Below are 112484 nucleotides of genomic sequence, written 5' to 3' on the forward strand. Positions count from 1 at the left end.
CTGGTGACGGTGGGCCGCAATTCAGGCGGCACGGTGTAGGTGAAATAGCCCATGGGGTGCGGCATATGGGCGATGGGCGTGGAGATCTCGAACATCACCGTGAGGCCTGCCGGCTGGGGCGGCGCGACAGCGGTGATCTGCGTGTCGCTGTCCACGGTGAAGCGGGTGGCGGGTTTGCTCCCGAACAGCACCGTCGTCGCCCCGGTGAACCCGCTGCCGGTGATGGTGACCTCGGTGCCGCCGAGCATTGAACCTTCGCCGGGGCCCCAGTTCGTGATGTTGGGCTGGGGCACATAGGTGTAGCTGCCTGCAGCCGCCGTGCCCAGAGCGGTGATTAGTTCCACTGCGACGGTGCCACGGGCATGGGCAGGCGTGGTGGCCGTGACGCGGGTGCCGCTGCCGTCGACGATGAGGTTGGTGGCATCCACGCCGTCAAAGCGAACGGCCGAGGTGCTGCCCAGGTTGGTGCCGGTAAAGACGACCTGGGTCCAGCCCATGGTCAGGCCCTCGGTGGGCGCAAAACTGGTGACGGTGGGTTGAGCACAGGCCAGCTGCGGGCTGCACAGCACGGTAGCGAGCACGGCTGCAGCCAGTTTGCGGATGAATTGCATGGGGGAGTGCGCAAGGGGGGAACAGGCGGTGACCCATGCTAGGCGCGGCCGTCACTTCGGCTTGACTGTGCGTCTCAACGTTTTTGACCGGCTGTTTCGGCGGCATGCAGGCGCCGGGCGCAGGGTTACACCTGCAGAGTGCGCACCCAGTTCGCGTATTCGACTGTGGAGGGGGCTGCTTGGCTGGCAGTACCTGCTGCGGCGGCCAAGGCGCCGCCCGCCATGGCCCGCACATCGCTGGGCGTAAGGCCGAAGGCCGCACGGAAGGTCCTGCTGAAATGTGCCTCGCTGGAGAAGCCGCTGCGCGTGGCGACCTCGGCCACCCGCAGACGTCGATTGGCGGGGCTGGCCAGCGCATGGAAGGCGCGCAGCAGCCGACGCTGCTGTACATAGTGCGCCACACCGCCCAGCGGCTCGAACAGGCGGTACAGCAGGCTGCGCGAAATACCGAAGTGTTGGCACAGCAGCTCTGGGCGCAGCGGCGCTGCCAGGTTCTGCAAGATGTGTCGCTGGATGCGTTCCAGCGTCACCCCCTGCAGCTCGACCCGCGCCTGGGCATGGGTGTGGCGGCTTGGCCGTAGGCACGCGGCCAGCATCTGGGTGGTGGCTTGCACAACGGCTGGGGCCTCTGCGAGCGTCACGTCCGGCAGGCGTTGATGCAGAGACTGAAGATAGTCGCTGAGCAGTCCGCCCAGGGCCGTACCCTGCCGCAGCACCGTGCCATGAAGGTCAGCGTCGCGCCCGCCGAAAGACTCGGCGGCGATCTCGCGCGGCACCACTAGCGACAGCACACGCGAGGGCTGGGCATAGGTGCGTTGCGTGCGCCCCAGGTCGAACACGGTGATGTCGCCCGGGCGCACCTCCATGTCCACGCCGTCATCATGCTGGCCGACAAAGCCACCGCTGCGATACCACTGCACCAGGTAGTGGTCCACACCGTCGCGCGCTACGCGGGGCGAACCGCGTGAGAACTGCTGGCGCCCGAAGTTCAGGTCTCCCACCAAGAGCGCACCCAGGTGGCGGGCGGTGACTGAGGCCTGGAAGTCCTTGGGAGGCTCGTGCCCCACGGGAGCCACATCGAAGATCACCGAGATGCTGCAGCGCCAGGCTTCGAAGCGCTCATCACCCACCAGCTGGTCGGTAGCGAAGATGGTGGAAGGCAACGGTCCGGTGGATGGCATCGCAGTCCCGGATTTCAGCGGTGTTGGTGACGGCGCCTCAGGCCTAGCCAACCCAGGACCGCGACCAGCACTGCCAGAGCCCAGGGGTTGTTGACGGGAATGGCGGCTGCATCCGATCCGACAAAGAAGGCAGGTGCAAACGGGTCACGGATGCTGCCGACAGCGTTGTCGGAGTCTCCCACACCGTTGTCCGTCACGGTATAGCTCACGGTACGCCGGTCAGGGCTGAGGGTTGCCCCCGACCAGGCGAACCAGGTAGAAGCCCCCGCACCTGCTGTGGCAGGGCCAAACTTCCAAAACTGGATGCCGGCGGGCATGGGGTCTGGATAGTTCAGCGTGATGGTGACACTCCCCGAGCAGCCGGTGGCGAGGAACTCGAACCCTCCATGGGGCAGCGTGAGGTTGCCAGGCATGCCGACGGGCGCCATGAAACTGGTGCCGCCTGGGTTCAGGGTGCAGCTCGCACCTCCGCCTGATAGCGTCGCAGTGGCCAGGCCTGCCATGCCAGGCACTGCGCCAGACACTGACAGTTGCGCATTGACGGTGAAGATGCGGCTGACTTGCGGTGCTGGCAAGAAGACGCCATTGCCTGCTTGGTCGGCATTGATGGTGCAGCTGCCCGCCGTGACAAACGTCAGTGCCCCCCCGCTGGTGATCGTGCACACGCCGGTGGTGGACGAGGTGAACGCAACGGCCAGACCGGACGTGACCGAGGCAGACAGCGTGGGCGTGGTGCCGAAATTCTGGCTGCCAGGATTGGCGAAGGTGATGGACTGTATGGCCTTGGGCGTGACGGAGTTGGATGCCGAAGACGCAGGCCCTGTCCCTGCAGAGTTATCCGCCGTCACGGTGAAGGTGTACGCCTGCCCGTTGGTCAGCCCCGTGACGACAATGGGTGATGCGGCCCCGTAGACAGGCGCCACGTCAGGTGGAGTGACGGTGACCGTATAGCCCGTGATGGCGGTGCCGCCGGTGTTCGCTGGTGCGGTGAAGGCCACCGAGGCCTGCGTATCACCTGCTATGGCCGTTCCAATGGTGGGAGCACCGGGCGCGATGGGGGTCACGGTGAAGCTGCGCGACACCTGGGGAGCTGCCAGGTACACACCGTTGCCAGCCTGATCGGCATTGATGGTGCAAGTCCCGGCCGTCCCGAAGGTCAGAACCCCCGCCGGGGTGATGGTGCAAACACTGAGGGTGGATGACGTGAAGGCCACGGGCAGGCCGGAGGTAGCAGAAGCACCGCCACCCAGGACAGCCAGATCAGGTGAGGTGCCATAGTTTTGGCTCCCCGGGTTGGCAAAGCTGATGGTTTGCACTGCCTTGGGTATGACGGAGTTGGACGCTGCCGACGCTGCCCCTGTGCCTGCGCTGTTGGTGGCCGTGACGGTAAAGGTATATGCAGCGCCATTGCTCAGGCCACTCACGGTGATGGGACAGGCTGCGGGCCCCGCGCAGGTGCCGGTTTTGCTGTCGGGGTTGGAGGTGGCTGTGTAGGTGGCAATGGCTGAGCCGCCATTGCTGGCGGGCGCTGTGAACGTGATGGTGGCCTGCGTGTTACCCGCAGTTGCAGTGCCGATGGTGGGCGCGCCAGGAACCATGGCATTGATGGCAAACGTTTGGGATACGGTTGTCGCGGCGTTCCACACGTTGTCGCCTGTCTGGGCGGCGACGATCGTGCAGTTGCCTGCAGAAACCAGGGTCAATGCCCCGCTCCCAGTGACGGTGCAAATGCCTGGGGTGGTGGAACTGAAGCTCACAGGCAGGCCCGAGGTCGCAGACGCCGTGAGGGAGAGGGACGTTCCGAAGTTCTGGGCGCCAGGGTTGGCAAAGGTGATGGTTTGCTCGCCTTTCGGGGTGACAGGCGCTGACGGCGATGACGCTCCACTGGAGCCGATGGCATTGGTGGCGATGACTGTGAAGGTGTAGGCGGTCCCATTCGTCAGGCCGGAGACGGTGATGGGCGAGCCGGCCGCCGAGCCGGTGAGCCCCTGCGGGCTGGACGTCGCGGTGTAGCCAGTGACGGCTGAGCCTCCGTTGCTGGATGGCGCACTGAAAGACACGCTGGCCTGCCCATCCGCTGGCGTGGCCACCACACCTGTGGGGGCTCCCGGTGCCATGGCCTGCACGGTCACTGTGATAGTGCGTACGGCGCTATCGGACCCGTCGCTTACCCGCACTGCAAAACTGTCATTGCCGCTGTAGTTGGATGCGGGCGTGTACGTGATGGTGCCAGACGGCGCAATGTCGGTTCCTCCCGAGGCAGTCGCTGTACCGTTGATGGTGAGCGTTCCGTGCACCGGCGCCGTCTGAGCGGACCATGTCTCTGTCTGTCCGGTGTCGGTATCGCTCACGTGGAGCAATGACTTGATGTCTGTGGCGGCAGCGTTCGCGCTGACCGTGAGCGTTGTCGTGGCGCCAACGAAGCTGGGTGCGACGTTGGTCATGGTCGTCGTCACCTTGGTGGTGCTGTTGCTGGTGCCGACATCGGTGCCATCATCAGGGACCAGGGTGAACGTGGTGGTCACCGTGCTCCCCGTTGGGCCTTGCTGGTACGTGGGCGTGAACACCAGACCCCGCAGGTTGGTGGTCACGGTGGCTGGCGCCTGGGCTGTCAAGACGTAGCTACCAGCGCTGCCCGTGAGCCCTGTGCCCGCGAGCGTGCCATTGGCTGCTGCGTAGCTGATCTGCACCGAGACAGCATCGCCGTTCGCGTCCGAGACAGTAACGCCTGTGAACGGTGCAATCGTGGCGTTGTCGTTGACCGCACCGGAAGTCATGAAACTGCCACTCAGGCTGGGGCGGGTATTGGTTGTGACGTTGGCGCTGCTGGAATAGGCGCTATAGCCGTTCGCATTTCCGGCGGATACCCGGTAATAGTAGGTCGTGGTTTGAGCGAGGCCCGAAACGAGGGCTGGCGAGTCGCCGACGCTGGCCGGGTTGTAGCCAGCAATGCAAGAAGTAAACCCCGCGTCTGTACATACCTGCAAGCGGTACGCGTCTGCGCCGGTGGCGGCAGCCCAGTTGGCTGTGAAACGATCGGCGCGGACATTGCTGACTGTCTGCAAGGTGGGCGCTGCGGGCACTGTGGTGGTGCTAACCGTCGCGGATGGAACACTGTCCCCGCCGCCGTTGTAGGAGCGCACACGGAAGTAGTAGGTCGTCCCCGCGTTGCTCAAGCCAGTGACCGTGGCGCTGGTCGGGGGGGTGGGCGAGGCTGTAATTACCAGTCCGTTGTAGCCGGGGTGAAAGGTCGTAAACGCCGCGTCGGTTGCGACGTCAAGCTTGTAGCCCACTACGCCGGGCACGCCGGACCAATACACGGTCGTGCTCCCACCGGAGATATAGGGCTGTACCCCGGAATTCAGCGGTCCGATCGTAGGCGCATCAGGTGCTGGCACCGTCACGCCCTGCTGTACGTTGATCTTGCCGCAGGCCGAGTTGGTGCTGTTGTAGCCCGTACCGGCGACGGGTGTGCCGGCCGAAGAGGGCGCGTAGAACGCAATGGTGCTGTTGTTGAGGTCCGTGCTACCCAGCGAATTGCTGACGACCCAGTTATCCTGCCCAAAGATGGAGGCGCGGTACAGGTACCAGCCGCTGCCGTCATAGCGGGGCACGCCGTTGAGCGTGCCGTTTTCGTTGTAGTTTCCGACAATGGAAGGGGGCCAGGCGTTCTGACAACCGCTACCCGCGCCGCCATCCTGTATGGCGTAGTTGACGGCGTACGAAGGGCCGGCCAATAGAAGGCCCAGGGCTGCGCCCAGAATCCATTTCATTGCATTTCTCCCTGAGACCCGCTTTCGGCATCGCCGAGGTCATTGCTTCGGGCGAAATGTATCCAAGGCGTGACTGAATCTTTTTTGTGAAGGCGTGATGTTAACAATTGGCCACAGGGCTTTGGAGGGGTTGTAACAACGCGACACGACACCGCCGCCTCTCGCCATAGCGAGCAGGTCGTGCCCCTCGTGGTCTCGCCTATCATGGTGGGTTTTCCTGCACCGAGCCCGCCCGTGACCCCTCCCCCTGTTGCCGATGACCGATCCGCCGATGGTGTCTACCTCGCCCGCGCCCTGCGCGAGCAGCGCATCAGCATCCGGGGGGCGCGCACACACAACCTCAAGAACATCGACCTGGACATTCCGCGCAACCAGCTGGTGGTGATCACGGGGCTGTCGGGCTCGGGCAAGTCCAGTCTGGCGTTCGACACGCTGTATGCCGAGGGCCAGCGGCGCTATGTGGAGAGCCTGTCGGCCTATGCGCGGCAGTTTCTGGGGCGGCTGGACAAGCCGGATGTGGACCTGATCGAAGGCCTGTCGCCCGCCATCAGCATTGAGCAGAAGGCGACCAGCCACAACCCGCGCTCCACTGTGGGCACGGTGACCGAGATCCACGACTACCTGCGTCTGCTGTATGCCCGTGCGGGTACGCCGTTCTGTCCCGACCACGGTCTGCCGCTGGCCGCGCAGACGGTGAGCCAGATGGTGGATGCGGTGCTAGCCCTGCCCGAGGACACCAAGCTCATTATCCTCTCCCCCGTGGCGCGGGAGAAGAAAGGCGAGTTCACCGAGCTGTTTGCGCAGATGCAGGCGCTGGGCTACATCCGCTTTCGGGTCGATGGGCAGATCTACGAGCACGAGAACCTGCCGCCGCTCAAGAAGACCGAGAAGCACGACATTGACGTGGTGATCGACCGGGTGAAGGTGCGCGCTGACCTGCAGCAGCGCCTGGCCGAGAGCATTGAGGCGGCCCTGCGCGTGGGCGGCAACGAGGGCAATGGCCGCGTGCTGGCGCTGGAGATGGACACGGGCCAGGAGCACCTGTTCAGCAGCAAGTTTGCGTGTCCGGTGTGCAGCTACTCGCTGGCCGAGCTGGAGCCGCGCCTGTTCTCGTTCAACTCGCCGATGGGCGCCTGCCCGGCGTGCGACGGCATTGGCCAGCGCGAGGTGTTCGACCCGGCGCGTGTGGTGGCCTTCCCGTCCCTCAGCCTGGCCAGCGGGGCCATCAAGGGCTGGGACCGGCGCAATGGCTACTACTTTGCGATGCTGGAGAGCCTGGCGCGGCACTACACCTTCGATATCGAGGCGCCGTTTGAGTCACTGCCCGCGCCGGTGCAGCACGCCATCCTGCATGGCTCGGGCGATGAAGAAATCGCCTTCAGCTACATCATGGACAGTGGGGCCTCCAAGGGCAAGGTGCACACCAAAAAGCACCCGTTTGAAGGCATCATCCCCAACATGGCGCGCCGCTACCGCGAGACGGATTCGGTGGTGGTGCGCGAAGACCTGGCACGCTTTCGCAGCACCCAGCCCTGCCCCGAATGCCACGGCGTGCGCCTGCGCCGCGAGGCCCGCCATGTGAAGGTGGGCGAAGGCACACAGGCCCGTGCCATCTACGAAGTGAGCCACGCCACGCTGAGCGACGCGCACGCATGGTTCCAATCTCTGCAGCTCACCGGTGCCAAGGCCGAGATCGCCGACAAGGTGGTGCGCGAGATCGCCACGCGCCTGCAGTTCTTGAACGACGTGGGCCTGAGCTATTTGAGCCTGGACCGCAGCGCTGAAACGCTCAGCGGTGGAGAGGCGCAGCGCATTCGCCTGGCCTCCCAAATTGGATCGGGCCTGACGGGCGTGATGTATGTGCTCGACGAGCCCAGCATTGGCCTGCACCAGCGCGACAACGACCGGCTGATCGCCACGCTGCAGCACCTGCGCGACATCGGCAACAGCGTGATCGTGGTCGAACACGACGAAGACATGATGCGCGCCGCCGACCATGTGATCGACATGGGCCCTGGTGCGGGCGTGCATGGCGGGCGGGTGATGGCGCAGGGCACGTACGACGAAGTGCGCGCCAATGCGCAATCGCTCACGGGCCAGTACCTATCAGGCACGCGCACCATTGCCGTGCCCCAGCGCCGCACGCCCTGGCTGCCGGTGCTGGACCAGCCTGCGCCCGTGGTGGAGGCCAAGCCCAAGTCGCGCTTTCCGCAGACCGAGGCGAGCAAGCGCCGCGCCGAGCGCATGGCAGAGCACCATGCGCGCCAGGGCGCCGTACAGGCGCTGCGCGTGGTGGGTGCCACGGGCAATAACCTCAAGGGGGTGACGGTGGACTTCCCGGTGGGGCTGCTCACCTGCGTGACGGGCGTGTCGGGCTCCGGCAAGAGCACGCTGGTGAATGACACGCTCTATGCTGCGGTGGCGCGGCAAGTGCACCGTGCGCACGAAGAGCCGGCCGAGCACGAAGAGATCGTGGGCATCGAGTATTTCGACAAGGTCATCAACGTCGACCAAAGCCCCATTGGCCGCACGCCGCGCAGCAACCCGGCCACCTACACCGGTCTGTTCACCCCCATCCGCGAGCTGATGGCCGAGACCAACACCGCCAAGGAACGCGGCTATGGCCCGGGGCGCTTCAGCTTCAACGTGTCGCAGTCTTCGGGCGGCGGCCGTTGCGAGGCCTGCCAAGGCGACGGCGTGGTGAAGGTGGAGATGCACTTCTTGCCCGACGTGTACGTGCCCTGCGACATCTGCCACGGCCAGCGCTACAACCGCGAGACGCTGGAGGTGTTGTGGAAGGGCAAGAACATCGCGCAGATCCTGGAGCTGACGGTGGAGGACGCTGCGGCCTACTTCAAGGACGTGCCCACCATCGCACGCAAGCTGCAGACGCTGCTGGATGTGGGCCTCTCCTATATCCGCCTGGGCCAGGCGGCGACCACGCTGTCGGGCGGCGAGGCGCAGCGGGTGAAGCTGGCGCAGGAGCTGAGCAAGCGCGATACCGGCCGCACGCTCTACATCCTGGACGAGCCCACCACCGGCCTGCACTTTGCCGACATTGACCTGCTGCTCAAGGTGCTGCACCAGCTGCGCGACGCGGGCAACACCATCGTCATCATCGAGCACAACCTCGACGTGATCAAAACCGCCGACTGGCTCATCGACATGGGCCCCGAGGGCGGTGCGGGCGGTGGCACCGTGGTGGGCGTGGGCACGCCCGAGGAGCTGGCGGCCAACCCGGCCAGCCATACGGGGCGGTATCTGGCGCCTTACTTGAAAAAATCGCCCGCCTGAGCCCTGTTGCCCCTCAGGGCGTCTTGCTCACAAACGCCACCGTCAGCCCCTTGGCCGTCACGGTGATGGGCCCTGGCTGCAGGCCCAGGCCGTCAAACACCGCCGTGTCTTGCGGGCGCAGTTGGTGCAGTGTGACTTCGCGCAGCGACTGTTCGGCCAGCAGCGGGCCGTAGGCATTGAGCAGCTCGGTCACCGCCGGGCGCAGGCTGGGAAACTCCATGCGCCCCAGCTGGATCTGGTGGGCGCGCAGCGTGCGGTCGCTGGCCTCGTAGCGCAGCGCAAACTCCACCTCCAGGCTGCCCTGGTGGCTGCGCCGCAGCGCCGGGCCGGCCACATCCAGCGCCATGGCTGCGCCCAGCCGGTTCACTTCGGGCAGCAGGCGCAGGTGGGGCGCCTGCACGCTCAGGTTGAACAGGCCTTGTACCGGCACGTTGCGCGGAAACTTGGGGTCCACCATGGCCTGCAGTTGGGCCAGGGGCACGGTGTAGCTGGGCTGTGCCAGCGCGCCCCGCGCCACCAGCAGCACCGCGCCGCCCAGAGCGAGGCCCCGGGTGGCGTGGGTCAGGAATCGTCGGCGATGCAGCATGGGTGCTTTCCGTCAAAACCGTTGTGACACCGCGGTAGCAAAAAGGTGCCCAAGGCTTGCTGCAGGCGTTGTTACCAGAAGTTTGTGGATTTTGGGGCGATAGCGCTAGTGCTATATGCCTTGGGCGCTATCAAAATAGGTGCATTTACACGTGGGCTGCGGGATGGCGGTGGCGGGGCTCGGCCGCCACCGGTGCGACCAGCGCCGCGCTCAGCGCCCCACGACCGACCAGCCCGCCCGCTGGTTGTTCTTGTCGTTCTCGTACTCCCACGCGGTGCCGCAGCGGTCGCACACGTAGCGGGTGATGGTGACGGTGCCGTCCTCACGGTCTTCCTTGCGGTTGCCGCGCTGCACCAGCTCGGCATGGCCCGGCGCCTTGCGCCAGTTGCGCTGAATGCCCTGGCAGGGCTCGCACAGGGCCATGGGTTTGAGTTCGTTCTGTCGGGCCAGGTCTTTGGTCATGGGGTGGCAGCCGTTGTGGCTGGTATGTGGGTGGGTTTGTGTGTGCGGGGCGGCTACTGTAAGGCACCTGCAGGTGCAGGGGCACAGCGCTGTGGTTTCATTTCAAGCCAAATTGACCTCTGGCGCTTGATTGATAAGCGCAACCAGCTATCAAATCAGGACTGATCCCTCAGGCGGGCCGCCAAGGCCTTGGCCATGCGCGCGTTGTGCAGCACCACGCCCGCACGCTCCACCTGCTGGCGCGCTTCCACCACGAAGCCCTGGGCGGCAAAAAAGGACTCGGCGCTCAGGCTGACGTGTGCGTGCAACTGGGTGATGCCGCGCTGCGCCGCTTGCGCGTGAATGTGCGCCATCAGCGCCCGGGCCACGCCCTGTCGTGCGAACGCCGGGGCCACGAAGAACATGTCGATATAGCCGTTGGCCTGCAGGTCGGCAAACCCGGCGATGGCGCCACTGCTCTGCGCTTGCGCGATGAAAGGCTGGTTGGCACGCATGCGCTCCGCCCACTGTGGGGCGTCATGGTGCAGTGGAGCCCAGGCGGCGAGTTGTTCGGCGGTGTAGTTCTTGCAAGCCAACCCATGCACCGAGGCATGGAAAACGGCGCGCAATGCAGGTTCGTCGCCGGGGCAGAAGTTGCGGATGGGGATGAACGGCATGGCGGGCAAGCGACACTGAAAAAGGCCGCGATGGTGCCACAGCCCTGCGCGGTTGGAGGCGACGTCAGCCCGCCGCCATGCGCAGCCTGCGCGCTGCATCTTCGTCGCGCGCGTCGTCAATCTCGCGCAGCACGGCCTGCATGTCCACATCGGCATGCGTGGGCGCATAGATGCCGGTGAGCGGCGTCTCGTTGCTCAGCAGCCCGCTCTGGTACAGGCTCCAGATTTCGGGGCCGTATTGGGTGGGGCGCAGCTCGGGGGCAAACTGGCCGAAGAAGTCGCGCAGGTTGGCCACGTCGCGCAGCAGCATGCGCTGGGCGTGGTTATTGCCCGCAGCGTCCACGGCCTGGGGCAGGTCGATGATGACGGGGCCGTCGTGGCCCACCTCTTCACCTTCTGTGCCCGGCAGGTGGGCCAGCAGGATGTTGAACTCCGACAAGTCCCCATGCACCACGCCCGCACACAGCATGCGCACCACCTCGGCCACCAGCGTGGCGTGGTGGGTGCGCGCGTCTTCGGGGGTGAAGCTCACATCGTTCAGGCGCGGGGCCGCATCGCCGTGGGCGTCGGTCACCAGCTCCATCAGCAACACGCCGTCATGAAAGTTGTAGGGCTGCGGCACACGCACGCCGGCGGCGGCCAGGCGGTAGAGCGCATCGACCTCGGCGCTTTGCCAGGCGGCCTCTTGCTCTTGCCGGCCAAACTTGCTGCCCTTGGCCATGGCACGGGCCGAGCGCGAGTTCTTGACCTTGCGGTTCTCGGTGTAATCCACGGCTTGGCGAAAGCTGCGGTTGTTCGCTTCTTTGTAGATCTTGGCGCAGCGCGTTTCGTCACCGCAGCGCACCACGTAGACCATGGCCTCCTTGCCGCTCATGAGCTGCCGGACCACGGTGTCGATCAGGCCTTCCTCGATGAGGGACTGCAGGCGGGGGGGAGCTTTCATCGGTGCATTTTGCCCGTGTCGCGCAATCCCCCGGCGGACCGTGTGCCAAAGTGCGTTTTGCTCAGCCCGTGCTGCACACACCGCGCAGCCGCAGGTGCGTGGCATCGTCCGCAGCCACCGGCAACTGGTGCTTGGCCTGCAGATAGTGGTGGGTGAACACGTCCAGGTATGCCTCCAGCGCCTGTGCGGCCTGCAGCTCGCCCGCCAGTTCCAGGCACAGCGCGCCGACCTCGGAGGTGCAGAAGTGGTCCATGCGGGTGGATCGGCGCAGGTGGTAGCGCGAGAGCTGCTCGGGCTGCAGGCTCAGCACGGGCAGGTGGTTGAGGTAGGGGCTCTTGCGGAACATCTTGCGCGCCTCGGGCCAGGTGGCGTCCAGCAGCACGAACAGCGGGCGTTTGCCCTCGGCCTGGGCCACCTGCGTGACAACGCGCTCGGGCGCCACGAACTCGCCGGGGAACACCACATACGGCTGCCACTGCGGGTCGGCCAGCAGCGCCAGCAGGTCGGGGTGCACTTCGGTGCGCACCCAGCCAAACGCATAGGTGTCGGCCACCACATCGGCGATCAGCCAGCCGGTGTTGCTGGGCTTGAGGGGCTCGATGTCCGCCATCAGCAGGCACATGCCTGCACGCGTGGGCAGCACGGGCCGCAGCGCGCAGATGCAGTGGCTGGGCACCAGGCGGCAGCCCGCGCAGCGCTCGCCCTTGGGGCCGCCCCGGGCCAGAAAGGGCTTGGCACTGCGGGCCAGGCGCTCGGCGCGCAGGCGTGCCACCGCATGTGGTGGGACAGGTGGTGTGACGGACGGCGTATCGGTGGTGGCCACGTCAGTCGCCGAGGGGGCTGCGGGCTGTGTCACCGGCCGCCCGCACGTTCCAGCGCAAACAGCGGCAGCTCTGCCAGCGGGCTCAGCCACACGCCACCACCCAGCTCGGTAAAGCCCTCGCCCAGCGTGCGGCGGTACAGCTGTGCGGGGTGGCGGAACATGCGCGGGTCGGTCACTTGCTCGTCCACCACATCCTGCTCCCAGTCCTCGCGCGCGACGGCCTCCACATACAGGGCGCCCCGGCTCAGGCGCGCCAGGTTGCGCATGGCCTTTTGCACGTCGGCCTCGCTCAGGTAGGGCAGCACGCCCTGGCAGATCACCAGGTCATACGGCGTCCGGGCCTTGTAGTCCACCACCGAGCCGCGCTCCCAGCCAAACCGCTGGCACAGGTATTCGCTGAACTCCACGCCGTGGAACTGCGCCTGCGGAAAATGCCGTGCGATCACATCGCGCCACAGGCCAATGCCGCAGCCCACATCCAGCACCCGCCGCACGGGCACGCGCAGGTACTGCAGGTAGCTGCACACGAACGCGCCCAGGCGCTCGGTGTGCGCCGGGTCCACCACGCTGGTCTTCTTGTCGAAGTAAAAGCGCTGGTAGTACGCCTCGTCAAAAATGGCCGCGTCTGCGCTGCCGGTCACTGGTTTCACTGCTGCTTCCTTTTGCCAAGAACCGCCTGCAGGGGCAGCCGCACGATGGCGATTCGAGGTGGCTGTTCGAGGCGGCGAGTATCGCCCACGGGAGTGTGGGCCTCTGGCGGTGTAGTCTGCGGCCATGGATTCGCTGATCTCCGCATCCGCCCGCGCACTGGCCGCCGGGGACCCGCTGGGCGCCCTCAAGCGCGTGGCCCTGCGCGACGACCCACCCGCCCTGGCCTTGCGCGGCATTGCCATGGCGCAGTTGGGCGAACACCCCCGTGCGCGCGACCTGCTGCGGCAGGCTGCGCGCGCCTTTGGCACCCACGAAGCCCAGGCGCGCGCCCGCTGCGTGGTGGCCGAGGCCGAGGTGGCGTTGGCCATGCGCGACCTGGGCGGGTCACCCCGTCCGCTGCTGGAGGCAGCCGACACGCTGCAAGCCCACGGCGACACCGCCAACGCCACACAGGCGCGGCTGATTGCGGCGCGGCGGCTGCTGCGCATGGGCCGCCTGGACGAAGCCGCAGCGGCCATGGACGCTATGGCGACCGCCCCCACAGCGGGCGACCTGCCCCCCGCCCTGCGGGCCATGGCCGAACTGACCCTGGCCGAGCTGGCGCTGCGCTCGCTGCACATCGCCGCCGCCAGCGCGGCGCTGGACCGTGCGCGTGAGGCCGCTGAGCAAGCCCATGTACCAGCCCTGCTGGCTGAGGTGGCGCAGGCGCGCGCCGTGCTGGATCAACCCGCAGCGCGGCGCGTGGGGGCAGGGGTCGACCAGCTGCTGCGCCTTTCCGATGTGGCAGACCTGCTGGCATCGGGCGCGCTGGTGGTGGATGCATGTCGGCGCTGCGTGGGGGTGGGCGGTGGCCCCTCCATCACAGACGCCGGCGTGTGGCAACTGCTGGCACGCCGGCCCATCCTGTTCACGCTGGTGTGTGCGCTGGCGCAAGCCTGGCCCGGCGATGCCGAGCGCGAGGCGTTGATTGCGCAGGTCTTTCGCACCCGCCACCCGGACGACACCCACCGTGCGCGGCTGCGGGTGGAGGTAGGGCGGCTGCGCGCGCTTCTGCGGCCACTGGCGCGCATCGAGGCCACAGCGCGCGGCTTTGCGCTGCAACCCTTGGACGCACGGCCCGTGGTGGTGCTGACGCCACCCATCGATGGCGAGCAGGCGGCGCTGCTGGCTCTGCTGTCGGACGGTGCGGCCTGGTCCACCTCGGCGCTCGCGTTGGCCACGGATGCCAGCCAGCGCACCGTGCAGCGCGCGTTGGCCGAGCTGGAAGCACAAGGCCGTGTGCGCTCCATCGGCCGTGCGCGTGCGCAGCGCTGGCTGGCGCCGCCGCTGTCCGGATTCACGACGATCTTGTTACTCCCTGCTGCGCTGCCGATTGCATAAAGTGGACGCCAACCCCCACCGGGCCACCCCACAGGAGCCAACGATGACCGCATGCACCCACAGCGACCCGACACCCGCCACCCTCCGCCACCACCCTTCACAACCCGCCGAGATCGTGCGCGAATACGGCCCCTTTGCGGGCGCGGACAGCGTGCACGGCGTGACCCACGACGGCCAGCATGTCTGGGCGGCCACGGGGGCGCACCTGGTGGCCTTCGATGCCGCCACGGGCGAGACCCGGCGCACGCTGGCGGTGGCCAGCGATGCCGGCACTGCGTTTGACGGCAGGCACCTGTACCAGATCACCGAGGCGCGCATCGACAAGATCGACCCCGCCACCGGCCAGGTGGTGGCCTCCATTCCTGCACCCGGCAACGGCAACGACTCGGGCCTCACGTGGGCCGAAGGCAGCCTGTGGGTGGGCCAGTACCGCGACCGCAAGATCCACCAGATCGACCCCGCCACCGGCGCCATCCGGCGCACCATCGAGTCCGACCGCTTTGTGACCGGCGTGACCTGGGTGGACGGCGAGATGTGGCACGGCACCTGGGAGGGTGACGAGAGCACGCTGCGCCACATCGACCCTGCCACCGGCGCCGTGCTGCAGCAGCTCGACATGCCTCAAGGCGTGGGCGTGAGCGGCCTCGAATCCGACGGCGCCGACCTTTTCTACTGCGGGGGCGGCGGCAGCGGCAAGGTCCGCGCTGTGCGTCGACCCAAGGCGGCCCGCCCCTGAGCCCCTGACACCTTCAGCCCTTGAGCGACGCGGCGCCCCGCCGCACCCACCACCCCTTGCAACCACAGGCCCTGCGCGCATCACGCGATGTCGCGGGCCGGGGACAGGTGCGGCTGCCAGCGCCTCCCTCCCCACGCAATTCTCCGTCCCGCAACGTCATCCACCACCCACCAGGAGCACCCCCATGAACGCACCCATTTCCCACCCCGTGGTTTCTGCCGACGAATGGCTGGCCCAGCGCCACGCGCTGCTGGCCCGCGAAAAGGCCCTGACCCGCCTGCATGACGAGGTCGCCGCGCAGCGCCGCGCACTGCCCTGGACCCGCGTGGACAAGCGCTACATGCTCGACACCCTGCAGGGTCCGCGCGCCTTGGCCGACCTGTTCGATGGCCGCAGCCAGCTGGTGGTGCAGCACTTCATGTTTGGCCCGGGGTGGGAGCAGGGCTGCCCCAGCTGCTCCTTCATGGCCGACCACATGGGCGGCATGGAGCTGCACCTGCAGCACCGCGACGTGTCGGTGCTCGCCGTCTCGCGCGCGCCGCTGACCGAGATCGAGCGCTTTCGCCAGCGCATGGGCTGGCAGTTTCGCTGGGCGTCATCGCACGGCAGCGACTTCAACCACGACTTTGCCGTGAGCTTTGCGCCCGAGCAGCGCGCACGCGGCAACGGCGACGTGTTCTACAACTACGGCATGCAGCCGTTCCCCGCCGATGAGGCGCCGGGCATCAGCGTGTTTGTGCGCAGCGATGCGGGCGAGGTGTTTCACGCCTACTCCACCTTCGGGCGCGGCGTGGAGGCCATGATGGGCACCTATCAGCTGCTGGACCTCACGCCCCGAGGCCGCCATGAGACCAACCCCGCCTACCCCATGGACTGGGTGCGCCACCACGACCGGTATGCGCCTTCCCAGCCAGCGGCTGGGTCTGCGGCGGCGCCAGCTGCACAGGCGCCACAGCCTTCACCGGCCCACACGGCGCCGGGCGGGTGCTGCTCCACACGGGGCCGAACCACACACGGTTGAGACCGCGACCATGGACGCCACCCTCTGGTCCTGGCTGGCCATCGCCGCCATGGGGGCACTGCACGGGCTCAACCCCCTCACGGGCTGGGGGCTGGCCACCACCTGGAGCCTCTGTGCGCGTGACCACAGCATGCCGCTGCGCGCACTGCTGCCCATGGCCGTCGGGCACCTGGCCGCCGTGGCACTGACGGCGGCTGCGGTGGGGTGGGAGCTGTCGTTGTCGCCACCTGCCCTGCTGGCGGTGGCGGGCGGCCTGGGCGGGGTGGTGATAGTCGCCCGCGTGCGTCTGACGGGGGCGGCGTGGCACCGCCTGCGCAAGCCCGCCGGGCCTGTGGGCATGGCGCTCTGGTCCTTTGGGGTGGCCACGGTGCACGGTGCCGGGCTGGCGCTGGTGCCTGCGCTGGCGCCGCTGTGCGGGGGCGATGGCGCTGAAGGTGGGGTGGCCTCTGGGGGCGACGGGCTCTCCACCCCCTTGCTGTTCGCGCTGGCCGCGCTGGGGGTTCACACCCTGGCCATGCTGGCCGTCACCGGGGCCATGGCCGCTGCGGCCTGCCACAGTGTGCAGGGCGCCCAGCGCTGGCTGCAACGCTACCGGGGTTGCAGCGGGGGGCCTGCCCGTTGATCAGGCCTTGGCCGGGCGGTGCAGGGCGCAGATCTTGTTGCCGTCCGGGTCGCGCAGGTACGCCAGGTACAGCTTGCCGCCGGGGCCTTCGCGCCAGCCGGGTGGGTCTTCGCAGGTGATGCCACCGTTCGCTACACCGGCGGCGTGGAAGGCATCGGCCTGCTCGGGCGACTGCATGGCAAAACCGATGGTGCCGCCATTGGCAAAGGTGGCGGGCTCGCCGTTGATGGGGGTGGTGATGCCAAAGGTACCAGTGGGGCCGCGATAGAAGTAGCGGTTCTTGTTGGCCACACCGGGCGGTACGCCCAGCGCCCCCAGCAGCGCGTCATAAAACTTCTTGGACCGCTCCAGGTCGTTCACACCGACCATCACATGACTGAACATTCATCGTCTCCTGTAGGCCCCTCAGGGGGCGGGTTGTGGCCAACGGTTGGCGTTGGCATGTTAGCGGGTGGCTATCGCCATCACCTGCGCAGGCCACAAGCCCCTGTGCGGCACTCAGGGGCGGGGGCATTGGGCGGGCCGTGCCGCCGGCCCCAGAGCGCCCCCACAGGCTTCATGGAAGCCGTTTTGAGGCAAAAATGCGCCATGGCGCTAGTGCAATATGCCTGAATAGCTATCTAATTAATAGCAAATATCGGCAGCGCCCACAGGCCCCACGCACTGCCCCATCCCCTGGTATTGCCCTTTGAACAGACCCTCACCCCCCATGCTGCCCACTGCCTCCCACCCCCACTTCACCCCGGTGCCCCTCGACAAGGCCTACCGCCTGCTCAACCACGGCCCCGTCGTGCTGGTGTCGGCCGCCCACGCGGGCCAGCACAACGTCATGGCGGCATCGTGGGCCTGCGCACTGGACTTCGCGCCGCCCAAGGTAACGGTGGTGCTCGACAAGGCCACGCGCACGCGCGAGCTGGTGGAGGCCAGCGGCTTCTTTGCGCTGCAGCTGCCCACCGTGCCCCTGGCCGCGCTGACTGTGGCGCTGGGTACCGACAGCGCCAAGACCACGCCCGACAAGCTGCAGCGCCATGGCGTGTCGTTGTTTGAAGCGCCCGGCCACCCGGGGCAGGCCACGCCCCCGCTGGTGCAAGGCTGCGCCGCCTGGCTGCTGTGCCGCGTGATCCCCGAGCCGCACAACCAGCAGGCCTATGACCTGTTCATCGGCGAAGTGGTGGCCGCCTGGGCTGACGACCGTGTGTTCCGCAACGGGCACTGGGAGTTCGACACCGCGCCGGATGACCTGCGCACGCTGCACTATGTGGCGGGCGGGCAGTTTTATGCGACGGGGGCGTCGGTGCGCGGCTAGTGCCGCTCAACGTTCATGCCACCCATGACGACGGGGCAGCCGCAGACCGGTTGTGCCCGCCCCGCATCACTCCCCGTCCGAAATCCCCAACTGCTTGAGTTCCGCAAATTTGGCCGCCATCGTCGGGTTGCCGCGAGTCAGCTTCTTGATCGTGAGGTCTTCGGCCTTGTCGTTGGCCAGGCGCAGGTTGTTGGCCGACTTGTGCAGCGCCTCCTTGGTTTTCTCCAGGTCCTTGATGGCCTCGTCAATGCGCTTGATGGCTTCCTCGAACCCGTCCGATGCCAGGCGCCAGTTGCGCCCGAACGCGCCCTTGAACTCCTCCAGCTGCGATTCGAACTTGGTGATGTCCAGGTTCTGCGCCTTCACCAGCGCCAGCTCCGACTTGTACTGCAACGACTTCATCGCAGCGTTGCGCAGCAGCGTGATGATGGGGATGAAGAACTGCGGCCGCACCACGTACATCTTGGGATAGCGGTAGAACATGTCCACGATGCCGGTGTTGTAAAGCTCGCTCTCGGGCTCCAGCAGTGACACCAGCACCGCGTACTCGCAGCCCTTTTCGTTGCGGTCCTTGTCCAGCTCTTTCAAGAAGTCTTCGTTGCGCTTCTTCGTGGCCGTCTCGTCGCTCTCGTTCTTCATCTCGAACATGATCGAGACGATCTCGTTGCCCGCCTCGTCCAGGTCGCGAAAGATGTAGTCGCCCTTGCTGCCGCTGCGCGCGTCGTTGTCCTTTTCAAAGTAGGCGCGGGGAAACGCCGTGGCGCGGATGCGGTTGAACTCCGTCTCGCAGTGCTGCTCCAGCGTCTCGCCCACCATCTTGGTGGACAGGCGCGCCTTCATGTCCCGCAGGCGCGCAATCTCGCCGTCCCGGTCGCGCAGTTGTAGGGCGTACTGCTCCTTGATGGCGGCCTCCTCCAGCTGCTTTTTCACCACCACCAGGTTCAGGTTGTTTTGGAGCTCGTCGCGCTCCCGGGCCACCACCGTGACCGCCTCGGACACTGCCAGCCTGCGCGCCACCTCGGCAGCGTCCAGTTGTGATTTGAGCTGCTGTATCTCGGCGTCCTTTTGGGCGGCCACGCCCTGCAGCTGCTGCGCCAGCCGTGCTTGTGCCAACTGGTCCGCTGCCTGCTGCGCCTGCCGCGCACGCTCCAGCTCATTGGCTAGCGCGTCGCGCTGCTTTTCTACCGCGCTCAGGGCCTGCGCCACCGCCAGGTCGCGCTCCACCGCGCCCGCGCCCAGCTGCGCCTTCAGGGCCTGAATCTCGGCATCTTTGGCCGCCGCCGACTTCTGCAGCTCATTGGCCACCTGGGCCTGCGCCAGCGCCACCGCATTGCGCTTGTCCTGCTCGGCCAGCTCCAGCCGCTCGTGCAACTGCGCGGCGAAATCCGCGTCTCGCACCTGCTTGAGGATGTCGGCATACCCGGTCTCGTCAATCTTGAACGCCTTGTTGCAGTGGGGGCAGATGATGTCGTGCATGGCGGTCACCGTGTGGGTTGTTTGTGTTTCGTTGGGTGGGGAGCATAGCGGTCAGCAGTGTGAGCAGACGGAGCCTTGCGAAGCCTCGTGCAGCGCGCTGACAGACCCAGCGGGAACGGCACCCGTGGATTCATACCGCGTCAGTCATCTGTCATCAGCCATCGCCCTGGGGTGGCAGCTCCTGCATCGCACCCATCTTGCTGATGACCAGCTCAATGAACGCCGACACGGCCAAGGGCAGGTAGCGCCTGCTGGGGTAGACCATGTGCACGCCATGCCCCAGCCGGTGGTATCCAGGAAGCATGGGCACCAGCAGGCCAGCGCGCAGATCGCGTTGCGTCAGCGTGGAGGGCAGCAGCGCAATGCCCAAGCCCGCCAGCGCGGCCTTGCGCAAGGCCTGTGCCGTGTTGCCACTGAAGCGGCCAGTCACCTGCACCTCGGCCGGTGCGCCCTCTGGCCCCGTCACGCGCCAGGTGGCCTTGCCGCTGGGGTGGCTGAACGCCAGGCAGTCGTGGTCCACCAGGTCTTGCAGCGTGGCCGGAACACCCCGGCGGGCAATGTAGGCCGGGCTGGCCACCAGGCCGTCGCTGCCCGCGTCCAGCACCTTGCGGGCAAACAGGCCCGAGTCCTCCAGAATGCCGCCCCGAAACGCCACATCGATCCGGTCTGCAATCAGGTCCGCGCGGCCGTCGCTCAGCACAAAGTCCACCCGCACCTTGGGGTGCGCGACCAGGAACTCGGTCAGCCACTCCATCGCAAAGAAATCAAAAAAATCAGCCGGGGCCGCCACCCGCACCAGGCCGCTGGGCTCCTGGTTCACCGCCAGCAGCTCCTCGCCCGCATCCATCAGCCCCTCCACCGCGCCGCTGCAACGCTCCAGAAACACCTGGCCCGCGCTGGTGAGCGTGAGGTGGCGGGTCGAGCGCTGCATCAGCCGGGTGCCCAGCTGCGCTTCCAGCTGCTGCACCCGGCGGCTCAGGGTGTTGGGCGGCACGCCCAGGCGGCGCGAGGCTTCGGCAAAGCTGCCGCAGCGCACCACCTGCACAAAGATGGCCACGTCGTTCAGATCCAGCATGGTTGCGCTCATTCATTCGATTAATGGACGAGTGCAATCATATTGCGCTATCTAGTCAATCAATCGATGAATTTTTAAGCTACAGGCATCAGTTCAACACCTCCGAGGTTCTTTTGATGTCTGCACCCGCCACCGTCCCACGCGCCATCACCCACCGCACCCGCGGCACCACGCACGGCCCCATCACCCGCCTCATGAGCCCCGGGGACCTGGGCCAGGTGCTCAAGCCCTTCATCTTTTTGGATCGGGTGCACTTTCAGCCCGGCGCAGCGCAGCAGGGCTTTGGCATGCACCCCCACTCGGGCATCGCCACCGTCACGTTTTTGTCAGAAGGCGATGTGCGCTACGAAGACAGCACCGGCCAAGCGGGCCTGCTGCCTGCAGGCGGCGTCGAATGGATGCGTGCTGGCAACGGCGTGTGGCACACCGGCGCCCCCGTGGGCGACACACCGGGCCGGGGCTTCCAGCTGTGGGTGGCCCTGCCCGCCGCGCTGGAAAACGCCCCCGCCCACAGCCAGTACCTCGCCCCCGAACTGGTGCCCCAGGTGGGCCCGGTGCGGGTGCTGCTGGGCGAGTACGGCGCAGCGCACAGCCCCGTGGCGGCGCCCGAGGGCATGACCTATCTGGCTGTGCAGTTGGCTCAGGGCGAACGCTGGACCTACACCCCGCCCCCCGGCCACACCGTGGCATGGGCGGCAGTGGCCACCGGCGCACTCACTGCAGGCGAAGCCATTGACGCAGGCGATCTGGTGGCGTTTGAGCCCACCCACCAAAGCATCGAATTTGTGGCCACCGAAGCCACCAGCTTCGTGCTGGGCTCTGCCGTGCCGCACCCGCATGAGCTGGTCATGGGGACTTACTCCGTGCACACCAGCCAGGCAGCACTGCGGCAGGGCACCACAGAAATCCGGCGCATTGCAGGGCAACTGCGCCAAGCCGGGCGGCTGGGTTAATCCCTTTCACACCCCTCTCCACATTCGACTTTTCACCGTTCCCTTTCCCTCCATCCACTTCACTCATTGACCAAGGAAATCACCATGAACATCGGCATCATCGGCTCAGGCGCACTCGGCTCTAACGTGGCACGCGCATTGGCCAGCAAAGGCCTGTCGGCCACCCTCTCCACCCGGCGTGGGCCGGAATCATTGGCCCCGCTGGTGGCCGAACTGGGCCCCACCATCAAGGCGGGCACCGTGGCAGAGGCTGCCGCCGCAGACATCGTGCTCATCGCAGTGCGCTGGGAAGACCTGGGCCAGGCCCTGGGTGGCCTGCCTGCGTGGAACGGCCGCATCGTCATCGACGGCACCAACCCCGTGGCGTTTCTGGACCCCAACTCGCCAGATGCCCAAGACCCCAGCAACCCGCTGGCGGCCTACGGCATCAAGGCCATCGACCTGGGCGGGCGCTCGTCCAGCGAAGTGTTCAGCGAATTCGTGCCCGGCGCCCGCGTGGTCAAGGCGTTCAACCACCTGGACGTGAACCTGCTGGCCCAGCCCCAAGTCTCCGGCGGCCAGCGCGCCATGTTCTACGCAGGCGACGACGCCGCAGCCAAGGCAGAAGTGCGCAAGGTGCTGGACGCCATCGGCTACTTCCCGGTGGACCTGGGCACGCTGGCGGTGGGCGGGCGTTTGTCGGAGTTGCCGTTTGGCGCGTTGTCGGCCGCCCAGTTCATCAAGATCTGAGAAGGGGTATCTGCCCTGGCACTTTCAGACCCCAGGTAGCTCGATCAACGCGTGTTGCCTGGGGTCTGTGGCAGTGACCCTGCCCCACCACCCGCGGCGCCTCCAGGGTGTGCGGTCAGCCCGTGCGAACAGCTAAAAAATCACACCAATCGATGTGCCGCATCCTTGCACTCAGCGAGCCATGACGCCGCCCTGCAAGTCCCTGCAGCGCCGTGGGGTAAATTGCCCCGCATGCCGAACACCTCTTCGCCCCCCTCTGCCGCCGCCCCCGCATCCCTCATCGACTCCCGCCAAGCCGCGTGGCGCCTGCTGACCACGCTGGGCCTGGTGGTGCTGGGCAACAGCAGCATGTATGTGGTGTCGGTGGTGCTGCCCGCCGTGCAGGCCGAGTTTGGCGTGGGCCGTGCCGATGCGTCGCTGCCCTACACGCTGATGATGGTGTGCCTGGGGCTGGGCGGAATCTGGACGGGCCGCATGGCCGACCGGCATGGGCTGATGCCGGTGCTGTGCGTGGGGGCTGTGGCCGTGTGTGGCGGGTTTGTGTGGGCGGGGCTGTCGGGCAGCATCTGGGGGTTTGGGCTGGCGCACGGGCTGATGGGGCTGATTGGCAGCTCGGCCACGTTTGCGCCGCTGATGGCAGACACCGCGCTGTGGTGGAACAAGCGGCGTGGCATTGCGGTGGCAATCTGCGCCAGCGGCAACTACATTGCGGGCGCGCTGTGGCCGCCCATCGTGCAGCACGGCATTGAGCTGATCGGCTGGCGCCACACCTATGTGCTGCTCGGCATTGTGTGTGGGGTGGGCATGCTGCTGCTGGCACTGCGCATGCGCCAGCGCGCGCCGGTGGCGCAGATGGATGTAGCACCGGCAGCGGTGGCACCGGCCGCGTCGGGTGCAGCGCCCTCGCCGTTGCCGCTCGACCGCAGCCGCCCGTTCGGTCTGCGCCCGCTGCATGCACAGCTATTGCTGTGTGTGGCGGGCGTCGCGTGCTGCGTGGCCATGGCGATGCCGCAGGTGCACATCGTGGCCTATTGCACCGACCTGGGTTTTGGCGCGGCGCGCGGGGCCGAGATGCTGTCGCTGATGCTGGCCTGCGGCATCGTCAGCCGCCTGGTGTCGGGCGTGATCTGCGACCGCATTGGCGGCGTGCGCACGCTGCTGCTGGGCTCGGCGCTGCAGGGCGTGGGGCTGGCGCTGTTTTTGCCGTTTGACGGGCTGGTGCCGCTGTATGTCATCTCGGCGATGTTCGGGCTGTTCCAGGGCGGCATCGTGCCCGCCTACGCCATCATCATCCGCGAGTATTTCGCCCCACAGGAGGCCGGTGCGCGGGTGGGTGCGGTGATCATGGCCACGCTGATCGGCATGGCGCTGGGGGGCTGGATGTCGGGCTGGATCTTTGACCTGACGGGCAGCTACCGCGCGGCGTTTTTGAACGGTATGGCGTGGAACCTGCTGAATCTGTCGATCGTGGGCTGGCTGTTCTGGCGCGTGCGGCGCCAGTCGGGTGGGGTGGGGCGTGTGCAACCCATTGCAAGGTGAGTACGGCAGGCGGCACACCTGCCCGTAGCGCTCGCCAGTACTAGAAAATCATGGGTGAGATGGCTGACGGCCCTAGCACTCGCTAACACGTGGGGCGGTAGTTAAATGTGTGGGCCAGACGCTAGAACACAGTGAATCGTATCCGCTGCGGTAACCCTGCCAGCGCAATGTGGCCTAAGCGGCGGCGTGGGCAGCGTGTTGGCACTGATGAAACAGCCTTCTTGCGATAAACGGTGAACTGCGCTACTGTGTCGTTGTGGGGCCCCGGTCTTAAGCTGGCAGATCCACACCTCGTTATCCAGCGTGGCCGTCGGGGCCCCCCGGTCCCCGATCAACGGTGTTCCAGTCGTTTGCACTGAATACCGTATGTCTATTTGAAGTGCGCTCGTCTAGTTATTACTTGACCCGCATTTGTTCAATATATTCCTCACAGCGGTGAGGATCGTGAATCCCATATCGAATGCCGCAATACTCCAAAAATTGATTTTTTCGGGTACTGTCAAGTGAATCAAATGGATCGCGATCGAGTGTATATTGTGCAGGGTTCCTGAAAAGAACTTGAAACGTTGGGGTTGTCTTTATAAAGGGGTCCCACGCACTCCCCACTTCATGGTCTCCAACGTATCGATCCAACCCAACAAAAAGCCATGCAGTCAGAAACAAAGAAAGTGCGCCGATAAAAAAGGCGATTTTTTTTGTCATATCAAGGTTTTGCAAGACCAAATTTTTTACGCAATTGCTCCGCAATGATCATTCCGTAAATTCCTGGGCATGCCCTGCTACTGCCCGCAGCTTGTGCAAATTCCCGATGCCCTCCAAGTCGTTTGATGGGAAAAAATTCGATCAAAGTTTGGACTAATTTTTCCGCTTTGGACATTTGCAGCTCCGATGGCTCATCGTGATTAACCGCGAGTTGATCCTTTTGCACGCCCAAGAACTCAGAAACCCCGGCTCGCACTCCCCTGCTTCGCGTAACGTTTGCGACACCAGGGCCGTGCCGGGATGCCTCACCTCGGACGCTCAAGTCAGCCAGGAAAACCACTCCGATGACACCAGTGTTTCCCCTTTCAATGTGAGCTCCCTTGTGGCGAATATCAAGCGCTTCATAAACCACCCCTCGACAATCGATAGCATAGTGATAGCTAATTTGTCCGAAGCTATTCATATCGATTTTCTCGGCGTTCTTTAGCGCATCAACACCGTTCGCCCCACATGAAAACGAATTGCCTGCATGATGAATGGCGATGGACTGGTAGCTCCAGTCATTCTGGGGAATCTTGGCAGGATTCAAAGCCTGCCACGTTTTTCGTTCAACGATATTTACCCGATCAATGATTACTTGCCTGATTTTCTCTTGATCAGCAACAAGGCATGCTGCGGTGGGATTGAGAATTCTTATAATATTTTGATTCAGGGCCCTGTGAGTCGAACCATGGGGAAGAATGATGGAGTCTGCGGGTGTGACGCCAATCATTTTTTGAAATACATGGATTGCTTGGAGTGTTTCAGGAGAAATTCTGCCATCTTCTTTGATGGGCTGATAGCCGATCTTGCAATTCATATGGCGGTTGAGAGCACGCTGAACCGCTTGTACCTCATGAGGGTTATTTCCGACAGTTTTCCCAATTGGCGAAGTGATTTTAATTTCGGCCATTATTAATATCTTATTAAATGGTGCTCTCTCTCAGAGAGTCTTGGTACGGAGCACTCATCCCTACCAGACGGCTGAGATACAGATTGGCAAATGCCAATCACAAAAAGCTCGACCCCATCAAACAGCCTGTAGGGGATTTTCTGAGAGCCCCAAGGGGCAAGTGATCACTGGGAATACCGCTTTCGGTGTTGTCGAGAGGCATTTGAGCAGCCTGCTACCCTGCGGTGCCTCCGCGGCAGCTCCATCGTTTAAGCACTGGTGGCGAGCTGTTCATGTCGTGCTCGGCAACACAAGACGCAATGTTTTTGTCGAGCGGCTTGGTAGCAGTGGCCGATGTCCCGGCGTATTCACAAGCTACCCAGTAAACGCGGTCGGTCGGAGCTAACAGCCACCGCGAGGTGAGCGTCTTGCCTTTGCGCTGCGCGCTGCTGGGCGCTAGTTGGGCCATCTCCTCTGGTGGCCCCGCGTAGAAGGAAATATTGGCAAGAGGATGCGTGTCGTTGCTGCTGCGGGTTTGCCAATCTGAAATAAGGGCGGGCGAGGGCGTCTGTTGGACCTGAATTGATGGTGGGCAAGCGGTGGCCTTGTGGGCCGCCGCGTTGCCCGGGGCCTCTTGCGCGATGGCAGCGCCGCTCGCGCTCAAAACAATCAGTGAAAGACTTAGGCCAAATTTATTCGTCATACCGATTACTCCACCACCGAGAACGCGTCGCCATTGTTGCTGGGGTCAACATATTTCCCGGTCTTGTCCTTTCCGAGAAACATCAACCGACGCAAGCGGATCGTGCCGCTGCCGGACCATTGATCGACGACCGTGATTCCCGATGCATCCTGAGACACATACAACGCCGCATGGTTGCCAGTGCCCTGGTTTGGGTACTTTCCGTTGACGAAGGTTGCGATGGCAGTGCCCTTTTTGAGCAGCATATTGCCTTTCACAGAGGCCCCTTCTCTCCAGAGCGATGAGGCTGGAGCTCTGGCGTAGTGCTTAACAAGTGCAACGCAGTGGTGCGTGCCCACGAGAGGTTGCTTGGCCAAGGACTCTGGGTTGTCGTAGATGTATGACATTCGTTTGCTGGCAAAGCCGCACAAACACACCTGTCAGGGCTCGTTCAGGCGTTTGGGGCGGCCGAATTCTAGGAGCGCCGCACAGCCGCAAAACGTGACATCGGAAACCGCTTGTGTGCAGATATTGGTGGCCGCTTGCCTGTCTGCGACTTGCACGAGCCCTACTCTGCCTGCAGATACAACTCTGCCAATTCTTTCTGTGCGGCAGCGTCAATACCCAGCACGTCCACCAGATACGCCTGCAGCCCGCCAAAGTCGTTGTTCACCATGTGCAGGGCGGCATCCAGAAACTCTTCCTGAACACGCCACAGCACGCGCAGCACTTCTTCCGGCGCGTGGCTGCCCATGCCCGGTGGGCGCTGGTAGAGCGCGTTGGTGAGCAGGTAGTCGTGCATGACCACATCGCGCGGCACGCCCAGGGTCAGCAGGATGAGGGCGGCGGCAAAGCCGGTGCGGTCTTTGCCAGCGGTGCAATGGAACACGGTGGGTGCATCGCTGGCGAGCAGCAGGCGGAACAGCTCGGCAAAACGTGGGGCGTTGTCGTGCACAAAACCCCGGTAGGTGTCCTGCATCAGGCCCACGGCGTCTTGGGCGGTGAGCTGGCGGCCGGTGCGCTGCAGCTCCAGCGCGCGCTGCACCACGGTGGGTTCGATGTGCAACGGGTGGTAGGTCACGCCGGGCAGTGCGTAGGCATACGCGGCGCTTTCGGCCTGGCCGCGAAAGTCCACCGCGCGGGCCACGCCCAGGTCTGCCAGCAGGGCCTGGTCCTCGGGCGTCAGGCCCGCCAGGTGGTCAGAGCGGAAGATGCGGCGCCATTTCACCGGGCGACCACCGTGGCCGGTGTAGCCGCCGAGGTCGCGGAAGTTGGTGGCGCCTGCGAGGGGGACGGACCGGGTGGGGGCTTGCTCTTGCTGCATGGTGCTTGGCACGGTTGAGTGGTGGGTGGTGGGTGGGGATACGAAAGCAACAAGGATAGTCGGGCACTGCGGCAGCTGCATGTCGCACGGGTGGCTGGAGAAAGTCGAGTACGACGGCTGACTGGCTGACCACCCACCCCGAAAGCCGCCACCTGCGCCACGTCGATATGCAGAATGCGGATATGCAGCGCTTGGTGCCCGTCCCCTCCGATTTGCAGCCCTGGCTGATGGCTGCCGTGGTGGTGGATGCCCCGGCGGCGCTGGCGCAATCGCATTTCCCGGCCATGGTGTCGAGCATGCTGGTGGTGCGGCTGGCCGGGCAGGTGGTGTGCCGGGGCGCGCCCGTGCCGCCATCGGCCTGGATGAGCGCCAGCACCACGGCCACGGTGTATGAACACAGCGGACCGGTGCAGGCCGTGGGGCTGGTGCTGCAGCCTTCGGCAGCGGCGGCGCTGTTCGCCAGCGCGCGCGCGCTGGCGAACACGCTGCGGCCGCTGGCCGAACTGGTGGGCCCCGGGTGGGCCGAGGTGGAACACGCGGTGCGATCGGCGGCGGACGATGGTGCGCGCCTGCAGGTGCTGTGCGACTTCATCCGGCAGTGGGTTGCGCCGCCGTCGCCTTGCGAGGCGCGGCGGCAACAGGCGCTGGCCTTGCTGCATGCAGCCACTGAAAACGCCACGGATACGGTACAGCGTCTGGGTCTGAGCCAGCGGCAGTTTGAGCGGCGCTTTGTGGCGCATTGGGGCATGGCGCCCAAGCAGTTTCAGGTGATTGCACGGCTGAACAGCACGCTGGGCAACGCCCTGGCTGCGCCCGGCGACCCGGTGGTGGGCCTGGCGGTGGACCAGGGCTACTACGACCAGTCGCACATGGCGCGCGATGTGCGCAGGCTGGCGGGCCAGCCGCTACAGGCCCTGGTGCAGGGCAGCCGCAGCGCGGTCAGCGAACACTGGCCCCTGCAAGTGGGCGCGCAGGCGCAGCTGGGTCAGCCGCCGGAGGGATCCGCGTCCCTGCGCAGGCGTTGAGCCAGGTACAGCGGCATCACAAACGCGAGCCCGATACCAAAGCAGGCCGCGATGCAGGCCCAGCGCCACGCGCCCAGGCGGCGGTCGGCCGCCACCCAGGCTGAGAACGCCACGGCGGCCAGGTACACATCGCAGGTGATGCCGGTGGTGAGCGCGTTGGCAAAGGCATCGCGCCAGAAAACATCGGGCATCACGCTGCCACCGGCCAGAAAGTACAGGGTGTTGAAGTACCAGGGGATGGCCAGGCCCAGGGCGGCCAGCAGAACAAGAAAAACGCGCAGGGGTTGGTGGTGGTGCATCGGTGCATGCGGCCCCAAAGAAAGAGAGAGGCCTGGGGTAGTGAATCAATGCACCGATTGAATCCGCGCGGCCCCCTCGCGGGCTAGGAAAAAAACGACATGCCCACCACAGGCCTGCACGCCAACCACAGCTGGCCGCCAGCCGCTTACTGCGCAGGCGGTAGCGACGTGACTGCCCCGTCAACCGGCAGCTCCTGGCTGCCCCGGGGACAGGGCCGGTCGGTGTAGGTGGTGCGGCCGTCCCGCACGCATTTGCGCGGCTGCGGCGCCACGGGCTGGGACGCGCCCGCCGGCGCCGGGCGGGCCTGCGCAGCAGCGGGGCGCTTGTCGGGTGGCAGGGACCCGGGCCCGGGGCGGGTGATCTTTTTCCAGGCCTGTTCGGTCCAGGGTCCGGCCTGGGGCAGCCACTGGTCGGCGGTCCACCACGCCGCTGCTGCGGCGGCCAGCAGCAGTGCGGCCAGAAGGGACCAGAGGGCTCGTTCGCGGGGGCTGCGCATGGGGTGGGCCTGTGATGGGGTGGGTGACTGCCGAGCTTAAAACATCACAGTGCCCCACCCCACCCCACCCCACACCGTCACTGCTGCTTGCCTTGGGCCGCAGGGCGCCCGTAGCGCGCCGTGAGTGTGGCCTTGCCCAGGCTGTTGGCGTTGATCATGTAGCCCGCCAGCGCAGCGGTGGCGTCGGCAGGCAGGTCCAGGCGTGGCACCTTGAGTGCATGCACCGCGAAGATGTAGCGGTGCGGCGCATCCCCCTCGGGCGGGCACGCCCCGCCCCAGGCGGCCACGCCGTAGTCGATGCGCACATGGCTGGCGCCTGCGGGCAGCTTGGCGCCGCCAGCAGCACCGGCGTCGGGCTGCAGCTCGGTGACGCTGGCGGGGATGTTCACCACCGACCAGTGCCACCAGCCCGAGCCTGTGGGGGCGTCAGGGTCATACGCGGTGACGGCAAAGCTCTGCGTGCCTGCAGGCGCACCGTTCCAGCGCAGCGCGGGCGACTGGTTCTCACCTGCGCAGCCGAAGCCCTTGAACTCGAAACGCTGGGGCAAGGTGCCATCCGCCGCAAAGTCGGGGCTGCTGAGCGTGAACGCCTGGGCATGGGCAGCCAATGCCAGGCCGATGGTGGCAAGCGCCGCGATGGAGGTAAAAGCGCGACGGGGGCGTGAAAGTGGGTGGCTCATCCAAAAAGCTCCTTGTAGTAGCGGTGTGAAACAAGGACTTGATGGTGCGGTATGCCACGCCTTCGCACTGGCTCGGCGGCATCAAAGGCTGTGCGCTGTGCGTCAGCCGAAGTAATCAGGGTCTCAGTTGCGAGGGCGGAAAGCCAAAACGTTCGCGGAAGGCCGCGCTGAAGCGGCTGTGCGACTCGTAGCCGCAGCGCGCGGCGATTTCGGACACTTGCAGCGTGGAGCTTTGCAGCAGAACCAGCCCCGTCTCCAGCCGCACATCGCGCAGGCACTGGCTCACGGTTTCGCCCTCTTGTGCCAGGCGGCGCTGCAGGGTGCTGGCGCTGGTGGCAAAGGCAGCGGCGATACGCTCCACCGTCCAGTCAGCCTGCGGGCTGGGGCCCACCAGACGGCGCACCCGGTCGGCCCAGCCCAGCTCGCCGGGCGGGGCGAAGACGATGCCTGCCTCGGCCAGCATCAGCAGCACCTCGAGCGCGCGGTGTTCGCGCAGCGCCTGCGAGCTGGCATCGCTCTCCAGCGCGGCCAGGGCACGCCGGTAACTGTCTTCAAATGCCGCATCGGCCGCCAGGCCCGCACAGCCCTGCACCGCAGGCACGGCCGCAAACTGGCCGAACTGGCGGTGAAACTGCTCCACCAGTTCGGGCGCAAAACACAGCAGTCGCGCCACATAGCGGCCTTGCGGGGCGGGGTCGTTGACCACCTCCCACTGCGCGCCACGCGGCAGCACAAACACCCGCCCGCTGGGATAGCGGTGCGCCCCGCCCGGTGTGACCAGGTGCTTGGTGCCAGAGACCACCCAGCCCACCGAATCCATGCGCACCGTGACAGTGTGGATGCGGTGGTGCACCGTGGTGGCAATCTGCAGCGACAGTGCGGGTTCGACCATCAATCTCTCCCTTGCGGCTCACGTTCCATCATCCGCCCGGCCCCGTGCTGGTTGAAGACGGACTGCGCGCGGTGGCAGCTTGCAGTCAGCGGGTGCGCTCCCGCGTCACGTTCACGTCGATATCGCCAAACACGGTCACGCCGCTCGCGCCCTGGGGCTGCTGCTGGCTGGCGGGGTCGCTGGAGCGCGCAGAGCCTGTGGTGGTGCAACCCCCCAGCGCAGCGGCAACCGCGAGTGCCACCAGCGCGGTGCGGCAGACGCTGCCAGCCATCGACGCGGTAGGTTCCATGTTCGGCGCCTGCATCATTCGCCGCCCAGGTGGTTGCCCAGAATGCCCGCCAGCTCAAACATGCCCGCGCTGTCCTTGCCGAACACGGCGCGCAGCTTGTCGTCAGCGACGATGGTGCGCTTGTCCTTGGGGTCTTGCAGGTTGTGGGCCTTGATGTATTCCCACATCTTCTTCACGGCCTCGGGGCGCGCCACCGGCTCGGTGCCGATCACGGCGGCCAGGGCTGCGCTGGGGGCCTTGCCTGCAGCGGCCTTGCGCGGGGCTTTGGCAGCCGTTGTTTTGGCTGCGGCCTTCTTTGCAGGGGCTTTTTTGGCGGCAGCGCTAGTGGCTTTTGTCTTGGTTGCTATTGTTTTTGAAGCGACGCCTGGACGGGGTGGGAACTTGCTGGGCGCGAATTCAAAGTTGACCTTGCCCGCCTCCTTGTCCCACGCCAGGTGGGCCTTGAAGTTGCGGCGCGTGCGCATGCTCACGAACTTGTCGAGCAGGTCGGTCTTGCCGGTCTCCAGCAGCTTGTGCATCTGCTCGCGCTCCACGGGCTGCTGCAGGATGATCTTGCCGCTCTTGAAGGTGCAGCTGGGCGTCGGCTGCGCCGCGGTAGGCACGGCCTTGCTGCACACATAGTTGCTGCCGTGTTCATGCACTTCCGATCCGCAGATGGGGCAGGGGCCGAGCGCGGCGTCTTCAAACTCCACGATCTCGCCGGACTCTTCGCCCTTCTTGTCGTCACCAAAGTCGAATTCGAGCTTGTAGTTGTGCGCCTCGTCGTCGTACTTGATGACGATCTCGGACGTGAAGGGCCAGCCCGCCTTGGAGCGGAAGCCCTCCAGCGGGCCGATCTTCTTGTCCCGCAGCAGGGCGTTGGCCTCTGCCGTCTCGAACGTGCGGCCTGCGGGTGATTTGCCGAAGCTGAATCCACAAGGCTCCGCGCCCGCCTTGCCCACACAGGCAAAGCGGCGGTAGTTTTCCTTCACCACGCCGCCGCAGTTGGGGCAGGGCGATTCAAGCGTGGCGTAGTCGCCGGGGATGGTGTCGCGGTCGTATTCCTTGGCCTTCTTGACCATGCGCTCGGTCATGGCGGCGATCTCGGCCATGAAGGCTTCGCGGCTCAGTTGGCCCTTTTCCATTTGCGAGAGCTTGTACTCCCACTCGCCGGTCAGGTCGGCACGGCAGAGTTCTTCCACTTCCAGACCGCGCAGCAGCGTCATGAGCTGGAAGGCCTTGGCCGTGGGGATGATTTCGCGGCCCTCGCGCAGCATGTACTTTTCGGTCAGCAGGCCTTCGATGATGGCCGCGCGTGTGGCTGGGGTGCCCAGGCCTTTTTCCTGCATGGCTTCGCGCAGTTCGTCGTCGTCGATCTGCTTGCCCGCGCTTTCCATGGCGCCCAGCAGCGTGGCTTCAGAGTAGCGGGCGGGGGGCTTGGTCTTGAGGCCCTTGGGGTCGGCGGCCAGGGTGTTGACGCTCTCGCCGGGCTTCACCGGCACCAGGTTCTGGCCCTTGTCGCCGTCCTTGCCACCTTCCACTTCGTCGGCCGCTTCCTTGCCATAGATGGCCAGCCAACCCGGCTTGACCAGCACCTTGCCTTCGGTCTTGAAGCTGTGCGGGGCCACGGTGCTGATGCGCGTGGTCACCGTGTATTCAGCGCTGGGGAAGAACACCGCCATGAAGCGGCGCACGACCAGGTCGTACAGCTTTTGCTCGGCTTCGCTCAGGCCGCTCGGTGCCTGCAGGGTGGGGATGATGGCGAAGTGATCGCTGACCTTGCTGTTGTCAAAGATGCGCTTGGACGGGCGCACGTAGTTGTTGTTCAGCGCCGTGAGCGCGTGCGGCGCCAGATGCCGCATGCCGCTGTCGGCCAGCATTTCAAAGGTCTGCTTGGCCACCGGCAAATAGTCTTCCGGCAGCGCGCGCGAGTCGGTACGTGGGTAGGTCAGGGCCTTGTGGCGCTCATACAGGCTTTGCGCCAGGGCCAGCGTGGTCTTGGCCGAGAAGCCGAACTTGCCGTTGGCCTCGCGCTGCAGGCTGGTCAGGTCGAACAGCAGGGGCGATGCCTGTGTGGTGGGCTTGCTCTCTTCGGTGACCGTGGCCTGCTTGCCGCGCACGGCGTTGGCTATTGACTGTGCCTCGGCGGCGGACCAGACGCGGTCCGCGCGCATTTCCACATCCTCTCCCTTCTTCCACTTGGGGTCGAACCACTTGGCGGGGTACTCGCCGGCTTCCGCGCCAAAGGTGGCGTGGATTTCCCAATAGTCGCGGCTGATGAACTTGCGGATCTTTTCCTCGCGCTCCACCACCAGCGACAGCGTGGGCGTCTGCACCCGGCCCACGGTGGTCAGGAAGAACCCACCATCGCGCGAGTTGAACGCCGTCATGGCCCGCGTGCCATTGATGCCCACCAGCCAGTCGGCCTCGGAGCGGCTGCGGGCCGCGCTGGCCAGGCCCGCCATCTGCTGCTCGGTGCGCAGCGCATCAAAGCCGTCGCGGATGGCCTGGGGCGTCATGGACTGCAGCCACAGGCGCTTGACCGGTTTGCCCAGAGGCTTGGCGCCACCGGCGTACTGTTCGATCAGGCGGAAGATCAGCTCTCCCTCGCGGCCCGCGTCGCAGGCGTTGATGAGCTGTGTCACGTCCTTGCGCTTGGCCTGCTTGACCACCGCGTTCAGGCGGCTCTTGGTCTTGTCCACGGGCTTCAGGTCAAAGTACGGCGGGATCACAGGCAGGTGCGCAAAGCTCCACTTGCCGCGCTTCACGTCAAACTGCTCGGGGGCCTGGATCTCCACCAGGTGGCCCACGGCGCTGGTGACTACATAGCGGTCATTCTCGAAGTGGTCTTCGTGCTTCTCGAACTTGCCCGCCACGGGGGTCAGCGCGCGCACGATGTCTTGCGCCACCGAGGGTTTCTCTGCAATTACCAGGGTCTTGGTCATTTTTTGGTTTCTCGCCAGTCTGGCTGTCCGGCATCCGGCCGGTCGCTTCTACAATTCGTTGCCTCACGCGTACACGCGCACGCGCATGTGTGCATATTCAAGTTAACAGAGTTTTTGCCATGCCCCGCACCGCACCGCCTGCAACCCCGACCCCCGCGCAGGGCCGTCGCATCCAGACCCGGCGCTCGGGCGTACATGGCAAGGGCGTGTTTGCCGTGCAGGATATTGCAGAGGGCGAAGTCCTTGTGGAGTACACGGGCGAAGTGATCGGCTGGCAAGAGGCGCAGGACCGGCACCCGCACGACCCGCTGCAACCCAACCACACGTTCTACTTCCATGTGGATGAAGACCATGTGATCGACGCAAAGTTCGGTGGCAATTCGTCGCGCTGGATCAACCACAGCTGCAACCCCAACTGCTACGCCGACGAGCGGGACGGCCGCATTTTCATCACCGCGCTGCGCAACATCAAGGCGGGCGAAGAGCTCAACTACGACTACGGCCTGATCATTGAAGAGCGCTACACCCCGAAGCTCAAGGCCGAATACCCCTGCTGGTGTGGCAGCCCCGACTGCCGGGGCACGCTGCTGGCGCCCAAGCGCGGCTGGGCACCTCCCGTGCCGCTGCCGCCGTCCAAACCTTCCGCCAAGGCCGCCAAAAAGGCCCGGCGATGAATGCCCCCATCCGCTGGCCTGCCGAGGCCGTCTGGGAAGCGGTGTCACCGCTGTTACCGGGCTTTACCGTCGAGGTGCTGCCCACCATCGACTCCACCAACACCGAATTGATGCGTCGTGCGCGCAACGGCCAGTGCGAGCCCACCTTGCTGGTGGCCGAGCAGCAGACTGCCGGGCGCGGGCGGCTGGGGCGGGTGTGGCAAAGCGATGTGGGGGCTTCTCTCATGATGTCCTTGGGACTGCCGCTGGCCCCCCAGGACTGGTCCGGCCTGTCGCTCGCCGTGGGGGTGAGCGTGGCCGAAAGCCTGCAGCCCGTGCTGCCTGCGCTGGGGGCGGGGCAGCCTGCGCGTGTGGGGCTCAAGTGGCCCAACGACCTGTGGCTGGGCGGCGCGGCGGGCGACCGCAAGCTGGGTGGCATCCTGGTGGAGACGGCCAGTTTTGTGGCACCCCAGGCTGTGGCTTCGCAGGCCAGCACCAGCACCGCGCGCTATGTGGTGGTGGGCATTGGCATCAACGTGCTGCCGCGCAGCCCCGAGGGCATGAGCATGCCCCCCGGCAGCCTTCAGGAGGTTGAGCCGGGGCTGGACGCACCCACCGCCCTGCTGCGCATCGTGCCGCCGCTGGTGGCCATGCTGCAGTCGTTTGCGGGCTATGGGTTTGCGCCCATGCAGCCCCGCTTTGCGGCACGTGATGTGCTGCAGGGCCGCGCGGTGACGCTGAGCGACGGCCACACCGGCACCGCGCATGGCGTGGGCGATGATGGCGCGCTGCTGGTGCACACAGCCGGTGGCATGCAGGCCATCACCAGTTCTGAAATCAGCGTCCGGCCGGCGGCAGTGCCACCGGTGTGAGACAGCTTCCTCTTCCGATGCGAGTGTTCTTGAAAGGCCGCGCCCCATGCTCCGTCTTGCCGTGATCGTGCTGCTGCTGGCCAACGCGGGCTACTACGCGTGGTCTCAAGGGCTGCTGCGCCAGTTTGGCTATGCGCCGCAAGAGCAGTCCGAGCCCCAGCGCATGAACCAGCAGATCCGGCCCGAGACGCTGCAGATCCTGAAGGTCAACCCCAGCAAGACCTCCTCTGCCGCGCCTCCCTCCCCCACTTCCCCCTCCCAGGCCACCGCCGCCAACGACTCCCCCACCCCCGCCTCCACACCGGCTGCCCCGGCCCCCGCAGAATCTGCCGAGTGCCTGCAGGCCGGCGTGTTCGACGACCGTCAGGCCGAAGTGCTGCGCACGGCGGCTGCTGGCTTGCCCTCAGGCAGCTGGACGCTGGAGCCCACGCCCGTGCCGGGCCGCTGGATGGTCTACATGGGGCGCTTTGACGACGTGGAAACACTGGACCGCAAACGTGCCGAGCTGCGCGCCCGCAAGGTGGACCACGACCGCGCCGGGGGCACGCTTGAACTGGGCTTGTCGCTGGGCCGCTTTGCATCGAAAGAGGCGGCCGAGCGCGAGCTGGCCAACCTTGGCAACAAAGGCGTGCGCACGGCGCGCGTGATCCAGGAGCGCGCCGAATCCCCCGGCTTCACGCTGCGCCTGTCCGCCGTGAACGACGCGCTGCGGGCACAGCTGGATGTGCTGCGCACGGCCATGGCGGGCAAGACGCTGCGCACCTGCGGCTGAGCACCTTCACCATGAACGAAGAGCCGACATCCATCCAGTGCGGCGAGCACGGAGAGGCCGCGCCCACCTACGTGTGCGGCCACCTGTGCCGCCACCCGGTGCAGCGCTGGTTTTGCGATGCGCCGTCGCCAGAGACCCCTTACCCGGACGCCTGGTGTGCGAGCTGCCATACCGAGCTGCTCAAGACAGGCGGCGAGTGGAACGAACACAACGCGGACTGCCTGGACCTCCAGATCCTGTGCCACCACTGCTACCAGGACGCCATGGCACGCAGCGTGGAGGCCCTGGACGGTGATGCCGAAGCCGCCTGGATCGATGCGGTGACACAGGGCCACCATGCGCTGCGGGACAAGCAGCGCGCGCTGGAGCAGGACCACGGCATTTCGCACTTTGAACGCTGGGACTACGACCAGGCGGCAGGCACCTTGACCTTTTCAGACGGCGGTGTGCCCCGTCTGGTGGCTGACATCGAGTTCATCGGCTCCGTGTCGGAGGCCAGCGGCACCTGGCTGTGGGCCTGGGCCAATTTCCACAACGAGGCCCCGGTGGTGTCGCGCATCGCTGCGGTGCGGGAGTGGGGCGAAGCCCAAGGCTTCCTGCACCTCACGGTGCCGCTGTGGAAGGGCGATGCCACCGATGGCTGGGAGCTGTCGGGCGTGGCCGCGCAGGTGCTGGGCGCCCAGGGCGTGTACCGCGTGCCCACGGGCCGGGGCTTTTTGTACATGGCCCTGATGTCGGTGCAGCGCGTGGCGTGAGCACGGTTGCTGCGCCAACCCCGGTGCAGCGCTATGGCAACGGTATGGCGCGCGTCTCGCCCTGCCGCATGAGCCAGACGCGGTCCAGCGGCAGGCCACGCTGCGCGAGCGCGGCGGCCAGGTCGCGCGGCGGGTGGTCGAAGGCCTCCTGCGTCAGCATGAACGTGCCCCAGTGCACACCCATGGCCTGCCTGGCTTCCACGTCCAGCATGAGCTGCACGGCGTCCTCGGGGTTCACGTGCATGGGCTTCATGAAGTCGCGGGGCAGATAGGCGCCGATGGGCAATGCGAGAAAGTCCACCGGCCCCAGGCGCTGGCGGATGGCCTTGAAGTCTTCGCTGTAGCCCGTGTCGCCCGGGAACAGAAAGCGCCAGGGCGCAGCCGCCTGCGGGCGCGCCCATTCCAGCAGGTACCCACCCCACAGCGAGGCATTCGTATCCCACGGGGTGCGGCGGCTCCAATGCTGCGACGGCGTGAACACCACGCGCACGCCGGGGGCGATGTCGGCGTGCTCCCACCAGTTCAGCGCGGTGACGGAGCCCATGCCCCGCTGTGTGAACCAGTCGGCCAGCCCCAGCGGCACCACAAAGCGGGGCGACTGGCCCGCGTTGCGCAGGCGGCGCAAGGTGCCGTAGCACAGGTGGTCGTAGTGGTTGTGCGAGATCAGCACCACATCGATGGGCGGCAGGTCCTCGGGCGCCATGGGCGCAGGCACACGGCGCGGGGCACCGAAGCGGCCCAGGGGGCCCGCAAAATCGCACAGCGTGGGGTCGATCAGCACGTTGAGGCCCGCCACCTGCAGCAGCATGGAGACATGGCCCAGCCAGGTGATCACGGGGGCCTGCTGGCGCTGTGCCATGCGCGCGGGGTCCACCGGCTGCGTCCATTGCCGGGCAAAGGCCTCATAGCCGCCCGGAGGCTCGCTGNGCCGCGCAGCGAGCGCCAGACCATTTCGTACCAGGGGAAGTTGCCGATCACCACGTCAGGGTGCGTGTTGGCAAAGCGGCGGGGCGGTGAGGTCATGGGGGCTGCGTCCGTGCAAAAAGATCGGGCCAAGCTACGAGGCCGCATGATGCCGGATGACCCGTGCTGCGGCGGGTTGCCGGCGCATCAACCCTGCAGCGCGACGGCCTTGTCTTCTGCCACAGGGTCAGCTGCCCGCCACCACGTCCCGCGCCGCAAACCGCACGCTGAAGCGCGCGCCGGGCGGGGTCTGGCCAGGCCGTGCGTCTTCAAGGGTGACCTCGGCATCGTGCTTGCTGGCGATCTCCAGCACGATGGGCAGGCCCAGGCCGGAGCCGTCGGCCTCGCTGCCCAGGGCGCGGTAGAACGGCTGGAACACCAGCTCGCGCTCGGCCTCGGGCACGCCGGGGCCGGAGTCCTCGACCTGCAGCAGCAGCACATGGCCGAAGGTGTCGGCCAGCACGCGGGCGGTGACCACGCCGGGCTTGTCGGGCGTGGAGGGCGTGTAGTTGATGGCGTTGTCCACCAGGTTGCGCACCAGCTCCTTGAGCAGCGTGGGGTTGCCGTCGATCAGCACGCCCGGCGATCCAGGCTCGGCGCCGTCGTAGCCCAGGTCGATGTGCTTGTCGAGCGCACGGGGCACCGAGTCGCGCACCACCTCGATCACCAGGCGCGCCAGGTCGCAGGGCTGGCGGGCAATGCCCACGCCGCTGCCCTCGGCCCGCGCCAGCGCCAGCAGCTGGTTGACGGTGTGTGTGGCGCGGATGCTGGAGCGCCCGATCTGCTGCAGCGAGCGCTTGAGCTCTTCGGTGCTGGTGCCTTCGCGCTGGGCCAGGTCGGCCTGCATGCGCAGGCCCGCCAGCGGGGTCTTGAGCTGGTGCGCGGCATCGGCCAGAAAGCGTTTTTGCGTGGCCAGCGAATCGTTCAGCCGCGTGAGCAGGTCGTTGACGGACGACACCAGTGGCGCCACTTCGAGCGGCACGGTGCGGTCGTCCAGCGGCGAGAGGTCGTCGGGGTTGCGCGCGCGGATGCGCTGCTCCAGCTGGTTGAGCGGCTGGATGCCCCGCGCCAGCGCCAGCCAGACCAGCAGCACCGCCAGCGGCAGGATGACGAACTGCGGCAGCATCACGCCCTTGATGATTTCGGTGGCCAGCACGCTGCGTTTTTCGCGCGTCTCGGCCACCTGGACCAGCGCCACCGGCGTGTCTTTCAGCGGCAGGCGCACCCAGATGTAGGCCACGCGGATGTCGATGCCGCGCATCTCGGCATCGCGCAGCCGCACCTCGCCCGACAGGGGCACCTCGTCGCTGGGGGGCTCGGGCAGTTCGCGCTCGCCCGAGAGGAACTCGCCGCCCGGGCCGATGACCTGGTAGTACACGATGTCGGAGTCGTCAGCGCGCAGGATCTCGCTGGCGGGCTGGGGCAGGTTGAACTGGGCCTTGTCGCCCACCACGCTCACCAGCTGGGCGAGGGCGTGGGCGTTGTATTCCAGCGCCCGGTCAAACGGCTTGTTGGCCAGGCCCTGCGCCACCAGCCAGGTCAGCGCCAGGCTCACAGGCCACAGCAGCAGCAGCGGCGTGAGCATCCAGTCCAGGATTTCGCCGAACAGGGAGCGCTGCTCGCGCTGGAAGATCTTCACAGCGGCCGCCGTGGCATTTTTGAAGCCAAAACACCCGATAGCGCCAGATTCATATGCACAAGCCGCTATCGTTTTGATAGTTAATTGGGGATCTTCTCAAGGCAGTAGCCCAGGCCGCGCACGGTAGCGATGCGGATGGGCCCGCCTTCGATCTTCTTGCGCAGGCGGTGGATGTAGACCTCGATGGCGTTGTTGCTCACCTCCTCGCCCCACTCGCACAGGCGCTCCACCAGCTGCTCCTTGCTCACCAGGCGGCCGGCGCGCTGCAGCAGCACCTCCAGCAGGCCCAGCTCGCGGGCGGACAGCTCGATCATCTTGCCGTCGATGGTGGCCACGCGGCCGGCCTGGTCGTACACCAGCGGGCCGTGCTTGATGGCGCTGCTGGTGCCGCCCATGCCCCGGCGCGTGAGGGCACGCACGCGGGCTTCGAGCTCTTGCAGGCTGAAGGGCTTGGCCATGTAGTCGTCGGCGCCAAAGTCCAGGCCCTTCACGCGTTCTTCCACGCTGTCTGCGGCGGTGAGGATGAGCACCGGAAGGGCGGAGCCCCGGCCGCGCAGCTTTTTCAGCACCTCCAGCCCATGCATCTTGGGCAGGCCCAGGTCCAGGATGAGCAGGTCGAACTCGTTGTTGGTCATGAGCGCCGCGTCGGCCTCGCTGCCGCTGGCGACATGGTCCACCACGGCGCCCGAGGCACGCAGCGTGCGCAGCAGGCCATCGGCCAGCACCTGGTCGTCTTCGGCAATGAGGATGCGCATGCGGACTGTCTCCTTGGGTGGTGCGGCCCGTGGGCGGGCCTGTGTCGTCATTGTCTGCCTGTGCGAGGATTTTAGGCGCCAGCTCCCTGTCTGGCGCCTTTGGCTGGCTGCAAGCTTGGGACACGGAAAATGGCGGCCATGCACATCCTGCTCATCGAAGACGACCTGGACCTGGGCCAGGCCCTGCTGCAAGCCCTGCAGCAGGGCGGCTTCACGGTGCAATGGCTGCGCAGCGTGGCCGCCACGCCGCCCCTGCCCGACGCCAACGAGGTCGCCGCCGTGCTGCTGGACCTGACCCTGCCCGACGGTCAGGGCATGGCGTTGCTGCGTCGCTGGCGCCGCGCGGGCCTCAGCCTGCCGGTGATCGTGATCACAGCCCGCACCGCCTTGCAGGACCGGCTTGACGGCCTGGACGGCGGTGCCGACGACTACGTGCTCAAGCCCTTCGATGTGCCCGAGCTGCTGTCGCGCTTGCACGCCGTGTTGCGGCGCAGTGCGCGCCAGGCCAGCGAGGAGTGGACGCTGGGCGCGCTGCGCGTGGCGCCCCGGCGGCACGAGGCCTGGGTGGGCGACGAGCCCCTGGCGCTGTCACCGCGCGAGTTCCGGCTGCTGGTGGAGCTAGCGCGCGAACCCGGCAAGGTGGTGGCCAAGAACGTGCTTGCACAGCGGCTCGAACCCCTGGGCGACGCGCTGGATGCCGCCACACTGGAGGTGCATGTCTCCAACCTGCGCAAGAAGATCGGCGCAGAGCGCGTGGTCACGGTGCGTGGCGTGGGCTACCGGCTGCAGCCATGACACCACCGACCGAAACCCCCGCGCCCCCACGCGGCTGGTGGGGCCCGAGCCTCATGCGCCGCACCCTGCTGGCACTGCTCGCGGCCATGGCGCTGGTGTGGCTGGTGCTGCTGGGCCAGGCGGCCATCACCCACTACCGCGCCATGGACACCAACCCCGGCGTGCGCCAGCTCGCGCAGGGGCTGGCAGGGGCGCTGGCCACGCTGGAGCAACCCGCCGAGGCCCGCGCGCTGGTGCACGGCATGGCCCACACCCTCAACGCCATGCGCGCCGATGTGGACTTGCTGCAGGGCACCTCGGTGCTGCTGCAGCTGCAGGACCGCACAGGCCAGCTTCTGCATAGCAGCACGGCCGGTGTGCGCGCCGTGGTGCTGGCAGGCGACGCGGGCCATGCCGCGATGGACGTGGCCGGCACACCCCATTGGGTGGCCTGGGAAAGCACGGGCCCCTGGCGCGTGGTGGTGGCCGAGCCCCGCCTGGCCGATGCACGGCTGCTGGGCTTCATGGGCGAAGACCTGGCGGCCTCGGTGCTGCTGGCGCTGCCGCTGGTGGGCCTGCCGCTGTGGCTGGCCGTGCGCACCGGGCTGCGCCCGCTGGCGCGGCTGGATGCCCAGATCGCCGCCCGCTCGGCCCACGACCTGCGGCCGCTGCAGCACCTGCCGCCCCAGCGCGAGCTGCACGGCCTGGCCCAGTCGTTCGACCAGCTGCTGGCCCGCCTGCGCGTCCACCTGACGCGCGAAAAGGCCCTGGTGCACGACGCGGCCCACGAGCTGCGCACGCCCATGGCCGTCATCGCCACCCAGGCCCATGTGCTGGCGCAAGCCCCCGAAGGCCCCGCACGCGCGCAGGCCAGCGAGGCGCTGACGCGCGCCGTGCAGCGCGCCGCGCACCTGAGCGAACAGCTGCTCATGCTGGCAGCCCTGGAAGAAGCCCCCGCGCTGCACCCCGCCGCGCCCCAGGACCTGATGGCGCTGCTGCAGGACTGCCTGGCCGAGCGCGCGGGCTGGGCCGAGGGTCTGGGCGTGGAGCTGTCTCTGGACGGCCCGGACACTCTGGAGCTGCCGTTGGACCGACAGCTGCTCTGGTCCGCCCTGGGCAATGTGCTGGACAACGCGCTCAAGCACGGCTGCGGCCCGGGCGCGGGGCGCGAGGTGCAGTTGCGGGTGCGGCAGGAGGGCGGCGACGTGGTGGTCTGGATTGCCGACGACGGCCCGGGCATAGCGGCCGGTGAGCGGGACCGGGTGTTCGAGCGTTTCTGGCGCTCGCCACGCGCGCGCAGCAGCGGATCGGGCCTGGGGCTCACCATTGCGCAGCAGGCCATCGGCCACCTGGGCGGGCAGGTCCGCCTGGGGCCGGGGCTGCACGGGCGGGGCGTGGGCTTCACGCTGCGCTGGCCGGTGGCGGGCTGACAACCCGTAGCCCGCAGCCGTCATTCCCCACACAGATCTTTGGGTTCGCCCAAGGTTGGCGTTTCAACAATCCCGGCATCTTCTTCACTTCACGAGATGCCATGAACCCTACCCACCTTGTTACCCCTTCCACGGCGCGCAGCGCCCTCCTCCTCTCGCGCCGCCACTGGCTGGCCGCCGCAGGTCTGTCCACGCTGGGCATTGTGCTCACCGCCTGCGGTGGGGGCGACGACGACGGCCCCCGCGAAGCCCACAAGCGGGTGCAGACTCTGGCCCAAGGGCTGGTGAAGCAGGGCGTGGTGGGAGCCGCAGCCGGGTGGGCGGACCCGCACCAGGTCCTCACAGCCGTCGCGGGGCTGCGCCGCCTGGGTGGCAATGCGCCCCTGGCCACGGGCGACCTGATGGCCATCGGCTCCAACACCAAGGCCATGACGGCCTGCGCGGCCGCGAGCGTGGTTGACCAGGGCCTGCTGCGCTGGGACAGCACGCTGGCCCAGACGTTGCCCGAGCTGGCGCAGAGCGCCTTGCCCGCCTACCAGCAGATCACGCTGCGCGACCTGCTGGACCATCGCGCCGGGGTGATGGGTTTTTCAGCCATCGAAGACGTGGACCTGTTCGTGAATGCAGTGGGCCCTGAGGTGCTGGCGCGCTGGCAGCAACCTGCGGAGGCGGAGGCGTTCTTCCTGCAGTGGCTGCTGCGCCAGCCGCCCGTTCGCGGCACGGGCGCAGACCCGGGCTTTGCCTACTCCAACGCAGGCTATGCGCTGGCGGCCCGCATGCTGCGCGCGGCCACGGGTCTCGGGTGGGAGGATTTGCTGCGCCAGCGCGTGGCCCAGCCCCTGGGTCTTTCGCTCTTTGTGGGAGAGCCGATGCGTGCCGGGAGCCAGCAGCCCGCCGGGCATGAAATCCTGGACGGGCGGCTGCAGCCCCTGCCGCTGGCCGAGGCGCCGGAACGTGTGTGGCTGGAGGTCTTGGACCCGGCAGGCGCCGTGAGCCTGACGGTGGAGAAGGACGCACGGTGGCTGCAGTGGCATCTGCGGGCATTGCGCGGCGAAGCCACCCCCTTGCCGCGCAGCTACGTGAAGGGTCTTCAGGACCTGGGGCACGCCCCCGCAGGCCGCTATGGCCTGGGTTGGCTGGTGCATGCGGCGCACGGCACGGGCTGGTTGCTGCACAACGGCCAGGACGCGGGCTTTCAGGCCATGTCGGTGGTCGCACTCGATGGTTCGCGCGCGGGCCTGGCCCACAGCAACATCGCCACGGCAGAGAGCATGGGCCTGCTCTACGAAGGGGTCTCCACGCTGGTGGCCTGAGCCCGCCGGGCCTGCGTCGGGTGCTCAGCGCGGATCGTGTGCCAGCAGCCTCTGCACCAGGGTCTTGAGGTCCGCCTGCAGCCGCGCCATGCCCTCGGGCATCTGGGCGAGCGTCTGCTCGTCCATGTAGAGCTTGCGGTTGATCTCGACCTGGATGCTGTGGCGGTGCTGCGCGGGGTTGCCGTAGCGGCGCACCAGCTCCACGCCCTTGTAGGGGTGGTTGTATTCGACGCTGTAGCCGCATGCGCGCAGGTGCTCGCAGATCAGTGCCGACAACGCCGGGCTGGCGGTGGTGCCATCGCGGTCGCCCACCACAAAGTCGGCATGTTCCAGCCCCGGAAACTCGGTGGCAAAGCGCCCGGCCACGGCGGGCATGGAGTGGCAGTTGAGGTGGATGCTGTAGCCGTGGCGCGCATGGGCGGCGTCAATGGCCTGGGCCACGGCGGCGTGGTACGGGCGCCAGCAGCGGTCGATGCGCGCACGCACCTCGGCCACGGTGAGCTGGCGCTGGTAGATGGGTTCGCCCTGGTCGGTGAACTTCCAGATCAGCCCCTTGCCCAGGCGCACCTTGCTGAGCACCTTGGGGTCGGTGGAGATGGGGTCGGGCCAGTCGCCATCGAGCAGGCTGGTGTCCAGCTCGGTCGTATCGCGGTTGGCGTCCAGGTAGATGCGGGGGAAGTGGGCCTCGACCCAGGCCACGCCGAGCGCGGGGGCAAAGGCGTAGATCTTTTCGACGTGCGTGTCTTCGGCCCGGCGCAGCGTGGCCAGGTCGAGGGCGGAACCAAAGTCGTCGGGGTACCGGGTGCCGCTGTGGGGGGAGTCGAGCACCAGCGGTGTGCTGCCGGGCACCCCAGTGACGGTGGCGGGTTGGGTGGCAAGCCCCGGCGAGCCGGTGACGCCGGGCTGGGCCTGCTGGAAGCGGTGGTGGATCAGTTTCAAGGCTGCATGCATAGGCAGAGTGTGCGCAAAGGAGGGCGGCTGGCCTAGCCGCCCAGACCGGGATGTGACTATGGTTATCCCTGAGACCTTGAGCAGGTCCGGGAAGCAGGCTTGCCTGCGTTGTCTCACCATCCCAGCTGTGGCCGTCCCCGGGCCCAGGGCCCGGGGGAATCAGGTCAGTCGAGCACCACCTTGGCGTAGGCCGCCACGCGCTTCATCTTGTCGATCTCGCTGGCGATCTGGGCCGTGAACTCCTTGGGTGTGGTGCCCGAGGGGTAGAGGCCCTGTCCCGCCAGTCGCTCGCGCACAGCGGGCTCCTTCAGGGCCTGGGCGACGGCTTGCTGGATGCGGTCTGCCGCCGCCGCGGGCGTGCCCGCAGGGGCCACCAGGCCAAACCATGAAGGCTCGTTGGCCTGCTTGTAGCCCAGTTCGGCGTAGGTGGGCACATCGGGCAACACATCCAGCCGCTCGGGCCACGACACCGCCAGCGCCTTGAGCTTGCCCGATTTGACGTGCGGGAGCGACGAAGCCACCTGGTCAAAGTACACCGCCACCTGGCCCGCCAGCACGTCGTTGATGGCCGGGCCTGCACCACGGTAGGGGATGTGCACCATGGAGGTGCCGGTGCTGCTCTTGAACAGCTCGCCCCACATGTGGCCGATGGTGCCGTTGCCGGGGGTGGCGTAGGACACCTTGCCGGGGTTGGCCTTGAGGTACTTCACCAGCTCCGCAAAGTCCTTGACGGGCACCACGGCCGGGTTGATCACGATGACGCCCGGGGCCTTGACGATCTCGGTCACGCCGATGAAGTCCTTGGTCGGGTGGTAGGGCAACTTGGTGTACACGGCGGGGTTCACGCCATGGGTGGACAGCGTGGCCACGCCCAGGGTGAGGCCGTCTGCCGGCGCGCGGGCGACTTCGGCCATGCCGATGGAGCCGCCTGCGCCGCCCCGGTTTTCCAGCACCACGGGCTGCTTGAGGATGCGCGCCAGCGACTCTTGCAGACTGCGGGCCGTGATGTCCGTGGCGCCCCCGGGCGGGAACGGAACGATGATGCGCAGGGGCTTGCCCTCTTGCGCCAAAGACATTCCGGGAGCGAAAGATACGGCGGCCAGTGCTGAGAGCAGGTGACGGCGTTGCATGGGCGTTTCTCCTATGGGTTGCATTGAGGTTAAAGGATTCAATGCGCTCTACCAAGCAATGGATATGCCTGATAACATTCTTATTTGGAATGATTTGATTACTTACTATGTCATCTCTTCGCCGCCTCTCGCCACCCGTTCACCTGCTGCGGGCTTTTTCCACGGTGACGCGGTTCGGCGGGGTGTCCCGCGCGGCCGAGGCCCTGCACCTCACCCAAAGCGCGGTCAGCAAACAGGTCAAGGAACTGGAGACCTGGGTGGGCGTGCCGCTGTTCGAACGCAGCCGCAAGCGCCTGGCGCTCACCCCCGCCGGCGAGCGCTACGAAAAGGCGGTGCGTGGCGTGCTGGCGCAGCTGGAGGCCGCCACGCTGGAGCTGATCACCAGCGATGACGGTGGGGGGGCGCTGCACCTGTCCAGCCTGCCCACGTTTGCGGCCAAATGGCTCATCCCACGCCTGCCGCAGTTCCAGCAACAGCACCCGCAAATCACGCTGCACTTTGTGCCCTATGTGCACAGCTACGACTTCACCCGCCCCGAGCTGGACTGCGCCATCCTGTTCGGCGACGGCCACTGGCCCGGCGCGCACGCCCACCACATCACGGGCAACGAGGTGGCGCTGATCGCCCCCCGCACCAAGGTGGCCGACTGGCCCATCCACACCCCGCGCGATGTGGCCCGCTACGCGCTGCTGCGCCACGTGACCGTGCCCGAGGCGTGGTTGCGCTGGAGCGAGACGCACGGGGTGGAGGGCCTCATCGACCCGCTGGCCGGGCCGCAGTTCGACCAGTTCCAGACCATGATCCGCGCCGTGATGGCGGGCATGGGACTGGCGCTGGTGCCGCGTTGCCTGGTGCAGGATGAAATCACGGCAGGCCTGGTGCGCGAGCCCCTGCCCGATGCCGACCTGCGCGGCGGTTACCGGAGTGATGTGGGCTACTGGTTCTGCTACCCCGAAGGCCGCACGCAGCTGCACGCGCTGCAGTGCTTCAGGGAATGGCTGCTGGCGTGTGCCGAGCCGATGGGGGTTCAGGCACCCGTATCGCCGCCCGCATAGGCCTCCAGCCCAATGGCCACCACGGTGGCCACGTCATGGCCCACCTCGGCGCGGAACTCCGCCTCGGCCTGCGCCACCGCATCCCGGAACGCCTGCAGCCACGCCAGGCCGGTGGGCGTGAAGCACACGCGGCGCGCCCGCGCATCCAGCGGGTCGGCCTCGCGCGTGACCAGCCCCCAGGCCTCGCACTGGTCCACCAGGTTGGCCATCGCCTGCTTGGTCATGCCCGCGCGCTGGGCCAGGTCGGTCAGCCGGTCGCCCTGCAAGGCCAGGTGCCGGGTGATGTGCACGTGTGCAGCCGTCACCTGGTCGCGTGCTGCCAGGTTGGACAGCGCCAGCGGCACCTCTACATTGCGCGCCATGAGCTGCAGCACCCGCGCGTCGAAGCGGCGCAGGGCGCTGCCCATCAGGCGGCCCAGGTGGGTCTGGCGCCAGCGATCGTCAGGCCCCGGGGCGGGCGTGGCAAGGGGGGCGGCTGGAGAAAAATCGGCCATGCGATATTGTCAGGCAAACTGACTAAAAATCGCTTTATCTGGATTTCATTGCTCGCATAAACTACTGTTCAAGCATCCAGCCTGTGATTAACCGCAGAGCGGTGCAAGCATCCAACCTGTTGTTTTTCAAGGAGTTTCTCATGGACGTCGCAGTCAAAGGCACTAACCCCGCATTGCCCGTGAACACGGAAAAGGCCAAGGCCCTGGCCGCCGCGCTCGCCCAGATCGAGAAGCAATTCGGCAAGGGCACGATCATGCGCCTCGGTGAAGGCGAGGTGATCGAGGACATCCAGGTCGTCTCCACCGGCTCGCTGGGCCTCGATATCGCGCTGGGCGTTGGCGGCCTGCCCCGTGGCCGTGTGGTCGAAATCTATGGCCCGGAATCGTCGGGCAAGACCACGCTCACGCTGCAGGTGATTGCCGAGATGCAAAAGCAAGGCGGCACCTGCGCGTTTGTCGACGCAGAGCACGCCCTGGATGTGCAGTACGCCCAGAAGCTGGGTGTGCAGCTGTCCGACCTGCTGATCAGCCAGCCCGACACCGGCGAGCAGGCGCTGGAAATCGTGGACAGCCTGGTGCGCTCCGGCGCCGTGGACCTGATCGTGGTGGACTCGGTGGCTGCGCTCACGCCCAAGGCCGAAATCGAAGGCGAGATGGGCGACGCCCTGCCCGGCCTGCAAGCCCGCCTGATGAGCCAGGCGCTGCGCAAGCTCACCGCCACGATCAAGAAGACCAACTGCATGGTCATCTTCATCAACCAGATCCGCATGAAGATCGGCGTGATGTTCGGCTCGCCCGAAACGACGACCGGCGGCAATGCGCTCAAGTTCTACGCGTCGGTGCGCCTCGACATCCGTCGCACCGGCACGATCAAGAAGGGCGACGAAGCTATCGGCAACGAGACCAAGGTCAAGGTGGTCAAGAACAAGGTGAGCCCGCCCTTCAAGACGGCCGAGTTCGACATCCTGTTCGGCGAGGGCATCAGCCGCGAGGGCGAGATCATCGACATGGGCGTGACGGCCAAGATCGTGGAAAAGAGCGGTGCCTGGTACGCCTACAACGGCGAAAAGATCGGCCAGGGCCGTGACAACGCGCGTGAGTTCTTGCGCGAGAACCCTGACCTGGCCCGCGAGATCGAGAACAAGGTGCGTGAAGGCCTGGGCATTGCGCTGCTGCCTGGCGCACTGCAGGCCCCAGCAGCGGCTGCAGACGAGTGATTCCCGGTTTTTGAAGCTAAATAGCCTGCAGGTGCACATTTCATATGTGCCTGCAGCTATTAAAACTATAGCTTTGGATCGGTCATGGGATTCACTGCGCTCTCGCTCAAGGGCCGTGCGCTGCGGCTGCTGAGCCAGCGGGAGCATTCGCGCGCCGAGCTGCAGCGCAAGCTCGCGCCCCATGTGCAGGAGGGCGAAGACCTGGAGGCTGTGCTGGACGACCTGCAGGCCAAGGACTTCATCAGCGAGGCGCGCGTGGTGGAGTCGGTGTTGCACCGGCGGGCAGGGCGCCTGGGCGCATCGCGCATCCGGCAGGAGCTGCAGTCCAAGGGGCTGGGGGCAGAGGCTGTGCAGCAAGCAGTGGCCCAGCTGCAGGGCAGCGAACTGGAGCGTGCCCGCGAGGTGTGGCGCCGCAAGTTTGGCGAGCCCGCCGCAGACCCCCAAACCCGCGCCAAGCACATGCGGTTTTTGCTGGTGCGGGGGTTCTCAGGCGATGTGGCGCGGCGCGCTGTGCTGGGCGTCGATGCGTCTGACGAGGGCTGACCGCAACGCCAACAGGCGGGGCATCGACCCCGCTTCCTGACGCGCTCTGAGGTGTTTACACGCCCAGCATCAATTGCAGGTTCTGCACTGCAGCGCCACTGGCGCCTTTGCCCAGGTTGTCCAGGCGCGCGATGACCACGGCCTGCCGGTATTGCTCGTTGGCAAACACGCGCAGCTCCAGCTTGTTGGTGTCGGTCAGCGTGTCGGCGGCCAGCTTCAAATCGTCTGTGGGGGGCAGCACGCTGACCCATTGTTCTGGCGTGTTGGTGCGGCTGTAGTGGCCGGCCAGCACGTCGTGCAGGTCGCTGGCCTTGGGGGCTCCGGGCAGCAGGTCCAGGTGCAGCGGCAACTGCACCAGCATGCCTTGGCGGAAGTTGCCCACCGCAGGTATGAACACCGGGCGGCGTGTGAGCCCGGTGTAGCGCAAGATTTCGGGGATGTGCTTGTGCGACAGGCCCAGCGCATAGGCCTCATACGGCGCTGCGGTGCCCGCCTCGTAGGCTTCGATCATGGTGCGGCCGCCGCCGGAGTAGCCCGAGACCGAAGGCAGGCTCAAAGGGTAGTCCGCCGGGATCAGGCCTGCATCGACCAGCGGGCGCAGCATGGCAATCGCGCCCGTGGCGTAGCAGCCGGGATTGGAGACGCGGGTGGCGTCGCGCACCGCTTGTGTCTGTGCTGCCGCGAGTTCCGGAAACCCGTACACCCAACCATTGGCAGTGCGGTGCGCCGTGCTGGCATCGATCACCTTGACCTTGCGGCCCGAGCTGCGCTCGATCTCGTCCACCATCGCCACGGTGTCGCGCGCAGCGTCGTCGTGCAGGCACAGCACCACCAGATCCACCCCCGCGATCAGGTCGCGCTTGGCGGCCGGGTCCTTGCGCAGCTCAGGCGCGATGCTGACCAGTTCGATCTGCGGCATGGCCTGCAGGCGCTCGCGGATCTGCAGGCCCGTGGTACCGGCTTCGCCATCAATAAAGACTTTGGACATGGGGGTGCTCCTGCAAAAAGGTGGCAGCGTCTGCCGGATACAAGTGGGGGCGGGAAGGCCGCCAGGCCCACCCAGGGTGTAAGTCAGGCACAAGGATGGTGCGTTGCAGCATGATACAGTCGCGGGTTGCCATGTCCCAAGCCCGCGGCCAGACATCTGTTCATGGTAAACGGGTAACTACCACCCTTCCCTGAGAGAGACCTCATGAAGATTCACGAATACCAAGGCAAGGAAATCTTGCGCAATTTTGGTGTGCCCGTTCCGCGTGGCATTCCCGCATTCACGGTGCAAGAAGCCGTGGAAGCAGCCCAGAAGCTCGGCGGCCCCGTGTGGGTGGTCAAGGCCCAGATCCACGCCGGTGGCCGTGGCAAGGGCGGCGGCGTGAAGGTTGCCAAGACCATCGACGACGTGAAAGCACGCGCCAGCGACATCCTGGGCATGCAGCTGGTCACCCACCAGACCGGCGCTGAGGGCCAGAAGGTCCGCCGCCTGTACATCGAAGACGGCGCCGACATCAAGAATGAGCTGTACGTCTCGCTGGTCACCGACCGCGCCACGCAGAAGGTCGCCCTGATCGCTTCGAGCGAAGGCGGCATGGACATCGAGGAAGTGGCCCACTCCACACCGGAGAAGATCGTCACCGAGATGATCGACCCACTGACCGGCATCACCGAAGCGCAGAGCCGCAAGGTGGCAGCCGCCATCGGCCTGACCGGCGCTTCCATCGACCAAGCCGTAGACATCTTCGCCAAGATCTACAAGTGCTACATGGACACCGACGCGTCGCTGGTGGAAATCAACCCACTGAACTGCGACTCCAAGGGCAACCTGATGGCCCTGGACGCGAAGTTCAACTTTGACGCCAACGCGCTGTTCCGCCACCCCGAAATCGTGGCCTTCCGTGACCTGGACGAAGAGGATCCAGCCGAAGTGGAAGCCTCCAAGTTCGACCTGGCCTACATCAGCCTCGACGGGAACATCGGCTGCCTGGTGAACGGCGCTGGCCTGGCCATGGCCACCATGGACACCATCAAGCTGTTCGGCGGCGAGCCGGCCAACTTCCTGGACGTGGGCGGCGGTGCCACCCCCGAGAAGGTGACTGAAGCCTTCAAGATCATGCTGAAGAACCCCAAGGTCGAAGGCATTCTGGTCAACATTTTCGGTGGCATCATGAAGTGCGACACCATCGCCACCGGCGTGATCACAGCTTGCAAGGCCGTGAACCTGAACGTGCCGCTGGTCGTGCGCATGAAGGGCACGAACGAAGAGCTCGGCAAGAAGATGCTGGCCGAGTCTGGCCTGCCCATCATTGCCGCAGACACCATGGCCGAAGCTGCGACCAAGATCGTTGCTGCCGTCAAGTAAGCCCGGAGAACACACATGTCGATCTACATCAACAAAGACACCAAGGTCATCACCCAGGGCATCACGGGCAAGACTGGCCAGTTCCACACCGAAAAGTGCCAGGAATACGCGAACGGCAAGAACTGCTTCGTGGCGGGCGTGAACCCCAAGAAGGCAGGCGAGTCGATCTTCAACATCCCGATCTACGCCTCCGTCAAGGAAGCCGCCCAGCAGACCGGTGCCACCGTGTCGGTGATCTATGTGCCGCCCGCAGGCGCTGCGGACGCGATCTGGGAAGCTGTCGAAGCCGACCTGGACATGGCCATCTGCATCACCGAAGGCATTCCGGTCAAGGATATGCTGATGGTGCGCAACAAGATGAAGGCCAAGGAAGCCGCTGGTGGCAAGAAGACGCTGCTGCTGGGCCCCAACTGCCCTGGCCTGATCACGCCTGACGAAATCAAGATCGGCATCATGCCCGGTCACATCCACCGTAAGGGCCGTATCGGCGTGGTGTCCCGCTCGGGCACCCTGACGTACGAAGCCGTGGCCATGCTGACCGAAGTCGGTCTGGGTCAATCGAGCGCCGTGGGCATTGGTGGCGACCCCATCAACGGCCTCAAGCACATCGACGTGATGAAGGCTTTCAACGACGATCCCGATACCGACGCCGTGATCATGATTGGCGAAATCGGCGGTCCGGACGAAGCCGAAGCCGCCCAGTGGTGCAAGGCCAACATGAAGAAGCCTATCGTGGGCTTCATCGCTGGCGTGACCGCCCCTCCCGGCAAGCGCATGGGCCACGCTGGCGCGCTGATCTCTGGCGGCGCCGATACGGCCGATGCCAAGCTGGCCATCATGGAAGAGTCGGGTTTCATCATCACCCGCAACCCTTCGGAACTGGGCAAGCTGCTCAAGGCCCAGCTGAAGTAAGCGGGCTGTCGCTGTCCCGTCAGTAAGCACAATTACGGACGCGGTGCGCGGCACAGACCGCTAGACTGGTGGCTCCTACAAAAAGAGAAGCGCTCGGAACCCAGGTTCCGGGCGCTTCTTGCATTCATAACAGTGGAGTCAGTCATGGAGTTTCTGCAAAGCGCCGATTTTTGGATCGGCCTGGTGAAGATCGTCTGGATCAACATCATTCTTTCGGGCGATAACGCGGTGGTCATCGCGCTGGCAGCCCGGTCCCTTCCCCCCCATCAGCAAAAGAAAGCCGTGTTCTGGGGCTCTGGCGCTGCCGTGGTCTTGCGGATTTTGCTGACCGTTGTGGCTGCCAAGCTGCTAGAGCTGTCGTTCCTGCAGATCGTGGGCGGTTGTCTGCTGCTGTGGATCGGCTTTCAGCTGCTCAGCGACGACGAGGAGGACGAGGGCGAGTCCAAAACCTATGGCAGCCTGATGGCCGCCGTCCGCACCATCCTCATCGCCGACTTGGTGATGAGCCTGGACAACGTGATCGCTGTGGCGGCTGCGGCCCAGGGCAACGTGGTGCTGCTGGTGTTGGGCTTGGCCATCAGTATCCCGCTGGTGATTTTCGGCAGCACCCTCATGATCAAGCTCATGGAGCGTTTCCCTGTCATCGTGGTGCTCGGCGCCGCGCTGATCGGCTGGGTGGGTGGAGAAACCATCGCCAGCGATGCCATCTTGCATGACTACGCAGTGGCGCACCCTGCGCTGCACTATGTAGCAGCCGCACTGGGCGCCGCGCTGGTGGTGGGCGTGGGCAAGTTCTGGCGCAAGGGATCCAACAGCGCATCCGCGACCTGAGGGTTGCAGCCCAAGGGGCTTGCACGGAGGTGCAACCCCTCTTCAAGGCCAGCGAGTGACAAAAATGGCATGGCGCTGGCGTCCCATCCCGGGGTTGCGTGACAAGAACGACACGCAACGCCACCCCCGCTGCCCATTCGCTCCGAATCTCCTCTTAACAACGGTCCTGAGGCCCTTGGACTGCATGGGCGCAGTTATTGCTTCAAATCCACCCAATACTGAGTGGAATAACAGCAAGTGGGACGAAAAACCTCGGCGCGGCGGATGGATGGATGGCGTACCGATGGCTTTTGGGGCGGATTGGTGGCACTGGCCGTAGCGGGCCTGTGCGCGGTCACGGGCGCATCGTTGTCGCTCGAACACAAGCTCTACGACGCCGCCATCCGCACCTCGTCCCCTGCCCCGTTGGCCGACGTGGTGATTGTCGCCATCGATGATGCCAGCTTGGCCGCTCTGGGGCCGTGGCCCTGGTCGCGTGACATCCACGCGCGCCTGGTTGATGGCCTGTCAGCGGCTGGTGCCCAAACCGTTGTTTACACCCCCCCACTCACACAGCCCCAGAACGACAGGGGCTTGGGTTACCTGAGAAAAATCCGCGAAACCCTTGCCGCTGCGCCTGAGGGAACCGCACTGACGGCCGAGCTCGGCCGTGTGGTGGGTGAGGCAGAAGCTGTACTCGACGGCGATGCGCGTCTGGCAGCCTCCATACAGCGGGCGGGCAACGTGCTCCTGGCTTCGCGTTATGAAAGTGGCGGGGCTGCTGCGCCCCTGCCGTCGTACGTGCGTCGCAGCACGTTGCCCGACCCGGGTGCTGCTGCAACCCCGATGCAGTCGGCGCAGCACCCCATCCCGTCGTTGGGCGCGGTGGCGGCTGGGGTGGGGCACTTGTATGCAGAGGCTGACCCGGATGGGCGTGTACGCCAGGTTCCACTGCTTCTTCGCTACGACAGCGTGGGGGTGCCGTCCTTGGCGTTGCTGGCGGCGCAACACAGCCTGCATCTGGGGTTGGGTGATATCCGCGTGGTCGATGCTCCTGCGGGGCTGCGGCTCGGAGGGCTGAACGTTGCCACCAATGCAGGCGCCGTGTTGCGTCCCCGCTGGCAAGTGGCTGGCGATGGAGCGGGCACCTTCCCTATTCTGTCGGCTGCCAGCGTGCTCGATGGAACCGTCGCCGCTGGTAGCTTGCAGGGCAAGATCGTGTTGGTGGGCGAAATGACGGAGAAGATGGGCGCCCCAGCGGCGCAGCTGGGGGAGCATGCTGCCTATCCGGTGGAGGTGTTGGCGCAAACCTTGTCATCCATTCGCCTCGGGCTGGGCGTGCTAGAGCCAGGCTGGGCTAGTCCGGTCGCTTGGCTGGTGTTGGCGCTGGGAGGGGTGTATCTGGTGCTGTTGGCGCCGCGTTTGGCGCGCCCCGTCGGGATGGGGGTCGGTGCGGCGCTCGTGCTCACTGTTGTCATCGCCCAATGGACCCTTTTGCGCTATGGGGGGTTGTGGGTTCCGTTGTTGCTGCCAGTGCTAGCTGTATTGGCTGGTACTACCGTGGTGGTGCTTTTGCACCGTGGCCGGCTGAGTGACGCCTCCGGACGTTCCGCAGAAGCCGCCGAGGCGGACCGCATGATGGGCTTGGCCCTGCAGGGCCAGGGACAACTGGATATGGCCTTTGAGCGCCTGCGCAAGGTACCTGCCAGCGACGCGCTTCTGGACAATCTCTACCATCTGGCGGAGGATTTCGAGCGCAAGCGCTACTTCGGCAAGGCGCAGACGGTCTACGAACATATCCTGCGCCATGACCGGCACTACAAGGACGCCCGCAGCCGCTACAAGCGTGCCAAGGCTCAGGCACAAGGTGGCGCGCAAGCTCCGCAGGGCGCCACAGACTCTTTGCCGGGTGCCGGCGCTGCAGCACCCCGCCTGCCAGGCGATGCGAGTGTCGGCGTGCCCATGTTGGGGCGCTACCAGATTGATCGCGAAATTGGCAAAGGCGCCATGGGAGTGGTGTATCTGGGGCGCGACCCGAAGATCGGCCGCGTCGTAGCCATCAAGACTCTGGCCTTGGGGCAGGAGTTCGAAGGTGACGCCCTGATCGATGCGCGCGCACGGTTTTTCCGAGAGGCCGAAACTGCAGGCCGATTACAGCATCCGAACATCGTCACCATTTTTGATGCTGGTGAGGAGCATGACTTGGCCTATATCGCCATGGAGTTCCTCAAGGGTCAGGACCTGACCCATGTCTGTGGCCAGGACCGGCTGCTGCCGGTCCCCACCGTGCTCTCCATTGCAGCCAGGGTGGCCGATGCGCTGGACTATGCCCATGCCCACAATGTGGTGCACCGCGATATCAAGCCCGCCAACATCATGTTTGACAGCGGGACAGACGCGGTCAAAGTGACGGACTTCGGTATTGCCCGCATCACGGATTCGAGCAAGACCCGTACGGGGCTGGTTCTGGGAACACCCAGCTTCATGTCTCCGGAGCAACTGGCGGGAAAGAAAGTAGATGGGCGCTCCGACCTTTATTCGCTGGGCATCACCCTCTTCCAGTTGTTGACAGGCACGCTGCCGCTGCGGGGCGCGTCCATGACCGAGCTGATGCACAAGATCGCGAGCGTGGAGGCGCCCGATGTGCGCCAGCTGCGCCCCGAACTCTCAGCCGCAGTGGCCAGGGTGGTGGCGCTGTCGTTGCAAAAGCGGCCAGAGACGCGTTATCAGACCGGGCGGCAGTTCGCGGCGGATCTGCGGCAGGCCATGGCCGGCGATGCCCGATTCAGCCCTGAACCAGTCGTCTATGATGCGGACCGCGATGCAACAGGGCAAGAAATGGCGGATTTTCAGGAAACCGTGATGGAGCCCCCCGCTGTGCGGGGTGCGGCAGCCCCGCCGATTTCGGGCGCCCCATGACGCACGCCCCCACATCCATGACCTACGAATTCACTGCGCGGACCGACAAGGGCCGCGTGCGTTCCAACAACGAAGACGCGGTAGCCGTTGACCGCGATGCGCAGGTCGCGATATTGGCCGATGGCATGGGCGGCTACAACGCGGGCGAAGTGGCCAGTGGCATGGCAACCACCTTCATCCGTACCGAAATGGCCCGCTGGTTGGCCCAAGCCGGCGCGAGTCCCCAGTCCACGGACGTGCGCCGGGCGCTGGAAATCTGCGTGGAAAACGCCAATCACGCCATTCTGGGGGCATCTCTCTCCAATCCGCAGTACGCGGGCATGGGTACGACGTTGGTGGTTGCCGTGTTCCACGGCAGCCGCCTGATCCTGGGGCATATTGGCGATTCGCGCTGTTACCGTCTGCGTGATGGTGCTTTGCAGCAAATCACGCGCGACCATTCCTGGTTGCAGGAACAGGTCGATGCGGGGCTGCTGACGGCGCAGCAGGCGGCCTTGTCTTCCAATCGCAATCTGGTGACTCGGGCCTTGGGTGTGGAGCCCAATGTGCTGATGGAAGTCAACGAGTTTCAGGTGGCGCCGAATGATCTGTTTTTACTCTGTTCCGATGGGCTCACCGACATGGTGTCCGATTCGGATCTGGCGGAGCTCGTGCGGGCGCCCATGCCTTTGGAGGAAAAAGCGACACTGCTCGTTGACACCGCCAACGCCAACGGCGGTCGTGATAACGTGAGCGTGCTGCTGGTGCAGGCTGCCGCTGGGGGCAAGAAGCGTGGCCTCATGTCCCGATTGCTAGGGGCCTCTTGAACGGCCCGAACTACAACAATTCATCACATCAGGAGTGGATCATGCCGAGAATGATCGTTTCAATCGACGGCGTTGTCATCAAGGAAGTGCAGCTGACCAAGGAGCGGACCACGCTGGGCCGGCGCCCCTACAACGACATCGTGATCGACAACCTTGCGGTGAGCGGTGAGCATGCCGTGCTCCACATGGTGGGACAGGATGTGGAGATTGAAGACCTGGGCAGCACCAACGGCACTTATGTGAACGCCAAGGCCGTCAAGCGCCAGGAGTTGCGCAATGGCGATACAGTGGAAGTGGGCAAGTACAAGATTCGGTTCCTCCAGGACGCCGAAGGTCAGAACTTTGAGAAGACCATGATCTTCAAGCCCGGAATGGTGCCGCCTGCGGTCGCCGCTGCTAGGCCCGCTCCGGCCGCGCCCGCGCCAGCCCCGATTTCGGCCGTGATTCGGGTCATGTCCGGTGCTGCTGCGGGGCGTGAAGTGTCGCTGCAGAAGGTGGTCACCACGATTGGAAAGCCGGGTGTGGCTGTGGCTTCCATCACCAAGCGGCACCAGGGTTTTGTCTTGGCCCATGTCGAAGGACCGGACATGCCGCTGCTCAACGGCGCTGCCATTGGTGCATCGCCGGTTCCCCTGAAGCACGGGGATCGCCTGGAGCTGGCGGGCACCGAGATGCAGTTCGAGCAAAGCTGACACTCTGCAAAAGGCTCGCATCATCGCTGCGGGCCCTTGCTGACTGGACACTCCTATTCCTGCGCGTGGACCTATGTTGCAGTCCTTGTCGCAGCTGTTCCTCCGACGCTGGCAACGCATCGCAGTCACGCTGATACCGCTGGTTTTTGCGTTGCTGCACGTGGCCGATGTGCTCCACCTGCAGGTGTTGGAGCGACTGGACAACATCATCTACGACACCCGCTTGCGGGTGACCATGCCACGAACGCTGGACGAGCGGATCGTCATCGTCGATATCGACGAGAAGAGCCTGGGGCGTGTGGGGCAATGGCCCTGGCGCAGGGACAAGATGGCTGCGTTGGTGCATGAGCTGTTTGAGCGCCAACAAGTGGCCGTGGTGGGGTTTGACGTTCTGTTTGCCGAGGCCGATGAAAGTTCGGGCCTCTCTACGCTGCAACAACTGGCGCAGGGCCCTTTACGCAGCCAGCCGGCCTTCCAAGAGCAACTGGAACGTCTGGCGCCCTCACTGGACCATGACGCTCTTTTTGCGCAGTCTCTGCACGGGCAGCCAGTGGTGCTGGGTTACTACCTTTCGGGCGAAGACCGCGACGGCATCACGAAAGGCATGTTGCCAGAACCCGCCCTGCCCGTGGAGCGCTTGCGGGGCTTGCCTCTGGGGGCGACTACGTGGCGTGGGTACAGCAGCAACATTGAGTCCCTGACCCAGGCGGCACCTGCTGCAGGCTTCTTCAACTCGATCACGGACGAGGACGGAGTTGTTCGTTCCCTTCCCCTGTTGGCAGAGTACCAGGGGCAGTATTACGAATCGCTGGCATTGGCCATGTTCCGCACCGCCATCGGTCTGCCAGAGATTCACCCGGGCTTTGTGAATTCCAAGCCGTCCGGGACGCATGATGTGCTCCAAAGCATCGTGCTGCGCCAAGATGGTCGCACGCTGGCGCTCCCCGTGGACCAGCAGTTGGCCACGCTCATTCCCTACCGTGGGCCGGGCGATGCCAAGGGTGGTTCCTTTCGGTACATCTCGGCGTCGGACGTTCTGGATGGCTTGCTGCCGGCTGGTCAACTCAAGGACCAATTGGTGCTGGTAGGTTCGACAGCACCTGGTTTGCTGGATTTGCGTGTGACGCCGGTGGGCAGGACGTACCCAGGCGTGGAGACCCATGCCAACGTGTTGTCGGCATTCCTGGATGGCAAGAGCATCGTTCGGCCTGACTATGCCGCTGGGTTTGACGTGCTGCAGCTGCTGTGCGCGGGTTTGCTATTGGCAGTCGCCTTGCCGCTCTTGTCAGCGTCGTCTGCGGTCTTGCTCAGTGGTGGTGTGCTTTGTGCGCTGGTAGGACTCAATCTGTGGATGTACATCGCGCAGGGGCTGGCGTTGCCGCTCGCCACTGCGGTGGTGATGGCTATGCTGGCCTTTGCCCTCAACATGGCGTATGGCTACTTTGTGGAGAGCCGCTCCAAGCGCGAACTCGCAGCCCTGTTCAGCGCCTATGTGCCTCCAGAGCTGGTGGCCGAAATGGTCAAGCAGCCGGAGCACTACAGCATGCAGGCCACCAACCGGGAGCTGACGGTGATGTTCTGCGACATGCGCGGCTTTACCGCCATGTCCGAGCGGATGGAGCCTTTGCAGCTGCAAGGGTTGTTGAATGAAGTATTTAGCAAGCTCACCCATATCATCCGCAGCCACCGCGGCACCATCGACAAATACATGGGCGACTGTGTCATGGCTTTTTGGGGGGCTCCAGTGGCCACGCCGGATCATGCCCAACTGGCAGTGACTGCGGCCCTGGAGATGTCGCAGGCCATTGGGCAAATCAACGCCAATCATCGCCAGCGCGGTTTGCCCGAGATCGGGGTGGGCATTGGGCTCAACACCGGGGTCATGTGCGTGGGTGACATGGGCTCTGACATCCGGCGCAGCTATACGGTCATCGGCGATGCGGTCAACCTTGGCTCCCGCCTGGAGGGACTGTCCAAGCACTACGGTACTTCGATCGTGGTGAGCGAATCTGCCATGCAGCTCGCCCCTCAGTTTGTATGGCAGGCCATGGACCGCGTGCGCGTCAAAGGCAAGGCGCAGGCCGTGCCGATTTACCAGCCCCTTGCACCCAGGGGGCAGCTATCCACCGATCTCGCTGAAGAACTGGCTGTGTGGGAGGGTTTTCTGCGTGCCTACGCAGCACAAGAATGGGCACAATGCGACAAACTGATGGGGCAGTTGCGAGGTCTTAGACCCCACAGCATCCTGTACGAGTTGTACGCGGCACGGGTCGAAGGCCTGCGTAATTTGCCTTTCAACCCGGATTGGGATAGCGCCACCAATTTCGACACCAAGTAGAAGGCTTGACATGAAGGTTCGTGTGCTGGGGTGCTCCGGCGCTATCGCCAAGGACTGTCGCACGACATCGTTCTTGATCGGTGACAGCATCTTGCTCGATGCGGGAACTGGTGTGGGCGACCTCACGCTGGAAGAGATGGCCAAGATTGACCATGTGCTGCTGACCCATTCTCACCTGGATCACATCGCCTCGCTGCCCCTGATGCTCGACGCCGTGTCATCGCTGCGCACTGGCCCGGTGCAGGTACACGCGTTGGCTGCCACCATTGGGGCGCTTCAGGCGCATGTATTCAACAACGTTATCTGGCCAGATTTCAGCGCCATACCGTCTACCGCATCCCCGTTTCTGCAGTATCGAGCTTTTGCATCTGGTGATTTACTGAGCATCGCAGGTGTTCAGGTCGAAGTGCTACCAGCACACCATACTGTCCCAGCTGTAGGCTTTGCCGTGCAAGGCGATACCGGCTGGTGGGTGTTTAGCGGGGATACCGAGCGCAATCCGTCGTTCTGGAATCGCGTCAACACATTGGCGGTGGCTTGCTTGGTGATCGAGACGGCTTTCAGTAATCGTGAGCGTGACCTAGCGCGCCGTAGCTTGCATCTCTCTCCGGAGGCCTTGGCGCAGGAGCTGGAACACATCCCCGTAGCTGACCGTTACCCCATCTACATCACACACACCAAGCCGTCCGAGACCTCACTCATCATGGACGAGATCAAACGGCTCGACTGCACAGCAAACACACTTTACAGCTCGCATGACATTCGTTGGTTGAGTGCGGGGCAGACGATGGATGTCTAGCGAAAGTGCCCCTGGGCATGACAATACTGGGTGACAAAAATGTAATTTCAAGAGTAATTGAGACCGATCTTCGAGTAAAAGGCAATGTCGATGGACGGCAGCGTTAAGTAAATTCGTCAACTCATACTTGATTGAGGTCTTTTCGGGGCGTTCACTAAATATTGGGCGACTCCTGAAGGCTTGTCAGTTTGCTGGCGGGGGGCCTACTTGCTATTTGGATTTATGTCGACTGGGTGTAGTCGTCCTCCGTTTCAATAAGCAGGCACAGCAATTGCATAGTCATTGTGCATTTGCAACTTTTCCTAGGAGTTTTTCATGAAGCGTTCTATTCAAAAGGGTTTCACCCTGATCGAATTGATGATCGTGGTTGCGATCATCGGCATCTTGGCTGCTGTCGCGTTGCCTGCCTACAAGGACTACACGGTCAAGGCGCGCATGTCTGAAGTGGTTCTTGCTGCTTCTCAGTGCCGCACTACCATCAGCGAAACCATCCAGAGCATGAACCCCACGTCGACGTTGTCGGGTACCAATGCCTTCGGTTGCGATGCGACCAACCCCACCAAGATGGTGGCATCGATTGCAGCCGATGCAGTGACTGGAACAATCACTGTTGTGCCGCATGCCAGCAATCTGGGTCAAGCCACTGCTTTTGTCGCTGCTAGCGATTACATTACGCTGACACCAAAGAAGGACAGTGCAGGTGCAGCTTACGCTTTGGGTACTGCCACCACTGGCGGCCAGGGCACCCAAGTGTACGAATGGGTTTGCAAGGGCAATGGTGCTGCACTCAAGTACTCGCCAGGTTCTTGCCGCTGATAGCGGTCTCGAATCGGTATAACTTATGATTCGCAAAAGGGGGCTTCGGCCCCCTTTTCGTTTGATTGCTCTACGCACCGTGCCAATGACCTCCGATTCGTCACCTCGCCCCGCCCGCTGGACAGTGCTGGCCGCCTTCGTGTTTGCGCTGAGTTGGCTGCTGCCCAACCACCACGAGCCCTGGGTGGATTTTTACTCCGATGCCTGGGCCGCGCTTGTGCTTTGGTGTGTGGGGGCCGCGGTGTTTTGGCGCAGTCGGCAGCTGACTCGCATGACGTGGCACACGCTGCCGATACTGGCGTTAGGCAGCGTTGCCATTGTGTGGATGCAGTACGCCGTCGGCTTGGTGGAGTCTTTCGGTGTCGCGTGGATTAGTTCCCTGTACCTTTTGGGTTTGATGCTGGCGCTGCTTGTGGGCACTGCGTGGGAGCGATGGCAGCCGGGGCAATGCGCCGATTTCCTGTTCATCGCAGTGCTGGTTGGAGCATCGGGCTCGCAGCTGATTCAGGTGCAGCAGTGGTTGCGCCTCGATCCAGGGCAGTTTTTCTGGCTATTCATTCCGCCGCCGCCCTCCCGCTTTCATGCCAATCTGGGTCAGCCCAACCAGCTATCCAGCCTGCTGTGCTTGGGAGTGCTGGCCTGCGCCTGGCTTAATGGCCGCGGGCGCCTGCCGGGTTGGGTGGCCTGGGGCTGGGCTGTACTGCTGGCGGTGGGGCTGGCGCTGACAGATTCGCGTACAGGTTGGGCTATCGTACTGGTGGTTTTGGGCGCGCTGCTGGTGTGGCGGCAGCGGCTGGCCATCCCGCGCCGCTTGCTGGTAGCTGCCTTCGCCTGGGCCGTGATTTTCGCACTTTGCGTGGTGGCACTGCCGCATGTCAACCTGTGGTTGGGGCGGGCCAACGAGTTGCAGGAACTGCGAGGCGCCTCGACGCTGCATTTACGGCTCGAGTACTGGGCCAAGGCTTGGGAAGCCGTGCTACGCCAGCCTTGGTGGGGTTATGGGTGGATGCAGGCCAGCCTAGCGCAGTTTACACCCGACCCTTATCAAATGGTAACCGGCGGCACGCTGCGCCATACCCATAACCTGGTGTTCGACCTGTTGGTTGAACTGGGTCTGCCACTCGGATTGACCATCTGTACGCTGCTAGTGCTGTGGGCGGTTAGCGCAACGCGCCGTGTCGAAAGAATGGAGCAGCTATGGATGTTGCTTTTTGTTGCCGCCTTGGTGGTGCACGCGCTGCTGGAGTTTCCGCTGCACTACGCCTACTTCCTGTTGCCACTGGGCCTGATGCTGGGAGCACTGAATGTGAGGCTGGCCTTCCGTCCGCTGTGGACCACCCGCGGTTGGCCCGCCGTGATCGCGTTGGCGCTCTCGGCTGGAGCCCTGACCATTACCACCTATGACTACCTGCGCGTCGAAGATGATTTCTTCTCCTTGCGCTTTGAGCACCAGCGGCTGGCCCGACCGGCGCCGCAGACAGCACCCGAGGTGGTGGCGCTCACGCAGCTGCAAGACATGGTTTGGCTCGTACGCGTCGATCCTGCGCGTTCCCATACGGAGCAGGACCTGGATCGTGCGCGCCGGACGGCCATGCTGCTGCCCAGCCTGATGGCCAAGTACAAACTGGCCACCATGTATGCGCTGGCCGGCCAGCCGGAGCGTGCCGAGTACTGGATCGTGGTGATAACTCGGATGAATCGTTTGGACGCGCGAATCGTTCGCAACCTTCAGCATCAATGGCAGGAGCAAGCCGCCGTCTACCCTGCCATGGCGCAGGTGACGTGGCCGATAGAAAAATAGGCACCACTGGAAACGACGGAACAAGCTATCGGGGCCGCTCGGCAGTCATCCAGTGGTAGGTGTCCTCGGTACGAGGGGCGATGCGTGGCCGCCAGGGGAGCTGGCGGCCGATTTGTGTCCTGACTATCTCAGCCTTCCGCTGCCTTGGCCACAAAACTCCCCGACTTGCCTCCATGTTTCTCCACAACATGCACATCATGGATGGACATGCTCCGATCTACCGCCTTGCACATGTCGTAGATGGTAAGCAGAGCGACCTGCACAGCGATAAGCGCTTCCATCTCCACGCCTGTGGGCCCGACAGTTTCCACGGCTGCGGTACAAGATATACCTGTAGTACCCAATTTGTGGACGCTGGATGCTTCGAACTCAATAGCAACTCGGGTTAACGCCAGCGGGTGGCACAGCGGGATCAGGTCGCTGGTTTTCTTGGCGGCCATGATGCCAGCGATGCGGGCAATGCCGAGCACGTCACCCTTTTTGGCGTTGCCAGCTTCGATGATTGCCAGCGTGGCGGGTTGCATTTCGATGCGGCCGCTGGCGATGGCGATGCGATGTGTAGCCGCTTTGGCAGCCACGTCAACCATGTGGGCTTGGCCTTGGGCATCAAAGTGGGTGAGTGCGGACATGGGGTCGTAACCAAGTGAATAGGTGGGAAACATTTGGGGGGCAGGGCATCATACGTGCATGTGGATCCGCAAATGCCCCCCTGCAAAGCCTTCGATCGAAGACCCACGCCTGCATCAGCATATCGTGCAAAATATTTGCCAAGGCCATAACGGGATTGCTTGGATAGCTGCATTATTGATAGCCATTGGTATGGCTGTTGCATTGCCGGCTGCAGCCCAAACTATCCTCCCCACCCTCGGCGACACCAGCGACCTCACCACTAGCGCCGAGCGCCGCTTGGGCGATCGCATCATCCGCGAGTTGTACCGCGACCCAGACTACGTTGATGACCCAGTCGTGATCGACTATGTGAAGGGGATATGGCAACCGCTCTTGGCAGCAGCCAAGGCTCGGGGAGAACTCAGTGCCGAACTGGACGAACGCTTTGCTTGGGAGATCCTGCTGGGACGCGATCGCACGGTGAATGCTTTTGCCCTGCCCGGTGGGTACCTAGGGGTGCATCTGGGACTAATCGGTGTGGTGGCGACACGTGATGAACTGGCCTCCGTGCTGGCGCACGAACTGAGTCATGTGACCCAACGTCACATCTCGCGGCTGATCACGCAGCAGAGCAAGCAGACGCCGTTACTGCTGGGGGCGATGGTGTTAGGCGCTCTGGCAGCCAGCAAAAACCCAGGCGCCACGCAGGCCCTGGTCGTGGGAGGCCAAGCCTTGGCCATTCAGAATCAGCTCAATTTCTCGCGGGACATGGAGCGTGAGGCGGACCGCATTGGCTACGGGCTGATGGCCCCCGCGGGTTTTGCGCCCCAAGGGTTTGTGAGCATGTTTGAAAAACTGCAGCAAGCCAATCGACTCAATGACAATGGGTCGTGGCCTTACTTGCGCAGCCACCCGCTGACCACGGAGCGTATGGCAGACATGCAGTCGCGCATCCCTCCGGGTGCAACATCTGCACCGGGCGCCGCAATGCTGGCTTCCAGCGAACATGCCATGGTGGCTGCGCGGGCGCGTGTGCTGTCTAACCCCGGAGTGGATACCTTGCGCCAGTGGATCGCGGAGCCCAAGGGCTCTGGGTTTCAGTCGCAGCCACTGCCGCGACGGGCCGGCGCGCTGTATGCGGCGGCGTTGGCAAGCAGCCAGTTGCGTGATGCGGCAAATGCGCGTCTGATCGCGCGCCAACTGGACGACTTGGTGCGACAGGACGCCGCTGCGCATCGCCTGGCACGCCTGTTGGTGGCAGAGACCGAATTGGCAGCTGGCGATGCATCTGCGGCCCTGCCGTCCATTCCAGATGGCAACAACGCACGCAGGCCAGAACTTGTGTTGCGTACCCAAGCCCTGCTGCGCGCCAACCGACCTTCTGACGCCACGCAAGCCTTGCAAACCTGGGTGGCAACCCACCCCAAGGATGCGACTGTATGGCAACTACTGGCGTCCACCTGGCAAGCACAAGGCCAGGCGCTCAGGGCGATTCGTGCCGAGGCAGAAGCGCAGGCTGCACGCTATGACTATGCCGCCGCTGTAGACCGGTTCAAGGCCGGCCAGGATATGGCTCGCCGAGGCGGTGCGGCGGTGGATCATATTGAGGCCTCCATCATCGACACGCGTCTGCGTGCGATGGAGTCACTTCTTCGCGAACAAGCCGCCGAGCGCTGATTCGATGACCAGGCCCAGCACCGAGTAGATCAGCGAACCCAGCAGCGCAGCCCCAAAACCGGCGACGTGGAAGCCGTCCAGCACGCTGGCCGCTGCCCAGAACATGAGTGCGTTGATGACGAAGAGAAACAGCCCGACCGTAACGATGGTGACGGGTAAGGTGAGTACGACCAGCACCGGTCGCAACACCACATTGAACAGGCCGATCACGAAGGCCGCGATCAGCGCCGAGGTGAAGCTTTTCACCTCCACACCGCTGTAGATGTAAGCCACAAACAGCAGCGATGCAGCGCTGAGCAGCCATTTCAGAAGAAGTCGCATGGCCGGAGAATAGCACTGGCCTGCTGTGCTGCAATCATTGGATGTGGCTTGCCTGGCCACACACACCTACCGGCCTATTCGAGCGCCAGCACCCACAACACACCAAAGCCGGTGAGCACGCTGCCTAGCGTGCCCGACAGTGACGACCAGCGCCCGTCCACGCGGCCAGTGGGCTGCACAGGCTCGGACTTGGGTCGGCGCGCGTCCACCACGGGTGCGGTCACCATACCGCCGGCATCTGCCTGAAGTTGAGCCGTGAGCTCGGCCAACGGGCCCTTGGCCACCACGGTGGTTACAGCCCCCGAGGGGGTATGAAGTGTCGGAACAATTTGTGCGAACAGCTTGTCCGCCCACTTGGTACGCCAGTTCTCGCGGGTGCTGTGGCTCACCCATTTGCTGACACGGTGGGTCATGCGTGGCGCACACGCTACCAGCACCCAATGGGTGTGTGCGCTGGCTGGGCGCCCACACAGGGGTGCCAGCACTTGCTGTGCGTACGCTGCGTCGTCCACATACACGATGACTCTGTCCATACCCACCTCCAGGTGTGATGCTGACCACAGGGGAGCGGTATGGCCCCCTGCGCCGCCTCAGATGCAATGCAATCCGCGTGAAGCGGTCAGTGCCCAGCCGGTGCCGAGCCGGCACTGGCACGGCGAGCCAGGATGATCTTGCCAGCCAGCAAAACCAGCAGCGCACCGGCCACACTGGCCCCGTACTTCACGACATCGGTGACTTCGCCGCTCACGCTATCGACGGGCATCTTGAGCATCCACTGCCACTTGTCAGGGTTGGCGAGGGCTGGGTCGGTGACCAGCATGCCGCCGGCAATCCAGCCCAGCAGCATGCCACCCAGCGTGATGATGAGGGGAAACCGCTCCATGAGCTTGATGACCAGCTGACTCCCCCAGACGATGATCGGGATAGAGATCAGCAGACCCAGCACCACCAGCAGGAACGAATGGTCGCCTGCGTTCTGGGCCGCACCGGCAATAGCGATCACGTTGTCCACGCTCATGACCAGGTCGGCCACAATGATGGTCTTGATGGCAGCCAGCAGCTTGTCGCTGCCTTGCACGTCGCCATGGCCCTCTTCATCGGGAGCCAGCAGCTTCACACCGATCCACACCAGAAGCAGCGCACCCACGAACTTGAGGAAGGGCAACGCCAGCAAGGTCATCGCAAAGGCGATCAGGATCACGCGCAGCACGATGGCGCCCGCAGTGCCCCAGATGATGCCTTTGGTGCGTTGTGCAGGGGGCAGTTTGCGGCAGGCCAGGGCAATGACCACGGCGTTGTCACCCCCCAGCAGGATGTCGATGATGATGATCTGGCCGAGTGCGAGCCAGAATTCGGGCGAAGCCAAAAAGTCCATAAATTCCTCAATGTCAGTGGCGCGAAACGAGGATCCTGGCGCCACTGTAGCGCCGAGTCCCCCGCAGGGATAGGGGGCTTACGGTGACCTGGTCAAGGAAGGCTTGCCCCAGACAGGGGAGACATGGCAAGCGAAGGAACGGCCTTGATCAGCCCACGGTGGGCCCATCAAAGGTCTTGCTCAGTTCTACACAAGCTGGTTATGCGTGAACCCGGATTGCCGGAAGCAAAGCTTCGTATTGACGACAAATCCGATGCCTTGTGCCGCTCAAGTCCGGATGGCGGTGGGCTGGCTGGCAAGGCGGGAGCTACTCCCCTTCGAGACCGCGATTGGAACATTACCGGCGAGGCAGCGCAAGGGCCGGGGTGTTGTGGTTACTGCGTACACGCCGGGGTGGGGCTGGGCGTGCTACCTCGCTCGGGGAAATACGGCGGATACCACCACTGCCAGCATCCCTTGTGGCGGGCCGCTATCATCCAGCCCCTCTTGTGCCCCTGCGCTTGCGCGTCCCTTGCCCCCCTTTCATGGCTGCCATCCACATCACCGACATCGAAGCTGCCATCAATCACTGGCGGCACCGTGCGCCCGCATCACCCGATGGGTTGGGTCTGGCGCCTGAGGTCCAGGCCCTGGGGGAGGTCTATGCGCTGATGGTCTACGGGCACACCACAGAGATCGACGAGGACAGCCTGCCTTCCGCAGCCATGGCGGCATGGCAGGCCTGGTACGACACGACGCCCGACACACCTTGCATCGCCATTTGCTCCACCAGCCAAGGCGATGACCTGTGCAAGGGCTGCGGGCGCACTTTCGACGAGGTGCAATTCTGGCCCTCGTACACTCCGGCGGAAAAGCGGGGGGTGTGGCGCCGTATCACGCTGGAGCACTCGGCCTGGCGTTTCAACCGATATGCCGAGCGCGCCGCAGAGGGCGTGACCGCGCCAGGGGCGCCAACGGCGGGGTAGGTTGATGGGCGATGGGCTGTACGCCCGCCCGGCAAACCGCTAAGGTGGCGCCATGCTGCGCCTGACCCAAGCTCCGAACATCGCCATCGCCACCCTGTGGGCGGATCTGCTGTGCGAAGCGGGCATGACGGCCTCTGTGCAGCGCCAGTACCTGGGCGCTGCCGCCGGACACCTGCCACCCGATCAGTGCCTGCCCGAGATCTGGCTGGACCACGAAGAGCACGCTGCGCGTGCACAAGCCTTGCTGCAAGAGTTACACAACCTGCCGCAGCGCCACTGGGCCTGTCTCTGTGGCGAGTGGGTAGAAGGCGGTTTTGAACAGTGCTGGAATTGCGGAGCGTTCATGCCGCGCGACTGACGGTATTGGGTGGTTTGCTATATATTTGATAGCTAGTAAGGCATATTCCTCTATCGCTACCAGGAACTTTGCCCAAAAACGCCCTCACTTCCAGCGTACAGGCTCCACATGCACGCTGCCTTGTGTGCTGCTGAGGGTGATGGATCCTTCCTGCACTGTGGCCTGCAGCTGCATGCTGCGCTCGGCCAGCTGCGCCAGCGCTTGCGACGCCTCGGTCGGAATGCGCCAGACCTGCAGCTTGTCCAGCCGCGAAAGCTTGGTTTCAATTCCCTTCCACCAGATCTCGGCCGCGTGGTTGAAGCAGTACACGATCACCGAGTCAGCCTTGCTGCAGGCTTTCGTCAGGGGCTTGTCTTCCGGCTGTCCTACTTCGATCCACACGCGTTTGCGGCCGGTAAAGTCCGTCAGCGATGCATCTGGGTCATCCGGGTCCGACAGCCCTGAGCCGAACGCGAGTGTGGCGTCGCCATTGCACAGGTCATTGAGCTGGTGCGCCTGAATGGCCAGGGCTGCCAGCCGCACCATCATGCGCTCGTCGGTTTCGCTGGGGTGGCGTGCCAGGGTGAGCGCATGGTCGGCGTAGTAGCCGTGGTCGATGTCGGCGATTTGCAGGTTCGCCTTGAAAATGGTGGATTTGATGGCCATGGGGTGTATCAAAAACAAGAGCTGCCAGCGCAAGTATTTACTTGCTTTGGCAGCTCTAGAGGTTTCAAAAGCGCGTGCTATCAGCGCAGGCAGCTATCATTTTTATACGCGACGCGCCAGCTCGGCCGCCTTGCCCACATAGCTGCCGGGCGTCATCGCCAGCAGTCGGTCCTTTTCGGCCTGAGGAATCTCCAGCGACTGGATCAACCCGTGCAGCGCTTCGGCTGTCACGGTCTTGCCCCGGGTCACTTCCTTGAGCTTTTCGTAGGCGCCCTGCACTCCAAAGCGGCGCATCACCGTCTGGATGGGTTCAGCCAGCACTTCCCAGGACGCGCCCAGGTCTTCGGCCAGGGCTTCTTCGTTGATTTCGAGCTTGTTCAGGCCCGTGAGCAATGAGGCATAGGCCAGCGTGGCGTAGCCCAGGGCCACGCCCATGTTGCGCAGCACGGTGCTGTCGGTCAGGTCACGCTGCCAGCGGCTGATGGGCAGCTTTTCGGACAGGTGCTTGAGCAGCGCGTTGGCCAGGCCCAGGTTGCCTTCGGCGTTCTCGAAGTCGATGGGGTTGACTTTGTGCGGCATGGTGGACGAGCCGATTTCGCCCGCCTTGAGGCGCTGCTTGAAGTAGCCCAGGCTCACGTAACCCCAGATGTCGCGCGAGAGGTCGATCAGGATGGTGTTGGCACGGGCGACGGCATCGAACAGCTCGGCCATGTAGTCATGGGGCTCGATCTGGATGCTGTACGGCTGGAAAGTCAGGCCCAGGCCCAGAGGCTCGGGTGTCTCGATGACCTTCTTGCTGAAGGCTTCCCAGTCAAAGTCGGGCCAGGCAGACAGGTGGGCGTTGTAGTTGCCCACTGCACCGTTCATCTTGCCCATGATTTTGACGCTGGCGATGCGGTCGCAGGCGGTTTGCAGGCGCATCACCACGTTGGCCATTTCCTTGCCCACGGTGGTGGGGCTTGCCGTCTGGCCGTGGGTGCGGCTGAGCATGGGCACTTCGGCAAAGGCGTGTGCCATTTCGCGCAGCTTGAGCACGATGCGGTCCAGCCCTGGCAGCACCACCTGGTCGCGACCCGAGCGCAGCTGCAGGGCGTGGCTGGTGTTGTTGATGTCTTCGCTGGTGCAGGCAAAGTGCACGAACTCGGAGGCTTTTTCCAGCTCGGGGCGTGCCTCGAACTTGCTCTTGATCCAGTATTCGACCGCCTTCACGTCGTGGTTGGTGGTCTTCTCGATCTCCTTGATGGCTGCAGCATCGGCCTCGGAGAAGTTCTTGACCAGGCCCAGCAAGTAAGCGCGCGCTCCGGTGGTGAGGGGCTTGAACTCTGCAAACCCTGCATCCGACAAGGCAATGAACCACGCCACTTCCACTTGCACGCGGCGGTGCATGTAGCCGTGCTCGCTCATGATCGGGCGAAGGGCGGCAAGTTTGGGGGCGTAACGGCCGTCAAGCGGCGACAGGGCGGTGATGGTGGACAGGCTCATGGCGCACGATTGTAGGCGGGGCGGGTCGGCGGGGTTTGTGGGGGCGGCGCATCAGTCGGCCTCATGCCGGGTCGCTGTCGATAGAATCAAACCCGAATTGTTCAGCATTCCCCGCGCACTGGAAGACACACCATGAAATTGATCGGAGCCACCGCCAGCCCCTACGTGCGCAAGGTACGTATCGTGATGGCTGAGAAAAAGCTCGACTACCAGTTCGTGCAAGAAAACGTCTGGGCAGACGACACCCATATCTCCGCATCTAACCCCCTGGGCAAGGTGCCCTGTCTGGTGATGGAAGGCGGCGAGGCCGTGTTTGATTCGCGCGTCATCGTCGAATATCTCGACACCCTGTCGCCCGTGGGCAAGCTCATCCCTTCCCAGGGCCGCGAGCGCGCTGAAGTCAAAACCTGGGAGGCCCTGGCCGACGGCGTGATGGATGCCGGCATCCTGGCCCGCCTGGAAGCCACCTGGGTTCACCGCAAGGACAGCGAACGCAGCCAGGCCTGGATCGACCGTCAACTGCTCAAGGTGAACGATGGCCTCAAGTCCATGAGCCAGGGCCTGGGCGACAAGCCCTATTGCAGCGGCATCCACCTGAGCCTGTCGGACATCGCCGTGGGTTGCGCTCTGGGTTGGCTGGAGTTCCGCTTTCCCGAGATCGCCTGGCGCAGCGAGTACCCCAACCTGGGCAAGCTGCTCGACAAGCTGATGCAGCGCCCGAGTTTCGCGGACACCAAGCCCGCCTGACCCCGTCGCTCGGCTGCTGAAAGGCTCCGGCAAGCCCGTCCTCCCGCAGAGTGCCGCGGGTCTTTGTGCAGTCCGGTCTTCTGCTTGCCGTATGCTCCCGGGCGTATGAACGAAATGGTTCAAAACCCACCCCCCACCGCTGGTGCCAGGGCGACCCGCCAGCGCGCCGCGCGCGAGGCCGCTGCCACGCCGGGCGCCGACCGGGTGCGCGTGAACGACCCAGACCGCACCATGGCCAACATCCTGCAGGTGGCCACGGCAGAGTTTGCCGACAAGGGCCTGGCCGGGGCCCGCATCGACGAGATCGCGGCACTGACCAGCACCAGCAAGCGCATGATCTACTACTACTTTGGTAGCAAGGAAGGTCTGTATGTGGCGGTGCTGGAAGACGCCTACCGCCGCATCCGGCGCATTGAGTCCGAGCTGCACCTCGAAGACCTGGCGCCCGAGCAGGCCCTGCGCACCCTGGTCGGTTTCACGGTGGACTACCAGCTCGCCAATCCCGACTTCATCCGCCTGGTGATGAACGAGAATATGCATCGGGGCGAGTACATCACCCAGTCCACCACCATCCAGGAACTAAACATCCCAGTCATCCATGCCGTGCGCGATGTGTACCAGCGCGGCGTGGCAGCGGGGGTTTTTCGTCCGGATGTGGACCCTGTCGATCTGCACATGTCGATCTCGGCGCTGTGCTTTTTCAACGTGGCCAACCGCCACACCTTTGGCGCGATCTTCAAGCGCTCGTTGGATACACCTGCCGCCACGGCGCAGCGCCGTGAATCGATCATTGAAATGATCGTGCGCTTTCTGCGGCCCTGAATCGAATCCCCCCGGCGCGCCTCGCGCATGGCACCCCGCTGTTCTTCAGGGCCATGAGCTGGAGGACGCTCTTCGCCGGGCGTGGTTGACCCACCCGTCGCGGTCCCACCCCGCGCCACCCGGTGCTGCCCTACCGCTGTTCGCGAGCAGGGTTTGCACCTAGATCAAATACTAACCAGTTCGTACAAAATCAAATCCACAACTGATAACGACTGGAGACACCATGCTTGCACTGGCCGACCGCTGGCTCTGGCGATACACCCGCGCACTCGACATGCTTTCCGGCCTGTGTCTGGCCATCATGGTGGTGCTGGTGTTTGGCAACGTGGTGCTGCGCTACACGGTGAACTCGGGCATCACGGTGTCCGAAGAGCTGTCGCGATGGCTGTTTGTGTGGCTGACCTTCATGGGGGCCGTGGTGGCTTTGCGAGAGCATGGGCACCTGGGCACCGATGTCTTGGTGTCCCGCCTGCCCGCTGTGGGCAAGAAGGTCTGCCTGGTTCTCGCACAGATCTCGATGCTGTATGTCTCCTGGCTGCTGCTCAAAGGCAGCTGGGCCCAGATGCTGATCAATGCCGACACCGAAGCGCCGGTGACCGGGGCGTCCGTGGGCATCTTCTACGCCAGCGGTGTGCTCATGGGCGCATCAGCCATTGCCATTCTGGTCCGCGATCTGCTGCGCACGCTCTTTGTGCCAATGGGCGAGCATGAGCTGGTCATGGTGCAGGAAAGTGAAGAACTCGCGGCACTGCAACACCGCACGGAAGACGCCAGAGCCACCCCTCCCTCGGCGGGCACACGCCGCTGATCCCTCTTTTGCACTGGAACGCGCACCATGACCGTCACCATCTTCCTGGGCTCCCTGCTGCTTGCCATGGCGATCGGTGTCCCCATCGCTTACGCGCTGCTGATCTGCGGTGTGGCGCTGATGTGGCATCTGGACCTGTTCGACGCGCAGATCCTGGCACAGAACGTGATCAACGGCGCGGACAGCTTCCCGCTGCTGGCCGTGCCGTTCTTCATGCTGGCGGGCGAGATCATGAATGTGGGCGGGCTGTCCAAGCGCATCGTGAAGCTGGCGCTCACCGTGGTAGGCCATGTCCCCGGTGGCCTGGGCTACGTGGCCATCATGGCGGCCGTGATCCTGGCGGCAGTGTCGGGCTCGGCCGTGGCGGACGCGGCGGCCTTGGCGTCGCTGCTGCTGCCCATGATGGTGGCTGCGGGGCACAACAAGGAGCGTTCGGCGGGCTTGATTGCCTCCGCCGGGATCATCGCGCCAGTGATACCGCCCTCGATCGGCTTTGTGATCTTTGGCGTAGCCGCCAACGTGTCCATCAGCAAGCTGTTCCTGGCGGGAATTGTTCCCGGTGTGCTGCTGGGGCTCTCGTTGGCTGTGACGTGGTGGTGGCTGGTGCGGCGCGAGAACGTGGCGCCGCCGAAGCGCGCAACGCGCGCCGAGCTGCTGCTGGCGTTGCGCGAAGCCGTCTGGGCCCTGGGCCTGCCCATCATCATCCTGGTGGGTCTGCGCATGGGGGTGTTCACACCCACCGAGGCCGCTGTGGTGGCCGCCGTCTACTCGTTGTTTGTCGCGATGGTCGTGTACCGTGAGCTGACCCTGCGTCAGCTGGTGGAGATCTTTCAGACCTCCGCACGCACCAGCGCCGTGGTGATGTTTCTGGTCGCTGCAGCCATGGTGTCGGCCTGGCTCATCACCGTGGCCGACCTCCCGTCTGCTGTCATCGGCATGCTGGAGCCCTTCATGGGCAACCAGACGTTGTTGCTGATCGCGATCATGGTGCTGGTCATGGTGGTGGGCACCGCGATGGATATGACGCCGACCATCCTCATCCTCACGCCCGTGCTGATGCCGGTGGTCAAGGCGGCGGGCATTGACCCGGTGTACTTCGGCGTGCTGTTCATCATCAACAACGCCATTGGCCTCATCACGCCGCCCGTGGGCACCGTGCTCAACGTGGTGGCCGGGGTGGGCCGCATTTCCATGTCGCAGGTCACCCGGGGCGTCATGCCGTTCATGTTGGCGCAGTTCATCGTCATGTTCCTGCTGGTGCTGTTCCCATCCATTGTTCTCGTGCCCTTGCGCCTGCTGGGGGGCTGACCTTCCCTCCCGCGCCTACCGTTTCTGCCTGCCCAAAAACCAAGGAGACCATCCCATGAAGCTGCTCAAGACCCTGCTCGCCACGGCCCTCGTCGCCGCATCGCTGCTGCCCGCTGCGCACGCGCAGGAGCGCACCATCAAGTTCGCCTTCCAGAACCAGAAGGACCACCCGCAGGCCCAGGGCGCGCAAAAGTTTGCCGACCTGGTGGCGGCCAAGACCAACGGCCGCATTGCCGTCAAGCTCTTCCCCGGCGGCACGCTGGGCGGCGACCTGCAGACCGTGTCGGCGCTGCAAGGTGGCACGGTGGAGATGACGGTGCTCAACGCGGGCATTCTGTCGGCCCAGGCCAAGGAATTCGGCATCTACGACTTCCCCTTCCTGTTCGCTACGCCCCAAGAGGCTGACGCCGTGACGGACGGCCCCTTCGGCAAGAAGCTGCTCGACAAGCTGCAGGCCAAGAACTTGGTGGGCCTGGGTTATTGGGAGCTGGGCTTTCGCAACCTCACCAACAGCAAGCGCCCCATCACCAAGGCTGAAGACATTGCAGGCCTCAAGATCCGCGTGATCCAGTCGCCCATCTACATCGACATGTTCAACGCGCTGGGCGCCAATGCCGTGCCCATGCCCTTCCCCGAGCTGTACACGGCCATGGAGCAGAAGGCCGTGGACGGCCAGGAGAACCCGTTTTCCACCATCCTGTCGTCCAAGTTTGCGGAGGTGCAGAAGTACCTGACCGTGACGCGCCACATGTACAACCCCCAGGCCGTGATCGTGAGCAAGAAGTTCTGGGACAGCCTGAACCCTGCTGACCAAAAGGCGCTGACCGACGCCATGGCCGAGGCCACCACCTTCCAGCGCGGTGTGTCGCGCGTGCAGGCCAATGTGGCGCTGGAAGACCTCAAGAAGGCCGGCATGCAGGTGTCCGAGTTCTCGCCTGCCGAGCTGGACAAGCTGCGCGCCAAGGTGAAACCCGTGGTCGAAAAGCACAGCGAAAAAGTGGGCGCAGAGACGGTGAAAGAGGTCTACGCCACGCTGGCCAAGCTGCGCGGCGGCAAGTAAGCCCCACGCTGCCCTCCCTGCACGGCTGCCAGTGGCCCCGCCACGCCCGGCCGTGCATTCACCCCGTATCCCGCCCGCCCCATGAGCATCCAGCTGCTTGATCCCCCGGTCACCACACCCACGTCCGCCATGCCATCCACAAGCCCCCGCAAGGTGCTGATCGGACTGATCGGTGCCGGCATCCAGAAATCGCTGTCGCCCGCGCTGCACGAAGAAGAAGCGCGCCATCACGGCATGCGCCTGCACTACCAGCTCATCGACCTGGACCGCTCTGCTTCCTCGGCGGAGCATCTGCCCACGCTGTTGTCGGCGGCGCGCATCATGGGCTACGCGGGCTGCAACGTGACCTACCCCTGCAAGCAGGCGGTGATTCCGCACCTCGACAGCCTGTCTGAAGAAGCGCGCGCCATGGGCGCCGTGAACACCGTGGTCATCCAGGGCGGAAAACTCGTGGGCCACAACACCGACGGATCGGGCTGGGCCTGGGGCTTTACCCGCGCACTGCCTGGCGCCGACCTGAGCCGCGTGGTGCTGCTCGGCGCGGGCGGTGCCGGCGCTGCGATTGCACACGCCGTGCTGCGGCTGGGCGCCGAGCACCTGAGCATCGTCGATGCGCAGCCCGAGCGTGCGGCTCAACTGGCAGCCGACGTGAATGCGCTGTACGGCGTCCGGGCCGAAGCCTCCGACATCCAATCGGCCATGGCGCAGGCCACAGGCCTGATCCACGCCACGCCCACGGGCATGGACAAACTGCCCGGCCTGCCACTCGATGTGGCCCTGCTGCGGCCCCCGATGTGGGTGTCCGAAGTGGTGTATTTCCCGCTCGACACCGCCCTGGTACAGGCCGCACGCGCGCTGGGCTGCCGGGTATCCGACGGCGGTGGCATGGCTGTGGGCCAGGCCGTGGGCGCGTTCGAACTGTTCACCGGCGAGGCGCCCGATGCGGCGCGCATGGATGCGCATTTCCGCCGCCTGGTCAGCACGCGCTGATGCCACTGCCCGCCGCAACCCCCAAGGAGCCGACACCATGAGCACCCCGATGATGGCCGCCCGCGAAACTCTGGGCGAACTGCCCAACCCCCTGGGCCTGCAGGGCGTGGAGTTCATCGAATACGCCACCAGCCGTCCGCAGGCCCTGGGCCAGGCGCTGGAGCGCATGGGCTTTCAGCCCGTGGCGCGCCACCGCTCGCGCGAGGTGCTGCTGTACCGCCAGGGCGACATGAACATCATCGTCAACGCCCACCATGACAACGAGCTCACCGGCGTGCACGCCCCGCCCGCGCTCACTGAAGCGCCGGTGCTCGCCGCCATTGCTTTTCGCGTGGGCAATGCGGCCGCGGCCTACCGCCGGGTGCTGGAACTGGGCGCCTGGGCCGTGCACACCGAGGTCGAGGTGATGGAGCTGAACATCCCCGCCATCCACGGAGTGGGTGCCAGCCGCATCTACTTTGTCGACCGCTGGAAGGAGTTCTCCATCTACGACGTGGACTTTGTGCCCATCCCCACCGTCAACCAGCGCCCGCCTGCGCTGCAGGGCCTGCACCTGTTTGGCGTGGTGCAGTACATCGGCCTGGGCCGTGCGGAGGACTGGATCCACTTCTACAGGGAACTGTTTGGCTTCGCCGAGCTGGCACCGGACCAGTCGTTTGGCGTGCTCACCCACGGCCGCATCCTGGCCAGCCCCTGTGGCACGCTGCACTGGCAGCTCATCGAACCGTTGGTCGATGCGCTGGAAGCCGACCCCGAAGAGTTGCTGCAACGCGTGGCCTTTGGCGCGCCCGACGTGCTGGCCACGGTGCAAGCGCTGCGCGAGCGCGGTGTGGACTTCGTCGAGTCCCCCACCGGCGTGCACACGGGCACGCGCGGCGCCCTCACCCGCGCAGATGCCGGCGCTCCCAGCTTCGAACTGGTGCTGGACGCACGCTGAGCCTGGAGACTGCCCCATGCGCACATCCACCATGCAACGCAACGTCGCCGACTTTGGCATGGACACCATCAGCCTGGCGGGCCCGCTGGAGGCCAAGCTTGCCGCCGTCAAGGCCGCCGGATTTGGCCAGATCATGCTGGCCGCACGCGACATCGTGGGCCACCCCGAGGGCATCGAGGCCGCCGTGCATGCCGTGCGCAGCAGCGGCCTGCGGGTGACGGGCTTCCAGGTGCTGCGCGACTTCGAGGGTCTGTCCGGCCACCTGCACAGCTACAAGGTGGACATCGCCAAGCAGATGATCCTGATGGCGCGTGACCTGGGCGCGCCCGTGCTGCTGGCATGCAGCTCCACGTCTTCGCACGCCACGTCTGACGCCGATGCGATTGCGCGCGACCTGCGCAAGCTGGCCCTGCTGGCGCTGCCCCATGGCATCCGCGTGGCGTTTGAGGGCCTCTCCTGGGGCCGCCACATCAACGAGGTGCACCAGGCCTGGGCCGCCGTGGAACAGGCCGATTGCCCCAACCTCGGGCTGGCCATTGATTCGTACCACCAGTTCGCCACCAGCACGCCGCTCGCGGCGCTGGAGGACGTGGACCCCGCCAAGATCTACCTCGTGCAGCTGTCCGACTTCATGTGGCAGGAAACGCGCACAGTGCAAGAGCGCATCGAGACCGCACGGCACTTTCGCGTGTTCCCTGGCGAAGGCGTGCACAGCAAGGCGCTGGCCGAACTGGTACGCACGCTGGACGGCATGGGCTACCAGGGCGATTACAGCTTTGAGGTCTTCAACGACGACTACCAGCAGCTGCCTCTGCCCTATGTGGCGCAACGGGCGTGGAACAGTGCGCTGTGGCTGGCCGAAGGCGTGTTGCAACGCGCAGTGCCCTTGCCCGGGCATTCGCGCATCCGGGCAGTGGGGTGAAGAGGGTGAACAGGCCCCGGGGACCCGCTGCACGAATCGCCGCGCCGTGTGCATCTGCGGTCTCGGGCAGCCTGCGGTGTTGCAACACCTCGCAATAGCGACAGCTAGTGCTGCGTTTTGCGCCTAGCAGACCATTCCGATCCACAGCGCCCACTTACCGCTCGATGCGTGCAGCGGATCCCTAGCTGTTGGCGCGCTTTTTGAGCCAGCGCATCAGTGCGCCCACCACGGGCAGCTTTTCGTACAGCTCTTCGGCCGCATCCCAGTAGTCGCGGTGCAGCGTCACCAGACCCTGTTCGTCCAGCACCAGGTGCGAGGCACCACGCACCGTCTGCGTCACGCCCTTGTGAAAGTCCTTGAACGCAAACAAAAAGTCCCAGGTCAAGAAGCACTGCGTGCCCTGCACCACCCGGCCGGTGACCACAAAACGCGGCTGCTCCAGCGCCTCGAACATGTGGGCAAAAATGGCCTGGATGGCAGGCACGCCCTGCACCTCGTTGAAGGGGTCCTTGAAGCGCGCCTGTGGTGCGTAGAAATGGCCAATGGCCGCTATGTCGGCAGGCGAGAGGTTTTCAAAGAATGCGACAACGCGCGTGACGGCTTCTTCGGTGGATGGGGATGTGTTCGGGGGCTGCATCGCAAAAGTCAAAGGCCTGTGAAGCGGCGAACGGCGGGGAAGTACCAACGGTACGGCAACAGCCGCAGCAGCTTCATCACGCGTGTGAAACGCTTGGGGAAGTGGATGTCGAAATGCCCCCGCTCCCAGCCCTGCACGATGGCCGCCGCTGCTGCTTCGGGTGAGATGAGGGCCGGCATGGTGAAGTCGTTGCCCGCCGTGAGTGGCGTGGCCACAAAACCAGGGTTGATCACGCTCACGCCCATGCCCAGGTCGTGCAGGTCCAAGTACAGCGCCTCGGCCAGGTTGATGAGGGCCGCCTTGGTGGGCCCATAGGCCAGGCTCTTGGGCAGGCCGCGAAAGCCTGCCACGCTGCTGATCAGGCTCACGTGGCCTGGGCGCCCAGCCTCCGCTGTGGCCAGCATGGCGGGCAACACGGCGGCCAGCACGTGCAGCACGCCGTTGTAGTTGATCTGCTCATGGCGCAGCATCACGGCCAGATCGAAGTCGGTGGCGCGCATGTCGCGGTAGTAGCCCGCGCAGTAGCACACCAGGTCGGGCGCCCCTCCCGCGAGCACCTGCGCTGCGGCGGCCTGCACCTGTGCCGGTTCGGCAGTGTCAAAAGCCAGCGCCATGCTGCCGGGGTGCTGCACAACAAAGGCGTTCAGTGCATCACCGCTGCGCGCCGACACGATGACCTGCGCACCGCGCGCATGCAGCGCGGCTGCGGTGGCCCGGCCAATGCCACTGCTGGCCCCGATGAGCCAGGCACGGCGGCCCTGCCAGTCGCGCAAGGGAGGGTTGAGGCTCATGGTGCGCGTTTGGTGAAGGACAGGGTGATCTCGCCCAGGCGCACGCCGAACTTGGTCATGGTGGCGCGGTTGAGCATCACCCGGTCGTCGATGAGGTACATCCAGTCGTCCAGGTCCACGTTGTAGACCTTGCCATCCACCGGCAGGGCCAGCGTGTAGTTCCAGCGGAAGGCGTTGCCGCGCGTCTGGCCGTTGGCCGTGCCCACCACATCGTCGGCGGTGCCGGTGTAGCGGCCGTCGGCATGCTTCGTCAGCCGCCAGATGCGGCGCTGCGTGGTGCCGTCGGAGTAGGTGAAGGCTTCATCCAGCACGCCCTCGTTGTCTTTCCAGCTGCAGTCCATCACCACGGTGAAGCGTTTGACGATCTGGCCGCTGCGGTCCTGGAAGATGCCGTAGGCGTCGATCTTGCCGTTGAAATACTGGGCCAGGTCCAGCACCGGTTTCTCGGTGGCGTAGCCATCCAGGTTCTGGCTGGCGCAGCCGGACAGCACCACGGGCGCAGCCACAGCGGCGGAAAGGAGGAGGCGTCTTTGCATCATGGGTTGTGCCTTGGGGGTATGGGTGTCAGGTTCCAGCCATCGCCGCACCGCGTGGGTGCCGCAGAAAAAGGACGTACAGCGCTGCCGCTGCCGCCAGCTTGAGCGCGCAGGGCAGCACGGCGTAGGCCAGGCCCAGGGTCTGCAGGCCGTCATCGCTGCGCGTGCCTGGTGTATAGCCCAGCCAGCCCAGCAGGGGCAGCGCCAGGCCTGCGGCCAGGGCCAGGTTGAGCTTGGTGGCAAAGTTCCACCAGCCGAAGTACGCGCCCTCGTGCCGGCCGCTGTCGCCCTCGGCCGCGATCACGCCCGCCAGCAGGGCGCTGGGCAGGGCCAGGTCCGTGCCCAGGGCCACACCCGACAGCGCGCAGACCACCATGAACGGCAACACATCACCCGCGCCCAGAAACGCCGTCCACACAAACACGGCAATTGCCAGCAGCATGCCCGCCAGCCAGGTGCGCGCCAGGCCCCAGCGCGCCACGGCACGCAGCCACAGCGGGATGGACAGCGCCGCACAGACAAAATAGGCAGCGAGGAACATGGGCTCCTGCGCCGGCGGGGCCTGCAGGCGGTCCTGGATGAAGAACAGCACCAGCGTGGCCGGGATGGCACTGGCGATGCCGTTGAGCATGAACACGGCCAGCAGGCGGCGAAAGGCAGCCCGTCCCCAGGGCCGCCACAGGCTGGCGCGCTGTGCCGGGCGGTACACGCCTGCCACGGCCTCTGCATGGTCTGCGGGGCGTGGGGCTCTGGTCCACGCCCACCAGCCCAGCAGCAGGGTGAGGGCAAACACACTGAGCATCACCGGCAGGCCCAGCAGCGCGGGCAGCACCGAAGCCAGCACCACGCCCACCAGCGCGGCACCCTCGCGCCAGGCCACGATGCGGCCGCGCTGCAGCTCATCGCCGCCCAGCCGCGCGCCCCAGGACTGGTGGGCAATGCCCAGCTGGCTGTACGCGGTGTAGGTGATGAGCAGCGCCACCAGCGCCCAGGCGATGAGCGCATCGGCCCCTGCTACCTGCGGGAAGAACAGGCTGGTCAGCCCCAGTGCCAGCACCACGGCCGACACCGCGCCCACCGCCAGCACGGCGCGCACCGAGCGGCTGAACAAGTAGTCGGACAGACGCCCCAGCAGCGGGTCGGACACCGCGTCGAACAGCCGCGCCGCCAGCAGCACCGAGCCCAGCGTGGCCAGTGGCATGCCGAACTCGCGGGCGTAGTGGTTGGGCAACAGCACATACAGCGGCAGCGCCACAAAAGCCAGCGGCAGGCCCAGCAGCCCATAGGCCAGGCCTTGGCTGGCGCGCATGGGCGTGGTGGTGGTCATTGCTGCCCTTGTCCCGCCGTGCGGGTGGCCGCGATCAGCTCTTGCCGCAGTCCGGGTTCGGAGGTCTGCGGCGACAGCCAGATGCCGAAGAACAGGCGCGAGAACTCGGCGTCAGGCACTTCGCCAACCACCCGCCCGCCCATCTTGAACACGGCGCCCGTGCCGGGCTGGTACAGGCCCAGGAGCCGGTCGCCGGCCTTCACATCCGGCAGCGCGGCGGTCAGTGCCTGCTGCCAGCGCGCGGCCTGCTGCGGCGTGAAGCTGCCCACGCGGCGCATCTCTTCGATGGAGCGCTTGGCAATGGCCTCGGCCGAAAAATCGCGGTGGTAGGTCAGCTCCAGCGCCAGGGGGTGGGCGGCGTAGTTGTCGGCATCAAAACCGGGCTGCACCCACAGCCGCGCACGGTAGATCTCAAACCCCAGAAACCGCAGCACGCCCTGGCCCACCAGGCGGGCCCCCGACAGCGGGGCTGCGGCGGCTGCGCTGGCCTCTGCAACCTGCGCCGACGCGGTTTGAGGGCCAAAAGCCATCAATGCGCTAGTGAATATTGCGGTGGCAGCTATATTTTTCATAGCGATCATCAGTCCTTGGCCAGGGTGTACTGCACCAGGTCGATGTTGCTCATCGCAAACGCCGCCTCGCAATACGCCAGGTAGAACTCCCAGATGTGCATGAAGCGCTCGTCAAACCCCAGCTGCAGGATCTGCGTGCGCTGCGCGAGGAAGCGCTCGCGCCACCGCTTGAGGGTTTCGGCGTAGTCCTGGCCAAACGCAAACTCGTCGACCACGCGCAGACCTGCCGCCTCGGCTTCGCGGCGGAACTCGCGCGGACACGGCAGGCAGCCACCCGGGAAGATGTACTGCTGGATGAAATCCGTGGAGCTGATGTAGCGCTCGAACAGGCTGTCGTCGATGACGATGCTCTGGATGCAGGCCCGGCCGCCGGGCTTGAGCAAGCGGTTCACCGACTGGAAGTAGGTGGGCCAGTATTCGCGGCCCACGGCCTCGACCATCTCGATGGAGCAGATGGCGTCGTACGGGCCGTCCTGGATGTCGCGGTAGTCCTGCAGGCGCAGGTCGGCGTGCTCGGCCACCCCTTGCTGCGCCATGCGCTTTTGCGCGAAGGCGAGCTGCTCGGTGGAGAGTGTCACGCCCGTCAGGTGGGCGCCGAATTCGACGGTCGCCATCTCGGCCAGCGCGCCCCAGCCACAGCCGATCTCCAGCACCCGGGAATTTGGCTGCACACCGGCCATGCGCAACGCGCGCCGCACCTTGGCGTGCTGGGCAGCGCGCATGTCGCCGCCTGCATCGCCTTCGAACCAGGCGGACGAGTAGTTCATCGTGTCGTCCAGCCAGAGTTCGTAGAACGCGTTGCCCAGGTCGTAGTGGGCGTGGATGTTCTTCTGGCTGTTGGCGCGGGTGTTGCGGTTGAGCAGGTGCTTGATGCGGTACAGCAGGCGGCCGGCCCAGGTGCCGTAGATCACGCCTTCCACCTGCTGGCGGTTGGCGATGAAGAGCTTGAGCAGATCGGTCAGGTGCGGGGTGGTCCAGTCGCCCGCGATGTAGCTCTCGGCAAAGCCGATGTCGCCCGACTTGAGCGCTGCGCTGCAGACATTCCAGTTCTTGAGCGTGATCGCCGCCGACGGGCCGTCGCCGTGCCCGAAGTGCTGCAGGGTGCCGTCAGGCAACTGCACCGTGAGGTGGCCGTGCTGCAGGCGCTGCAGCAGCCTGAGCGCGGTGCGGGCGGCTGCCGGCGTGCCTGCGGGCAGGGCCTGCGCGTTGCGGTCGGAGCGGGTGGCTGTGGTGGAGTTCATGGCGGCGGTCTCGCGGGGCTGGAACGACATGGAGATCAACGGGTCACGATGGAGGCAGGCGCCTCGGGCTTGCGATGGAAACGCACGCGCTTGAGCCACAGCTGCAGCGCGTGCCAGTGGATGCGGGCAATGATGGCCAGCGTCATGGCGGGGTAGCCCCAGAGCGCCTGGCGCAGGGTCTGTGCGGTGATGGCCTGCAGGGTGCCGCTCACGCTGGTCTGGATGAGCGGGCCGGTGTCGTCGTCGTGGTCGATGCGCACCACGGTCCGGCCTGCGTCCTGTGCACCGGCCTCGGTGCGCATGAAGCGAAAGCGGTAGCCACCGCTCACCTCGCAGAACGGCGACACGTGGAACACCTTGCGTGCCTGCTGTTCCACGCCGTACTGCGGCGCATCCAGCAGGTAGCAGTGGCGCTCGCCAAAGGTGTTGTTCACTTCCACCACGATGGCGCGCAGGTGGCCATCGGCACGGTGGCAGTACCAGAAGCTCACGGGTTTGAAGGTGTAGCCCAGCACACGGGGGTAGCAGTGCAGCCACACCTCACCTGTGGCGTCGGTGATGCCTTCGGTGCGCAGCAACTCGTCCAGCCAGGCCAGCGCCCCGCCCTGCGCGGCGCCGCGGCCGTCGCCGTGGTCCGCATCGTGGAAGCTGATGGCGCCACGCCGGTTCACAGCCAGCTCCCCACGCATGCCGGGCAGGCTGCGCATCGGCAGCATCAGGAAAAACGTGGGGTAGGCGAACGCATGCCGCCGGGGCCGCAGCCGCGTGTGGCGCACCTGGCCGAAGCCGATCAGGGGCGCTGCGGTGGGGGCCGGCGCGTGGCTCACGCAGCCTCCGCCAGGGGGGCCGGCAGGGCGGCCAGCAATTGCTCGGCCACGGCCAGGCCCGATTTGAGGCCGTCTTCGTGGAAGCCGTAGCCCGTCCAGGCGCCGCAGAACCAGGTGTGCTGCTGCCCTTGCAGCTTGCCCACCTGCTGCTGCGCGCGGATGGCGGCCATGTCGAACACCGGGTGGGCGTATTCGTAGCTGCCGATCACGTGTTCGGGCGCTATGTCGCGCACCGGGTTGAGCGACACCACCACGGGCTGCGCAAAGGGCACGGGCTGCAGCTGGTTGATGAGGTAGTGCAGGCACACGCGGGCCGACTCGCGGCTGCGTTGCGGCGCACGTTCGTAGTTCCACGCGGCCCAGGCGGCGCGGCGCGCCGGCAGCACGGACGTATCGGTGTGCAGGACAGCGCGGTTGGCCTGGTAGCGAATGGAACCCAGCACCGCGCGCTCGTGCGGCGTGGGCTGGGCCAGCAGGGCGAGCGACTGGTCCGAATGGGTGGCCAGCACCACCTGGTCAAAGTGTTCGGTGTGGCCTGCGGTCACCACGCGCACCCCGGCGGCATCGCGCTCGATGCGGCGCACGGGGGTGTTCAGGCGCTTGTCGGCAATGCCCGCCACGATCTTGTCCACATAGTGGCGCGCACCGCCAGACACCGTCCACCACTGGGGGCGGTTGCTCACCTGGATCAGGCCGTGGTTGTGGCAGAACCGGATCATGGTGGCCACGGGGAACCTCAGCATCTGGTCGGTGGGGCAGCTCCAGATGCAACCCAGCATGGGCAAGAAGTACCAATCGCGGAAGGCGTCGCCAAAGCGGTGCTCGCGCAAGAAGTCTCCCAGGGGCTGCATCAGCGCGGCCTCGGCCTGCTTGTCGGCAATGCGCGTGCACAGCTTATTGAAGCGCAGCAGGTCGCGCAGCATGCCCAGAAAACGCGGGTTGACCAGGTTGGAACGCTGGGCAAACACGGTGCTGAGGTTGGTGCCGCTCCATTCCAGCGCGCGGCCGCCGCCCAGTGCTGCGGGCACCTGCACCGAAAACGACATGTCGGATTTGGCCGTGTCCACGCCCAGCTCGGCCAACAGGCGGATCAGATGGGGATAGGTGCGCTCGTTGAACACCAGAAAGCCGGTGTCCACGCCGTGTGTGACCGGGGCGCCAGACGCATCGGGCAGGGTGACATCGACGGTGTGGGTGTGGCCGCCGAAGTAGTCGCCCGCCTCGAACAGCGTGATGTCCGCCTGGCCGCGCAGCTGGTGCGCGACGGAAAGCCCGGAGATGCCGGAGCCGATGATGGCGATTTTCATGACCGGCTCCCTCTGGCCGGTGCACGGAATAAAAAGGTTGCGAAGCGTCCCGAAACGAATAAGAGAGGGAGGGAGGAGAAGCGCTCCAGGAGGTCAGTCGGAACCCGGGGGCCCGAAAGGCTTCGCAACATTAAAACTGTACGCTGCGCAATCGTCTTGCGCAATGGATAGAGTGAGGCCGCCCCGGCGAAGTTCCAGAGGGCGCCTGTATTTTTTTTCAAGAAATGTAAAGAAGTCATTGCGCTCACCGGGGTGTGGGCAGGGCGAGCTGCTGTTCGATGGCACGCACCAGGCCCTTGTTGTCCGGCCCGGTCAGGCTGGAGTAGTTGTCCACCAGCTTGCCGTCGCGCCCCAGCAGGTATTTGTGGAAGTTCCAGCGGGGCGCCGTGCCCGACAGCTGCGCCAGCTGCTGGTACAGCGGCGAGGCCTCCGGGCCCTTCACGCTGCTTTTGGCAAACATGGGAAATTTCACCCCGAAGGTGTTTTCGCAGAAGTCGGCGATTTCCTTGTTGCTGCCTTTTTCCTGGGCAAAGTCGTTGGACGGGAAGCCCAGCACCACCAGCCCCTTGTCCTTGTAGCGGGCATATAGCTCTTCCAGCCCCTTGTACTGGCCGGTAAAGCCACAGAAGCTGGCCGTGTTGACCACCAGAACCACTTTTCCGCTGTACTGGCAGAGCGACTGCGGCTTTTCGTCCTGCAGGCGCGGAAAGGTGTGCTGCAGCGTGGCCGGGCACGCTGCAGGCGCATCGGCCGCTTGGGCGGCGGGCGCCAGCAGCAGCCAGGCCGCCAGCGCGGTGGCTGTCGAGAGGAGTCTTGTAAGGCGGTTCATAGGACTTTGGGCAGTGAGTGCGGCCAATTTAACCATTTCATCATTTTTTGTCCACATGAGTTTTTATTTGTACTGAATGGTTTACGTGGCGCGCACGCGTTTGGATTCAGATTTCGGAAGGAAGCGGGACGCGGGGGCCAAAAAGCGGCCGCGCAGTACCACCGGCGCTGGCCCATGGCGCGGTAGGGAAAGGAGTGGATACAGCTTCAGCCCCAGTGACGGGCGGCAGGAGCCACGCATGGGCAACGCCTCATGCAGGTATGAGGGGGAGCTGTGGCCCGCCGCAGACAGCGGCGGCACGCAGAACCGGGGGGCTCGCAGCGCCCTCCCTGGCGTCAGACCATCTGCAGCAGGCGGTCCAGCGACAGGTTGACCCGCACGTCCTTGAAAGCCACCACCCCGGTGACCTTCCAGGGCGGCATGCCCGTATCGCGGGGAATGGGCTCGCCCGTGGCCATGCCGTCGCGGTTGGTCACCACGGCCACGCGGGGGGTGGTGGCGGTGGTGCCCCGGCGGATGACCACGCCCACTTCACGGCTGGCCAGGCGCACAAAGGCACCGGGGGGATAGACGCCCAGGGTCTTGACGAGGGCGGCGCCGGCCTCGTCCACCTGGTGTTCTTCGTCGTAGTAACTGGCCTGCATGGCGGCAGTGACAGGCATGGGCAGCCGCGCGGCGCGGGGGGCCAGGCGGGCGCCAAAAATGTCGGCGCGCTGCAGCAGGCGGGCCATTTGCTGGGCTTCGGTCTTTTTGGCCAGGGGCCCGGGCGTGCGGTGGTGGTGGCAGCGCACGGCCTCCAGCCACACCGGGTCGGCCACGCCCAGGTGGCGCAGCAGCGCCTCGGACCGCGCCGCGTGGTCTTCCACGGCGGCAATCTGGGTCGCGGTGAGGGGCTGGGTCTGCAGCACCAACTGGTCCTGCAGCTCGGTCATGGCGATGTTCATGCTCAGCGCTGCGTGCCCCAATTGCTGCACCCGGCCGCTGGGCCAGCGCAGCATCTCGCGGGCCACCACCATGCACACGCAGCTGACCAGCATGGAATGCGTGGCGCTGTACATGCGCGTTTCCTGGGCCGAGAGATAGATCAGTGCCAGCAGCGTGGCGTCGGGCGTCTGTTCGCAATGGCGCACCAGCTCGTCGTGCAGCGCCTGAAACCGCCCGCCAAAGTCGCTGGGCGACGGGGTGCGCAGCAACTGCGTGGCGCGCAACTGCAGCTCGGGCCAGTCGGGCAGGGTTTTGCCCGCACGCGCAGCGGCCGCTGCGGCGGCCTGCTCGCCGGCCGTCATCTTCATGGCGGCGATCTCGCCCAGGTTGGTGTCGGCGATCAGCATGCGCTGCAGCTGCGCCAGGTAGGCGCGGTGGCTGCCGCCGGATTCGTCGGTGTCCACACACAGCTCGCGCCCGCGTTCGACCAGCTTGGCCAGTTCGTCGCGGGTGCGGATCACATAGCCCTTTTGCGCCAGCAACACGCCGTCGGCCCCCCGCAGCACAAAAGGCAGGGGATGGCCCAGCTGGATGGATTCGATGTTGAGGCTGACGAGGTTCATGGTGCGCGTTGCATTATCCGACGGCTACCTCCCGCCAAAGCCCGCGCGACCCCCGTGATTGCCCTGCTTTTTGGGCTCACGCCGGGGGCGGCGCCAAGACTCGGCGTCAGGGGGCGGAGGGAGGTGCTGGTTGCGCCGTGGCTGCGGCTGTGGGGGCCGCCGGTGCGCCCGGGGCATGGCGCCCCCCGCGCAGGCGGCGGGCCAGCCGGCCGAACCCCTGGCCCAGGTCGTCCACCCCGGTGAACACCGCCGGAATCACCAGGAGGCTCAGCAGCGTGGAGGTGATGAGTCCACCAATCACCGCCACCGCCATGGGCGAGCGAAAGCTCGCGTCCGCAGCACCCAGGCCGATGGCGATGGGCAGCATGCCTGCACCCATGGCCAGCGTGGTCATGATGATGGGCCGTGCGCGCTTGTGGCAGGCGTCGATCAGCGCCTCAAAGCGCGTCATGCCATGCTCGCGCCGCGCCAGAATCGCGTACTCCACCAGCAGGATGGAGTTCTTGGTGGCAATGCCCATGAGCATGATCAGCCCGATGAGCGAGGGCATCGAGAAGCTCTTCTGCGCAATCAGCAGCCCCACAAACGCGCCACCCAGCGACAGCGGCAGCGCCGCCAGGATGGTCACCGGGTGCAGGAAGTCTTTGAACAGCAGCACCAGCACGATGTAGATGCACAGCACGCCGGTGAGCATGGCCAGGCCAAAGCTGGCAAACAGCTCGCCCATCATCTCGGCATCGCCAATGGTGATCTGGCGCACGCCGGCTGGCAGGTTCTGGATGGAGGGCAGCGCCTCCACCGCCTTGGTCACGTCGCCCAGCGGCTGGCCCGAGAGTTCAATCTCAAAGTTCACGTTGCGCGCGCGGTCGTAGCGGTCCACCACGGCCGGGCCGCCGCTGAACTCCAGTGTGGCCACCTGGCCCAGCATCACCGGGCCCTTGGCGCCGGGCACCGGCAGGCGTTCCAGCAGCGACAGGTCCTTGCGCGCATCGTCCTGCAGCTTGACGACGATGGGCACCTGGCGCGCGGCCAGGTTGAGCTTGGGCAGCGATACGTCGTAGTCACCCACCGTGGCAATGCGCAGCGTTTCGGCAATCGCGCTGCTGGTCACGCCCAGGTCGGCGGCGCGGGCAAAGTCGGGGCGCACGGCAATTTCGGAGCGCACGAGGCTGGCGGTGGACGAGATGCTGCCCAGGCCGGGGATGGTGCGCAGGTCTTTCTCGACCGCCAATGCGGCCGTGGTCAGCGCCTGCGGGTCGTCGCCCGTGAGCACCAGCACGTACTTCTCGCCCGAGCCGCCCAGGCCCACCTTGCTGCGCACGCCAGGCAGCGTCTCCAGTGCGGCGCGGATCTGGTTCTCGATGCCCTGCTTGCGCGGACGGTCGCCGCGCTCGGACAGCAAGATGGTCAGCGTAGCCTTGCGCGTTTCGGTGCTGGCGCCTCCCATGAAAGGATCAGTGCCGGCCGAGCCGCCGCCGATGGTGGTGTACACACTTTGCACATGCTCCACCTTGGCGATGCGCTGCCGCGCGTCCTCGGCCACGGCACGCGTCTGCGCCAGCGTGGCGCCGGGCGGCAGCTCCAGGTACACCTGGGTTTGCGAGTTGTCGTCCGGCGGGATGAAGCCCGTAGGCAGCAGCGGGATCAGCGCCAGCGAGCCGATGAAAAAGGCCGCCGTGGCAATGAAGGTCATCCACCGGTGCTTGATGCACCACGCGGCCCAGCGCAGGTACACCGTCATCCAGCGCGGGTCCTTGTGGTCCCCCACGATGGGCTTGAGGATGTAGGCCGCCATCATGGGCGTGAGCAGGCGCGCCACCACCAGGCTGGCAAATACCGCGAGCGACGCCGTCCAGCCAAACTGCTTGAAGAACTTGCCCGCAATGCCGCTCATGAACGCCGTGGGCAGAAACACCGCGATCAGCGTGAAGGTGGTGGCGATCACGGCCAGGCCGATCTCGTCGGCCGCCTCCATGGCCGCCTGGTAGGGCGTCTTGCCCATGCGCAGATGGCGCACGATGTTCTCGACCTCCACGATGGCGTCGTCCACCAGGATGCCCACCACCAGCGACAGCGCCAGCAGCGTGATCACGTTGATCGAGAAGCCCAGCCAGTACATGCCGATGAACGCCGGGATCACCGACAGCGGCAGCGCCACGGCCGACACGAAGGTGGCGCGCCAGTCGCGCAGGAAGAGCCACACCACCAGCACGGCCAGCAGCGCACCTTCGTACAGCAGGTGCATGGAGCCGTCGTATTCCTCCTGCACGGGCTGCACGAAGTTGAAGGCCTCGGTGATTTCCAGGTCCGGGTGCTGCGCGCGCATCTCCTGCAGGGCCGCCTGCACGGCAGCGCCCACTTCGACTTCGCTCGCGCCCTTGCTGCGGGCCACCTCGAAGCCCACCACCGGCTTGCCGTTGAGCAGGGCCAGCGCCCGGGGCTCGGCGATGGTGTCTGTCACCGTGGCCACCTGGTCCAGCCGCACGTGGCGGCCGTCCGACAGTGCCAGCGTCAGGCCCGCCAGCTCCTGCGCCGACTGCACGGTGGCCAGCGTGCGCACCGGCTGCTCGCTGCCGCCCAGGTCGGTGCGGCCGCCGGCACTCTCCGTCTGCACCAGCCGCAGCTGGCGCGACACATCGGCCGCCGTGGCGCCCAGGGACTGCAGCTTGACCGGGTCGAGTGCCACATGCACCTCGCGCTGCACACCGCCCACGCGGTTGACGGCGCCCACGCCGCGCACGGTGAGCAGCTTCTTGGCCACGGCGTCGTCCACAAACCAGGACAGCGCCTCGTCGTCCATGCGGGCCGACGCGATGGTGAAGGCCAGCACGGGCTGCGCGGCCAGGTCCATCTTGGTCACGATGGGGTCGCGCACGTCGCCCGGCAGGTCGCCGCGCACACGGGCCACGGCGGAGCGCACGTCGTCCAGCGCCTCCTGCGTGGGCTTCTCCAGCCGGAACTCGGCGGTGATGGTGGCGCCGCCGTCCTGCACCTTGGTGTAGATGTGCTTGAGGCCTTGCAGCGTGGCGATGCTGTTCTCGATCTTGCGCGCCACGTCGTTCTCCAGCTGCGCGGGCGAGGCGCCCGGCAGCGCCACGGTCACGGAGATCGTGGGCAGGTCGATGTCGGGAAAGTTCTGCACCTTCATGGCGTTGAAGGACAGCAGGCCGCCGAAGGTCAGCAGCACAAACAGCATCAGCGCCGGTATGGGGTTCTTGATGGACCAGGTGGACACATTCATGTGGAATGCTCCTTAATTGATAGCTGCTTGCGCATGATCCACTAGCGCTACAGGCACTTTTTGCATGAAATGCTGGCTGGAGGACTGCTTGCCAGCCGCTGGCGCCGCCGCAGGGGCCGCCACGCGCACCAGGTCGCCATCGTTCAAAAAGCCCGCACCGCGCACAGCGACGGAGGCTCCAGCGTCCAGGCCCGACAGCACCTCGACCCGGTCGGCCACGCGGCGGCCGGTCTGGACCTTGCGCATCTGCACGCGCTGGTCGCCGCCCACCACAAACACGTACGAGAACCCGTCGCGCACCACCAGCGCCTCTTGTGGCACGGTGAGTGCGTCGCTGCTGCCCAGTGCGAACTCGCCCCGCGCAAACATCCCGGCGCGGAAGTCGGTGTTGGCGGGCAGGTCCACGTAGACCAGCGCATTGCGCGTTTGCGGGTCCACCGTGGGTGCGACCATGCGCACGGTGCCCTCGGCCGCGGCGCCGCTGGCAGCCGTAACGCTGACCTTGGCCCCGGGCTGGATGCGCCGCAGCTCGGTGGACGTGACCTCGGCGCGCCACTCCAGGCGGCCCTTGCGCACCATGCGGAACAGCTCCGTGCCGGCACCCACCACCGCGCCCACGGTGGCCGTGCGGGCCGAGATCACGCCGCTGTCAGGCGCCACCACCTGCGTGTATTTGAGGCGCAGCTGCTGCGCGTTCAGCGCGGCCTTGGACGCCTCCACGCGGGCCTGGGCGGTTTGCTCAGCCGTGGTGAACTGCTGGATCTGCTGCTGGCTGAGTGCGCCCGTGGCTTGCAACGAGCGGGCTCGGCCGGCATTGGCGGCGGCCTCGGCCGCGTTGGCCTGGGCTTCGAGCAGGCTGGCGCGGCTCTGGGCCACATCGGCCAGCACCGTGTCGGCCGAGAAGGTGGCCAGCACCTGCCCGGCCTTGACCACATCGCCCACGTTCACACGCACCTCGGTCAGGCGCAGGCCGTTGCTCTCGGCCCCAATGCTCGCCTCTTGCCAGGCGGCGATGTTGCCGTTGGCCGCCAGGCGCAGCGGCACCTGCATGCGCTGTGGCTGCGCCGTGCTGACGGTGAGCGCAGGCCGGGGCTGGCTCGCCTTGGGTTCATCGGCGGCACGCGATGCGCCCGAGAAAACCAGTGCACCGACCGTGGCCAGCACGCAGGCGGCGATCACGGCGAAGGCGGTGGGGGAAAACTTGAAGGAGAAAGAGGAGTGTTGCATGTGCATCTGTCCTGGGGAGTTCATATCAGCTGTGCATGGTGTTGGGCGTGACCCACTGCGCTTGAAACTGGCAATGCGCAGACGAGGGCAGCCCAGCAAGGGCCGCCCCGCAGCGAGGGCTGCGTCCCCCTGCCCGCATTGCGCAGCAATGCGAAAGCTGGGGCTGAGCGCCGCGGCTCCGAGCCTGCTTGCGCAGGCTTGGACGGCGGTGAAGAGCGGCCGCCTCCGGCGGACGCACCGAGGCGCAAAGCGCCTCAAGGGGGTGTCTCATAGCTTCCATCCACCACCGGCGGCGCGGTACAGCGCAATCCAGGCGGTCTGGCGTTCGTGCTGCAGCGCGACCAGCGCGTTCTCGGCGGCCAGTGCTGTGCGCCGGGCATCTTCCAGCTCCACCAGACTGGCCAGGCCACCACGCCAGCGCGCCTCGGTCGCGTCGAACGATGCGCGGTAGCCCTCGGCGGCAGTGCGCGCGCTGGCGCTGCGCTCGGCCGTGCTTTGCAGGCGCACCAGGGCTTGCTCGACCTCGCTCACGGCCTGGCGCACCTTGGCGCGGTACTGCGACGCGGCCTCGTCGTAGCGGGCCTGCGCCGCATCGGTCTGCGCGGCGCGGCGGCCCCCGTCAAAGATCGGCACGCTGAGCGCCAGCGGGCCGATGGTCCAGGTGCTCAGGTCGGTGGTCACGCCCCCCGTGCGCACCTGGGCTGCGCCCACGCTGCCGCTGAGGGTCAGCCGCGGGTAGCGCTGGGCCTGGGCGCTGGCGACGTCCGCGCTAGCCGCAGCCACTTCGCGCTCGGCGTTGTACACATCGGGGCGCTGGGTCAGCACCTGGGCGGGCAGTGCGTCCACGGTGAATAACGCGTCCGGGGCCGCAGCCACCGGCTGGGCCAGCCGGGTGCGCAGCGTGGGCTCTTCCCAGCCGGTGAGCGCCACCAGGGCCTTGACCTCCACATCGCATTGCATGCGTTGCTGCGAGGCACGGGCCTGGGCCTCGGCGGCGCTGGCGCGTGCCAGTGCGGCCGTGGCGGGCGCAGTAAAGCCCGCACGTTCGCTGAGCTGGGACAGGCGGGACGTTTCGCTACGGGACTGCGCATCGCGCTCGGCCACCTGTTGCTGGGCCAGGCAGGTGCGGATGCTGCTGGTCTGCTGTGCCACCTCGGCTGCCACGCTCACGCGCGCCTCGTGCCACAGGGCCTGCGCGCCGGCCAGCCGCTCATCGGCAGCGGTTTTGGCGGTGCGGTTGGCGCCAAACAGGTCCAGCTCCCAGCTTGCCTGCAGCCCCGCCTGCGAGGTGGTCGCCACGCGCGCCAGCTGGTCATTGAAGCCCCGGCTGGCGCTGGCCTGTGCGTCGAGCGAAGGCAGCAACGCCGCCCGGCTGCCCACCTGCGTGGCGCGGGCCTGCGCAATGCGCGACTGGGCCTGCGCGATGCCCGGGCTCACGGCCTGGGCGGCGTCGATCAGCTCGACCAGCAGCGGGTCTTGCAGCTGGGTCCACCAGCGGGCCATGCCCGTGAGGGAGCCCTGGTGCGGCAAGGGTGCGTTCCAGGCCGCAGGTGCGGGTGCCGATACCTGCGCAGGTGGTGCGGTGGTGGAGCAGGCCACCAGTGGCAGGACCAGCGCCAGCCACAAGGGTTTGTGTGAGATCAGTCGCATGTGCAAGTCACTCTGGGGTACGGGGAGAGGAGGTTTTTTTGGCGGGGGCGGCCGCGCGGGCCGCAGCGCGGCGCTGGCGTTCCCCGTCCACCATGAACTGGGCAAAGTCCACCAGCCGGGATGTGGTGGCGGCCAGCCCCCGTGGCGTGGCGGTGAGTCCGGGGCGCACGGCCTGCACCACGTCGCGGCCCACGTAGTACTGCAGCGCCAGGGCGGTGATGGCCATGGCCAGGCGGTGCACATCGTCATCGGCAGTTTTCAGGCCGAACTCCTTGCACAGCAGGCCGACGAGCGCGGCGTGGGCAGGCTTGATCTCGCACTCCAGCTCCTGCTGCCACAGCCCGGTGGGGTCCAGCATTTCGCGAAAGTGCAGGCGCATGCACAGCTCGACCAGGTCGCCTTCGTGCAGGGGCTGCATGAAGCTCTGGATCAGCAGCTCGATGAACGCAGGCAAGGTGTCCGGCCAGGCATCCACGGCGATGGGGCTGCCCATGGGCTCGGTGAACGCTGCGCGGTACAGCCCGTTCTTGTCGCCAAAGTAGTAGCTGATGGAGGCCGGGTTGACACCCGCCGCCTGGGCAATGTCGCGGATGGACGCCTTGGCAAAGCCGTTTTCGGCAAAGAGGCGCAAGGCGGCGTGTAGCAGCCGCGCGCGGGCCTGTGCGCCTTCCGTGGGCGGTGGGGGGGGCATGGAAGGCCGGGGGGGCTTGGGGGCTGAATCTGGCATGGAGCCGGATTACAGCACTATTTAATCAAACGATTGATTAAATTTTTGTTTCAAAAAATATCGTGGGTGTTTCGGCCGTGTTTCTGCCAGGGATGACCTGTTGGTTGCAGCGAGGGACGGGCAGATGGGATGGAGGTTTTGCACCGTCCCAATATATGGTGGGGAGGGGGAAGGCGACCCCTCCAGAAGTCGGCCATCCCTTGCGGAGTGCGCCCGGCCGATCAGGCAGATGGGGCGGCGGAGCCGAAGACCGCCGACCACAGCGCCAGCACGGCATCGCGTTCGGCCTGCAGTGCGGGTGGTGTGACCTGGGTGGGCGCCTCGTCCAGCCGCGCCACGTGCTGTACACGGCGCAGTTCGCGGTAGGCGTCGGCGGCTGCGTGGCCCACGCCTGGGGGCAGCAGGCCCACTTGCTCGGCCCGCTGCAGCAGTGCAATGTTGCCCAGGTTGCCCCGCAATTCGGGGTGGGCGGCAGACTGCGAGAGCACTAGGTACTGCACGGCAAATTCGGCGTCTACCATGCCGCCCGGGCTGTGCTTCACGTCGAAGCGACCGGCGGGCGTGGGGTGGGCTGAGCGCACCCGCTCGCGCATGGTCACGATCTCGCCCCTCAACGCCAGCGGGTCGCGGGCAGAGGTGATGACGGCCTCGCGCACAGCGTCAAAGCGCTCGCGCAAGGCCTCGCTGCCCATCACGAACCGCGCACGTGTCATGGCCTGGTGTTCCCAGGTCCAGGCGGTGTTGCTGCCGCGTTGCTGCTGGTAGTTGGCGTAGGCCTCGAAGCTCGTCACCAGCAGGCCCGAGTTGCCGTTGGGCCGCAGGGCCGTGTCGATCTCATACAGGTCGCCCTCGCCGGTCTTGACGGTGAGCCAGTTGATGAGCTTGCGCACAAAGGCCGCATACACCTCGGGGGCGCGTTCGTCGTCGTCATCAAATACAAAGACGATGTCCAGGTCGCTGCCGTAGCCCAGCTCCTTGCCGCCCAACTTGCCGTAGCCAATGATGGCGAACTGGGGCTCGTCGCGGTGGCGGTTCTTGAGGCGGCTCCAGCACCACTGGCTGGTGATGCGCAGCACGCTGTCGGCCAGCGCGCTCAGGTCGTCGGCCACCTGCTCGACGGTGATGCGGCGCTCCACATCGCGCGCCAGGGTGCGGAAGGTTTCGGCATGTTGCGCACGGCGCAGCAGGTTGAGCAGGGTTTCGTCGTCGTCCTCGCCGGTAGAGCGCAGCGACGCCAGGCGCATGCCCAGCTCGCGTTCAAAGTCGGCCACCACAAAACGTTCGGACAACAGTGCATCGCCCACCAGTTCGTCGATCACACCGGGGTGCTGCAGCAGGTAACGCGCGGGCCACTTGGCTGCGCCAAGCAGGTGCAGCAGCTGCTCGTGCACCGAGGGCCGCTCCAGCAGCAGCGCCAGATAGCTTTCGCGCCGCAGCAGCGGCTCCAGCCAGTTGGCCAGGCGCACGGTGGCCTCTTCGGTGACGCGTCCTTCCTTGAGCCACTGGGCCGTGCGCTGCACCAGGCGGAACAGGCGGGCCCGCGCCTCGTCACGGAGTCCGGCCACGCGTGGGTGGTTGCGCCACTCGGCCACACGCTCGCGAAAGCCCGGTGGCAGTTGCTCCAGCAGGCCTTCCAGCTCTGGAGGCGGCGGTGCCGCCGCCCGGGGGCCACCACAGCCACCGCCACTGCATTGTTTTTTGCCGTTGCCACCCAGCAGGGTGTCGAACTCCTGGGCCACCAGCTCGCGGTGTGCGTCCAGCTCGTGCAGGAAGGCGCAGCAGTCCTTGTAGCCCAGGGTGCTGGCGATCCAGGCCAGGTCATCGTCGCGTGTGGGCAGCACGTGGGTCTGCTGGTCGTCCAGGTACTGGATGCGGTGCTCCACCCGTCGCAGGAACACATAGGCTCGGGCCAGCGCGTCGGCGGTTTCCTGCGGCATCAGGCCCGCATGGGCCAGGCGCTGCAGCGCATCGAGCGTGGGGCGGCGGCGCAGCTCGGGGAACTGCCCGCCGCGCACCACCTGCAGCAGCTGCACGGTGAATTCGATCTCGCGGATGCCGCCGCGCGAGAGCTTGACGTCGTTGGCACGCTCGGGGTGCCCGGCGCTGCGTTTGGACGCATGGTCCCGGATCTGGCTGTGCAGCGAGCGCAGCGCATCGAACACGCTGTAGTCCAGGTAACGGCGAAACACAAACGGCAGCACCACGCCGCGCAGGGCCTGCACCTCGGGGCGGCCGATGCACTCGCGGGGGGCCACCACGCGGCTTTTGAGCCAGGCAAAACGCTCCCATTCGCGGCCCTGCACCTGCAGGTATTCCTCCAGCGCGGCCAGGGACACCGATGCGGGGCCCGAGTTGCCGTTGGGCCGCAGGGCCAGGTCCACCCGGAAGACAAAGCCATGCTCGGTGGTGTCGCCCACCAGGCTGTAGATGGCCTTGACGGCGCGCGCAAAGTATTCGTGGTTGGAGATGCGGCCCCGGCCATCGGGCATGCCGGCGGTTTCGCCATCGTGCTCATACACATAGATGAGGTCGATGTCGCTCGAGACATTGAGCTCGCGGGCGCCCAGTTTGCCCATGCCGATGATCCACAGCTGCACGGGCTGGCCCTGTGGGCCGCGCGGGGCACCATGGCGTTCGTCCAGCTCGCGGCGCGCCTGCTGGCAGGCGCGGTCCAGGGCCAGCTCGGCCAGTTCGGTCACAGCCCGGGTGATGTCGGCCAGCGGTGTCTGCGCTTCGCAGTCCAGTTGGATCAGTCGTTCCATGACCAGCTGGCGCAGCACCCGCAGCGCGGTCCCGGTGTCGCAGCCACGCGCGCACAGAGCGTCGTAGGCCTGCTCCATGGTCGCAAGCACCGGAACACCGGGTGGCAGCAGCGGCAGGTCGTTGGCGTAGCGGCGGTGCAGGCGCTGGTAGAAGCGGGAATGCTCGGCCAGAGGTCCCTCGGGCAGGGGTTGATGGCAGCGGGGGTCAGACAGAGAAGGATGCATGGCAGCCACAGCCGGATGTTGGACGGGAAGCGGGGTGCTGGTCTGCGGGCCCGACGGCATACAAAAGCTCACTGGGCACTCGGGTCACGAGTGAACCCACGCCAGGGCTGCGGGTCATAATTCCTGCCACTTTCCATCTCACCATGATCGATCCCACCTCGCACCCCTCACGCCTGCTGAAAATAGTCGCAGGTTTTGCACGGTGGTCGCTGGGCTTGTTGCTCGCCTTCTGGCTGTTGCTGACCATCGCATGGGGGGCTCTTCATGGCTGGATTGTGCCGCGAATCGGTGATTTCCGCCCACAGTTGCAGGCGCAGGCCGCACGGGTATTGGGGGTTCCCGTGCAGATCGGCGCCATCGTGGCCCGCACCGAGGGGCTGATCCCGTCCATCGAGCTGTCTGATGTCGCGCTGCTGGATGCCTCGGGCCGCACTGCGTTGCGCCTGCCCCGGGTGGTGGTGGCGCTGTCACCCCGTTCGCTGCTGCAGTGGGGGTTCGAGCAGCTTTACATCGAAGGCCCGGACCTGGATGTGCGCCGGGCGAGTGACGGACGCATCTATGTGGCGGGGTTGGAGTTTGCCCAGAACCAGGGCGACAGCAGCGCGGCGGCCGACTGGTTGTTCTCGCAGGGCGAGGTCTACATCAAGGACGGCACGGTGCGCTGGACCGATGAGCAGCGCGGCGCTCCCGAGCTGGCGCTGGAAAAGGTGGATCTGGTTTTGCGCAACGGCAACTGGCGCCACAACCTCCGGGTGGATGCCACGCCGCCGCCGGAATGGGGGGACCGTTTCAGCCTGGTGGGTTTGTTTCGCGCGCCGCTGCTGCGCGCCCGCGATGGCAACTGGAAGCACTGGAACGGTCAGGTTTTTGCGCACTTCACGCGGGTCGATGTGTCGCATCTGCGGCACCACGCCGATGTGGGCATCGAGGTGGCGCAGGGCCGGGGCGCGTTGCGGGCCTGGGCCGATGTGCGCAGCGGCCAGGTGGTGGGGGGCACGGCCGACCTGGCGCTGGCCGATGTGAACACCACGCTGGCCGCCGATCTGCGCCCGCTGGTTCTTCCTTCCATCCAGGGCCGGCTGGGGGGGCGGAGGCTCACCGGCGGCTTTGAGTTCTCGACGCAGGCGCTGCAGTTCCAGACCGATGATGGCCTGACCTGGCCCGGTGGCAACTTGCGGCTGGTGCACACCGATGTCAACGGCAAGGCCCCGGCGCAAGGCGAGTTGCGGGCTGACCGGCTGGACCTGGCAGCCCTGGCGCAGGTGGCCAGCCGCCTGCCGCTGGGGACGGTCGCCCACGACGCCTTGCGCACCTACACGCCCCAAGGACTGGTGGACGAGATCCAGGCCACCTGGAAGGGGCCTCTGGATGCGTTGCAGCAGTACCAGGTCAAAGGGCGTATCCAGGGGCTGGCACTGGCGGGTGCCACGGATGGCTCGGCCCCCGCCCACCTGGGTCTGCGTGGCGCCAACGTGGACATCGACATGAACCAGGCAGGGGGCAAGGCGGCACTGACCATGGCGTCAGGTGCGTTGGTGCTGCCAGGGGTGTTCGAGGAACCCGTCCTGCCGCTGGACCGGCTCAGTGCCGACGTGCGCTGGCAGCTGGACGGCAGCCGTATTGCCGTGCAGGCCAATGATGTGCAGTTCGCCAACGCCGATGCGCAGGGCGATGCCCGTGCCACCTGGCACACCAGCGACGCATCCAAGGCGCCCCACCGGTCGCGCTTTCCGGGGGTGCTGGACCTCACGGGCACGCTGCACCGCGCCGACGGCACCCGGGTGCACCGCTACCTGCCCTTGTCCATTCCTGCCGATTCGCGTCACTATGTGCGCGACGCGGTGGTCGCCGGCAGCGCCAGCAATGTGCAGTTCCGCGTCAAGGGCGATCTGCATGACCTGCCCTTCAACGATCCCAAGCAGGGCGAGTTCCGCATTGCTGCGCGCGTCAAGGACGTGACCTATGCCTACGTTCCTACCGCGCTGCAGCCTGCGGGCACCCTGCCCTGGCCTGCGTTGACTGACCTCGGCGGTGAGCTGATTTTTGAGCGTTCGTCCATGCAGGTGCGCGGTGCCAGCGGCGGCTTTGCAGGCAGCAAGGGCCTGCGGCTGTCCAAGGTCGATGCCCGCATTCCAGACCTGGCGCACACCGTGGTGGGCGTGAGCGCCGATGCACGCGGCCCGCTGGCAGAGCTGCTGACGCTCATGACCACATCACCGCTGGGCCGTATGACGGGCAATGCGCTGGAGCAGGCCAGCGGCACGGGCAATGCCGACTTCCAGTTGCGACTGAGCCTGCCCATCAGCGACATCAACAAATCCAAGGTGCAGGGCAGCGTCACGTTGGCTGGCAATGAGCTGCGCATCACCCCCGACACCCCGGCGCTCACCCGCGTTCGGGGCGCCGTGCAGTTCAGCGAGACCGGTTTTTCACTGTCCAATGTGCAGGCCCAGGCGCTGGGCGGCCCCGTGCGGCTGGAAGGCGGCATGCGTGCGCTGGCAGCCAATGCCCCGGCCACCGAGTCGGCGGTGCAGATCCGTGCGCAGGGCACCGCCACGGCCGAAGGCCTGCAGCAAACCCCGCAGCTGGGCATGTTGTCGCAACTGGCGCGGCGTGCCACCGGCAGCGCACCGTACACGCTGGCCCTGTCGTTTCGCCGGGGGGTGCCCGAGCTGCAGGTCAACACCAGCCTGCAGGGCCTGGCCTTGGCCTTGCCGCCCCCGCTGGGCAAGACGGCGGACAGCAGCCTGCCCCTGCGCTTTGACAACCAGGTGGCGCGCGAATCACTGGTGGGCTTGGCGAGCAGCAACGGCAACGGGAGCAGTGCCCCCCCGTTGCGGGACCAGATCGTGTTGGACCTGGGATCACTTGGCTCCGCCACCTACCTGCGCGACCTGAGCGGCCCCCAGCCGCGCGTGCTGCGCGGCGCTATCGGTGTGGGCCTGAGCAACGGCGAGTCCGCCCCGATGCCTGCGCAAGGCGTGGCTGCCAACATCAACCAGGGCAAGCTGGATGTGGACGCCTGGGACGAGGTACTCACCCGGGCCACTGCCGCCGAGCCCGCCCCCCGGGGTGCCGCAGTGGCGACCACGCCTGCCGGGCAGGCCGTGGCACAGGACTATCTGCCCACCACCTTGGCGCTGCGTGCGCGCGAACTCACGTTGCAAGGCCGCACGCTGCACAACGTGGTGGCAGGCGCGCTGCGCGACGGCTCCACCTGGCGTGCCAACCTCGATGCCACCGAACTCAATGGCTACCTGGAGTACCGCCAGCCCGGATCGCCCGACTTCAGCAGCGGCCGTTTGTTTGCCCGGCTGTCGCGTGTGAACATGCCGCAAAGCGACGTGACCCAGGTCGAAGAACTGCTCAACGAGCAACCAGGCAACCTGCCTGCGCTGGACATCGTCGTGGAGGATTTCGAGCTGCGTGGCAAGCGGCTGGGACGGGTGGAGATGGAGGCCCAGAACCGGGGCGGCGAGGGGGTGCAGCGCGAGTGGCGCCTGTCCAAGTTCAATATCACGGCGCCCGAAGCAGCTTTCACTGCCAACGGCAACTGGGCGGTGCTCAATGCAGCCTCTGCAGGCCCCCGTTCGGCCGAGCGGCGCACCGTGCTCAGCTTCAAGCTCGATATCCGCGACTCGGGCGATCTGCTGGCCCGCCTGGGCATGGCCAACGTGGTGCGGCGCGGCAAGGGCCGCATGGAAGGGCAGGTGGGCTGGATTGGCGCTCCCTTCAGCCCCGATTACCGCAGCATGACCGGGCAGATCAACCTGAATGTCGAATCCGGCCAGTTTCTGAAGGCTGATCCTGGTCTGGCCAAGCTGCTGGGCGTGCTCAGCCTGCAATCATTGCCGCGCCGCTTGACACTGGATTTTCGCGATGTGTTCAGTGAAGGTTTTGCGTTTGATTTTGTGCGCGGTGATGTACGCATCGAGCGCGGTGTGGCCACCACCAACAACCTGCAGATGAAGGGCGTCAATGCGGCCGTACTGATGGAAGGCAGCGCCAACATCGACCAGGAGACGCAGGACCTGCGTGTGGTGGTGGTGCCAGAGATCAACGCCATGACGGCGTCGCTTGTGGCCACGGCCATCAACCCGGTGATTGGCCTGGGCAGCTTTTTGGCACAGGTGTTTTTGCGCGGTCCGCTCATCGAGGCTGCCACGCAGGAATTCCGCATCGATGGCACCTGGGCCGACCCGCGTGTGGTGCGCGTGGCCCGCCGCGGGCGCGAATCGAGCCCTGCCACCGAGGCGACGCCCCGGGCCAACCCACCCCCCAAGACTGGAGAACCTTCATGAAAGTCGCCGCCATCCAGATGGTGTCTGGCATCGCGCTGGACGATAACTTGCGCGTTGCGCGCCAGCTGCTGGAACAGGCTGCGCAGGGCGGCGCCGAACTGGCGGTGCTGCCGGAGTATTTTTGCCTGATGGGGCACAAGGACACTGACAAGCTCGCCTTGCGCGAGACCGCTGGTTCCGGAGTGATCCAGCAGTTTCTGGCCGATACCGCGCGCGCGCTTGAGATGTGGATCGTGGGCGGCACGCTCCCGATGGCCACGGGTACGCCGGACCGGGTGCGCAACACGACGCTGGTCTTCGACCCGACGGGTGCCTGTGTGGCGCGCTACGACAAGATCCATCTCTTTCGCTTCAGCAACGGCGCTGAACAGTACGACGAAGGCCGTGTCATCGACGCCGGTGACACCCCGGTGCAGTTTGATCTGCAAGCGCGCAGCGGCCAGCGCTGGCGGGTGGGGTTGTCCGTTTGTTACGACCTGCGCTTTCCGGAGTTGTACCGCGCGCATGCCCGCGCAGGTGCGGACCTGCTGCTGGTGCCCAGCGCCTTCACGCACACCACGGGTCAGGCGCACTGGGAAGTGTTGCTGCGTGCCCGCGCGGTGGAAAACCTGGCCTATGTACTCGCCCCTGCCCAAGGCGGTGTGCACGCCAACGGCCGCCATACCTGGGGCCACAGCATGCTGGTGGACCCCTGGGGCAGCATCATCGCGCAGCGCGATCAAGGCGCTGGCGTGGTAGCCGGCGAGCTGGACGCGCAGCGCCTGAGTGCCGTGCGCGCTCAGCTGCCCGCATTGACCCACCGCGTGCTGTGAAGCCAACGCCCGTCAAACGCACCCTGCTGCAGCGCTGGCGCGGAGCCTGGCGTCGCTGGTCGTTATGGACGGCGCTGGTACTGCTCGTGGTGTCCATGCTTGCCACCATGGTATGGCTTGCCGGGCGCTATGAAGCCAGCCAGGTGCAGACCCGCCTGGAGCGGGACACCGCCGATGCAGTCTCGGACATCCGCACCGCGCTGACGCACAACCTGCAAAGCCTGCAGGCACTCCCCAGCGACAACCCGAGCCATCTGGCCTGGGAGGTCGAGGCGTCTGACCTGCTGCGTAACCGGCGCGAGCTCGTGCGCATTGAGCTGCGCGATGCGAATCTGCGCATGCGCACCCACGTGCAGTCACCCTACCGCCCGGTGGCCTGGGACATGCGGCTGCGCGACAGTGGCCAGTCGGACCTCACTATCGCCTGTGCCAACGCGCGTCGCCTGGGGGGGCCAGCGTATTCCAGCAGCTACTTTCAGCCCCATGGTGACGGCCTGGGCTCGGAGATGATGGAGCTGTGTGTTCCGTTGTCTGCCAGCGGACGCACCATGGGGTATCTGGTCGCGACGTATGCGCTGCAGGACATCCTGTCCAATCTGGTGGGGCACAACCTCACGCGCAGCCAGGAAGCCTCCTTCACAGAGGCCGACGGCACCCGGCTGGCGGTGCTGGGTGCCGCGCGACGGGGGTCGCGCATGTTCTCGGCGCAGCACCTGCTGGACTTGCCAGGCAGTACATTGGTGCTGCGCATGGACAGCTGGCACAGTGCACCCAGCCTGTTCCCCAATGTGTTGACGGCCCTGGTCACGGCCATGTCGATTGCGCTGGTGACGGTGATGGTGGTGCTGGTGCGCGACAACCGCCGCCGCCTGCGCGCCGAGCGTGACCTGGCCGATGCGCTGGCCTTTCGCAAGGCGATGGAGGACTCGCTGGTGACCGGGCTTCGCGCGCGCGACCTGGAGGGGCGCATCACCTACGTCAACCCGGCCTTCTGCGAGATGGTGGGCTTCAGCCCGCAGGAGCTGCTGGGCCTGAGCATGTCGGCACCCTATTGGCCCCCCGAGCGTGTGGAGGAATACCGCCAGCGCCAGGCCATCCGTTTTGCCGGCACCATGCCGCCGCGCGAGGGGTTTGAGTCCGAGTTCATGCGCAAGGACGGCACGCGGTTTCCCGTGCTGATCATCGAGGCCCCGCTCATCAATGCCCAAGGCCAGCACACCGGCTGGATGAGCGCGTTTCTGGACATCAGCGAACAGCGCCGGGTCGAGGAGCTGTCCCGCGCCTCGCAGGAGCGGCTGCAGGCCACTGCGCGGCTGGCCACGGTGGGCGAGATGGCTTCGTTGCTCAGCCATGAACTCAACCAGCCGCTGGCCGCCATCTCCAGCTACGCCAATGGTTCCATCAACCTGCTGGAACATGCCACTCCCGCCAGTGCGTCTGGACCCGAGCCCGACGCGCTGGAGGATGTGCGCATGGCTATGCGCCAGATTGCCCGCCAGGCCGAGCGAGCGGGCCGAGTGATCAAAAGTGTTCACGACTTCGTCCGGCGCCGCGACCAAGCCCGTGAGGCAGTGCATGCGCAGCAATTGCTCGATGCCATCCTGCCGCTGGTGAGCCTGCAGGCCCGCAAACTGGGTGTGCGCGTCAACACATCGGTGGAGCAGGGCCTGGCGCCCGCGCTGTGTGACCGTACGATGGTGGAGCAGGTATTGCTGAACCTTGCGCGCAATGCCATGCAGGCGATGGATGATCCCGGCGTGCGCAATCGCGTGCTGGATATCCGGGTGCGGCGTGCTGCCTCCAATCCGCATAACGGCTGGATTGAATTTGCTGTGACCGATGTGGGAACCGGGATTCCCCCCGAGGTCGCAGAAAAACTGTTCACCCCGTTTTTCACCACCCGCCCGGAGGGCATGGGCTTGGGGTTGAGCATGTGCCGCACCGTCATCGAACAACACGGCGGTTTTCTCGGATTTGCGCCGAATGAGCCCCGTGGTACGGTATTTACCTTCACGCTGCCTGTGAACAATGGAACCACCCCCTGAGGCACGTTACGGCTGCCAGCGATGGGGCTTTGGTGCTTTCATCGTCTGCGCGTGACTGACATTGCAATGGACAACTGAACTGATCTATGGAGCCCATCACCAACGCCACCGTGTACATCGTGGACGATGACGCCAGCGTGCGCGAGGCGCTGGCCTGGCTGCTGCGCTCGCGCAGGCTGCCCAGCGAGTCCTTTGATTCGGCCGAAGCCTTCAATGCGATGCTGCAAAAGCGGCCACCCCAACGCCAGCCCTGTTGCCTGCTACTGGATGTGCGCATGCCTGGCATGAGCGGGCTGGCACTGTTTGACGTGTTGGCCGCGCGTGGCGACCTGGCCACCATGCCGGTGATCTTTCTCACTGGCCATGCGGACGTGCCCACCGCCGTGGACACCGTCAAGCGGGGGGCCTTTGATTTTTGCGAGAAGCCGTTTTCCGACAACGCGCTGGTGGACCGCATTGAGCAGGCACTCGCCCAATCGGCCGAGCGGCTGGCCCAGGTGCGCGAACGCAGTGACTTGCAGGTGCGGCTGAGCGAACTGACCGAGCGGGAGCGTGATGTGATGGACCTGGTGGTGGCCGGTCTTCCCAACAAGCTCATCGCAGACCAGCTCGACATCAGCGTGCGCACGGTCGAGGTTCACCGCTCACGGGTGTTCGACAAGATGCAGGTCAAGTCCGCAGTGGAGTTGGCCAACCTGCTGCGCACGGGTAACTGAGCCCACCTTCTGGCGGGGAGTTCGCAGTCCGGGCGATCAGCCCCGTGGTCGTTCGCCCACAAAAATCTCGACCCGCCGGTTGCGCGCACGGCCCTCGGCGGTGTCGTTGGTAGCGATGGGGTAACGCTCGCCCATGCCTTCGATCACGATGCGGCGGCCATCCACACCGCGCGCTGTCAGGTAGCTGCGGGTGCTTGCGGCGCGGTCCATCGACAGGGGGTTGTTGGTGGCATCGCTGCCTGTGCTGTCGGTGTGCCCCACGATGCGTACGTCAGTGTTCGGGTTGTTGCGCAGGCCTGCGGCAAACTGGTCCAGGACCGGCGCGAAGTTGGGCTGGATGTCCGAGCGGCCCACGGCAAACGAGATGTCGCTGGGGATATTGAGCTTGAGCTGGTTGTCAGCCGTCTGGGTCACGGCGATACCGGTGCCCTGGGTGGCTTGTTCCATCTCGCGCTTTTGGCGCTCCATGTTTTGCGACCAGATGTAGGTGCCCAGTGCCCCGACACCGGCCCCCACCACGGCGCCGGTCCCGGCGCTGCCGCCGGTCGCGGAGCCGATGACCGCGCCTGCCAGCGCCCCAATGCCAGCTCCGGTGGCTGTACGGCGCTGGGTGTCATCCATGCTGGCGCATCCGGTGACCAGAACGATGGCGGCGGCAGCGCCGAGAATTTGAATGTGTGTGCGCATGTGTGTGCTCCTTGAAAAGCGGTGGCGCTGGGTGGGCGGGCCTTGCACCCGCCGCGCTGTCGGAGCGTTATCGCGTCCCGTGCAGTGGCATCACCCAGCTCACACCATCGTGGGGCCCGCGATGAAGCTGTGCCATCGGCGTGCTGGCCCATCGGTTGTAGGACAGGGCCGTCCCTGGGGCGCAACTCACTGTCCGTTCAAGGCGATGGCGGATGCTTGTCGCTGTCGGCGGGCGGTGGGGACTTCAGTTCTCCTCCCTTGCGGCCCGAGAACATGGTCCACCACACGATAGCCACCAGTACCACCAGCGCCAGCAGCGCTTCAAGCAAAATCAGCCCCATGAAATTGACACTCCTGCGCGTTGCGTTGACCGCGCTGATTGTAGGAACGCTGGCCGCCTGCTCCACGCCCCCTGCCCCAGTCCCCGCACGCCCTGGGGGCACTCCTGCGCCGCTGCCGCCCAGTGCGGTGGTGCTGCCGGGCGACACCGGCCCGCTGCCATCGCCCATGGTGCAGCCCAAAAGCCGCTGGATTCCCGTGCGCTGGGCCGAGCTGCCGGGCTTTACCGAAGACGCGCTGCACGAAGCCTGGAACGCGTGGATCAAGAGCTGCGAGCGGCCCCAGCCGCCCTTCACTGCGCTGTGCAGCGAGGTCCGGCAGCTGAGCATTGCCACGGCCGATGAGCAGCGCGCCTGGCTCATCGCACGCTTGCAGCCCTACCGCGTCGAGGCGACTGACGGCAACGCCGATGGTTTGCTGACGGCCTACTACGAACCCATGATGGACGCGGCGCGTCAGCCCGGCAATGGTTTCACAGTGCCTATCTATCGGGTACCCGCCAGCCTCGGGGCGCGCAAGCCCTGGTACACCCGCCAGCAGATTGACACCCTGCCGGAGGCCCAGGCCGCGCTCGCGGGCCGGGCCATTGCGTGGCTGCGTGATCCCATCGAGTCCATGGTGCTGCACATCCAGGGGTCGGGCCGTCTGCGCATCACCGAGCCCGATGGCTCGGTCTCGCTGGTGCGGGTGGCCTACGCAGGCACCAATGACCAGCCCTACCAGAGCGTGGGCCGCTGGCTGCTGGACCAGGGCCTGACGCGCGATGCGACCTGGCCGGGCATCCGCGCCTGGGTGGCCGCGAACCCCCAGCGCACCAATGAGCTGCTGTGGAGCAACCCTCGCTATGTGTTCTTCCGCGAAGAGCCTTTGAGCCCGCTGGACGCCGGGTTTGGCCCGCGTGGTGCGCAGGGCGTGCCCCTGACGCCGGGCCGATCGATTGCAGTGGACCGGCAGAGCATTCCCTACGGCACCCCCGTGTGGCTGGCTTCGTCCGGCCCGCAGGTGCAGCTCAACCGCCTGGTGCTCGCACAGGACACGGGCAGCGCCATCCTCGGTGCAGTGCGTGCGGACTATTTCACGGGTTGGGGGCCAGAGGCGGGTGACATCGCGGGCCGGCTCAAGCAGAACTTGCGCCTTTGGGCGCTGTGGCCGCGCTGAGGCGCTCATGAAATGAGGCGTGGCCCCAATCTGCCCTGCCTTTTGGAGCTGGCAGAGCCAGGGCGGCGCGCCTTCAAGCCCGTGTGCGTGTGAGGTGTGTCAGCGGCAGCGCCCCGCTGGCCTTCACCTCACCCAGCGAGAAGCTGGTGTGCATGTCTTTCACGTTGGGCAGGTTCAGCAGCACGTCGCGCGCAAACTGCGAGAAGCTGTCCAGATCCCGTGCCACCACCTGCAGCTCGAAGGTGCCGGTGCCGCTGATGTAGTGGCACGACACCACTTCCGGAATCTGTCGGATGGCTTCCTCCATCTTGCGCGTGAGGTTGCCCGTGCTGCGGTCCGCATCCAGCCGCACGAAGGCCAGTACCCCGAGGCCGATCTTGTGCCGGTCGATTTCTGCGCGGTAGCCCTTGATGAAGCCTTGCTCCTCCAGCGCCCGCACGCGGCGCCAGCAGGGTGCGGCCGACAGGCCCACCCGCTGGGCCAGCTCGGCATTTGTCAGTCGGGCGTCAGCCTGCAGCTCGTTGAGGATGGCGATATCGAATTTGTCGAGAGTGTTCACAAAGTGGCCGAAAAGAGAAAGATCCTTTCTCAGAATAGCCTAAACGCGGCACAGAACGCAAAGACATATCAGCGGCGCAGACATACACTTACCTGCACATTAGTGCCGTGGCCCTAAACGGGCCGCAGGTGCTGCCCCAGCGTGCCCACAAGGCGCGGACATCACAAAAGCCATTGGAGACATAGCCATGAACGCCCCCCTGCCCGAGTCCATCCGCAAAGCGCTAGAGACGGTCACTCTGGATGACAAATACACCTTGGGCGAGGGCCGTGCCTTCATGAGCGGCGTGCAGGCCCTCGTGCGCCTGCCCATGCTGCAGCGCCAGCGCGATGCGGCGGCGGGGCTCAATACGGCGGGCTTCATCAGTGGCTACCGGGGCTCGCCCCTGGGCACGTACGACCAGGCGCTGTGGGCCGCCAAGAAGCACCTGGCGGCCAACAACATCGTCTTTCAGCCCGGTGTGAACGAAGAACTGGGCGCCACGGCCGTGTGGGGCACGCAGCAACTCGACCTGTACCCGCAAAGCAAAAAGTTCGATGGCGTCTTCGGCATCTGGTACGGCAAGGGCCCGGGCGTGGACCGCTGCTCGGACGTGTTCAAGCACGCCAATATGGCGGGCACCGCCAAGCATGGCGGCGTGATCGCGATTGCGGGCGACGACCACATCAGCAAGAGCAGCACGGCCGCGCACCAGAGCGACCACATCTTCAAGGCCTGCGGCACGCCGGTGTTCTTCCCGAGCAGCGTGCAAGAGATTCTGGACATGGGCCTGCACGCCTTTGCCATGAGCCGCTTCTCGGGTGTGTGGTCGGGCATGAAGACCATCCAGGAGGTGGTGGAGTCGTCCAGCAGCATCAACATCGACCCGGACCGCGTGAAGATCGTGATGCCCGAGGACTTCGTGATGCCTCCCGGCGGCCTGCACATCCGCTGGCCTGATGCGCCCCTGGAGCAGGAGGCGCGCCTCATGGACTACAAGTGGTACGCGGCGCTGGCGTACATCCGCGCCAACAAGCTCAACTACAACGTCATCGAAGGCAAACAAGACCGCTTCGGCATCATCGCCAGCGGCAAGGCCTATAACGACACGCGCCAGGCCTTGGTGGATCTGGGGCTGGACGACGACACCTGCCGCAGCCTGGGCATCCGCGTACACAAGGTCAACGTGGTGTGGCCGCTCGAAGCCACCATCACGCGTGACTTTGCCCAGGGCCTGCAAGAGATTCTGGTGGTGGAGGAAAAGCGCCAGGTCATCGAATACCAGCTCAAGGAGGAGCTGTACAACTGGCGCCCCGATGTGCGTCCCAACGTGCTGGGCAAGTTCGACGAGCCCGAAGGCGACGCCACGGGCGGCGAATGGAGCATGCCCAACCCCAGCCAGAACTGGCTGCTGCGCGCCAAGGCCGACCTCACGCCCGCCATCATCGCCAAGGCAATTGCCAAGCGCCTCAAGAAGCTGGGTGTGCCCTCTGACATCGTGGCCCGCATGGAGGCACGCCTTGCCATCATCGAGGCCAGCGAACGCGCCATGACGGAGTTGAAGGTGGACACGGGCGAACGCGCTCCGTGGTTCTGCAGCGGCTGCCCGCACAACACCAGCACCCGCGTGCCCGAAGGCTCCCGCGCCGTCGCCGGCATTGGCTGCCACTACATGGTCAACTGGATGCCCGACCGCCGCACCAGCACCTTCACGCAAATGGGCGGCGAGGGCGTGACCTGGGTGGGCCAGCAGCCCTTCACCACGGACGCGCACATCTTCGCCAACCTGGGCGACGGCACCTACTTCCACAGCGGCCTGCTGGCCATTCGCCAGAGCATTGCGGCGGGTGTGAACATCACCTACAAGGTGCTCTACAACGACGCCGTGGCCATGACCGGCGGCCAGCAGGTGGGCGAGCGGCCTGAGGGCCACTCGGTGCTGCAGATCATGAACAGCCTCAAGGCCGAAGGTGTGGCCAAGCTCGTGATCGTGACCGACGAGCCGCACAAATACGACGGTGTGGCCCTGGCCGATGGCGTGACGGTGCACCACCGCGACGATCTGGATACCATCCAGCGCCAGTTCCGCGAGATCAAGGGCTGCACGGCCATCATTTACGACCAGACCTGCGCCACCGAAAAGCGCCGCCGTCGCAAGCGCGGCAAGCTGGCCACCCCTGACAAGACCGTGGTCATCAACGACCTGGTGTGCGAGGGCTGCGGCGACTGCTCGACGAAGTCGAACTGCCTGAGCGTGGAGCCCGTGGAGACCGAGTTCGGCCGCAAGCGCCGCATCAACCAGAGCACGTGCAACAAGGACTACTCCTGCGTCAACGGCTTCTGCCCGAGCTTCGTCACGGTGGAAGGTGGCCAGCTCAAGAAGCCCAAGAAGGAGAAGAAGGGCGACCTGTCGGCGCTGCCCTCCATTCCTGAGCCCGTGCTACCCGTGGCTGAAAGCGCCTGGGGCATTGTGGTGGGCGGTGTGGGCGGCACGGGCGTGATCACCATCGGCTCGCTGCTGGGCATGGCCGCGCACCTCGATGGCAAGGGCGTGATCACCCAGGACGCCGGCGGCCTGGCGCAAAAGGGCGGCGCTACCTGGAGCCACATCCAGATTGCCAATCGCCCCGACGCCATCTACACCACCAAGGTTGATACCGCCAAGGCCGACCTGGTGATCGGTTGCGACTCCATCGTGGCCGCGCACAAGTACACCCTGGCTGTCATGCAGCCCGGCCGCACCTTTGTGGCGCTCAACACCCACAGCACGCCCACGGCGGCGTTTGTGAACAACCCGGACTGGCAGTTCCCTGGGGGCAACTGCGACGCCGCCATTGCCACCGCCGTAGGCGCGGCAGGTGTGGGCAGCTTTGACGCCGAGCAGGTGGCCACCCAGCTGCTGGGCGACAGCATCTACACCAACCCGCTGATGCTGGGCTACGCCTGGCAAAAGGGCCGCGTGCCGCTGACGTTGGCATCGCTGATGCGCGCCATGGAACTCAACGGCGTGCAGGTGGACAACAACAAGGCGGCGTTTGAATGGGGCCGCCGCTGCGCGCACGATCTGGCGTCGGTGCAGGCGCTGTTCCAGGCCGCGCAGGTGATCCAGTTCGTCAAGAAGCCGTCGCTGGCCGAGATGGTGGCCAAGCGCGTGGAGTTCCTGACGGGTTATCAGAACGCCGCTTACGCTTCCGAGTACCAGGCCTTCGTCGAGAAAGTGAAGGCGGCGGAAGCAAAACTGGGCAGCGGCACCCGCCTGTCTGAGGCAGTGGCCCGCTACCTGTTCAAGCTCATGGCCTACAAGGACGAGTACGAAGTGGCGCGCCTGCACACCGACAAGGCCTTCACGGACAAGATCGCGAACATGTTCGAAGGCGATTACAAGCTGGTGCACCACCTGGCACCGCCCCTGACCGCCAAGAAGAACGACAAGGGCGAGCTGGTGAAGCAGCCGTTTGGCCCTTGGATGCGCAGCGCCTTCGGCCTGCTGGCCAAGATGAAAGGCCTGCGCGGCACGGTACTGGACATCTTCGGCAAGACCGAGGAGCGCCGCATGGAGCGTGCACTGATCGTCGAATACCGCGCCTGCGTCGACGAGCTGCTGGCCCGCTTGAACGCTGACAACCTGGCCTTGGCGGTGGAAATTGCCCGCATTCCCGAAGAGATCCGTGGTTACGGCCACGTGAAGGAACGGCACCTGAAGGCGGCGCGTCCCAAGTGGGACGGCCTGATGGCCCAGTGGCGCACGGGCGCCCCGGTCCAGCGTCAGGTCGCCTGATAGGTCCTTCTGCC

Annotated in this window: 101 protein-coding genes; 47 read left to right on the forward strand and 54 right to left on the reverse strand. The window is 65.7% G+C overall.

All coding sequences use genetic code 11. From position 1 onward, the window contains the following. The 3 genes from ACTJKQ_RS09380 to ACTJKQ_RS09390 form a co-directional block, all read right to left on the reverse strand. Nucleotides 1-611, reverse strand: a 611-nt coding sequence (locus tag ACTJKQ_RS09380; RefSeq protein WP_440596667.1) for an IPT/TIG domain-containing protein, incomplete at its 3' end; no start/stop codon positions are given. A 125-nt stretch (nucleotides 612-736) separates the two neighbouring features. Further along, entirely contained in the window at nucleotides 737-1792 is a 1056-nt protein-coding gene (locus tag ACTJKQ_RS09385) for a helix-turn-helix domain-containing protein (RefSeq protein WP_440596668.1), read from the reverse strand. Nucleotides 1793-1806: 14 nt separating this feature from the next. Next, nucleotides 1807-5565, reverse strand: coding sequence for a beta strand repeat-containing protein (locus ACTJKQ_RS09390; RefSeq protein WP_440596669.1), 3759 nt, complete (start codon nucleotides 5563-5565; stop codon nucleotides 1807-1809). A gap of 204 nt (nucleotides 5566-5769) precedes the next feature. Between ACTJKQ_RS09390 and uvrA the strand changes: the two genes are divergently transcribed. Next, entirely contained in the window at nucleotides 5770-8859 is a 3090-nt protein-coding gene (gene uvrA / locus ACTJKQ_RS09395; protein ID WP_440596800.1) for an excinuclease ABC subunit UvrA, read from the forward strand. Nucleotides 8860-8872: 13 nt separating this feature from the next. Here uvrA and ACTJKQ_RS09400 read toward each other — a convergent pair whose 3' ends face one another. The 6 genes from ACTJKQ_RS09400 to ACTJKQ_RS09425 form a co-directional block, all read right to left on the reverse strand. Next, the gene (locus tag ACTJKQ_RS09400; RefSeq protein WP_260668964.1) at nucleotides 8873-9445 is read right to left on the reverse strand and encodes a DUF1439 domain-containing protein; all 573 of its coding nucleotides are present in this window, start codon (nucleotides 9443-9445) and stop codon (nucleotides 8873-8875) included. Nucleotides 9446-9655: 210 nt separating this feature from the next. After that, nucleotides 9656-9907, reverse strand: coding sequence for a hypothetical protein (locus ACTJKQ_RS09405; RefSeq protein WP_056056666.1), 252 nt, complete (start codon nucleotides 9905-9907; stop codon nucleotides 9656-9658). Nucleotides 9908-10062: 155 nt separating this feature from the next. Then, nucleotides 10063-10563 (reverse strand): GNAT family N-acetyltransferase, encoded by a 501-nt coding sequence (locus tag ACTJKQ_RS09410; RefSeq protein WP_440596670.1) that lies wholly within the window; start codon nucleotides 10561-10563, stop codon nucleotides 10063-10065. A gap of 64 nt (nucleotides 10564-10627) precedes the next feature. Further along, a complete protein-coding gene (locus ACTJKQ_RS09415) occupies nucleotides 10628-11506 on the reverse strand; it encodes a PA4780 family RIO1-like protein kinase (RefSeq protein WP_440596671.1) in 879 nt (292 codons plus the stop codon). 61 nt (nucleotides 11507-11567) lie between these two features. Then, nucleotides 11568-12329: a tRNA-uridine aminocarboxypropyltransferase gene (locus tag ACTJKQ_RS09420; protein WP_440596672.1), complete on the reverse strand. Its 762-nt coding sequence runs from the start codon at nucleotides 12327-12329 to the stop codon at nucleotides 11568-11570. Nucleotides 12330-12358: 29 nt separating this feature from the next. Further along, nucleotides 12359-12979 (reverse strand): class I SAM-dependent methyltransferase, encoded by a 621-nt coding sequence (locus ACTJKQ_RS09425; protein WP_192419261.1) that lies wholly within the window; start codon nucleotides 12977-12979, stop codon nucleotides 12359-12361. Between the two features lie 124 nt (nucleotides 12980-13103). On the opposite strand from ACTJKQ_RS09425, the gene ACTJKQ_RS09430 reads away from it, so the two are divergent. The 4 genes from ACTJKQ_RS09430 (at nucleotide 13104) to ACTJKQ_RS09445 (ending at nucleotide 16739) form a co-directional block, all read left to right on the forward strand. After that, on the forward strand, nucleotides 13104-14360 hold the full coding sequence (locus tag ACTJKQ_RS09430) for a helix-turn-helix domain-containing protein (protein WP_440596673.1): 1257 nt from the start codon (nucleotides 13104-13106) through the stop codon (nucleotides 14358-14360). Between the two features lie 43 nt (nucleotides 14361-14403). Further along, a complete protein-coding gene (locus tag ACTJKQ_RS09435) occupies nucleotides 14404-15096 on the forward strand; it encodes a Vgb family protein (protein WP_440596674.1) in 693 nt (230 codons plus the stop codon). Nucleotides 15097-15280: 184 nt separating this feature from the next. After that, the gene (locus ACTJKQ_RS09440) at nucleotides 15281-16117 is read left to right on the forward strand and encodes a DUF899 domain-containing protein (protein WP_440596675.1); all 837 of its coding nucleotides are present in this window, start codon (nucleotides 15281-15283) and stop codon (nucleotides 16115-16117) included. A 10-nt stretch (nucleotides 16118-16127) separates the two neighbouring features. Next, nucleotides 16128-16739, forward strand: a complete 612-nt coding sequence (locus ACTJKQ_RS09445; RefSeq protein ID WP_440596676.1) for a hypothetical protein — start codon at nucleotides 16128-16130, stop codon at nucleotides 16737-16739. On the opposite strand, the gene ACTJKQ_RS09450 is transcribed toward ACTJKQ_RS09445, so the two are convergent. Beyond that, on the reverse strand, nucleotides 16740-17123 hold the full coding sequence (locus ACTJKQ_RS09450) for a VOC family protein (protein WP_056056657.1): 384 nt from the start codon (nucleotides 17121-17123) through the stop codon (nucleotides 16740-16742). Between the two features lie 325 nt (nucleotides 17124-17448). On the opposite strand from ACTJKQ_RS09450, the gene ACTJKQ_RS09455 reads away from it, so the two are divergent. Further along, the gene (locus tag ACTJKQ_RS09455; protein ID WP_440596677.1) at nucleotides 17449-18045 is read left to right on the forward strand and encodes a flavin reductase family protein; all 597 of its coding nucleotides are present in this window, start codon (nucleotides 17449-17451) and stop codon (nucleotides 18043-18045) included. A gap of 66 nt (nucleotides 18046-18111) precedes the next feature. On the opposite strand, the gene ACTJKQ_RS09460 is transcribed toward ACTJKQ_RS09455, so the two are convergent. Both ACTJKQ_RS09460 and ACTJKQ_RS09465 read right to left on the reverse strand, forming a co-directional pair. Next, the gene (locus tag ACTJKQ_RS09460; RefSeq protein WP_440596678.1) at nucleotides 18112-19521 is read right to left on the reverse strand and encodes a DUF2130 domain-containing protein; all 1410 of its coding nucleotides are present in this window, start codon (nucleotides 19519-19521) and stop codon (nucleotides 18112-18114) included. 154 nt (nucleotides 19522-19675) lie between these two features. Further along, complete coding sequence (locus tag ACTJKQ_RS09465) at nucleotides 19676-20596, reverse strand: LysR family transcriptional regulator (protein ID WP_436075966.1); 921 nt, start codon at nucleotides 20594-20596, stop codon at nucleotides 19676-19678. 116 nt (nucleotides 20597-20712) lie between these two features. On the opposite strand from ACTJKQ_RS09465, the gene ACTJKQ_RS09470 reads away from it, so the two are divergent. The 3 genes from ACTJKQ_RS09470 to ACTJKQ_RS09480 all read left to right on the forward strand — a co-directional run bounded on the left by ACTJKQ_RS09470 (nucleotide 20713) and on the right by ACTJKQ_RS09480 (nucleotide 23817). After that, nucleotides 20713-21549 carry a pirin family protein gene (locus ACTJKQ_RS09470; RefSeq protein ID WP_440596679.1) on the forward strand — a complete coding sequence of 279 codons (837 nt, stop codon included), beginning with the start codon at nucleotides 20713-20715 and terminating at the stop codon, nucleotides 21547-21549. Nucleotides 21550-21633: 84 nt separating this feature from the next. Then, the gene (locus tag ACTJKQ_RS09475) at nucleotides 21634-22278 is read left to right on the forward strand and encodes an NADPH-dependent F420 reductase (protein ID WP_440596680.1); all 645 of its coding nucleotides are present in this window, start codon (nucleotides 21634-21636) and stop codon (nucleotides 22276-22278) included. Nucleotides 22279-22509: 231 nt separating this feature from the next. Then, nucleotides 22510-23817 carry an MFS transporter gene (locus ACTJKQ_RS09480; RefSeq protein WP_440596681.1) on the forward strand — a complete coding sequence of 436 codons (1308 nt, stop codon included), beginning with the start codon at nucleotides 22510-22512 and terminating at the stop codon, nucleotides 23815-23817. A gap of 396 nt (nucleotides 23818-24213) precedes the next feature. Here ACTJKQ_RS09480 and ACTJKQ_RS09485 read toward each other — a convergent pair whose 3' ends face one another. From ACTJKQ_RS09485 to ACTJKQ_RS09505, 5 genes are all read right to left on the reverse strand, one after another. Beyond that, nucleotides 24214-24519: a hypothetical protein gene (locus ACTJKQ_RS09485; protein ID WP_288853158.1), complete on the reverse strand. Its 306-nt coding sequence runs from the start codon at nucleotides 24517-24519 to the stop codon at nucleotides 24214-24216. 1 nt (nucleotide 24520) lies between these two features. Further along, a complete protein-coding gene (locus ACTJKQ_RS09490) occupies nucleotides 24521-25471 on the reverse strand; it encodes a peptidoglycan recognition protein family protein (RefSeq protein WP_440596682.1) in 951 nt (316 codons plus the stop codon). Nucleotides 25472-25685: 214 nt separating this feature from the next. Then, on the reverse strand, nucleotides 25686-26153 hold the full coding sequence (locus ACTJKQ_RS09495) for an STY0301 family protein (protein WP_395457035.1): 468 nt from the start codon (nucleotides 26151-26153) through the stop codon (nucleotides 25686-25688). A 5-nt stretch (nucleotides 26154-26158) separates the two neighbouring features. Continuing rightward, nucleotides 26159-26539 carry a BPSL0067 family protein gene (locus ACTJKQ_RS09500; RefSeq protein WP_146191169.1) on the reverse strand — a complete coding sequence of 127 codons (381 nt, stop codon included), beginning with the start codon at nucleotides 26537-26539 and terminating at the stop codon, nucleotides 26159-26161. Nucleotides 26540-26700: 161 nt separating this feature from the next. After that, entirely contained in the window at nucleotides 26701-27456 is a 756-nt protein-coding gene (locus ACTJKQ_RS09505; RefSeq protein ID WP_440596683.1) for a tyrosine-protein phosphatase, read from the reverse strand. A gap of 194 nt (nucleotides 27457-27650) precedes the next feature. Here ACTJKQ_RS09505 and ACTJKQ_RS09510 point away from each other — a divergent pair, with 194 nt between their 5' ends. After that, the gene (locus ACTJKQ_RS09510) at nucleotides 27651-28481 is read left to right on the forward strand and encodes a helix-turn-helix domain-containing protein (RefSeq protein WP_440596684.1); all 831 of its coding nucleotides are present in this window, start codon (nucleotides 27651-27653) and stop codon (nucleotides 28479-28481) included. On the opposite strand, the gene ACTJKQ_RS09515 is transcribed toward ACTJKQ_RS09510, so the two are convergent. The 6 genes from ACTJKQ_RS09515 to ACTJKQ_RS09540 all read right to left on the reverse strand — a co-directional run bounded on the left by ACTJKQ_RS09515 (nucleotide 28442) and on the right by ACTJKQ_RS09540 (nucleotide 34062). Then, nucleotides 28442-28780, reverse strand: a complete 339-nt coding sequence (locus tag ACTJKQ_RS09515; protein WP_440596685.1) for a DUF2834 domain-containing protein — start codon at nucleotides 28778-28780, stop codon at nucleotides 28442-28444. The genes ACTJKQ_RS09510 and ACTJKQ_RS09515 overlap by 40 nt on opposite strands. A 146-nt stretch (nucleotides 28781-28926) precedes the next feature. Beyond that, entirely contained in the window at nucleotides 28927-29277 is a 351-nt protein-coding gene (locus ACTJKQ_RS09520; protein WP_440596686.1) for a DUF4124 domain-containing protein, read from the reverse strand. Nucleotides 29278-29354: 77 nt separating this feature from the next. Continuing rightward, entirely contained in the window at nucleotides 29355-29957 is a 603-nt protein-coding gene (locus ACTJKQ_RS09525) for a YbhB/YbcL family Raf kinase inhibitor-like protein (protein WP_440596687.1), read from the reverse strand. A gap of 115 nt (nucleotides 29958-30072) precedes the next feature. Continuing rightward, nucleotides 30073-30849: a helix-turn-helix transcriptional regulator gene (locus tag ACTJKQ_RS09530; RefSeq protein WP_116748341.1), complete on the reverse strand. Its 777-nt coding sequence runs from the start codon at nucleotides 30847-30849 to the stop codon at nucleotides 30073-30075. Nucleotides 30850-30934: 85 nt separating this feature from the next. Beyond that, nucleotides 30935-31138 (reverse strand): hypothetical protein, encoded by a 204-nt coding sequence (locus tag ACTJKQ_RS09535; RefSeq protein ID WP_235511522.1) that lies wholly within the window; start codon nucleotides 31136-31138, stop codon nucleotides 30935-30937. Between the two features lie 14 nt (nucleotides 31139-31152). Next, complete coding sequence (locus tag ACTJKQ_RS09540) at nucleotides 31153-34062, reverse strand: DNA topoisomerase III (RefSeq protein WP_440596688.1); 2910 nt, start codon at nucleotides 34060-34062, stop codon at nucleotides 31153-31155. Nucleotides 34063-34181: 119 nt separating this feature from the next. Between ACTJKQ_RS09540 and ACTJKQ_RS09545 the strand changes: the two genes are divergently transcribed. From ACTJKQ_RS09545 to ACTJKQ_RS09560, 4 genes are read left to right on the forward strand one after another with little or no spacing between them, the layout of a single operon-like run. Next, the gene (locus tag ACTJKQ_RS09545) at nucleotides 34182-34736 is read left to right on the forward strand and encodes an SET domain-containing protein (protein ID WP_440596689.1); all 555 of its coding nucleotides are present in this window, start codon (nucleotides 34182-34184) and stop codon (nucleotides 34734-34736) included. Next, nucleotides 34733-35587, forward strand: a complete 855-nt coding sequence (locus ACTJKQ_RS09550) for a biotin--[acetyl-CoA-carboxylase] ligase (RefSeq protein ID WP_056056634.1) — start codon at nucleotides 34733-34735, stop codon at nucleotides 35585-35587. The genes ACTJKQ_RS09545 and ACTJKQ_RS09550 overlap by 4 nt, the downstream gene beginning before the upstream one ends. A 46-nt stretch (nucleotides 35588-35633) precedes the next feature. Further along, nucleotides 35634-36359, forward strand: coding sequence for an SPOR domain-containing protein (locus ACTJKQ_RS09555; protein ID WP_440596690.1), 726 nt, complete (start codon nucleotides 35634-35636; stop codon nucleotides 36357-36359). 11 nt (nucleotides 36360-36370) lie between these two features. Further along, complete coding sequence (locus ACTJKQ_RS09560) at nucleotides 36371-37114, forward strand: DUF6882 domain-containing protein (protein ID WP_440596691.1); 744 nt, start codon at nucleotides 36371-36373, stop codon at nucleotides 37112-37114. 31 nt (nucleotides 37115-37145) lie between these two features. Here the strand turns inward: ACTJKQ_RS09560 and ACTJKQ_RS09565 are convergent, their stop codons facing one another. The 3 genes from ACTJKQ_RS09565 to ACTJKQ_RS09575 form a co-directional block, all read right to left on the reverse strand. Beyond that, nucleotides 37146-37973 carry an MBL fold metallo-hydrolase gene (locus tag ACTJKQ_RS09565; RefSeq protein WP_440596692.1) on the reverse strand — a complete coding sequence of 276 codons (828 nt, stop codon included), beginning with the start codon at nucleotides 37971-37973 and terminating at the stop codon, nucleotides 37146-37148. Between the two features lie 291 nt (nucleotides 37974-38264). After that, a complete protein-coding gene (locus ACTJKQ_RS09570; RefSeq protein WP_015016304.1) occupies nucleotides 38265-39716 on the reverse strand; it encodes a sensor histidine kinase in 1452 nt (483 codons plus the stop codon). Between the two features lie 80 nt (nucleotides 39717-39796). Further along, complete coding sequence (locus ACTJKQ_RS09575; RefSeq protein WP_056056624.1) at nucleotides 39797-40471, reverse strand: response regulator; 675 nt, start codon at nucleotides 40469-40471, stop codon at nucleotides 39797-39799. 138 nt (nucleotides 40472-40609) lie between these two features. On the opposite strand from ACTJKQ_RS09575, the gene ACTJKQ_RS09580 reads away from it, so the two are divergent. From ACTJKQ_RS09580 to ACTJKQ_RS09590, 3 genes are all read left to right on the forward strand, one after another. Further along, the gene (locus ACTJKQ_RS09580) at nucleotides 40610-41266 is read left to right on the forward strand and encodes a response regulator (RefSeq protein WP_260668930.1); all 657 of its coding nucleotides are present in this window, start codon (nucleotides 40610-40612) and stop codon (nucleotides 41264-41266) included. Next, on the forward strand, nucleotides 41263-42675 hold the full coding sequence (locus tag ACTJKQ_RS09585) for a sensor histidine kinase (protein WP_440596693.1): 1413 nt from the start codon (nucleotides 41263-41265) through the stop codon (nucleotides 42673-42675). Before ACTJKQ_RS09580 ends, ACTJKQ_RS09585 begins: the two co-directional genes overlap by 4 nt. A 101-nt stretch (nucleotides 42676-42776) precedes the next feature. After that, entirely contained in the window at nucleotides 42777-43988 is a 1212-nt protein-coding gene (locus ACTJKQ_RS09590; protein WP_440596694.1) for a serine hydrolase domain-containing protein, read from the forward strand. Between the two features lie 24 nt (nucleotides 43989-44012). Here ACTJKQ_RS09590 and ACTJKQ_RS09595 read toward each other — a convergent pair whose 3' ends face one another. Both ACTJKQ_RS09595 and ACTJKQ_RS09600 read right to left on the reverse strand, forming a co-directional pair. Next, a complete protein-coding gene (locus tag ACTJKQ_RS09595; RefSeq protein ID WP_440596695.1) occupies nucleotides 44013-44939 on the reverse strand; it encodes an N-formylglutamate amidohydrolase in 927 nt (308 codons plus the stop codon). A 164-nt stretch (nucleotides 44940-45103) separates the two neighbouring features. Further along, the gene (locus ACTJKQ_RS09600) at nucleotides 45104-46069 is read right to left on the reverse strand and encodes a tripartite tricarboxylate transporter substrate binding protein BugE (RefSeq protein WP_440596696.1); all 966 of its coding nucleotides are present in this window, start codon (nucleotides 46067-46069) and stop codon (nucleotides 45104-45106) included. A 107-nt stretch (nucleotides 46070-46176) separates the two neighbouring features. Between ACTJKQ_RS09600 and ACTJKQ_RS09605 the strand changes: the two genes are divergently transcribed. Beyond that, nucleotides 46177-47124, forward strand: coding sequence for a LysR substrate-binding domain-containing protein (locus ACTJKQ_RS09605; protein ID WP_440596697.1), 948 nt, complete (start codon nucleotides 46177-46179; stop codon nucleotides 47122-47124). Here the strand turns inward: ACTJKQ_RS09605 and ACTJKQ_RS09610 are convergent. After that, the gene (locus tag ACTJKQ_RS09610) at nucleotides 47097-47618 is read right to left on the reverse strand and encodes a MarR family winged helix-turn-helix transcriptional regulator (RefSeq protein WP_056742807.1); all 522 of its coding nucleotides are present in this window, start codon (nucleotides 47616-47618) and stop codon (nucleotides 47097-47099) included. The two genes, ACTJKQ_RS09605 and ACTJKQ_RS09610, sit on opposite strands and share 28 nt — an antisense overlap. Before the next feature lie 140 nt (nucleotides 47619-47758). On the opposite strand from ACTJKQ_RS09610, the gene recA reads away from it, so the two are divergent. Both recA and recX read left to right on the forward strand, forming a co-directional pair. Beyond that, the gene (recA, locus tag ACTJKQ_RS09615) at nucleotides 47759-48835 is read left to right on the forward strand and encodes a recombinase RecA (protein WP_056057577.1); all 1077 of its coding nucleotides are present in this window, start codon (nucleotides 47759-47761) and stop codon (nucleotides 48833-48835) included. A gap of 84 nt (nucleotides 48836-48919) precedes the next feature. Then, on the forward strand, nucleotides 48920-49378 hold the full coding sequence (recX, locus tag ACTJKQ_RS09620) for a recombination regulator RecX (protein WP_440596698.1): 459 nt from the start codon (nucleotides 48920-48922) through the stop codon (nucleotides 49376-49378). A 55-nt stretch (nucleotides 49379-49433) separates the two neighbouring features. On the opposite strand, the gene argC is transcribed toward recX, so the two are convergent. Next, complete coding sequence (gene argC, locus ACTJKQ_RS09625; RefSeq protein ID WP_440596699.1) at nucleotides 49434-50366, reverse strand: N-acetyl-gamma-glutamyl-phosphate reductase; 933 nt, start codon at nucleotides 50364-50366, stop codon at nucleotides 49434-49436. 204 nt (nucleotides 50367-50570) lie between these two features. On the opposite strand from argC, the gene sucC reads away from it, so the two are divergent. The 10 genes from sucC to ACTJKQ_RS09675 all read left to right on the forward strand — a co-directional run bounded on the left by sucC (nucleotide 50571) and on the right by ACTJKQ_RS09675 (nucleotide 63624). Then, nucleotides 50571-51731 carry an ADP-forming succinate--CoA ligase subunit beta gene (gene sucC / locus ACTJKQ_RS09630; RefSeq protein WP_218300861.1) on the forward strand — a complete coding sequence of 387 codons (1161 nt, stop codon included), beginning with the start codon at nucleotides 50571-50573 and terminating at the stop codon, nucleotides 51729-51731. 15 nt (nucleotides 51732-51746) lie between these two features. Continuing rightward, nucleotides 51747-52643: a succinate--CoA ligase subunit alpha gene (gene sucD, locus ACTJKQ_RS09635; protein WP_056056609.1), complete on the forward strand. Its 897-nt coding sequence runs from the start codon at nucleotides 51747-51749 to the stop codon at nucleotides 52641-52643. Nucleotides 52644-52787: 144 nt separating this feature from the next. Beyond that, the gene (locus ACTJKQ_RS09640) at nucleotides 52788-53474 is read left to right on the forward strand and encodes a TerC family protein (RefSeq protein ID WP_056056608.1); all 687 of its coding nucleotides are present in this window, start codon (nucleotides 52788-52790) and stop codon (nucleotides 53472-53474) included. Between the two features lie 264 nt (nucleotides 53475-53738). Further along, nucleotides 53739-56372 carry a CHASE2 domain-containing serine/threonine-protein kinase gene (locus tag ACTJKQ_RS09645; RefSeq protein WP_440596700.1) on the forward strand — a complete coding sequence of 878 codons (2634 nt, stop codon included), beginning with the start codon at nucleotides 53739-53741 and terminating at the stop codon, nucleotides 56370-56372. Between the two features lie 17 nt (nucleotides 56373-56389). Beyond that, complete coding sequence (locus ACTJKQ_RS09650) at nucleotides 56390-57178, forward strand: Stp1/IreP family PP2C-type Ser/Thr phosphatase (RefSeq protein ID WP_288852315.1); 789 nt, start codon at nucleotides 56390-56392, stop codon at nucleotides 57176-57178. Between the two features lie 41 nt (nucleotides 57179-57219). Beyond that, nucleotides 57220-57870 carry an FHA domain-containing protein gene (locus ACTJKQ_RS09655; protein ID WP_056056604.1) on the forward strand — a complete coding sequence of 217 codons (651 nt, stop codon included), beginning with the start codon at nucleotides 57220-57222 and terminating at the stop codon, nucleotides 57868-57870. Between the two features lie 73 nt (nucleotides 57871-57943). Then, entirely contained in the window at nucleotides 57944-60208 is a 2265-nt protein-coding gene (locus ACTJKQ_RS09660) for a CHASE2 domain-containing protein (protein WP_056056602.1), read from the forward strand. 10 nt (nucleotides 60209-60218) lie between these two features. Then, nucleotides 60219-61007, forward strand: coding sequence for an MBL fold metallo-hydrolase (locus ACTJKQ_RS09665; protein ID WP_440596701.1), 789 nt, complete (start codon nucleotides 60219-60221; stop codon nucleotides 61005-61007). Between the two features lie 315 nt (nucleotides 61008-61322). Beyond that, the gene (locus ACTJKQ_RS09670; protein WP_056056598.1) at nucleotides 61323-61823 is read left to right on the forward strand and encodes a pilin; all 501 of its coding nucleotides are present in this window, start codon (nucleotides 61323-61325) and stop codon (nucleotides 61821-61823) included. Between the two features lie 85 nt (nucleotides 61824-61908). Continuing rightward, the gene (locus tag ACTJKQ_RS09675; RefSeq protein WP_440596702.1) at nucleotides 61909-63624 is read left to right on the forward strand and encodes a Wzy polymerase domain-containing protein; all 1716 of its coding nucleotides are present in this window, start codon (nucleotides 61909-61911) and stop codon (nucleotides 63622-63624) included. Between the two features lie 128 nt (nucleotides 63625-63752). Here the strand turns inward: ACTJKQ_RS09675 and moaC are convergent, their stop codons facing one another. Beyond that, on the reverse strand, nucleotides 63753-64253 hold the full coding sequence (gene moaC, locus ACTJKQ_RS09680) for a cyclic pyranopterin monophosphate synthase MoaC (RefSeq protein ID WP_056057571.1): 501 nt from the start codon (nucleotides 64251-64253) through the stop codon (nucleotides 63753-63755). Nucleotides 64254-64443: 190 nt separating this feature from the next. Between moaC and ACTJKQ_RS09685 the strand changes: the two genes are divergently transcribed. Then, complete coding sequence (locus ACTJKQ_RS09685; protein ID WP_440596801.1) at nucleotides 64444-65910, forward strand: M48 family metalloprotease; 1467 nt, start codon at nucleotides 64444-64446, stop codon at nucleotides 65908-65910. Here ACTJKQ_RS09685 and ACTJKQ_RS09690 read toward each other — a convergent pair. The 3 genes from ACTJKQ_RS09690 to ACTJKQ_RS09700 all read right to left on the reverse strand — a co-directional run bounded on the left by ACTJKQ_RS09690 (nucleotide 65878) and on the right by ACTJKQ_RS09700 (nucleotide 67606). Next, nucleotides 65878-66231 (reverse strand): phage holin family protein, encoded by a 354-nt coding sequence (locus ACTJKQ_RS09690; RefSeq protein ID WP_056056593.1) that lies wholly within the window; start codon nucleotides 66229-66231, stop codon nucleotides 65878-65880. The genes ACTJKQ_RS09685 and ACTJKQ_RS09690 overlap by 33 nt on opposite strands. A gap of 74 nt (nucleotides 66232-66305) precedes the next feature. Then, a complete protein-coding gene (locus ACTJKQ_RS09695) occupies nucleotides 66306-66764 on the reverse strand; it encodes a hypothetical protein (RefSeq protein ID WP_056056591.1) in 459 nt (152 codons plus the stop codon). 86 nt (nucleotides 66765-66850) lie between these two features. Continuing rightward, nucleotides 66851-67606 (reverse strand): TerC family protein, encoded by a 756-nt coding sequence (locus ACTJKQ_RS09700; protein ID WP_056056589.1) that lies wholly within the window; start codon nucleotides 67604-67606, stop codon nucleotides 66851-66853. 524 nt (nucleotides 67607-68130) lie between these two features. Between ACTJKQ_RS09700 and ACTJKQ_RS09705 the strand changes: the two genes are divergently transcribed. Next, nucleotides 68131-68571, forward strand: a complete 441-nt coding sequence (locus ACTJKQ_RS09705; protein ID WP_099731773.1) for a DUF3717 domain-containing protein — start codon at nucleotides 68131-68133, stop codon at nucleotides 68569-68571. Nucleotides 68572-68623: 52 nt separating this feature from the next. Further along, nucleotides 68624-68929, forward strand: a complete 306-nt coding sequence (locus ACTJKQ_RS09710; RefSeq protein WP_121941350.1) for a putative signal transducing protein — start codon at nucleotides 68624-68626, stop codon at nucleotides 68927-68929. An 84-nt stretch (nucleotides 68930-69013) separates the two neighbouring features. On the opposite strand, the gene ACTJKQ_RS09715 is transcribed toward ACTJKQ_RS09710, so the two are convergent. Continuing rightward, nucleotides 69014-69574 (reverse strand): YaeQ family protein, encoded by a 561-nt coding sequence (locus ACTJKQ_RS09715; RefSeq protein WP_440596703.1) that lies wholly within the window; start codon nucleotides 69572-69574, stop codon nucleotides 69014-69016. A 102-nt stretch (nucleotides 69575-69676) separates the two neighbouring features. Next, nucleotides 69677-71056 (reverse strand): adenylosuccinate lyase, encoded by a 1380-nt coding sequence (gene purB, locus ACTJKQ_RS09720; protein WP_440596704.1) that lies wholly within the window; start codon nucleotides 71054-71056, stop codon nucleotides 69677-69679. 132 nt (nucleotides 71057-71188) lie between these two features. On the opposite strand from purB, the gene ACTJKQ_RS09725 reads away from it, so the two are divergent. From ACTJKQ_RS09725 to ACTJKQ_RS09760, 8 genes are all read left to right on the forward strand, one after another. After that, nucleotides 71189-71803 carry a glutathione S-transferase N-terminal domain-containing protein gene (locus ACTJKQ_RS09725; protein WP_056742845.1) on the forward strand — a complete coding sequence of 205 codons (615 nt, stop codon included), beginning with the start codon at nucleotides 71189-71191 and terminating at the stop codon, nucleotides 71801-71803. 105 nt (nucleotides 71804-71908) lie between these two features. Next, nucleotides 71909-72625: a TetR/AcrR family transcriptional regulator gene (locus ACTJKQ_RS09730; RefSeq protein WP_440596705.1), complete on the forward strand. Its 717-nt coding sequence runs from the start codon at nucleotides 71909-71911 to the stop codon at nucleotides 72623-72625. 223 nt (nucleotides 72626-72848) lie between these two features. After that, a complete protein-coding gene (locus tag ACTJKQ_RS09735; protein ID WP_440596706.1) occupies nucleotides 72849-73433 on the forward strand; it encodes a TRAP transporter small permease in 585 nt (194 codons plus the stop codon). A 27-nt stretch (nucleotides 73434-73460) separates the two neighbouring features. Continuing rightward, entirely contained in the window at nucleotides 73461-74741 is a 1281-nt protein-coding gene (locus ACTJKQ_RS09740) for a TRAP transporter large permease (RefSeq protein WP_440596707.1), read from the forward strand. 55 nt (nucleotides 74742-74796) lie between these two features. After that, nucleotides 74797-75801, forward strand: coding sequence for a TRAP transporter substrate-binding protein (locus tag ACTJKQ_RS09745; RefSeq protein ID WP_099731779.1), 1005 nt, complete (start codon nucleotides 74797-74799; stop codon nucleotides 75799-75801). An 81-nt stretch (nucleotides 75802-75882) separates the two neighbouring features. Beyond that, nucleotides 75883-76791, forward strand: coding sequence for a shikimate dehydrogenase (locus ACTJKQ_RS09750; protein ID WP_082564857.1), 909 nt, complete (start codon nucleotides 75883-75885; stop codon nucleotides 76789-76791). Between the two features lie 37 nt (nucleotides 76792-76828). Continuing rightward, nucleotides 76829-77728: a VOC family protein gene (locus tag ACTJKQ_RS09755; RefSeq protein WP_440596708.1), complete on the forward strand. Its 900-nt coding sequence runs from the start codon at nucleotides 76829-76831 to the stop codon at nucleotides 77726-77728. Nucleotides 77729-77744: 16 nt separating this feature from the next. After that, nucleotides 77745-78650 (forward strand): sugar phosphate isomerase/epimerase family protein, encoded by a 906-nt coding sequence (locus ACTJKQ_RS09760; RefSeq protein WP_056742851.1) that lies wholly within the window; start codon nucleotides 77745-77747, stop codon nucleotides 78648-78650. Between the two features lie 181 nt (nucleotides 78651-78831). On the opposite strand, the gene ACTJKQ_RS09765 is transcribed toward ACTJKQ_RS09760, so the two are convergent. The 15 genes from ACTJKQ_RS09765 to glnE form a co-directional block, all read right to left on the reverse strand. Further along, nucleotides 78832-79287 carry a nuclear transport factor 2 family protein gene (locus ACTJKQ_RS09765; RefSeq protein ID WP_116748307.1) on the reverse strand — a complete coding sequence of 152 codons (456 nt, stop codon included), beginning with the start codon at nucleotides 79285-79287 and terminating at the stop codon, nucleotides 78832-78834. An 8-nt stretch (nucleotides 79288-79295) separates the two neighbouring features. Further along, nucleotides 79296-80078 (reverse strand): SDR family NAD(P)-dependent oxidoreductase, encoded by a 783-nt coding sequence (locus ACTJKQ_RS09770; protein ID WP_108497024.1) that lies wholly within the window; start codon nucleotides 80076-80078, stop codon nucleotides 79296-79298. After that, a complete protein-coding gene (locus tag ACTJKQ_RS09775) occupies nucleotides 80075-80617 on the reverse strand; it encodes a DUF3833 domain-containing protein (RefSeq protein WP_440596709.1) in 543 nt (180 codons plus the stop codon). The genes ACTJKQ_RS09770 and ACTJKQ_RS09775 overlap by 4 nt, the downstream gene beginning before the upstream one ends. 25 nt (nucleotides 80618-80642) lie before the next feature. Beyond that, entirely contained in the window at nucleotides 80643-81941 is a 1299-nt protein-coding gene (locus ACTJKQ_RS09780) for an MFS transporter (RefSeq protein WP_440596710.1), read from the reverse strand. Then, a complete protein-coding gene (locus ACTJKQ_RS09785) occupies nucleotides 81938-82471 on the reverse strand; it encodes a chalcone isomerase family protein (RefSeq protein WP_440596802.1) in 534 nt (177 codons plus the stop codon). Before ACTJKQ_RS09785 ends, ACTJKQ_RS09780 begins: the two co-directional genes overlap by 4 nt. A gap of 50 nt (nucleotides 82472-82521) precedes the next feature. Continuing rightward, nucleotides 82522-83754, reverse strand: coding sequence for an SAM-dependent methyltransferase (locus tag ACTJKQ_RS09790; protein WP_056057551.1), 1233 nt, complete (start codon nucleotides 83752-83754; stop codon nucleotides 82522-82524). Nucleotides 83755-83789: 35 nt separating this feature from the next. After that, nucleotides 83790-84581, reverse strand: coding sequence for a DUF1365 domain-containing protein (locus tag ACTJKQ_RS09795; protein ID WP_108498352.1), 792 nt, complete (start codon nucleotides 84579-84581; stop codon nucleotides 83790-83792). Next, on the reverse strand, nucleotides 84578-85888 hold the full coding sequence (locus ACTJKQ_RS09800) for an NAD(P)/FAD-dependent oxidoreductase (protein WP_440596711.1): 1311 nt from the start codon (nucleotides 85886-85888) through the stop codon (nucleotides 84578-84580). Before ACTJKQ_RS09800 ends, ACTJKQ_RS09795 begins: the two co-directional genes overlap by 4 nt. Nucleotides 85889-86132: 244 nt before the next feature. Next, nucleotides 86133-86717, reverse strand: coding sequence for a glutathione peroxidase (locus tag ACTJKQ_RS09805; RefSeq protein ID WP_056742863.1), 585 nt, complete (start codon nucleotides 86715-86717; stop codon nucleotides 86133-86135). A gap of 335 nt (nucleotides 86718-87052) precedes the next feature. Further along, nucleotides 87053-88264 carry an HD-GYP domain-containing protein gene (locus tag ACTJKQ_RS09810; protein WP_436076770.1) on the reverse strand — a complete coding sequence of 404 codons (1212 nt, stop codon included), beginning with the start codon at nucleotides 88262-88264 and terminating at the stop codon, nucleotides 87053-87055. 106 nt (nucleotides 88265-88370) lie between these two features. Beyond that, the gene (locus ACTJKQ_RS09815) at nucleotides 88371-91505 is read right to left on the reverse strand and encodes an efflux RND transporter permease subunit (RefSeq protein WP_099731788.1); all 3135 of its coding nucleotides are present in this window, start codon (nucleotides 91503-91505) and stop codon (nucleotides 88371-88373) included. A gap of 12 nt (nucleotides 91506-91517) precedes the next feature. Beyond that, complete coding sequence (locus ACTJKQ_RS09820; RefSeq protein ID WP_440596712.1) at nucleotides 91518-92732, reverse strand: efflux RND transporter periplasmic adaptor subunit; 1215 nt, start codon at nucleotides 92730-92732, stop codon at nucleotides 91518-91520. A 267-nt stretch (nucleotides 92733-92999) separates the two neighbouring features. After that, entirely contained in the window at nucleotides 93000-94382 is a 1383-nt protein-coding gene (locus ACTJKQ_RS09825; protein WP_440596713.1) for an efflux transporter outer membrane subunit, read from the reverse strand. A gap of 7 nt (nucleotides 94383-94389) precedes the next feature. After that, nucleotides 94390-95073 (reverse strand): CerR family C-terminal domain-containing protein, encoded by a 684-nt coding sequence (locus ACTJKQ_RS09830; protein ID WP_056067849.1) that lies wholly within the window; start codon nucleotides 95071-95073, stop codon nucleotides 94390-94392. A gap of 257 nt (nucleotides 95074-95330) precedes the next feature. Beyond that, the gene (glnE, locus tag ACTJKQ_RS09835; protein ID WP_146870591.1) at nucleotides 95331-98096 is read right to left on the reverse strand and encodes a bifunctional [glutamate--ammonia ligase]-adenylyl-L-tyrosine phosphorylase/[glutamate--ammonia-ligase] adenylyltransferase; all 2766 of its coding nucleotides are present in this window, start codon (nucleotides 98094-98096) and stop codon (nucleotides 95331-95333) included. Nucleotides 98097-98239: 143 nt separating this feature from the next. Between glnE and ACTJKQ_RS09840 the strand changes: the two genes are divergently transcribed. From ACTJKQ_RS09840 to ACTJKQ_RS09855, 4 genes are all read left to right on the forward strand, one after another. Continuing rightward, nucleotides 98240-102397, forward strand: a complete 4158-nt coding sequence (locus ACTJKQ_RS09840) for a YhdP family protein (protein ID WP_440596714.1) — start codon at nucleotides 98240-98242, stop codon at nucleotides 102395-102397. Continuing rightward, on the forward strand, nucleotides 102394-103209 hold the full coding sequence (locus tag ACTJKQ_RS09845) for a carbon-nitrogen hydrolase family protein (protein ID WP_192419166.1): 816 nt from the start codon (nucleotides 102394-102396) through the stop codon (nucleotides 103207-103209). The genes ACTJKQ_RS09840 and ACTJKQ_RS09845 overlap by 4 nt, the downstream gene beginning before the upstream one ends. Continuing rightward, complete coding sequence (locus ACTJKQ_RS09850; RefSeq protein ID WP_440596715.1) at nucleotides 103206-105254, forward strand: two-component system sensor histidine kinase NtrB; 2049 nt, start codon at nucleotides 103206-103208, stop codon at nucleotides 105252-105254. The genes ACTJKQ_RS09845 and ACTJKQ_RS09850 overlap by 4 nt, the downstream gene beginning before the upstream one ends. An 86-nt stretch (nucleotides 105255-105340) precedes the next feature. After that, on the forward strand, nucleotides 105341-105970 hold the full coding sequence (locus ACTJKQ_RS09855) for a response regulator transcription factor (protein WP_440596716.1): 630 nt from the start codon (nucleotides 105341-105343) through the stop codon (nucleotides 105968-105970). A gap of 36 nt (nucleotides 105971-106006) precedes the next feature. Here ACTJKQ_RS09855 and ACTJKQ_RS09860 read toward each other — a convergent pair whose 3' ends face one another. Beyond that, nucleotides 106007-106657 carry an OmpA family protein gene (locus ACTJKQ_RS09860; RefSeq protein ID WP_056067856.1) on the reverse strand — a complete coding sequence of 217 codons (651 nt, stop codon included), beginning with the start codon at nucleotides 106655-106657 and terminating at the stop codon, nucleotides 106007-106009. Nucleotides 106658-106854: 197 nt separating this feature from the next. Continuing rightward, nucleotides 106855-106998 carry a hypothetical protein gene (locus ACTJKQ_RS09865; RefSeq protein WP_192419165.1) on the reverse strand — a complete coding sequence of 48 codons (144 nt, stop codon included), beginning with the start codon at nucleotides 106996-106998 and terminating at the stop codon, nucleotides 106855-106857. On the opposite strand from ACTJKQ_RS09865, the gene mltA reads away from it, so the two are divergent. Continuing rightward, nucleotides 106931-108154, forward strand: coding sequence for a murein transglycosylase A (gene mltA / locus ACTJKQ_RS09870; protein WP_440596717.1), 1224 nt, complete (start codon nucleotides 106931-106933; stop codon nucleotides 108152-108154). The two genes, ACTJKQ_RS09865 and mltA, sit on opposite strands and share 68 nt — an antisense overlap. Nucleotides 108155-108227: 73 nt before the next feature. Here mltA and ACTJKQ_RS09875 read toward each other — a convergent pair whose 3' ends face one another. Continuing rightward, entirely contained in the window at nucleotides 108228-108713 is a 486-nt protein-coding gene (locus ACTJKQ_RS09875; protein WP_056067858.1) for an Lrp/AsnC family transcriptional regulator, read from the reverse strand. Between the two features lie 187 nt (nucleotides 108714-108900). On the opposite strand from ACTJKQ_RS09875, the gene ACTJKQ_RS09880 reads away from it, so the two are divergent. Beyond that, the gene (locus tag ACTJKQ_RS09880; RefSeq protein WP_440596718.1) at nucleotides 108901-112470 is read left to right on the forward strand and encodes an indolepyruvate ferredoxin oxidoreductase family protein; all 3570 of its coding nucleotides are present in this window, start codon (nucleotides 108901-108903) and stop codon (nucleotides 112468-112470) included. Nucleotides 112471-112484: the final 14 nt, after the last annotated feature.

The organism is Acidovorax sp. 22279 (assembly GCF_052045435.1).
Lineage (GTDB): Bacteria > Pseudomonadota > Gammaproteobacteria > Burkholderiales > Burkholderiaceae_C > Acidovorax > Acidovorax delafieldii.

Excerpts from the sequence above, each read along its gene's own strand:
- ACTJKQ_RS09385 (WP_440596668.1), bottom strand. The coding sequence starts at position 1,792 with ATGCCATCCACCGGACCGTTGCCTTCCACCATCTTCGCTACCGACCAG.
- ACTJKQ_RS09390 (WP_440596669.1), bottom strand. The coding sequence starts at position 5,565 with ATGAAATGGATTCTGGGCGCAGCCCTGGGCCTTCTATTGGCCGGCCCT.
- uvrA (WP_440596800.1), top strand. The coding sequence starts at position 5,770 with ATGGTGGGTTTTCCTGCACCGAGCCCGCCCGTGACCCCTCCCCCTGTT.
- ACTJKQ_RS09400 (WP_260668964.1), bottom strand. The coding sequence starts at position 9,445 with ATGCTGCATCGCCGACGATTCCTGACCCACGCCACCCGGGGCCTCGCT.
- ACTJKQ_RS09405 (WP_056056666.1), bottom strand. The coding sequence starts at position 9,907 with ATGACCAAAGACCTGGCCCGACAGAACGAACTCAAACCCATGGCCCTG.
- ACTJKQ_RS09410 (WP_440596670.1), bottom strand. The coding sequence starts at position 10,563 with ATGCCGTTCATCCCCATCCGCAACTTCTGCCCCGGCGACGAACCTGCA.
- ACTJKQ_RS09415 (WP_440596671.1), bottom strand. The coding sequence starts at position 11,506 with ATGAAAGCTCCCCCCCGCCTGCAGTCCCTCATCGAGGAAGGCCTGATC.
- ACTJKQ_RS09430 (WP_440596673.1), top strand. The coding sequence starts at position 13,104 with ATGGATTCGCTGATCTCCGCATCCGCCCGCGCACTGGCCGCCGGGGAC.
- ACTJKQ_RS09435 (WP_440596674.1), top strand. The coding sequence starts at position 14,404 with ATGACCGCATGCACCCACAGCGACCCGACACCCGCCACCCTCCGCCAC.
- ACTJKQ_RS09440 (WP_440596675.1), top strand. The coding sequence starts at position 15,281 with ATGAACGCACCCATTTCCCACCCCGTGGTTTCTGCCGACGAATGGCTG.
- ACTJKQ_RS09445 (WP_440596676.1), top strand. The coding sequence starts at position 16,128 with ATGGACGCCACCCTCTGGTCCTGGCTGGCCATCGCCGCCATGGGGGCA.
- ACTJKQ_RS09450 (WP_056056657.1), bottom strand. The coding sequence starts at position 17,123 with ATGTTCAGTCATGTGATGGTCGGTGTGAACGACCTGGAGCGGTCCAAG.
- ACTJKQ_RS09455 (WP_440596677.1), top strand. The coding sequence starts at position 17,449 with ATGCTGCCCACTGCCTCCCACCCCCACTTCACCCCGGTGCCCCTCGAC.
- ACTJKQ_RS09460 (WP_440596678.1), bottom strand. The coding sequence starts at position 19,521 with ATGCACGACATCATCTGCCCCCACTGCAACAAGGCGTTCAAGATTGAC.
- ACTJKQ_RS09465 (WP_436075966.1), bottom strand. The coding sequence starts at position 20,596 with ATGCTGGATCTGAACGACGTGGCCATCTTTGTGCAGGTGGTGCGCTGC.
- ACTJKQ_RS09470 (WP_440596679.1), top strand. The coding sequence starts at position 20,713 with ATGTCTGCACCCGCCACCGTCCCACGCGCCATCACCCACCGCACCCGC.
- ACTJKQ_RS09475 (WP_440596680.1), top strand. The coding sequence starts at position 21,634 with ATGAACATCGGCATCATCGGCTCAGGCGCACTCGGCTCTAACGTGGCA.
- ACTJKQ_RS09480 (WP_440596681.1), top strand. The coding sequence starts at position 22,510 with ATGCCGAACACCTCTTCGCCCCCCTCTGCCGCCGCCCCCGCATCCCTC.
- ACTJKQ_RS09485 (WP_288853158.1), bottom strand. The coding sequence starts at position 24,519 with ATGACAAAAAAAATCGCCTTTTTTATCGGCGCACTTTCTTTGTTTCTG.
- ACTJKQ_RS09490 (WP_440596682.1), bottom strand. The coding sequence starts at position 25,471 with ATGGCCGAAATTAAAATCACTTCGCCAATTGGGAAAACTGTCGGAAAT.
- ACTJKQ_RS09495 (WP_395457035.1), bottom strand. The coding sequence starts at position 26,153 with ATGACGAATAAATTTGGCCTAAGTCTTTCACTGATTGTTTTGAGCGCG.
- ACTJKQ_RS09500 (WP_146191169.1), bottom strand. The coding sequence starts at position 26,539 with ATGTCATACATCTACGACAACCCAGAGTCCTTGGCCAAGCAACCTCTC.
- ACTJKQ_RS09505 (WP_440596683.1), bottom strand. The coding sequence starts at position 27,456 with ATGCAGCAAGAGCAAGCCCCCACCCGGTCCGTCCCCCTCGCAGGCGCC.
- ACTJKQ_RS09515 (WP_440596685.1), bottom strand. The coding sequence starts at position 28,780 with ATGCACCACCACCAACCCCTGCGCGTTTTTCTTGTTCTGCTGGCCGCC.
- ACTJKQ_RS09520 (WP_440596686.1), bottom strand. The coding sequence starts at position 29,277 with ATGCGCAGCCCCCGCGAACGAGCCCTCTGGTCCCTTCTGGCCGCACTG.
- ACTJKQ_RS09525 (WP_440596687.1), bottom strand. The coding sequence starts at position 29,957 with ATGAGCCACCCACTTTCACGCCCCCGTCGCGCTTTTACCTCCATCGCG.
- ACTJKQ_RS09530 (WP_116748341.1), bottom strand. The coding sequence starts at position 30,849 with ATGGTCGAACCCGCACTGTCGCTGCAGATTGCCACCACGGTGCACCAC.
- ACTJKQ_RS09535 (WP_235511522.1), bottom strand. The coding sequence starts at position 31,138 with ATGGAACCTACCGCGTCGATGGCTGGCAGCGTCTGCCGCACCGCGCTG.
- ACTJKQ_RS09540 (WP_440596688.1), bottom strand. The coding sequence starts at position 34,062 with ATGACCAAGACCCTGGTAATTGCAGAGAAACCCTCGGTGGCGCAAGAC.
- ACTJKQ_RS09545 (WP_440596689.1), top strand. The coding sequence starts at position 34,182 with ATGCCCCGCACCGCACCGCCTGCAACCCCGACCCCCGCGCAGGGCCGT.
- ACTJKQ_RS09550 (WP_056056634.1), top strand. The coding sequence starts at position 34,733 with ATGAATGCCCCCATCCGCTGGCCTGCCGAGGCCGTCTGGGAAGCGGTG.
- ACTJKQ_RS09555 (WP_440596690.1), top strand. The coding sequence starts at position 35,634 with ATGCTCCGTCTTGCCGTGATCGTGCTGCTGCTGGCCAACGCGGGCTAC.
- ACTJKQ_RS09560 (WP_440596691.1), top strand. The coding sequence starts at position 36,371 with ATGAACGAAGAGCCGACATCCATCCAGTGCGGCGAGCACGGAGAGGCC.
- ACTJKQ_RS09565 (WP_440596692.1), bottom strand. The coding sequence starts at position 37,973 with ATGGCACAGCGCCAGCAGGCCCCCGTGATCACCTGGCTGGGCCATGTC.
- ACTJKQ_RS09575 (WP_056056624.1), bottom strand. The coding sequence starts at position 40,471 with ATGCGCATCCTCATTGCCGAAGACGACCAGGTGCTGGCCGATGGCCTG.
- ACTJKQ_RS09580 (WP_260668930.1), top strand. The coding sequence starts at position 40,610 with ATGCACATCCTGCTCATCGAAGACGACCTGGACCTGGGCCAGGCCCTG.
- ACTJKQ_RS09585 (WP_440596693.1), top strand. The coding sequence starts at position 41,263 with ATGACACCACCGACCGAAACCCCCGCGCCCCCACGCGGCTGGTGGGGC.
- ACTJKQ_RS09590 (WP_440596694.1), top strand. The coding sequence starts at position 42,777 with ATGAACCCTACCCACCTTGTTACCCCTTCCACGGCGCGCAGCGCCCTC.
- ACTJKQ_RS09595 (WP_440596695.1), bottom strand. The coding sequence starts at position 44,939 with ATGCATGCAGCCTTGAAACTGATCCACCACCGCTTCCAGCAGGCCCAG.
- ACTJKQ_RS09600 (WP_440596696.1), bottom strand. The coding sequence starts at position 46,069 with ATGCAACGCCGTCACCTGCTCTCAGCACTGGCCGCCGTATCTTTCGCT.
- ACTJKQ_RS09605 (WP_440596697.1), top strand. The coding sequence starts at position 46,177 with ATGTCATCTCTTCGCCGCCTCTCGCCACCCGTTCACCTGCTGCGGGCT.
- ACTJKQ_RS09610 (WP_056742807.1), bottom strand. The coding sequence starts at position 47,618 with ATGGCCGATTTTTCTCCAGCCGCCCCCCTTGCCACGCCCGCCCCGGGG.
- recA (WP_056057577.1), top strand. The coding sequence starts at position 47,759 with ATGGACGTCGCAGTCAAAGGCACTAACCCCGCATTGCCCGTGAACACG.
- recX (WP_440596698.1), top strand. The coding sequence starts at position 48,920 with ATGGGATTCACTGCGCTCTCGCTCAAGGGCCGTGCGCTGCGGCTGCTG.
- argC (WP_440596699.1), bottom strand. The coding sequence starts at position 50,366 with ATGTCCAAAGTCTTTATTGATGGCGAAGCCGGTACCACGGGCCTGCAG.
- sucC (WP_218300861.1), top strand. The coding sequence starts at position 50,571 with ATGAAGATTCACGAATACCAAGGCAAGGAAATCTTGCGCAATTTTGGT.
- sucD (WP_056056609.1), top strand. The coding sequence starts at position 51,747 with ATGTCGATCTACATCAACAAAGACACCAAGGTCATCACCCAGGGCATC.
- ACTJKQ_RS09640 (WP_056056608.1), top strand. The coding sequence starts at position 52,788 with ATGGAGTTTCTGCAAAGCGCCGATTTTTGGATCGGCCTGGTGAAGATC.
- ACTJKQ_RS09645 (WP_440596700.1), top strand. The coding sequence starts at position 53,739 with ATGGATGGATGGCGTACCGATGGCTTTTGGGGCGGATTGGTGGCACTG.
- ACTJKQ_RS09650 (WP_288852315.1), top strand. The coding sequence starts at position 56,390 with ATGACCTACGAATTCACTGCGCGGACCGACAAGGGCCGCGTGCGTTCC.
- ACTJKQ_RS09655 (WP_056056604.1), top strand. The coding sequence starts at position 57,220 with ATGCCGAGAATGATCGTTTCAATCGACGGCGTTGTCATCAAGGAAGTG.
- ACTJKQ_RS09660 (WP_056056602.1), top strand. The coding sequence starts at position 57,944 with ATGTTGCAGTCCTTGTCGCAGCTGTTCCTCCGACGCTGGCAACGCATC.
- ACTJKQ_RS09665 (WP_440596701.1), top strand. The coding sequence starts at position 60,219 with ATGAAGGTTCGTGTGCTGGGGTGCTCCGGCGCTATCGCCAAGGACTGT.
- ACTJKQ_RS09670 (WP_056056598.1), top strand. The coding sequence starts at position 61,323 with ATGAAGCGTTCTATTCAAAAGGGTTTCACCCTGATCGAATTGATGATC.
- ACTJKQ_RS09675 (WP_440596702.1), top strand. The coding sequence starts at position 61,909 with ATGACCTCCGATTCGTCACCTCGCCCCGCCCGCTGGACAGTGCTGGCC.
- moaC (WP_056057571.1), bottom strand. The coding sequence starts at position 64,253 with ATGTCCGCACTCACCCACTTTGATGCCCAAGGCCAAGCCCACATGGTT.
- ACTJKQ_RS09685 (WP_440596801.1), top strand. The coding sequence starts at position 64,444 with ATGGCTGTTGCATTGCCGGCTGCAGCCCAAACTATCCTCCCCACCCTC.
- ACTJKQ_RS09690 (WP_056056593.1), bottom strand. The coding sequence starts at position 66,231 with ATGCGACTTCTTCTGAAATGGCTGCTCAGCGCTGCATCGCTGCTGTTT.
- ACTJKQ_RS09695 (WP_056056591.1), bottom strand. The coding sequence starts at position 66,764 with ATGGACAGAGTCATCGTGTATGTGGACGACGCAGCGTACGCACAGCAA.
- ACTJKQ_RS09700 (WP_056056589.1), bottom strand. The coding sequence starts at position 67,606 with ATGGACTTTTTGGCTTCGCCCGAATTCTGGCTCGCACTCGGCCAGATC.
- ACTJKQ_RS09705 (WP_099731773.1), top strand. The coding sequence starts at position 68,131 with ATGGCTGCCATCCACATCACCGACATCGAAGCTGCCATCAATCACTGG.
- ACTJKQ_RS09710 (WP_121941350.1), top strand. The coding sequence starts at position 68,624 with ATGCTGCGCCTGACCCAAGCTCCGAACATCGCCATCGCCACCCTGTGG.
- ACTJKQ_RS09715 (WP_440596703.1), bottom strand. The coding sequence starts at position 69,574 with ATGGCCATCAAATCCACCATTTTCAAGGCGAACCTGCAAATCGCCGAC.
- purB (WP_440596704.1), bottom strand. The coding sequence starts at position 71,056 with ATGAGCCTGTCCACCATCACCGCCCTGTCGCCGCTTGACGGCCGTTAC.
- ACTJKQ_RS09725 (WP_056742845.1), top strand. The coding sequence starts at position 71,189 with ATGAAATTGATCGGAGCCACCGCCAGCCCCTACGTGCGCAAGGTACGT.
- ACTJKQ_RS09730 (WP_440596705.1), top strand. The coding sequence starts at position 71,909 with ATGAACGAAATGGTTCAAAACCCACCCCCCACCGCTGGTGCCAGGGCG.
- ACTJKQ_RS09735 (WP_440596706.1), top strand. The coding sequence starts at position 72,849 with ATGCTTGCACTGGCCGACCGCTGGCTCTGGCGATACACCCGCGCACTC.
- ACTJKQ_RS09740 (WP_440596707.1), top strand. The coding sequence starts at position 73,461 with ATGACCGTCACCATCTTCCTGGGCTCCCTGCTGCTTGCCATGGCGATC.
- ACTJKQ_RS09745 (WP_099731779.1), top strand. The coding sequence starts at position 74,797 with ATGAAGCTGCTCAAGACCCTGCTCGCCACGGCCCTCGTCGCCGCATCG.
- ACTJKQ_RS09750 (WP_082564857.1), top strand. The coding sequence starts at position 75,883 with ATGAGCATCCAGCTGCTTGATCCCCCGGTCACCACACCCACGTCCGCC.
- ACTJKQ_RS09755 (WP_440596708.1), top strand. The coding sequence starts at position 76,829 with ATGAGCACCCCGATGATGGCCGCCCGCGAAACTCTGGGCGAACTGCCC.
- ACTJKQ_RS09760 (WP_056742851.1), top strand. The coding sequence starts at position 77,745 with ATGCGCACATCCACCATGCAACGCAACGTCGCCGACTTTGGCATGGAC.
- ACTJKQ_RS09765 (WP_116748307.1), bottom strand. The coding sequence starts at position 79,287 with ATGCAGCCCCCGAACACATCCCCATCCACCGAAGAAGCCGTCACGCGC.
- ACTJKQ_RS09770 (WP_108497024.1), bottom strand. The coding sequence starts at position 80,078 with ATGAGCCTCAACCCTCCCTTGCGCGACTGGCAGGGCCGCCGTGCCTGG.
- ACTJKQ_RS09775 (WP_440596709.1), bottom strand. The coding sequence starts at position 80,617 with ATGATGCAAAGACGCCTCCTCCTTTCCGCCGCTGTGGCTGCGCCCGTG.
- ACTJKQ_RS09780 (WP_440596710.1), bottom strand. The coding sequence starts at position 81,941 with ATGACCACCACCACGCCCATGCGCGCCAGCCAAGGCCTGGCCTATGGG.
- ACTJKQ_RS09785 (WP_440596802.1), bottom strand. The coding sequence starts at position 82,471 with ATGGCTTTTGGCCCTCAAACCGCGTCGGCGCAGGTTGCAGAGGCCAGC.
- ACTJKQ_RS09790 (WP_056057551.1), bottom strand. The coding sequence starts at position 83,754 with ATGAACTCCACCACAGCCACCCGCTCCGACCGCAACGCGCAGGCCCTG.
- ACTJKQ_RS09800 (WP_440596711.1), bottom strand. The coding sequence starts at position 85,888 with ATGAAAATCGCCATCATCGGCTCCGGCATCTCCGGGCTTTCCGTCGCG.
- ACTJKQ_RS09805 (WP_056742863.1), bottom strand. The coding sequence starts at position 86,717 with ATGAACCGCCTTACAAGACTCCTCTCGACAGCCACCGCGCTGGCGGCC.
- ACTJKQ_RS09810 (WP_436076770.1), bottom strand. The coding sequence starts at position 88,264 with ATGAACCTCGTCAGCCTCAACATCGAATCCATCCAGCTGGGCCATCCC.
- ACTJKQ_RS09815 (WP_099731788.1), bottom strand. The coding sequence starts at position 91,505 with ATGAATGTGTCCACCTGGTCCATCAAGAACCCCATACCGGCGCTGATG.
- ACTJKQ_RS09820 (WP_440596712.1), bottom strand. The coding sequence starts at position 92,732 with ATGCAACACTCCTCTTTCTCCTTCAAGTTTTCCCCCACCGCCTTCGCC.
- ACTJKQ_RS09825 (WP_440596713.1), bottom strand. The coding sequence starts at position 94,382 with ATGCGACTGATCTCACACAAACCCTTGTGGCTGGCGCTGGTCCTGCCA.
- ACTJKQ_RS09830 (WP_056067849.1), bottom strand. The coding sequence starts at position 95,073 with ATGCCCCCCCCACCGCCCACGGAAGGCGCACAGGCCCGCGCGCGGCTG.
- glnE (WP_146870591.1), bottom strand. The coding sequence starts at position 98,096 with ATGCATCCTTCTCTGTCTGACCCCCGCTGCCATCAACCCCTGCCCGAG.
- ACTJKQ_RS09840 (WP_440596714.1), top strand. The coding sequence starts at position 98,240 with ATGATCGATCCCACCTCGCACCCCTCACGCCTGCTGAAAATAGTCGCA.
- ACTJKQ_RS09845 (WP_192419166.1), top strand. The coding sequence starts at position 102,394 with ATGAAAGTCGCCGCCATCCAGATGGTGTCTGGCATCGCGCTGGACGAT.
- ACTJKQ_RS09855 (WP_440596716.1), top strand. The coding sequence starts at position 105,341 with ATGGAGCCCATCACCAACGCCACCGTGTACATCGTGGACGATGACGCC.
- ACTJKQ_RS09860 (WP_056067856.1), bottom strand. The coding sequence starts at position 106,657 with ATGCGCACACACATTCAAATTCTCGGCGCTGCCGCCGCCATCGTTCTG.
- mltA (WP_440596717.1), top strand. The coding sequence starts at position 106,931 with ATGGTCCACCACACGATAGCCACCAGTACCACCAGCGCCAGCAGCGCT.
- ACTJKQ_RS09865 (WP_192419165.1), bottom strand. The coding sequence starts at position 106,998 with ATGGGGCTGATTTTGCTTGAAGCGCTGCTGGCGCTGGTGGTACTGGTG.
- ACTJKQ_RS09880 (WP_440596718.1), top strand. The coding sequence starts at position 108,901 with ATGAACGCCCCCCTGCCCGAGTCCATCCGCAAAGCGCTAGAGACGGTC.